The sequence below is a fragment of the Sphingomonas sp. 8AM genome, assembly GCF_902506455.1.
Taxonomy (GTDB): Bacteria; Pseudomonadota; Alphaproteobacteria; order Sphingomonadales; family Sphingomonadaceae; genus Sphingomonas.
Genome location: NZ_LR733844.1, coordinates 179,118 through 290,789 on the forward strand (window position 1 = coordinate 179,118; position 111,672 = coordinate 290,789).

110 protein-coding genes, 1 tRNA gene and 3 pseudogenes (1 of these 114 cut by a window edge) are annotated in these 111,672 nt (G+C 67.8%); 58 read left to right on the forward strand and 56 right to left on the reverse strand.

Annotated elements, in window-relative coordinates; genetic code table 11:
* Positions 1-62: 62 nt before the first annotated feature.
* From BACI71_RS00935 to coxB, 8 genes are all read right to left on the reverse strand, one after another.
* Positions 63-974 (reverse strand): cytochrome c oxidase subunit 3, encoded by a 912-nt coding sequence (locus tag BACI71_RS00935; protein WP_159753806.1) that lies wholly within the window; start codon positions 972-974, stop codon positions 63-65.
* Between the two features lie 35 nt (positions 975-1,009).
* Entirely contained in the window at positions 1,010-1,558 is a 549-nt protein-coding gene (locus BACI71_RS00940) for a cytochrome c oxidase assembly protein (protein ID WP_268894051.1), read from the reverse strand.
* Positions 1,555-1,692, reverse strand: a complete 138-nt coding sequence (locus tag BACI71_RS00945; protein WP_184036396.1) for a hypothetical protein — start codon at positions 1,690-1,692, stop codon at positions 1,555-1,557. Before BACI71_RS00945 ends, BACI71_RS00940 begins: the two co-directional genes overlap by 4 nt.
* The gene (locus tag BACI71_RS00950) at positions 1,689-2,588 is read right to left on the reverse strand and encodes a heme o synthase (protein WP_159753809.1); all 900 of its coding nucleotides are present in this window, start codon (positions 2,586-2,588) and stop codon (positions 1,689-1,691) included. Before BACI71_RS00950 ends, BACI71_RS00945 begins: the two co-directional genes overlap by 4 nt.
* Positions 2,589-2,601: 13 nt before the next feature.
* The gene (locus BACI71_RS00955) at positions 2,602-3,576 is read right to left on the reverse strand and encodes an alpha/beta fold hydrolase (protein ID WP_159753812.1); all 975 of its coding nucleotides are present in this window, start codon (positions 3,574-3,576) and stop codon (positions 2,602-2,604) included.
* Positions 3,573-4,319, reverse strand: a complete 747-nt coding sequence (locus BACI71_RS00960; protein WP_159753815.1) for a GNAT family N-acetyltransferase — start codon at positions 4,317-4,319, stop codon at positions 3,573-3,575. Before BACI71_RS00960 ends, BACI71_RS00955 begins: the two co-directional genes overlap by 4 nt.
* A gap of 70 nt (positions 4,320-4,389) precedes the next feature.
* Entirely contained in the window at positions 4,390-6,057 is a 1,668-nt protein-coding gene (ctaD, locus tag BACI71_RS00965; protein WP_159753818.1) for a cytochrome c oxidase subunit I, read from the reverse strand.
* A 4-nt stretch (positions 6,058-6,061) separates the two neighbouring features.
* A complete protein-coding gene (gene coxB / locus BACI71_RS00970; protein ID WP_159753821.1) occupies positions 6,062-7,267 on the reverse strand; it encodes a cytochrome c oxidase subunit II in 1,206 nt (401 codons plus the stop codon).
* A 188-nt stretch (positions 7,268-7,455) separates the two neighbouring features.
* On the opposite strand from coxB, the gene pyrE reads away from it, so the two are divergent.
* From pyrE to BACI71_RS01010, 8 genes are all read left to right on the forward strand, one after another.
* A complete protein-coding gene (pyrE, locus tag BACI71_RS00975; RefSeq protein ID WP_159753824.1) occupies positions 7,456-8,040 on the forward strand; it encodes an orotate phosphoribosyltransferase in 585 nt (194 codons plus the stop codon).
* A 2-nt stretch (positions 8,041-8,042) separates the two neighbouring features.
* Positions 8,043-8,771 (forward strand): pyridoxine 5'-phosphate synthase, encoded by a 729-nt coding sequence (locus BACI71_RS00980; RefSeq protein ID WP_159753827.1) that lies wholly within the window; start codon positions 8,043-8,045, stop codon positions 8,769-8,771.
* A 10-nt stretch (positions 8,772-8,781) separates the two neighbouring features.
* On the forward strand, positions 8,782-9,201 hold the full coding sequence (gene acpS, locus BACI71_RS00985) for a holo-ACP synthase (protein WP_159753831.1): 420 nt from the start codon (positions 8,782-8,784) through the stop codon (positions 9,199-9,201).
* Positions 9,185-10,153, forward strand: a complete 969-nt coding sequence (gene lepB / locus BACI71_RS00990) for a signal peptidase I (protein ID WP_201297267.1) — start codon at positions 9,185-9,187, stop codon at positions 10,151-10,153. Before acpS ends, lepB begins: the two co-directional genes overlap by 17 nt.
* Positions 10,150-11,244, forward strand: coding sequence for an AI-2E family transporter (locus BACI71_RS00995; RefSeq protein ID WP_159753838.1), 1,095 nt, complete (start codon positions 10,150-10,152; stop codon positions 11,242-11,244). Before lepB ends, BACI71_RS00995 begins: the two co-directional genes overlap by 4 nt.
* A 117-nt stretch (positions 11,245-11,361) precedes the next feature.
* Complete coding sequence (locus tag BACI71_RS01000; protein WP_159753841.1) at positions 11,362-12,282, forward strand: hypothetical protein; 921 nt, start codon at positions 11,362-11,364, stop codon at positions 12,280-12,282.
* Positions 12,264-12,785, forward strand: coding sequence for a DUF2141 domain-containing protein (locus tag BACI71_RS01005; RefSeq protein ID WP_159753844.1), 522 nt, complete (start codon positions 12,264-12,266; stop codon positions 12,783-12,785). Before BACI71_RS01000 ends, BACI71_RS01005 begins: the two co-directional genes overlap by 19 nt.
* Positions 12,786-12,800: 15 nt before the next feature.
* Positions 12,801-13,985, forward strand: coding sequence for a glycosyltransferase (locus tag BACI71_RS01010; RefSeq protein WP_159753847.1), 1,185 nt, complete (start codon positions 12,801-12,803; stop codon positions 13,983-13,985).
* Here BACI71_RS01010 and BACI71_RS01015 read toward each other — a convergent pair.
* The 7 genes from BACI71_RS01015 to BACI71_RS01045 form a co-directional block, all read right to left on the reverse strand.
* Positions 13,940-14,686 (reverse strand): polysaccharide deacetylase family protein, encoded by a 747-nt coding sequence (locus BACI71_RS01015; protein WP_159753850.1) that lies wholly within the window; start codon positions 14,684-14,686, stop codon positions 13,940-13,942. The genes BACI71_RS01010 and BACI71_RS01015 overlap by 46 nt on opposite strands.
* A 38-nt stretch (positions 14,687-14,724) precedes the next feature.
* Positions 14,725-15,072 (reverse strand): MerR family transcriptional regulator, encoded by a 348-nt coding sequence (locus tag BACI71_RS01020; protein WP_159753853.1) that lies wholly within the window; start codon positions 15,070-15,072, stop codon positions 14,725-14,727.
* A 5-nt stretch (positions 15,073-15,077) separates the two neighbouring features.
* The gene (locus BACI71_RS01025; protein WP_159753856.1) at positions 15,078-15,374 is read right to left on the reverse strand and encodes an integration host factor subunit alpha; all 297 of its coding nucleotides are present in this window, start codon (positions 15,372-15,374) and stop codon (positions 15,078-15,080) included.
* 91 nt (positions 15,375-15,465) lie between these two features.
* On the reverse strand, positions 15,466-16,446 hold the full coding sequence (locus BACI71_RS01030) for a beta-ketoacyl-ACP synthase III (protein ID WP_159753859.1): 981 nt from the start codon (positions 16,444-16,446) through the stop codon (positions 15,466-15,468).
* Complete coding sequence (plsX, locus tag BACI71_RS01035; RefSeq protein WP_159760714.1) at positions 16,443-17,477, reverse strand: phosphate acyltransferase PlsX; 1,035 nt, start codon at positions 17,475-17,477, stop codon at positions 16,443-16,445. The genes BACI71_RS01030 and plsX overlap by 4 nt, the downstream gene beginning before the upstream one ends.
* A gap of 43 nt (positions 17,478-17,520) precedes the next feature.
* A complete protein-coding gene (gene rpmF, locus BACI71_RS01040; protein ID WP_028967316.1) occupies positions 17,521-17,700 on the reverse strand; it encodes a 50S ribosomal protein L32 in 180 nt (59 codons plus the stop codon).
* Positions 17,701-17,912: 212 nt separating this feature from the next.
* Positions 17,913-18,572 carry an MBL fold metallo-hydrolase gene (locus tag BACI71_RS01045; RefSeq protein ID WP_159753862.1) on the reverse strand — a complete coding sequence of 220 codons (660 nt, stop codon included), beginning with the start codon at positions 18,570-18,572 and terminating at the stop codon, positions 17,913-17,915.
* A 112-nt stretch (positions 18,573-18,684) separates the two neighbouring features.
* Between BACI71_RS01045 and pabB the strand changes: the two genes are divergently transcribed.
* From pabB to msrA, 4 genes are all read left to right on the forward strand, one after another.
* Positions 18,685-20,430 carry an aminodeoxychorismate synthase component I gene (gene pabB, locus BACI71_RS01050; protein ID WP_443018491.1) on the forward strand — a complete coding sequence of 582 codons (1,746 nt, stop codon included), beginning with the start codon at positions 18,685-18,687 and terminating at the stop codon, positions 20,428-20,430.
* 48 nt (positions 20,431-20,478) lie between these two features.
* A complete protein-coding gene (locus tag BACI71_RS01055) occupies positions 20,479-21,678 on the forward strand; it encodes a pyridoxal phosphate-dependent aminotransferase (protein ID WP_159753868.1) in 1,200 nt (399 codons plus the stop codon).
* 202 nt (positions 21,679-21,880) lie between these two features.
* Positions 21,881-22,021, forward strand: a complete 141-nt coding sequence (locus BACI71_RS01060) for a hypothetical protein (RefSeq protein WP_159753871.1) — start codon at positions 21,881-21,883, stop codon at positions 22,019-22,021.
* 52 nt (positions 22,022-22,073) lie between these two features.
* On the forward strand, positions 22,074-22,727 hold the full coding sequence (gene msrA / locus BACI71_RS01065; protein ID WP_159753874.1) for a peptide-methionine (S)-S-oxide reductase MsrA: 654 nt from the start codon (positions 22,074-22,076) through the stop codon (positions 22,725-22,727).
* 34 nt (positions 22,728-22,761) lie between these two features.
* On the opposite strand, the gene BACI71_RS01070 is transcribed toward msrA, so the two are convergent.
* From BACI71_RS01070 to BACI71_RS01105, 8 genes are all read right to left on the reverse strand, one after another.
* Positions 22,762-23,016, reverse strand: a complete 255-nt coding sequence (locus BACI71_RS01070) for a hypothetical protein (protein ID WP_236552755.1) — start codon at positions 23,014-23,016, stop codon at positions 22,762-22,764.
* A gap of 141 nt (positions 23,017-23,157) precedes the next feature.
* A complete protein-coding gene (locus tag BACI71_RS01075) occupies positions 23,158-23,337 on the reverse strand; it encodes a Trm112 family protein (protein WP_159753880.1) in 180 nt (59 codons plus the stop codon).
* Positions 23,334-23,957: an LON peptidase substrate-binding domain-containing protein gene (locus BACI71_RS01080; protein WP_159753883.1), complete on the reverse strand. Its 624-nt coding sequence runs from the start codon at positions 23,955-23,957 to the stop codon at positions 23,334-23,336. Before BACI71_RS01080 ends, BACI71_RS01075 begins: the two co-directional genes overlap by 4 nt.
* Positions 23,954-24,850, reverse strand: a complete 897-nt coding sequence (locus BACI71_RS01085; protein ID WP_159753886.1) for a tetratricopeptide repeat protein — start codon at positions 24,848-24,850, stop codon at positions 23,954-23,956. Before BACI71_RS01085 ends, BACI71_RS01080 begins: the two co-directional genes overlap by 4 nt.
* A gap of 105 nt (positions 24,851-24,955) precedes the next feature.
* Positions 24,956-25,825, reverse strand: coding sequence for a TorF family putative porin (locus tag BACI71_RS01090; RefSeq protein ID WP_159753889.1), 870 nt, complete (start codon positions 25,823-25,825; stop codon positions 24,956-24,958).
* 160 nt (positions 25,826-25,985) lie between these two features.
* The gene (locus BACI71_RS01095; protein WP_236553045.1) at positions 25,986-27,491 is read right to left on the reverse strand and encodes a SulP family inorganic anion transporter; all 1,506 of its coding nucleotides are present in this window, start codon (positions 27,489-27,491) and stop codon (positions 25,986-25,988) included.
* Between the two features lie 185 nt (positions 27,492-27,676).
* Positions 27,677-28,999, reverse strand: coding sequence for an ATP-binding protein (locus tag BACI71_RS01100; protein WP_159753895.1), 1,323 nt, complete (start codon positions 28,997-28,999; stop codon positions 27,677-27,679).
* A gap of 4 nt (positions 29,000-29,003) precedes the next feature.
* Positions 29,004-29,714 (reverse strand): response regulator transcription factor, encoded by a 711-nt coding sequence (locus BACI71_RS01105; RefSeq protein WP_028967327.1) that lies wholly within the window; start codon positions 29,712-29,714, stop codon positions 29,004-29,006.
* Between the two features lie 157 nt (positions 29,715-29,871).
* On the opposite strand from BACI71_RS01105, the gene BACI71_RS01110 reads away from it, so the two are divergent.
* From BACI71_RS01110 to BACI71_RS01120, 3 genes are all read left to right on the forward strand, one after another.
* Positions 29,872-29,946 (forward strand) — tRNA-Gly (locus BACI71_RS01110).
* Between the two features lie 111 nt (positions 29,947-30,057).
* Positions 30,058-30,762, forward strand: coding sequence for an HPP family protein (locus BACI71_RS01115; protein WP_159753898.1), 705 nt, complete (start codon positions 30,058-30,060; stop codon positions 30,760-30,762).
* On the forward strand, positions 30,759-31,553 hold the full coding sequence (locus tag BACI71_RS01120; RefSeq protein WP_159753901.1) for a DUF72 domain-containing protein: 795 nt from the start codon (positions 30,759-30,761) through the stop codon (positions 31,551-31,553). The genes BACI71_RS01115 and BACI71_RS01120 overlap by 4 nt, the downstream gene beginning before the upstream one ends.
* A gap of 105 nt (positions 31,554-31,658) precedes the next feature.
* Here the strand turns inward: BACI71_RS01120 and BACI71_RS01125 are convergent, their stop codons facing one another.
* The gene (locus BACI71_RS01125; RefSeq protein ID WP_159753904.1) at positions 31,659-32,030 is read right to left on the reverse strand and encodes a hypothetical protein; all 372 of its coding nucleotides are present in this window, start codon (positions 32,028-32,030) and stop codon (positions 31,659-31,661) included.
* A gap of 100 nt (positions 32,031-32,130) precedes the next feature.
* Between BACI71_RS01125 and BACI71_RS01130 the strand changes: the two genes are divergently transcribed.
* Together BACI71_RS01130 and BACI71_RS01135 are read left to right on the forward strand one after the other, a co-directional pair.
* Positions 32,131-32,553, forward strand: a complete 423-nt coding sequence (locus BACI71_RS01130; RefSeq protein WP_201297268.1) for a putative quinol monooxygenase — start codon at positions 32,131-32,133, stop codon at positions 32,551-32,553.
* A 98-nt stretch (positions 32,554-32,651) separates the two neighbouring features.
* Positions 32,652-33,437 carry a class I SAM-dependent methyltransferase gene (locus BACI71_RS01135; RefSeq protein ID WP_159753907.1) on the forward strand — a complete coding sequence of 262 codons (786 nt, stop codon included), beginning with the start codon at positions 32,652-32,654 and terminating at the stop codon, positions 33,435-33,437.
* Positions 33,438-33,524: 87 nt separating this feature from the next.
* Here the strand turns inward: BACI71_RS01135 and ribH are convergent, their stop codons facing one another.
* The 4 genes and pseudogenes from ribH to BACI71_RS01155 form a co-directional block, all read right to left on the reverse strand.
* On the reverse strand, positions 33,525-33,944 hold the full coding sequence (gene ribH, locus BACI71_RS01140; protein ID WP_159753910.1) for a 6,7-dimethyl-8-ribityllumazine synthase: 420 nt from the start codon (positions 33,942-33,944) through the stop codon (positions 33,525-33,527).
* Complete coding sequence (gene ribB, locus BACI71_RS01145; RefSeq protein WP_159753913.1) at positions 33,944-35,077, reverse strand: 3,4-dihydroxy-2-butanone-4-phosphate synthase; 1,134 nt, start codon at positions 35,075-35,077, stop codon at positions 33,944-33,946. The genes ribH and ribB overlap by 1 nt, the downstream gene beginning before the upstream one ends.
* Positions 35,067-35,672, reverse strand: a complete 606-nt coding sequence (locus tag BACI71_RS01150; protein ID WP_159753916.1) for a riboflavin synthase — start codon at positions 35,670-35,672, stop codon at positions 35,067-35,069. Before BACI71_RS01150 ends, ribB begins: the two co-directional genes overlap by 11 nt.
* Before the next feature lie 12 nt (positions 35,673-35,684).
* Positions 35,685-35,924, reverse strand: a pseudogene (locus BACI71_RS01155) (dihydrofolate reductase family protein); the annotation flags it as partial.
* Positions 35,925-36,030: 106 nt separating this feature from the next.
* Here BACI71_RS01155 and BACI71_RS01160 point away from each other — a divergent pair.
* Positions 36,031-37,320, forward strand: a complete 1,290-nt coding sequence (locus tag BACI71_RS01160) for an adenylosuccinate synthase (protein WP_159753919.1) — start codon at positions 36,031-36,033, stop codon at positions 37,318-37,320.
* Between the two features lie 205 nt (positions 37,321-37,525).
* Here the strand turns inward: BACI71_RS01160 and BACI71_RS01165 are convergent, their stop codons facing one another.
* The 4 genes from BACI71_RS01165 to BACI71_RS01180 all read right to left on the reverse strand — a co-directional run bounded on the left by BACI71_RS01165 (position 37,526) and on the right by BACI71_RS01180 (position 42,917).
* Positions 37,526-37,981, reverse strand: a complete 456-nt coding sequence (locus tag BACI71_RS01165) for a hypothetical protein (RefSeq protein WP_159753922.1) — start codon at positions 37,979-37,981, stop codon at positions 37,526-37,528.
* 76 nt (positions 37,982-38,057) lie between these two features.
* Positions 38,058-39,134, reverse strand: a complete 1,077-nt coding sequence (gene aroC, locus BACI71_RS01170) for a chorismate synthase (protein ID WP_159753925.1) — start codon at positions 39,132-39,134, stop codon at positions 38,058-38,060.
* Between the two features lie 140 nt (positions 39,135-39,274).
* The gene (locus BACI71_RS01175; RefSeq protein ID WP_159753928.1) at positions 39,275-40,852 is read right to left on the reverse strand and encodes a cisplatin damage response ATP-dependent DNA ligase; all 1,578 of its coding nucleotides are present in this window, start codon (positions 40,850-40,852) and stop codon (positions 39,275-39,277) included.
* A 1-nt stretch (position 40,853) separates the two neighbouring features.
* A complete protein-coding gene (locus tag BACI71_RS01180; RefSeq protein ID WP_159753931.1) occupies positions 40,854-42,917 on the reverse strand; it encodes an AsmA family protein in 2,064 nt (687 codons plus the stop codon).
* Positions 42,918-43,097: 180 nt separating this feature from the next.
* Here BACI71_RS01180 and rpmI point away from each other — a divergent pair, with 180 nt between their 5' ends.
* The 7 genes from rpmI to BACI71_RS01215 all read left to right on the forward strand — a co-directional run bounded on the left by rpmI (position 43,098) and on the right by BACI71_RS01215 (position 51,627).
* Positions 43,098-43,301, forward strand: coding sequence for a 50S ribosomal protein L35 (gene rpmI / locus BACI71_RS01185; RefSeq protein ID WP_028967242.1), 204 nt, complete (start codon positions 43,098-43,100; stop codon positions 43,299-43,301).
* 17 nt (positions 43,302-43,318) lie between these two features.
* The gene (rplT, locus tag BACI71_RS01190) at positions 43,319-43,684 is read left to right on the forward strand and encodes a 50S ribosomal protein L20 (RefSeq protein ID WP_159753934.1); all 366 of its coding nucleotides are present in this window, start codon (positions 43,319-43,321) and stop codon (positions 43,682-43,684) included.
* Between the two features lie 304 nt (positions 43,685-43,988).
* On the forward strand, positions 43,989-45,146 hold the full coding sequence (pheS, locus tag BACI71_RS01195; protein ID WP_159753937.1) for a phenylalanine--tRNA ligase subunit alpha: 1,158 nt from the start codon (positions 43,989-43,991) through the stop codon (positions 45,144-45,146).
* Positions 45,147-45,201: 55 nt separating this feature from the next.
* Positions 45,202-47,580 carry a phenylalanine--tRNA ligase subunit beta gene (pheT, locus tag BACI71_RS01200; RefSeq protein WP_159753940.1) on the forward strand — a complete coding sequence of 793 codons (2,379 nt, stop codon included), beginning with the start codon at positions 45,202-45,204 and terminating at the stop codon, positions 47,578-47,580.
* Positions 47,573-48,451 carry an aldose 1-epimerase family protein gene (locus BACI71_RS01205; protein ID WP_159753962.1) on the forward strand — a complete coding sequence of 293 codons (879 nt, stop codon included), beginning with the start codon at positions 47,573-47,575 and terminating at the stop codon, positions 48,449-48,451. Before pheT ends, BACI71_RS01205 begins: the two co-directional genes overlap by 8 nt.
* A 154-nt stretch (positions 48,452-48,605) precedes the next feature.
* Entirely contained in the window at positions 48,606-49,400 is a 795-nt protein-coding gene (locus BACI71_RS01210) for a ThuA domain-containing protein (protein WP_236552756.1), read from the forward strand.
* Positions 49,401-49,509: 109 nt separating this feature from the next.
* Positions 49,510-51,627: a RelA/SpoT family protein gene (locus BACI71_RS01215; protein ID WP_159753965.1), complete on the forward strand. Its 2,118-nt coding sequence runs from the start codon at positions 49,510-49,512 to the stop codon at positions 51,625-51,627.
* Positions 51,628-51,701: 74 nt separating this feature from the next.
* Here the strand turns inward: BACI71_RS01215 and BACI71_RS01220 are convergent, their stop codons facing one another.
* Positions 51,702-52,055, reverse strand: a complete 354-nt coding sequence (locus tag BACI71_RS01220; protein ID WP_236552757.1) for a hypothetical protein — start codon at positions 52,053-52,055, stop codon at positions 51,702-51,704.
* Between the two features lie 83 nt (positions 52,056-52,138).
* Complete coding sequence (locus BACI71_RS01225) at positions 52,139-53,959, reverse strand: methyl-accepting chemotaxis protein (protein WP_159753968.1); 1,821 nt, start codon at positions 53,957-53,959, stop codon at positions 52,139-52,141.
* A gap of 157 nt (positions 53,960-54,116) precedes the next feature.
* On the opposite strand from BACI71_RS01225, the gene BACI71_RS01230 reads away from it, so the two are divergent.
* Together BACI71_RS01230 and BACI71_RS01235 are read left to right on the forward strand one after the other, a co-directional pair.
* Positions 54,117-55,106, forward strand: a complete 990-nt coding sequence (locus tag BACI71_RS01230; RefSeq protein ID WP_159753971.1) for a M48 family metalloprotease — start codon at positions 54,117-54,119, stop codon at positions 55,104-55,106.
* Between the two features lie 22 nt (positions 55,107-55,128).
* Entirely contained in the window at positions 55,129-56,151 is a 1,023-nt protein-coding gene (locus tag BACI71_RS01235; protein WP_159753974.1) for a glycosyltransferase family 2 protein, read from the forward strand.
* A 282-nt stretch (positions 56,152-56,433) separates the two neighbouring features.
* Here BACI71_RS01235 and BACI71_RS01240 read toward each other — a convergent pair whose 3' ends face one another.
* Positions 56,434-57,717, reverse strand: coding sequence for an aspartate kinase (locus BACI71_RS01240; protein ID WP_159753977.1), 1,284 nt, complete (start codon positions 57,715-57,717; stop codon positions 56,434-56,436).
* Between the two features lie 52 nt (positions 57,718-57,769).
* On the opposite strand from BACI71_RS01240, the gene ubiG reads away from it, so the two are divergent.
* Positions 57,770-58,534: a bifunctional 2-polyprenyl-6-hydroxyphenol methylase/3-demethylubiquinol 3-O-methyltransferase UbiG gene (ubiG, locus tag BACI71_RS01245; RefSeq protein ID WP_159753980.1), complete on the forward strand. Its 765-nt coding sequence runs from the start codon at positions 57,770-57,772 to the stop codon at positions 58,532-58,534.
* A gap of 36 nt (positions 58,535-58,570) precedes the next feature.
* On the opposite strand, the gene BACI71_RS01250 is transcribed toward ubiG, so the two are convergent.
* Entirely contained in the window at positions 58,571-58,801 is a 231-nt protein-coding gene (locus BACI71_RS01250; RefSeq protein WP_159753983.1) for a hypothetical protein, read from the reverse strand.
* A 116-nt stretch (positions 58,802-58,917) separates the two neighbouring features.
* Here BACI71_RS01250 and BACI71_RS01255 point away from each other — a divergent pair, with 116 nt between their 5' ends.
* Positions 58,918-60,735 carry an ABCB family ABC transporter ATP-binding protein/permease gene (locus BACI71_RS01255; RefSeq protein WP_159753986.1) on the forward strand — a complete coding sequence of 606 codons (1,818 nt, stop codon included), beginning with the start codon at positions 58,918-58,920 and terminating at the stop codon, positions 60,733-60,735.
* Positions 60,736-60,924: 189 nt separating this feature from the next.
* Here BACI71_RS01255 and BACI71_RS01260 read toward each other — a convergent pair whose 3' ends face one another.
* Complete coding sequence (locus tag BACI71_RS01260; RefSeq protein WP_159760722.1) at positions 60,925-62,085, reverse strand: phospholipase D-like domain-containing protein; 1,161 nt, start codon at positions 62,083-62,085, stop codon at positions 60,925-60,927.
* Between the two features lie 117 nt (positions 62,086-62,202).
* Here BACI71_RS01260 and rpoZ point away from each other — a divergent pair, with 117 nt between their 5' ends.
* Positions 62,203-62,547 (forward strand): DNA-directed RNA polymerase subunit omega, encoded by a 345-nt coding sequence (gene rpoZ / locus BACI71_RS01265; RefSeq protein WP_022687961.1) that lies wholly within the window; start codon positions 62,203-62,205, stop codon positions 62,545-62,547.
* A gap of 284 nt (positions 62,548-62,831) precedes the next feature.
* Here rpoZ and BACI71_RS01270 read toward each other — a convergent pair whose 3' ends face one another.
* Positions 62,832-64,040: an LL-diaminopimelate aminotransferase gene (locus BACI71_RS01270; protein WP_159753991.1), complete on the reverse strand. Its 1,209-nt coding sequence runs from the start codon at positions 64,038-64,040 to the stop codon at positions 62,832-62,834.
* Between the two features lie 207 nt (positions 64,041-64,247).
* Between BACI71_RS01270 and BACI71_RS01275 the strand changes: the two genes are divergently transcribed.
* From BACI71_RS01275 to BACI71_RS01295, 5 genes are all read left to right on the forward strand, one after another.
* On the forward strand, positions 64,248-65,870 hold the full coding sequence (locus BACI71_RS01275; protein ID WP_159760724.1) for a PHA/PHB synthase family protein: 1,623 nt from the start codon (positions 64,248-64,250) through the stop codon (positions 65,868-65,870).
* Between the two features lie 84 nt (positions 65,871-65,954).
* Positions 65,955-66,743, forward strand: coding sequence for a phasin family protein (locus BACI71_RS01280; RefSeq protein ID WP_159753994.1), 789 nt, complete (start codon positions 65,955-65,957; stop codon positions 66,741-66,743).
* Positions 66,744-66,851: 108 nt separating this feature from the next.
* Positions 66,852-67,205 (forward strand): ATP-dependent Clp protease adapter ClpS, encoded by a 354-nt coding sequence (clpS, locus tag BACI71_RS01285; RefSeq protein WP_376699699.1) that lies wholly within the window; start codon positions 66,852-66,854, stop codon positions 67,203-67,205.
* Between the two features lie 273 nt (positions 67,206-67,478).
* A complete protein-coding gene (locus BACI71_RS01290; RefSeq protein WP_159753997.1) occupies positions 67,479-68,366 on the forward strand; it encodes a dienelactone hydrolase family protein in 888 nt (295 codons plus the stop codon).
* On the forward strand, positions 68,363-68,977 hold the full coding sequence (locus tag BACI71_RS01295) for a glutathione S-transferase family protein (RefSeq protein WP_159754000.1): 615 nt from the start codon (positions 68,363-68,365) through the stop codon (positions 68,975-68,977). The genes BACI71_RS01290 and BACI71_RS01295 overlap by 4 nt, the downstream gene beginning before the upstream one ends.
* Before the next feature lie 158 nt (positions 68,978-69,135).
* Here BACI71_RS01295 and BACI71_RS01300 read toward each other — a convergent pair whose 3' ends face one another.
* Positions 69,136-69,453 (reverse strand): hypothetical protein, encoded by a 318-nt coding sequence (locus BACI71_RS01300; protein ID WP_159754003.1) that lies wholly within the window; start codon positions 69,451-69,453, stop codon positions 69,136-69,138.
* Positions 69,454-69,582: 129 nt separating this feature from the next.
* Positions 69,583-70,023, reverse strand: a complete 441-nt coding sequence (locus BACI71_RS01305; RefSeq protein WP_159754006.1) for a MarR family winged helix-turn-helix transcriptional regulator — start codon at positions 70,021-70,023, stop codon at positions 69,583-69,585.
* A gap of 109 nt (positions 70,024-70,132) precedes the next feature.
* On the opposite strand from BACI71_RS01305, the gene BACI71_RS01310 reads away from it, so the two are divergent.
* Both BACI71_RS01310 and gloA read left to right on the forward strand, forming a co-directional pair.
* Complete coding sequence (locus BACI71_RS01310) at positions 70,133-70,558, forward strand: organic hydroperoxide resistance protein (RefSeq protein WP_159754009.1); 426 nt, start codon at positions 70,133-70,135, stop codon at positions 70,556-70,558.
* Positions 70,559-70,571: 13 nt separating this feature from the next.
* On the forward strand, positions 70,572-71,090 hold the full coding sequence (gloA, locus tag BACI71_RS01315; RefSeq protein ID WP_159754012.1) for a lactoylglutathione lyase: 519 nt from the start codon (positions 70,572-70,574) through the stop codon (positions 71,088-71,090).
* Positions 71,091-71,167: 77 nt separating this feature from the next.
* On the opposite strand, the pseudogene BACI71_RS01320 reads toward gloA, so the two are convergent.
* Positions 71,168-71,636: pseudogene (locus tag BACI71_RS01320) on the reverse strand (TonB-dependent receptor); the annotation flags it as partial.
* Positions 71,637-71,858: 222 nt separating this feature from the next.
* Between BACI71_RS01320 and BACI71_RS01325 the strand changes: the two are divergent.
* The gene (locus BACI71_RS01325; RefSeq protein WP_236552758.1) at positions 71,859-72,401 is read left to right on the forward strand and encodes a gluconokinase; all 543 of its coding nucleotides are present in this window, start codon (positions 71,859-71,861) and stop codon (positions 72,399-72,401) included.
* A 79-nt stretch (positions 72,402-72,480) separates the two neighbouring features.
* On the opposite strand, the gene BACI71_RS01330 is transcribed toward BACI71_RS01325, so the two are convergent.
* Positions 72,481-73,158 (reverse strand): FadR/GntR family transcriptional regulator, encoded by a 678-nt coding sequence (locus tag BACI71_RS01330; protein ID WP_159754015.1) that lies wholly within the window; start codon positions 73,156-73,158, stop codon positions 72,481-72,483.
* Positions 73,159-73,365: 207 nt separating this feature from the next.
* On the opposite strand from BACI71_RS01330, the gene BACI71_RS01335 reads away from it, so the two are divergent.
* Positions 73,366-73,620: a helix-turn-helix domain-containing protein gene (locus tag BACI71_RS01335; RefSeq protein WP_159754018.1), complete on the forward strand. Its 255-nt coding sequence runs from the start codon at positions 73,366-73,368 to the stop codon at positions 73,618-73,620.
* Positions 73,621-73,978: 358 nt separating this feature from the next.
* Positions 73,979-76,996 carry a glycosyl hydrolase family 28-related protein gene (locus BACI71_RS01340; protein ID WP_159754021.1) on the forward strand — a complete coding sequence of 1,006 codons (3,018 nt, stop codon included), beginning with the start codon at positions 73,979-73,981 and terminating at the stop codon, positions 76,994-76,996.
* Positions 76,997-77,036: 40 nt separating this feature from the next.
* Here the strand turns inward: BACI71_RS01340 and BACI71_RS01345 are convergent, their stop codons facing one another.
* Positions 77,037-77,666: a phosphatase PAP2 family protein gene (locus BACI71_RS01345; protein ID WP_159754024.1), complete on the reverse strand. Its 630-nt coding sequence runs from the start codon at positions 77,664-77,666 to the stop codon at positions 77,037-77,039.
* 56 nt (positions 77,667-77,722) lie between these two features.
* Positions 77,723-78,487, reverse strand: a complete 765-nt coding sequence (locus BACI71_RS01350) for a hypothetical protein (RefSeq protein WP_159754027.1) — start codon at positions 78,485-78,487, stop codon at positions 77,723-77,725.
* Between the two features lie 47 nt (positions 78,488-78,534).
* Here BACI71_RS01350 and trmB point away from each other — a divergent pair, with 47 nt between their 5' ends.
* The 3 genes from trmB to BACI71_RS01365 all read left to right on the forward strand — a co-directional run bounded on the left by trmB (position 78,535) and on the right by BACI71_RS01365 (position 80,226).
* Positions 78,535-79,215, forward strand: coding sequence for a tRNA (guanosine(46)-N7)-methyltransferase TrmB (gene trmB, locus BACI71_RS01355; protein ID WP_159754030.1), 681 nt, complete (start codon positions 78,535-78,537; stop codon positions 79,213-79,215).
* A 90-nt stretch (positions 79,216-79,305) separates the two neighbouring features.
* Entirely contained in the window at positions 79,306-79,887 is a 582-nt protein-coding gene (locus BACI71_RS17780; protein ID WP_236552759.1) for a PEPxxWA-CTERM sorting domain-containing protein, read from the forward strand.
* A gap of 132 nt (positions 79,888-80,019) precedes the next feature.
* Positions 80,020-80,226 (forward strand): hypothetical protein, encoded by a 207-nt coding sequence (locus BACI71_RS01365; RefSeq protein ID WP_159754033.1) that lies wholly within the window; start codon positions 80,020-80,022, stop codon positions 80,224-80,226.
* A 20-nt stretch (positions 80,227-80,246) separates the two neighbouring features.
* Here BACI71_RS01365 and BACI71_RS01370 read toward each other — a convergent pair whose 3' ends face one another.
* The 3 genes from BACI71_RS01370 to BACI71_RS01380 are packed head-to-tail and all read right to left on the reverse strand — an operon-like array spanning position 80,247 to position 83,432.
* Complete coding sequence (locus BACI71_RS01370) at positions 80,247-80,708, reverse strand: DUF3429 domain-containing protein (protein WP_159754036.1); 462 nt, start codon at positions 80,706-80,708, stop codon at positions 80,247-80,249.
* A gap of 3 nt (positions 80,709-80,711) precedes the next feature.
* Positions 80,712-81,335: a YbhB/YbcL family Raf kinase inhibitor-like protein gene (locus BACI71_RS01375; RefSeq protein ID WP_159754039.1), complete on the reverse strand. Its 624-nt coding sequence runs from the start codon at positions 81,333-81,335 to the stop codon at positions 80,712-80,714.
* 12 nt (positions 81,336-81,347) lie between these two features.
* A complete protein-coding gene (locus tag BACI71_RS01380) occupies positions 81,348-83,432 on the reverse strand; it encodes a catalase (RefSeq protein ID WP_159754042.1) in 2,085 nt (694 codons plus the stop codon).
* Positions 83,433-83,626: 194 nt separating this feature from the next.
* On the opposite strand from BACI71_RS01380, the gene BACI71_RS01385 reads away from it, so the two are divergent.
* Entirely contained in the window at positions 83,627-84,910 is a 1,284-nt protein-coding gene (locus BACI71_RS01385; protein WP_159754045.1) for a methyl-accepting chemotaxis protein, read from the forward strand.
* Between the two features lie 3 nt (positions 84,911-84,913).
* Here the strand turns inward: BACI71_RS01385 and BACI71_RS01390 are convergent, their stop codons facing one another.
* Positions 84,914-87,022, reverse strand: a complete 2,109-nt coding sequence (locus BACI71_RS01390; protein ID WP_328803972.1) for an ATP-binding protein — start codon at positions 87,020-87,022, stop codon at positions 84,914-84,916.
* Between the two features lie 251 nt (positions 87,023-87,273).
* Here BACI71_RS01390 and BACI71_RS01395 point away from each other — a divergent pair, with 251 nt between their 5' ends.
* Positions 87,274-88,659, forward strand: coding sequence for a DEAD/DEAH box helicase (locus BACI71_RS01395; protein WP_159754053.1), 1,386 nt, complete (start codon positions 87,274-87,276; stop codon positions 88,657-88,659).
* 114 nt (positions 88,660-88,773) lie between these two features.
* On the opposite strand, the gene BACI71_RS01400 is transcribed toward BACI71_RS01395, so the two are convergent.
* From BACI71_RS01400 to BACI71_RS01410, 3 genes are all read right to left on the reverse strand, one after another.
* Positions 88,774-89,676, reverse strand: a complete 903-nt coding sequence (locus BACI71_RS01400) for a dioxygenase family protein (protein WP_159754056.1) — start codon at positions 89,674-89,676, stop codon at positions 88,774-88,776.
* Positions 89,677-89,783: 107 nt separating this feature from the next.
* A complete protein-coding gene (locus BACI71_RS01405; RefSeq protein WP_159754059.1) occupies positions 89,784-91,106 on the reverse strand; it encodes an ATP-binding protein in 1,323 nt (440 codons plus the stop codon).
* Positions 91,090-91,860: a response regulator gene (locus BACI71_RS01410; protein ID WP_236552760.1), complete on the reverse strand. Its 771-nt coding sequence runs from the start codon at positions 91,858-91,860 to the stop codon at positions 91,090-91,092. Before BACI71_RS01410 ends, BACI71_RS01405 begins: the two co-directional genes overlap by 17 nt.
* A gap of 79 nt (positions 91,861-91,939) precedes the next feature.
* Here BACI71_RS01410 and BACI71_RS01415 point away from each other — a divergent pair, with 79 nt between their 5' ends.
* The 7 genes from BACI71_RS01415 to cobA all read left to right on the forward strand — a co-directional run bounded on the left by BACI71_RS01415 (position 91,940) and on the right by cobA (position 101,549).
* A complete protein-coding gene (locus tag BACI71_RS01415; protein WP_159754062.1) occupies positions 91,940-92,521 on the forward strand; it encodes an ANTAR domain-containing response regulator in 582 nt (193 codons plus the stop codon).
* The gene (locus BACI71_RS01420) at positions 92,518-93,729 is read left to right on the forward strand and encodes an ABC transporter substrate-binding protein (RefSeq protein ID WP_159754065.1); all 1,212 of its coding nucleotides are present in this window, start codon (positions 92,518-92,520) and stop codon (positions 93,727-93,729) included. Before BACI71_RS01415 ends, BACI71_RS01420 begins: the two co-directional genes overlap by 4 nt.
* A 241-nt stretch (positions 93,730-93,970) precedes the next feature.
* The gene (locus tag BACI71_RS01425) at positions 93,971-95,221 is read left to right on the forward strand and encodes a nitrate/nitrite transporter (RefSeq protein ID WP_159754068.1); all 1,251 of its coding nucleotides are present in this window, start codon (positions 93,971-93,973) and stop codon (positions 95,219-95,221) included.
* A gap of 27 nt (positions 95,222-95,248) precedes the next feature.
* Positions 95,249-97,729 (forward strand): nitrite reductase large subunit NirB, encoded by a 2,481-nt coding sequence (nirB, locus tag BACI71_RS01430; protein ID WP_159754071.1) that lies wholly within the window; start codon positions 95,249-95,251, stop codon positions 97,727-97,729.
* Positions 97,726-98,064 carry a nitrite reductase small subunit NirD gene (gene nirD, locus BACI71_RS01435; RefSeq protein WP_159754074.1) on the forward strand — a complete coding sequence of 113 codons (339 nt, stop codon included), beginning with the start codon at positions 97,726-97,728 and terminating at the stop codon, positions 98,062-98,064. The genes nirB and nirD overlap by 4 nt, the downstream gene beginning before the upstream one ends.
* A gap of 133 nt (positions 98,065-98,197) precedes the next feature.
* Positions 98,198-100,780, forward strand: a complete 2,583-nt coding sequence (locus tag BACI71_RS01440) for a nitrate reductase (RefSeq protein ID WP_159754077.1) — start codon at positions 98,198-98,200, stop codon at positions 100,778-100,780.
* Entirely contained in the window at positions 100,770-101,549 is a 780-nt protein-coding gene (cobA, locus tag BACI71_RS01445) for a uroporphyrinogen-III C-methyltransferase (RefSeq protein ID WP_159754080.1), read from the forward strand. Before BACI71_RS01440 ends, cobA begins: the two co-directional genes overlap by 11 nt.
* Before the next feature lie 142 nt (positions 101,550-101,691).
* Here cobA and BACI71_RS01450 read toward each other — a convergent pair whose 3' ends face one another.
* On the reverse strand, positions 101,692-104,490 hold the full coding sequence (locus tag BACI71_RS01450) for a TonB-dependent receptor (protein ID WP_159754083.1): 2,799 nt from the start codon (positions 104,488-104,490) through the stop codon (positions 101,692-101,694).
* Positions 104,491-104,662: 172 nt separating this feature from the next.
* Between BACI71_RS01450 and BACI71_RS01455 the strand changes: the two genes are divergently transcribed.
* Together BACI71_RS01455 and BACI71_RS01460 are read left to right on the forward strand one after the other, a co-directional pair.
* Positions 104,663-106,219 (forward strand): tryptophan halogenase family protein, encoded by a 1,557-nt coding sequence (locus BACI71_RS01455; protein WP_159754086.1) that lies wholly within the window; start codon positions 104,663-104,665, stop codon positions 106,217-106,219.
* The gene (locus BACI71_RS01460; RefSeq protein ID WP_159754089.1) at positions 106,216-106,923 is read left to right on the forward strand and encodes a SapC family protein; all 708 of its coding nucleotides are present in this window, start codon (positions 106,216-106,218) and stop codon (positions 106,921-106,923) included. The genes BACI71_RS01455 and BACI71_RS01460 overlap by 4 nt, the downstream gene beginning before the upstream one ends.
* A 17-nt stretch (positions 106,924-106,940) precedes the next feature.
* On the opposite strand, the gene BACI71_RS01465 is transcribed toward BACI71_RS01460, so the two are convergent.
* Positions 106,941-107,456: an isochorismatase family protein gene (locus BACI71_RS01465; protein ID WP_159754092.1), complete on the reverse strand. Its 516-nt coding sequence runs from the start codon at positions 107,454-107,456 to the stop codon at positions 106,941-106,943.
* 85 nt (positions 107,457-107,541) lie between these two features.
* On the opposite strand from BACI71_RS01465, the gene BACI71_RS01470 reads away from it, so the two are divergent.
* The gene (locus BACI71_RS01470; RefSeq protein WP_159754095.1) at positions 107,542-108,528 is read left to right on the forward strand and encodes a GlxA family transcriptional regulator; all 987 of its coding nucleotides are present in this window, start codon (positions 107,542-107,544) and stop codon (positions 108,526-108,528) included.
* Here the strand turns inward: BACI71_RS01470 and BACI71_RS18105 are convergent.
* Positions 108,497-108,805, reverse strand: coding sequence for a YgaP family membrane protein (locus tag BACI71_RS18105; protein ID WP_328803973.1), 309 nt, complete (start codon positions 108,803-108,805; stop codon positions 108,497-108,499). The two genes, BACI71_RS01470 and BACI71_RS18105, sit on opposite strands and share 32 nt — an antisense overlap.
* Before the next feature lie 55 nt (positions 108,806-108,860).
* Positions 108,861-109,070, reverse strand: a pseudogene (locus tag BACI71_RS18110) (hypothetical protein); the annotation flags it as partial.
* Here BACI71_RS18110 and BACI71_RS17785 point away from each other — a divergent pair.
* Positions 109,027-109,224, forward strand: coding sequence for a hypothetical protein (locus tag BACI71_RS17785; protein ID WP_236552761.1), 198 nt, complete (start codon positions 109,027-109,029; stop codon positions 109,222-109,224). The pseudogene BACI71_RS18110 and the gene BACI71_RS17785 sit on opposite strands and share 44 nt — an antisense overlap.
* A 77-nt stretch (positions 109,225-109,301) precedes the next feature.
* Here BACI71_RS17785 and BACI71_RS01485 read toward each other — a convergent pair whose 3' ends face one another.
* The gene (locus BACI71_RS01485; protein ID WP_159754098.1) at positions 109,302-110,216 is read right to left on the reverse strand and encodes a LysR family transcriptional regulator; all 915 of its coding nucleotides are present in this window, start codon (positions 110,214-110,216) and stop codon (positions 109,302-109,304) included.
* Between the two features lie 99 nt (positions 110,217-110,315).
* On the opposite strand from BACI71_RS01485, the gene BACI71_RS01490 reads away from it, so the two are divergent.
* Positions 110,316-111,314, forward strand: a complete 999-nt coding sequence (locus tag BACI71_RS01490; RefSeq protein ID WP_159760732.1) for an aldo/keto reductase — start codon at positions 110,316-110,318, stop codon at positions 111,312-111,314.
* Positions 111,315-111,482: 168 nt separating this feature from the next.
* On the forward strand, positions 111,483-111,672 hold the 5' portion of the coding sequence (locus BACI71_RS01495) for an alpha-N-arabinofuranosidase (RefSeq protein ID WP_159754101.1). It continues 1,418 nt past the right edge of the window; the window shows 190 of its 1,608 coding nt (coding positions 1-190); its start codon is at positions 111,483-111,485; the stop codon falls past the right edge of the window.

Here is a 111,672-nt window from a genome sequence, read left to right on the forward strand (position 1 = left end):
CCCCTTGATGCCACAGTCGATCGGCCGGGGCGGCGCCCCGACCGTCGACCGATCGGCGTCGCTCATCCGCCGTGGACCGGTGCGCCCCAGCCGCCCCATACGTAGACGGTGACGAACAGGAACAGCCACACCACGTCGACGAAATGCCAGTACCACGCCGCCGCCTCGAAACCGAAATGCTGCTTCGGGGTGAAGTCGCCCTTATAGGCGCGGATCAGGCAGACGATCAGGAAGATCGTCCCGATGATGACGTGGAAGCCGTGGAAGCCGGTCGCCATGAAGAACGCCGCACCATAGTTGATCCCCTTGAACGGGAACGGCGCGTGCATGTACTCATAGGCCTGGATGCTGCTGAACAGCAGGCCCAGCACGACGGTGATCCACAGCCCCTTGAGCACACCGTCACGGTCGCCGACGCCCAGCGCGCCCCAGAAGCCGCGCTTCTCGCCGCCACGCTGGTTGTGGATCAGCGCATGGTGCGCCCACGTTACCGTGGTGCCCGAGCAGAGCAGGATCAGCGTGTTGAGCAGCGGCAGTTCGAAGGCGTTGATGACCTCCAGCCCCTTGGGCGGCCATTGCGCGGCGATCGCCGCGGCGCCTTCGGCGGCGCGCTCGACCTGCCCGTCGACGACCTGCATCGCGGTCGGGAACAGGGAGAAGTCGAAGAACGCCCAGAACCAGCCGACGAAGAACATCACCTCGGAGGCGATGAACAGGATCATCCCGTAGCGGAAATGGAGCTGCACCACCGGCGTGTGATCGCCGGCATGCGCCTCACGGATCACCTGATGCCACCACCCGTACATGCAGAACAGCACCGAGGCGAAGCCGATCAGGAACACCCAACCACCGCCAGTGCCCTGATGCATGTACATGATGCCGCCGGCAGCCATAATGAGCGCGGCGAACGCGCTGAGCAACGGCCAGGGGCTGGGGGGCAGAATGTGATATTCGTGGTTCTTGGCACCCGCCATGCGCGGCTCTCCCCAATTCGCTTATTGCGGTGGTCTTAGCTGTTCGTTTTGGCGGAATCCACCGGGTAAAAAGTGTAGCTGAGCGTGATCGTCTGCACGTCGCGCGTATCCGGATCGCTCAGGATCTTGGGGTCGACGTAGAAGATCACCGGCATCCGTTGCGTCTCGCCCGGCTTCAGCGTCTGCTGCGTGAAGCAGAAGCACTGGATCTTGGTGAAATATTTCCCGGCAATCGCGGGGGTGACGTTGTAGGTGGCGGTGCCCGTCATCGCCTGCGCGCCACGGTTGGTGGCGGTGAAGAACGCCATATCCCGCGCGCCGATTTCGACCGTTTCCTGCTCCTGCTCGGGGACGAAGCGCCACGGCAGTTTCGGACTGGTGTTGGCGTCGAACGCGATCTCGATCTGCCGGTGGACGCCGCCCGGCGCCGCGATGCCGCGCCCGGTGGTGCCGTTCAGCCCCGTCGCCTGACAGAACATGCGGTAAAGCGGCACGCTGGCGAAGGCGAGCCCGGTCATGAAGCAGATGAATGCTACGGCAAGCAGCGCAGTGCGCAGCGTCCGCGGGCGTGCCGGCGCGCTCAATGCGCCATGCCCTGCTTGATGCGCGCGATGGTGATGAAGAACACCAGCACCACGAACGCACCGAGCAGCAGCGCGACGACGATCGCGCGCGCCTTCTGCCGACGGCGGATCAGATTTTGTTCGTCTTCGGTCATGCCACCCACCGGTCGACGACCAGCGCGCCGAACATCACGAAAAGATACAGGATCGAGTAAGCGAACAGGCGCTTCTCGTAAAACATCGGCGTCGCGGCCCGCTTCGCGCCGGCGGCGACCAGCGCCGCGAGCACCGCGAACGCCGCGGTCATCGCCACCGCCACCACGCCATAGACGCTGCCGGTCAGGCCCAGCGGCCACGGCGCGATCGCCACCGCCGCCATCGGAATCGTGTACAGCCCGATCTGCCGCCGCGTCGCCGCCTCGCCCGCCACGACGGGGAGCATCGGCACGCCGGCATTGGCGTAATCGGTCTTCACGAAGAGCGCGAGCGCCCAGAAATGCGGCGGCGTCCACAGGAAGACGAGCGCGAACAGCAGGAACGGCAGCAGCGCGATCTGCCCGGTCGCCGCCGCCCAGCCGATCAGCGGCGGGAACGCACCCGCCGCGCCGCCGATCACGATGTTCTGCGGGGTGCGACGCTTCAGCCACACGGTATAGATCAGGACGTAGAACAGGATCGACACGGTCAGGATCGCTGCGGCGGCGAGATTGACCGCCAGCCCCATCAGGATCACCGAAAACGCGCCGAGCCCGACGCCGAAATGCAACGCCGACTGCCGTTCCATGCGCCCGGCCGGCAACGGACGCTGCGCCGTGCGCTTCATCACCGCATCCAGATCGGCCTCATACCATTGATTCAGCGCCCCCGCCGCGCCCGCACCGAGCGCGATGCACAGGATCGCGGTGAAGCCGAGCACCGGATCGATCCCGACCGGCGCGGCCAGCATCCCGCACAGCCCGGTGAACACGACCAGCGTCATGACGCGCGGTTTCGTCAGCGCGAGGAAGTCGCGCCAGTCGGCGGGGGGCAGGAGCGGCGTGGCAGGGGTCATGGATGCGGCGACCCTACAAGCGGAGCGGCGGCCGCGCCAGCCAGTCGAGCAGCAAGCGATTGATTTCGGCGGGCCGCTCCTCCTGCGTCCAATGTCCGCACCCGTCGAGCATATGACCCTCGACCAGCGGGACATGCGGGCGCATCACAGTCAGCGGATCGCTGTACGCACCGAACCCGAACGCGGCCGGGTCGCGGGTCCCGGCGATGAACAGCGCCGGCTGCCCGATTCGCTGGCCCTGCCACGCCTGCGCCCAGGCGTAATCGCGCTCATGGTTGCGGTAGCGGTTGAGCGGTCCGCGAAAGCCGCTGCGCTCGAGCTCCGCGACCATGTGATCGAGATCGCCGTCGGTCAGCCACGCGGGGAAGGGATCGGGATCGACCAGCCCGTCGAGCAGCGTCGCACCTGCCGGCTTCTCCGGCCAGCTGCCCGGCGGCGCGTCGCCGCTGATGGCGTAATAGAGGCGCCGCAGATAGCCGCGCACGTCGCGCTCCGCTTCCTCCTCGGCCGGGCCTGGTGCACGAAACCATTCCTGATAGAAGAAACGGCCGCGGTCGGTGAAAGCGCGACGAAAGATGTCGCCGAGCGGTCGCGTGGGCACGCCGGTGAACGGCACCGACAACCCCGCGACGGCCGCCACGCGCGCCGGGTGCGTCAGCGCGCTGTACCAGACGATCGGCGCTCCCCAGTCATGACCGACCAGAATGACGGGCGCATCGGGCTGCAGCGCGTCCGCGACGCCGATCACGTCCGCCACCATCGCCGCCATGTCATAGAACTCGATCGCGTCCGGCCGATCCGATCCGCCATAGCCACGCACGTCGAGTGCGGCCGCGGTATAGCCCGCCGCGACGAGCGGCGCGAACTGATGCCGCCAACTGTACCAGCCCTCGGGATAACCGTGGATCATCAAGACCAGCGGCCCGGCCCCCTCGACCATGACCCGTAACCGCGCCGTGCCGGTGTCGATCAGCCGCGGCTCGATCATATTGGGTTCCTGCGATAATGATAGCCGTAGGCGTCGATGACGAAGCCCGCCCGGTCGTACAGCGCGCGAGCGGCGGCGTTCGTTTCCTCGATCTGGAGCGCGACATGCTCCGCTCCCGCGTCGACCGCCCACTCGACCAGTGCCGCCACGATCGCGCGCGCGTGGCCCTGCCGCCGCGCCGCGCGATCGGTGCCGATCGCCTCGATCACCGCGATGCTGTCGTGGAGCGCGGCGTAGCCGATTGCGACATCACCGCGCCGGGCGTAGCAGGCAGGAGCAGCGAGTCGCGCAGCGACCTGCCAGGGGTCCTCGACGGTCGGCGCGAGCCGACGCCGTGTCACCAGCCAGCGCGCGTCGGGCGTGTCGCGGAGCGTGGTTTCCATGCGATCGGGACGCGGTGCCTTGGAAGGCGGACCGACAGATGCGACGGGACAGACCAAGGTCCGGGTCACTCCCTCCGGTGCCGAGAAGCCAGCGGCGTCGAGCAGGTCGCCGGCAGATCCCGTCAGCTCCGTAATCCGGAGAATCATGGCCTGCTCCGCCGACGCGAACGCGTCACCGAGCGCGCGCAGCGTCGCGGCATCGAGGATCGCATCTGGCCGAACCGCGCTTGCGGAATTGCTGCGGCGGCTACCGCCACCTGACAGGCTCACCGCCCAGTCACCAACCTGCGCCCGTCGCGCGGGCGGATAGGCGGCGATGCAGGCACGCTCGATGCGCCAGACGAGCGGATCGCGGATCATCGCGTTTCCCTCAAACGGCAGCGGCGGGGAAGCATTCGCCGCCCCGCCGCCGGTTGCCCGCTCACGATCGTCAGTCGATCTTGGGCAGCGTCTCGAACTGGTGGAACGGCGGCGGGCTGGACAGCGTCCATTCCAGCGTCGTCGCGCCCTCACCCCAGGGATTGTCCGGCGCCTTCTTGCCCGCAATCAGCGACCAGATCAGGTTGACGAAGAAGATCGCCATCCCCGCCGCCATGATCATGTAGCCGATCGTCGCGACGTTGTTCCAGTGCGCAAAGCCGTCCGGATAATCCGGGTAGCGGCGCGGCATGCCCTGCAGCCCGAGGAAGTGCATCGGGAAGAACAGCAGGTTCACGCCGACGAAGAACACCCAGAAGTGCAGCTGGCCGAGCAGCTCCGAATACATCCGCCCGGACATCTTCGGGAACCAGTAATAGAAGCCGGCGAACAGCGAGAACACCGCGCCCAGGCTGAGCACATAGTGGAAGTGCGCAACGACGTAATAGGTGTCCTGCATATAGTCGTCGACGCCGCCGTTGGCGAGCACCACACCGGTCACGCCACCGACCGTGAACATGAAGATGAAGCCGATCGCCCAGACCATCGGGGTCGGGAAGCGCAGGCTGCCGCCCCACATCGTCGCGATCCACGAGAAGATCTTGATGCCGGTCGGCACCGCGATCACCATCGTCGCGGCGGTGAAGTACATCTTCACGTTCACGCTCATGCCGGTCGTGAACATGTGGTGCGCCCAGACGACGAACCCGACCACGCCGATCGCGACCATGGCATAGGCCATGCCCAGATAGCCGAACACCGGCTTGCGGCTGAACGTCGCGACGATGTGGCTGATGATGCCGAAGCCCGGCAGGATCATGATGTACACTTCGGGGTGGCCGAAGAACCAGAACAGATGCTGGTAAAGCACCGGGTCGCCACCGCCGGCGGGATCGTAGAAGGTGGTGCCGAAATTACGATCGGTCAGCAGCATCGTGATCGCCGCCGCGAGCACCGGCAACGCGAGCAGCAGCAGGAAGGCGGTGACCAGCACCGACCACGCGAACAGCGGCATCTTGTGCAACGTCATGCCCGGCGCGCGCATGTTGAAGATCGTGGTGATGAAGTTGATTGCGCCCAGGATCGAGCTGGCGCCCGCAAGATGGAGCGACAGGATCGCCATATCGACCGACGGCCCCGGCTCGCCATAGGTGGAGAGCGGCGCATAGACGGTCCAGCCGGTGCCGGCGCCGCCGAAGAAGGGCGAGGCGAGCAGCAGCAGGAAGGCGGGGACCAGCAGCCAGAAGCTGATGTTGTTCATCCGCGGGAACGCCATGTCGGGCGCGCCGATCATCAGCGGCACGAACCAGTTGCCGAACCCGCCGACCATCGCCGGCATCACCATGAAGAACACCATGATGAGCCCGTGCGCGGTGACGAGCACGTTCCACAGGTGCAGCGCCTGGTCGAACGACTGCTCCTGGCCGCCATGCAGCATCGACGCCCAGTGCGGCAGATACTGGATGCCGGGATGCATCAGCTCGGCACGCATCAGCCCCGAGATCGCACCACCGATGATCCCCGCGACGATCGCGAAGATCAGGTAGAGCGTCCCGATGTCCTTGTGATTGGTGGACATGAACCAGCGCGCGAAGAACGCCGGCTTGTGATCGGCGTGCGCGTCGTGATGATGTTCGTCGTGCGCGACGAACGCAGACGGATGGAGCGCGGTGTCGGTCATGATCTTAGCGTCCGGCTTCGCCGACGCCGCCCGGATTGCCGGTGGCGCCTTGCGGGGAAGTGGGGGGAGTGTCGGTCCCGTTCTCGGTCGGCCCGGTCATCGCGTTGGCGATCGCCGCCTCGTCCGCCGCGGCGGCGGAATTGTCGGCGCCCGGCTGCGGGATCACCGCGTTTGACGCCTTGCCCGGGGCGGGCATCGTGCCGCCCTTGGCACGCACCCACGCCGCGAACTGCGCCGGGGTGACCGCCTCGACCGCGATCGGCATGAACGCGTGGCGCGCACCGCACAATTCGCTGCACTGGCCGAAATAGAGGCCCGGCTTGTCGATCGTGAAGCTGGTCTCGTTCAGCCGGCCCGGGATCGCATCGAGCTTGATCCAGAACGCCGGCACCGCCCAGCTGTGGATGACGTCATTGGCGGTGGTGATCAGGCGGATCGGCACGCCGACCGGCAGTACGACGCGATTGTCGGCAGCCAGCAGGCGCGGGCCGTCGGCGTCGGTGCGTGCGCGCTCGCCGGGGGCGACCTGATTGGCTTCCTTCAGCATGTTGGCGGTGATCTCGATCCCGCCGTGATCCGGATATTGATAGCTCCAGAACCACTGGTTGCCGATCGCCTTCAGCGTCACCGCACCGGCCGGCGCGGGCTTGAACTGCGCCTGCAGCAGCCCGATCGACGGCACCGCGATCGCGACGAGGATCAGCACCGGGATCAGCGTCCACGCGACCTCGATCGCGGTGTTGTGGCTGGTCCGCGACGGCGTCGGATTGGCGCTGGCGCGGAACTTCACGACCACGACCACCAGCAGCACCAGCACCAGGATCGAGATGATCGTGATCAGCGGGAAGAGGATGCGATCGTGAAACCAGTGCGCGCGCAGGCCATTCTTGGTGACTTGCGGCTGGATGTGAATCACGCCGTCGAGCGGCTGCCCGACGCCGGGCGCGGAGGTGGTGGCGTTGAAGGCCGGCGCGCCGTCCATCGCCAGCGCGGGCGATTGCGGCGCAGCGTCGGCCTTCTGCACCGAACCGCCTGCCTGACCCTGATTCGAGTCGGCGGGGCGCAGCCCGGTCGGCGCGGCGGTGGCCGCAGTGGCGGGCGACGTCGCGGCCGGAGCCGGCGCCTGTGCGCCTGCGCTACCCGCGCCTGTCAGGGCGGTCAGCGCGAAGCCCGCTGCCAGTACCCAACCCTTGATCCCGGTTCTCAGCATCTCTTTATCGTCACCCCTGTGGTGGTGCGCATTTGCGTACCGGGCGTATCGAAGCGCCCCTCCTGCACCTGCCTATAGCACGGCATCCCCTCGCCTCAAGGGGGCGTGCGTCCGCGCTTTTCTCCACCAAGGCGCGTTGCGCGCGCGCGGCGGCGCTTCTATGGCGCGCGCAGGAGACACAGCACACGATGACCGACGACGACGTGCTCGCCGAATTCCGCGCTGCCGATGCGCTGCTGGAAGGGCATTTCATCCTTTCCTCGGGGTTGCGCAGCCCGCGCTACCTCCAGTGCGCCCGCGTGCTGATGAACCCGCGCCGCGCCGCGCGGCTCGCGGAGGCACTGGCGACGCGGATTCCCGCCGAACTGCGCGCGAAGATCAGCGCGGTGGTCGCCCCGGCGATGGGCGGGGTGATCGCCGGCCAGGAGATGGCGCGCGCGCTCGACGTTGACGCAATGTTCGTCGAGCGCCCGACCGGCACCTTCGAGCTGCGCCGCGGCTTCCGGCTGGAGCCCGGGCAGGAGGTGCTGATGATGGAAGACGTCGTCACCACCGGCCTGTCGAGCCGCGAGGCGATCAAGGCGATCGAGGCCGCCGGCGGCCGCGTGATCGCGGGCGCGGCGCTGGTCGACCGCTCGAACGGCACGGCAGATATCGGCGTGCCGTTCTTCCCGCTGATCCGGCTGGAGGTGCCGACCTACCAGCCCGACGACCTCCCCTCTGAACTCGAAGCGATCCCCGCGATCAAACCGGGCAGCCGGGCGGCGGCGTGACGATGGGCGGTTCCCTTCGCCTCGGGGTCAATATCGACCATGTCGCGACGGTACGAAATGCGCGCGGCGGCGGGTTGCCCGATCCAGTGCGCGCCGCGCTGCTCGCCGCGCAGGCCGGGGCCGACGGGATCACCGCGCATCTGCGCGAGGATCGCCGTCACATCACCGACGCAGACATCGCGCGGCTCTCCGCCGAATTGTCGATCCCGCTCAACCTTGAGATGGCGGCGACCGACGAGATGCTCGCGATCGCGCTGCGCCACCGTCCGCACGCCGCCTGTATCGTCCCCGAAAAGCGCGAGGAACGCACCACCGAGGGCGGGATCGACGCTGCCGGGCAGCACGACCGGCTCGCACCGATGGTCCGCGCGCTCGGTGCGGCAAACATCCGCGTCTCGCTGTTCATCGAGCCCGATCCGCGCCAGATCGCGGCGGCGGTTGCGCTCGGCGCGCCGGTCGTCGAACTGCACACCGGCAGCTATGCCGAGCTTGACGGGGAGGCGCGCACCGCCGAGCTGCGCCGGCTCGCCGATGCCGCGGCGCTGGCGGCGAAGAACGGGATCGAGGTCCACGCCGGGCATGGGCTGACCTTCGACAACGTCACGCCTGTCGCCGCGATTCCGCAGGTTCGTGAGCTCAACATCGGCCATTTTCTGATCGGCGAGGCGATCTTTACCGGGCTGGAAGACAGCGTCCGGCGGATGAAGGCGTTGATGGAAGCGGCCCGATGAGGATGACCACGTGATCATCGGGCTCGGCTCCGACCTGTGCAATATCGAGCGGATCGCGCATTCGCTCGAGCGCTTCGGCGGACGGTTCGAGGCGCGCGTCTTCACCGATGTCGAGCGCGCCAGGGCCGATCGCCGCCCGTTCACCAAGGCCGGGACGCTCGCCAAGCGCTTCGCCGCCAAGGAGGCCTTCTCCAAGGCGGTCGGCACCGGGTTCAAGGCCGGGGTGTTCATGAAGGACATCGGCGTCGTCAACGCCCCCTCCGGGGCACCGACGCTGGCGCTGACCGGCGGCGCGAAGGCGCGGCTCGATGCGATGATCCCCGCCGGGCACGAAGCGCGCATCCACCTGACATTGACCGACGACCATCCCTGGGCGCAGGCATTCGTCATCATCGAGGCCATTGCCGACCGACATGCAGGAGCCGAGTGACCGCGTGGCAGAGGATATCGCATTGACCGGCGACCACACGCCCCCGCCTGCCACGGCCGCGACACCCGCGCCGCGCACCGGCTTCGACTGGTGGGGCGAAATCAAGGGGCTGTTCTGGCTGCTGCTGGCGGTACTCGGCTTCCACAGCTTCATCGCCAAGCCGTTCTACATCCCGAGCGAGTCGATGCTGCCCGGCCTGCTGGTCGGCGATCGGCTGGTGGTCTCCAAATTCGCCTATGGTTGGTCGTTCGTCTCGCCGACGATCCCCGATCCGGTCGCGATCTTCCGCGGCACGTTGCTCCACCAGCCGGTCGATAGCTGGTCGGTGCAAGTGCCGTTCATCCACGGGCGTATATGGGGCAGCCTGCCCGAGCGCGGCGATGTGGTCATCGTCACTCCGCCGGGCCAGTCGAGCGACTATATCAAACGCGTCATCGGCCTGCCCGGCGAGACGCTCGCGGTGCGCGGCGGAGTCGTTATCGTCAACGGCAAGCCGGTGACGCGCGGTCCGCTCCATTACCGCGACCTGCCCGTCGACGCGAACGCGACCTGCGACCCCGCGCAATATCCCGGCGCGCGGCAGGAGCGCGCTGACGGCACTGCGATCTGCCACCTGCCGATCGTCACCGAGACGCTGCCTAACGGACGCCGCTACGATACGGTCGATCTGGAACCCGACAGCGTCGGCGACAATTATGGCCCGGTGACGATCCCGGCCAACCACGTCTTCCTGATGGGCGACAATCGCGACCGCTCCGCCGACAGCCGCTTCGCGCTGGGCGGGTTCGAGCGCGGGCTGGGCGGCCCGGTTCCCTATGAGAATATCGGCGGGCGCGCCGAATTCATCACCTTCTCAGTCGACGGCAGCGCCGGCTGGAACCCGTTGACGTGGCCGCGCGCGCTGCGTGGCGGACGCGCGGGCACCTCGCTCCACCCGACGCGCGTCCCATGAGCGACGTGCCCGAGGTGCGGATCGACGCCGGTGGCGAGCGGGTCCGCGTCCGCGCCGGTGCAAGCCCCACCGAAGTGCGCGACGAATCGACGCGTCACGAAATCCGCCGTGCCGCGGTGTGGCTGGGCATGGCCAGCGCGATCGCACTGGTCGTATTGCTGATCCAGCCGTTGCTCATCATCTTCGCGGCGCTGGTCTTCGCCGCGCTGCTCGATGGCGGGGTGCGGCTGCTCGGGCGTGTGCTGCCGATCGGGCGCAGCTGGCGGCTGCTGATCGTCTGCCTGCTGACGATCGCCTTCCTGCTCGGGACCTTCTATCTCGCCGGGGTCCAGATCACCGCACAAGCGCAACAGCTCCGCTCGACCGTTGAGGTGCAGGTGCTGCGCGTCAGCGGCTGGCTGAGCGCGCAGGGGCTGATGCCGGGCGCGAGCGACCTCAGCGGCGTCGCCAAGCAGGCGATGTCGTCGCTGGGGCGCGTCACCAGCTGGCTCGGCACCGCCGCCGGAGCACTGACCAGCGGCTTCATGATCGTCGTGCTCGGGCTGTTCATCGCGATCGATCCGCACGGCTATGAGCGCGGGCTGCAATGGATGGTGCCCGAGCGCAATCGCGTCGAGTTCGCCGTGACGCTCAAGCGGATGGCGCAGACGCTGCGCCGGCTGCTCGCCGGGCGCCTGCTCGGCATGGCGCTGGAGGGCGTGCTGACGGCGATCGCCTTGTGGATCGCCGGGGTGCCGATGGCGATGATCCTCGGCATCCTGACTGGTCTGCTGGCTTTCATCCCCAATATCGGCGCGTTCATTTCCGGTGCGCTGATGGTGGCGGTCGGCTTCTCGGCGGGCGTGCACATCGGCGTGCTGGCGATCGTCGTCTATGTCGTGGTGCAGACCTTCGACGGCTATGTCGTAATCCCCATGGTCGCCAAGCGCACGGTCGATCTGCCGCCGGCGTTAACGCTCGGCGCGCAGATCCTGGCCAGTGCGCTATTCGGAATCATGGGCCTGGCACTCGCCGACCCGATGACGGCGATCCTGAAGACCGCGATGGAGCGCCGGTCCGAGAACGTCGAGGACAGTCAGCCGCGCGACTGACCGCGGTGGCACGGCTGGCGCACCCCGCCCGACGCTGCTAAAGCCCGCGTCCCGTGTACGAACGGGCGCAGGAAGAACCGATTGCGCGTCGACGAGCCAGCACCAACTCCCTCGACCATGCCCGCTGCCGACGTCGCACCGTTGGTTGCGCTCAAGCCGGTCCAGACGCTGCGGCGGCGCTGGCCGGTGCTGCTGGCGACGGTGTTGAGCGTCGCGATGCTGGTTGGTGTCGGCTACGAGTTGTTCGACGACGGGTTGGCCGGCATCCGCCGCGCGACTCCGGCCTCCTGGGGCTTTTACCTGTTCTTCCTCGCCTCCTATTTCACGCTGCCGGTGTGCGACTTCCTCATCTTCCGCCGTCTGTGGAACGTGCCAGCCGCCGCCTTTACGGCGCTCAATCGCAAGCGAATCGCGAACGATATCCTGATCGGCTACTCGGGCGACGCCTATTTCTACGCCTGGGCGCGCGCACGGCTGGACATGGTCACCGCGCCGTTCGGCGCGGTGAAGGACGTAACGATCGTCTCGGGTATAACCGGGAACGTCACCGCATTGTTGCTCGGCGCGGTCGCGCTGCCGCTCGGCTATCAGTTGATCGGTCCCGAGATCGTGGAGGCGATGATCTGGTCGCTGGTGTTCGCCACCGCGCTGTCGCTGGCGCTGATCCTTTTCTCCAGGCGCGTCTTCTCGTTGCCGCGGCGCGACCTGTGGTTCATCTTCTGGATCGACCTGCTGCGGATCGGCGGCACCTGCGTCACGATCGCGCTGGCCTGGGCCTGGGCGATCCCCAGCGTCTCGGTGGGCATGTGGCTGTTCCTGGTCGCGGGGCGGCAATTGGTCTCGCGTTTGCCGTTCCTGCCTAACAAAGACCTGCTTTTCGCCAACTTCGCGATACTGGTGATCGGGCATGACCGGTCGTTGTCGGATCTGATGGCGTTCACCGCAGCGTCAACCATCGTGATACATGGGCTGCTGCTGCTGCTGTCCGGTGCGGTATATGTGACGGAAAGGATGCGCGTATGGCGCGAGGAACGCTGACGATCGCCGGGGCCGGGCTGCTGGCACTCGCCCCCCCCGCCGGGGCGCAGGTGCTGGGCAGCGATGCCGCGGCCTGCACCGGCACCGCGCAGGGCCCGGCGATCCTCGCGACGGTGACCGGACTCAAGGACCGTACCGGCACGCTGAAGCTGGAGCTGTATCCCCCGAACGAGAAAGACTTTCTGGCCGGTGACGACGATCTGGCACGGCAGGGCAAGTTCTTCCGCCGCGTGACGATTGCGCCGCCGGCGTCCGGCGACGCTGCGATCTGCATCCGCGTGCCGCATCCGGGCCGCTACGCCTTGTTCCTGGGGCACGACCGCGACGGCAAGCGCAAGTTCAACTTCTGGAGCGACGGCGCGGGCTTCCCCAGCAACCACAAGATCGGACGCGCGCGCCCCAAGCTGGTCGACGCGCTGATCGACGCCGGTCCCGGCATCACCCGCACCACGATCCGCGCACAATATCTGCGCGGGCTGGGCGGCTTCGGTTTCATGCGCTGATTGGGGGACCGGACCATGCGGATCGTCGACGTCAACGAATTCTACTCGCCGACCGGCGGCGGGGTACGCTCGTATCTCGACCGCAAGATGGCACTGATGTCCGAACTGGGGCACCAGCAGATCGTGATCGCTCCCGGGCGCGAGGACCTCGTCGAGGAGCGTCCGGGCGGCGCGCGCATCCATTACGTCAAGTCGCCGGGCATTCCGTTCGACTCGAACTACGGGCTGTTCTGGGACGCGGCGCCGGTCCATGCGCTGCTTGACCATTACCACCCCGACGTGGTCGAGAATTGTGCGCCGTGGCGCTCGGCGGCGATCGTTGCCGAGTGGCAGGGCGACGCGCTGCGATCGTGGTTCATGCACAACGACAATCTCGAAACCTATCCCAAGCGCTGGTTTGCGCGAGTCGCCTCGGAAGCGACGATCGAGCGCGCGTTCGGCTGGTACGATCGCTACATGAACCGCTGGCTGGACCGGTTCGACACCGTCGTCACCAATGGTCCGGTGCTGACCGAGCGGCTGCGCGCCCGCGGCATCCGCGTCGACGCGACCATGACGCTGGGGATCGAGCGCGAGCATTTCTCACCCGCATTGCGCAGCCCGACGCTTCGCGCCGCGATGCTCGAACAATGTGGACTTCCCGAGGATGCGCTCCTGTTGATCGGGGTCGGGCGGCACCATCCCGAGAAGCGCTGGCCGATGGTGATCGATGCCGTGCGCCGCGCGGGGGCGAAGCGGCCGGTCGGGCTTGTGCTGCTCGGGCTGGGGCCGGACACGCGAACGCTGGAGCGGCACATCGCCGAAAGCCCGCATGTGCGGATGTTTCAGCCGATTTATCACCGCGGGCAGCTCGCCTCGATCATGGCCAGCGCCGACGCGCTCGTCCATGGCTGTGATACCGAGACGTTCGGGCTGGTCGCCTCGGAGGCGCTTGCCTCGGGGCTGCCGCTGATCGTCCCCGACCGTGGCGGCGCGGCGGCGGTGCCTAAGCCCGAATATGGCGAATGGTTCCGCAGCGGCGATGCCTATGACTGCGCGCGGGCGATCGTCGCACTGGCGTCGCGCGACAAGCAATTGCTGCACCGTGCGGCCGCGATCGCCGCGCCGAAGGTGTGGAGCGACCGCGAACATGCGCAGGCGCTGATCGCGCATTATCAGACGCTGATCGAGGCCGGCACTTCGGTCAGCAGATCGGCGTAGGCCGCCGGGCGGCGCCCGCCGCGCGAGAACGCCCGAAAGGTGCGGTCGATGCTGCGGAGCAGCGCCGGGCGCGTCACGTCGCCGGGATGCACCGCGACCCGGACCGTCGGCAGCGGCTGGAGCGCATGACGCAGCACCGACGCCGCCGCCAGCGAACTAAGTGCCCGCGTGTCGCTGCGACTCGCCCAGGTGATGACGGGCCCGCGCGCCACCACGGCACCACCCGGTGCCCACACCCGCGCGTGATCCTCGGCGAGCGCGAAGCCGGCGTCGGCAAGCGCGGCGCGGGCATCGTCCGAATAGAGCCAGGCCGGGGCGATGAACCCCGCCGCCGGCCGGCCGGTCGCGTCTTCCAGCAGCGTCTTGCCGCGCCGCATTCGCGTCAGCGCCTCGGCGTGATCGAGGCCTAGGAATTCGCCCTCGCCCGCGGTCATTCGCTTCGCCTTGATCGCCGCCACACCGCTATGCGCGGCATCGTCGCGGTGGAACCAGCCATGGACGAACATCTCGACGCCGGTATCGGCCCAGCGCCGCAAGCGGGCGGAAAAGGCAGGCGTCCACGGCGCGCTGCCCCAATGATCGGGGACGACCAGCATCGCCAGTCGCTCGCCCACATGGGGCGCCAGCCGGTCGAGCAATTGATCGACCTCGCGCTCGAACCGCGGCGAGACATCGTGGATGGAGGCGAGCAGACGCTTCATGCCCGGCACATGCGCACCCGGCCGCGCCGGCGCAAGCCTCAGTCGTCGGTGATCGCACGGGCGAGCAGGTCGCGGATCGCAACCAGCGTCGGCGTGGCGGCAGCGGATACCGGCGCGGGTGCCGGAGCCGGAACGGCGGGATCGCGGGCGAGCAATTGCTGCACGCCCTTGATTGTATAGCCCTCGCGGTTGAGCAATTGGTCGATCCGCTCGACCAGCGCCACATCTTCCGGCCGGTAGTAACGGCGATTACCCGCGCGCGTCACCGGCCGGAGTTGCGGAAAGCGACTTTCCCAATACCGCAGGATATGCGGCGCGAGGCCGGTCGCCTGGGCGACCTCGCCGATGGTGCGAAACGCGGCGGCGGATTTGGCGTCCGACGCCAATGCGCTCAGCCCCCGACGATGCGGTCACGCATCATCTGGCTCGCCCGGAAGGTCAGCACCCGCCGCGGCGCGATCGGAACCTCGACGCCCGTCTTGGGATTGCGGCCGATCCGCTCGCCCTTGTCGCGCAGCACGAACGTGCCGAAGCCCGAGATCTTGACGTTCTCACCCTTCGACAGCGCACCGCACATATTGTCGAGGATCTGCTCGACCAGCCGCGATGAATCGGCGCGGGACAGGCCCACCTGCTTATGAAGCGACTCCGCCAGATCGGCGCGCGTCAACGTACCTGCTTCAGTCATCGACTTCCCTCTACCCCCCGGAAAGGTTCAACAATTCGCCTCACGCTTATAACGCCTTGCGCAAATTGTCGATGCAGCCGCCCGTCGCGGCCTACATGCGGATGACCGCAGCTCCCCAGGTGAATCCGCCGCCCATCGCCTCGAGCACGACGAGGTGCCCCGGCTTGATCCGGCCGTCGCGCACCGCCTGATCCAGTGCCAGCGGAACCGACGCCGCAGAGGTGTTGGCATGCTGGTCGACGGTGACGATAACCTTTTCAGACGGCAGGGAAAGTTTGCGCGCGGTGGCGTCGAGAATGCGGGCGTTGGCCTGGTGCGGAACCACCCAGTCGACGGCGTCAGAGGGCAGTCCGGCGGCCTGCAACGCCTCCTCCATTACCGCGGCCAGGTTGACGACGGCATGGCGAAACACCTCCCGTCCCTTCATCCGCAGCTTGCCGACGGTCCCGGTGGTGGACGGTCCACCATCGACATAAAGCAACCCATTATGGCGACCATCGGCATGGAGCCGCGTCGCCAGCACGCCACGCGCGCCGGCGTCGGTGACATCTTCAATGGATTCGCGCGCTTCCAGAACGATCGCCCCCGCACCGTCGCCGAACAGGACGCAGGTGGTGCGATCCTCCCAGTCGAGGATGCGGCTGAACGTCTCGGCACCGATCACCAGCGCACGGCGGTGCGCGCCGGCGCGGATCATGCTGTCGGCAACCTGCACCGCATAGAGGAAGCCCGAGCAGACCGCCGCGACGTCGAAGGCGACGCAATCGCCAATCTCCAGCATCGCCTGCACCTTGGTGGCGGTGGCCGGGAAAGTGTTGTCGGGAGTGGCCGTCGCCAGCACGATCAGGTCGATGTCGCCCGCGATCAATCCGGCAGCGGCAATCGCCGCGATGGCCGCGTCGCGCGCGAGCGTCGCGGTCGTCTCGTCATCATCCGCGATATGGCGGAAGCGGATGCCGGTGCGCTCGACGATCCATTCGTCCGACGTATCGACGCGCTCGGCCAGCTCGGCATTCGAGACGCGACGCCGGGGCAGCGCCGCGCCGGTCCCCGTCAGCACTGCACGAATCATGCAGCCGCCTTCGCTTCGAAATGGCGCAGATCCTCGACGATCCGGCGCGTCAGGTCGGCGCGCACCATCTTGGCGGCGTTGCCGATCGCCGTCGCCACGCCGCGCTCGTTCGCGCTGCCATGGCTTTTGACCACCAGCCCGTTGAGCCCGAGGAAGACGGCACCGTTGTGATTGTTGGGATCGAGGTGATCGCGCAGCAGCTCGGTGGCGGGGCGCGAGATCAGGAAGCCGACCTTCGAGCGCACCGAGCTGCGGAACGCGCGCTTGAGCAAATCGGCGACGAAGCGCGCGGTGCCTTCGGCGGTCTTGAGTGCGATATTGCCCGAGAAACCGTCGCAGACGATCACGTCATGCTCGCCGCGCGACAGCCGGTCGCCCTCGACGAAGCCGGCAAATTTCATCGGCAAATGCGGGGCGGCGCGCAGCATTTGTGCGGCGTCGCGAATCTCGCCGGTGCCCTTCTGATCCTCGCTGCCGATGTTGAGCAGCGCGACGCGCGGCGCCTCCAGTTCCAGCGTGGTGCGCGCATAGGCCGCGCCCATCACCGCAAACTGCACGAGGTTGCGCGCATCGCACTCGGTATTCGCGCCGAGATCGAGCATCACGCAATCATTGTCGCCGAGCGTCGGCAGCAACGCGGCGAGCGCCGGACGGTCGATGCCGCGCATCGTCCGCAGCGACAGCTTCGCCATCGCCATCAGCGCACCGGTATTGCCGGCGGATACCGCCGCAGCGGCGCGCCCCTGCTTCACGCAGTCGATCGCGACGCCCATCGAGGTCGTCTTCGCCCGCCGGATCGCCTGGCTCGGCTTCTCGTCGCCCGCGATCACATCGGGGGCGTGGACGATTTCGGAATGCTGCGCGAGATTCGGATGCTGCGACAGCCCGTCGCGAATCGCCGCCTCGTCGCCGACCAACAAATAGTTGACGTCGTCGTAGCGGCGGCACGCGCGCGCCACCCCGGCCAGCATCACCGCCAGCCCCTCATCACCGCCCATCGCATCGACGGCGATCCGGGACCTGTCGGCTATCACTGGACATCGCTCCCGAAGCTGTGCCTGCACCCGGTCAGGCTCAGGCGTCGACCGCGATGACCTCGCGACCGTTGTAGTGACCGCACGCGGTGCACAGATTGTGCGGACGCTTCAGCTCGCCGCAGTTCGGGCATTCCTGGAACGCCTCTACCGACAGAGCGTCGTGCGCGCGGCGCATGCCACGGCGTGAGGGAGAAGTCTTTCGCTTGGGGACGGCCATCGCGGCACCTTGATTTGTCTAGTAGTTCATATGAGCGACGAGCCGGTGCACGGTGCCGCGCGGACGATGCAAGCACCGGCCGCGGCAGACAGCCGAGCATCGGCTCGCATCGCGAAGCCCCGCGCCTATAGCGAATTCCCCGGCGGTTGCAAGTAAAGCCCGTCACATGACCTCCACCCTGCCAACGCTTTGAGCGGGCAGACGTGTCCGTCTCAGGCGGAAAGCGCGCGGTCGCTGACGAACATGTTGTGCGCTCGCTCGTGCGCGAAGGTGCTCGGCTTGCCGTGGCCGGGGATGAACGCCGTCTCGTCGCCGAGCGGCCACAGCTTCGTCACGATCGATTCGATCAGCTGCTTGTGATTGCCCTGCGGCAGATCGGTGCGCCCCACTGAGCCCTGGAACAGCACGTCGCCGACCTGCGCGAATCGCGACGGGGCGTGATGGAAGATCACATGACCGGCGGTGTGGCCAGGTGTGTGATAGACGTCGAGCGTCAGGTCGCCGATCGTCACCGTATCGCCGTCCGCCAGCCAGCGGTCGGGCTCGAACACCACACCGCGAATCCCCCAGTTGCGCCCGTCCTCGTCGAGCCGCGCCAGCCAGAAGCGGTCGTCCTCGTGCGGGCCCTCGATCGGAACCGCCAGTTGCTCGGCAAGCGGCTTGGCCTCACCCGCATGGTCGATATGACCGTGGGTCAGCAGGATCTTCTCGACCGTCACGCCGGCCTGCTCGACCGCGGCGAGGATGCGCGGCAGGTCACCACCCGGATCGACCACGGCCGCCTTCATCGTCGCGGTGCACCAGATCAGCGTACAATTCTGTTCGATCGCGGTGACGGGAATGATCGCGGCGCGCAGCGGGGTGTCGGTCATCGGGGAACTCCTGCCGGGATGCGGGATCACCGGTGGCGCGGACTTAACTTCGACCTTGGTCGGACGCAACGCGACTTGCAGGTGTGAGGACGCACGGGCATCAATGGTCCCGATGCGCCTCGCCGCCCCTTTCGTGCTGCTCCACGACGCCCGTTCCGGGCTGGACCGAGCGAGACTGTATCGTGCGCCGAACCGCGTCCTTGCGGCGCACAGCGCAGCGGAAGTGCATGAAGTGCTCGCGGCGGTCCGGGCGTGGAGTGGCGCCGCGGCCGGCTTCCTTTCCTACGGGGCAGGCGCGGCATTCGAACCTGCCGCCGGTGGCGAGCCCGCCGCCGCGACTCCGCTGGCATGGTTCGGGCTGTTCGACGGGCACGAGGAGATCGAGGATGTGGCCGCGCTGCTCCCCGATCCGGCCGGCGCCTGGACGGACGCGGCGGAGCCGGAGCCGTCGCGCGCCGACTATCGCGCGATGTTCGAGGCGGCCCAGGCGCTGATCCGCGCCGGCGACCTGTACCAACTGAACCTCACCTTCCGTGCGCGCGTCCCGTTCATCGGTGATCCGCTCGCGCTCTATGCCGGGCTCCGCCGCGCGTCGGCCGCCGGCTGGAGCGCGCTGGTCGCGACCGGCACGCAGACGATCCTGTCGCTCTCCCCCGAACTGTTCTTCAGCCGCGACGGCGACGCGCTCGTCAGCCGGCCGATGAAGGGGACCGCGCGCCGCCACGCCGATCCGGCCATCGACCTTGCGGTGGCGCGGGCGCTCGCCTCCGATGCGAAGCAGCGCGCCGAGAATCTCATGATCGTCGACCTGATGCGCAACGATCTGTCGCGAGTCGCAGTCGCGGGGAGCGTCGCGGTGCCCGAGCTGTTCGCGGTCGAACGTTATCCGACCGTCCATCAGCTCGTCTCGAAGGTCACTGCCACACTTGCGCCGGAACGCGACGCCGTCGACGTGCTATCCGCGCTGTTTCCGTGCGGCTCGATCACCGGCGCGCCGAAGGTCCGCGCCATGCAGGCGATCGCCGCGGTCGAGCGCGGCAGCGCGCGCGGCGCCTACACCGGGGCGATCGGCCGGATCGACGCGGACGGGAGCGCCGCGTTCAACGTCGCGATCCGCACGCTGACGGTCGACGAGGGCGCGGATCATGCCGTGGTCGGGATCGGCGGCGGAATCGTCGCCGACTCGCGTATCGAGGACGAATGGGACGAGGCGATGGCCAAGGCCGCGTTCCTCACGGGTGCGCGGCGCCGCGTCGACCTGCTGGAGACGATGGCGTTCGACCCCGATGAGGGATTGCTGCGGATCGAGCGGCATCTGGAACGCCTGCGCGCCAGCGCGACCGCGCTCGGGTTCACCTTCGACCGCCATGGCGCGCGCAACGAATTGCAGGCCGCGACCTTCCGGTTGATCGCGGCGGCGCGCGTGCGACTGATGGTGTCACAGGGCGGCGCGATCGCCATTGAGGTCGCGGCGGCACCGCCGCCGCCCGACCGGCCGTTGCGCGTCGCGCTCGCGCCGTTGCCGGTTAGCGAGCGCGACTGGCGGCTCCGCCACAAGACCAGCGACCGCCGCTTCTACGACGCGGCCCGCATGGCGAGCGGGGCGGACGAGGTGCTGTTCTACACCCCCGACGGCCGGCTGACCGAGGGCAGCTTCACCAATCTGTTCGTGCCGCGCGACGGGGCTCTGGTCACGCCGCGCAGCGGTCCGTTGCTGCCGGGCGTGTTGCGGGGCGAGCTGCTCGAAACCGGTGCGGCGGTCGAGGACGATCTGACCGCAGCGGACCTGACCGGCGGACTGTTCGTCGGGAATGCGTTGCGCGGACTAATGCGGGCGACGCTGTCGGTTGCACAATGAGGCCGACCGTCGCATAGGCGCAGCGCTTCCTAGTCAAAGGCGCCCATCATGCAGACCTCCGCCGCGCTCGACCGCATCAATCCCTCCCCGACGCTGGCGATCACCAGCCGCGTGCTGGAGCTGAAGCGGGCCGGCGTCGACGTGATCGGCCTGGGCGCGGGTGAGCCCGATTTCGATACGCCCGATTTCGTCAAAGAGGCCGCGATCGCGGCGATCCGCGTCGGCAAGACCAAATATACCAACGTCGACGGCACCACGGAGCTGAAGGAGGCGATCGTCGCCAAGTTCAAGCGCGACAATCGCCTCGATTACACCCCGGCGCAGATCAGCGTGAACGTCGGCGGCAAGCACACCCTCTTCAACGCTTTGGTCGCGACGCTCGACGCCGGCGACGAGGTCATCGTCCCCGCGCCTTATTGGGTCAGCTACCCCGACGTCGTGCAGTTCGCGGGCGCGACGCCGGTGATCGTCGCGGCGGGCGCGGACGTCGGCTACAAGCTGACCCCGGCGATGCTCGAGGCGGCGATCACGCCGAAGACCAAGTGGCTGATCCTGAACTCGCCTTCCAACCCGACCGGCGCGGCCTATACTGTCGACGAGCTGAAGGCGCTGGGCGCGGTGCTGGAGCGGCATCCACACGTCTGGATCTTCGCCGACGATATGTACGAGCATATCGTCTATGACGATTTCCGCTTCGCGACGATCGCCGAGGTCTGCCCGTCGCTCTACGAGCGGACGCTGACCGTCAACGGCTGCTCGAAGGCCTATGCGATGACCGGCTGGCGGATCGGTTTCGCGGCCGGCGCGACGTGGCTCATCAAGGCGATGGCCAAGCTCCAGTCGCAATCGACCAGCAACCCGTGCTCGATCGCGCAGGCCGCCGCGACAGCAGCGCTGACCGGCGACCAGTCGTTCCTCAAGGAGCGCGCGCAGGCGTTTCAGGTCCGCCGCGATCTTGTCGTCGACATGCTCAACGCCGCCGAGGGCATCACCTGCCCGAAGCCCGAGGGCGCCTTCTACGTCTATCCGGGCGTGGCGGGCGTGATTGGCAAGTCGACCCCCGCCGGCAAGCGGATCGAGACCGACAGCGACTTCGTCGGCTATCTGCTCGACGATGCGAAGGTCGCGGCGGTGCAGGGGGTTGCGTTCGGGGTCTCGCCGGCGATGCGGATCAGCTACGCCACCTCGGAGGCGCTGCTCACCGAGGCGTGCCAGCGCATCCAGGCGGCGTGTGCCGCGCTGAAATAAGCGCGCTTTTCCGAAACGATCGCTTTCGCACTCTGCGATGGAGGGGCAGCGTCGCTGTCCCTATATCGACGTCAGATGAATGGATGGCCAAGCCGCCGTTCAGGCGTCGGGGCTGATGTTGCGGTGGTCGTCACCCGCTCCCACGACGTGACGACGATCGAGCGACATGCCGCGCACGCGGCCAAGGAAAAGAGAGCAACTGATGATCCGCTTCATCACGTCCAGCTTCGCATGGCAGTTCGCGGGTGGTTTCCTGATCGGTGCCGCCGGGATGCTGGCGATGCACGCCACCCAACCCGAGATGCCTGGTAACGCTTACGCGGCCACCCACGCCACGCGCTGATCCATCCGGGGTTGCTCTGGCGTAGCGACCCTCGCGAACCCATATCAGGCGTATGACGCGCTTTCTCACCTTCGCTGCGGCACTGCCGCTCCTGCTCGCCGGCTGCGGCACCGCCGAGGCTGAACGCGCCGTCCCGATCCCCGCCGCGGCGCATGACGTGCCCGCGAGCGGCGGCCTGCAGACCGCCGTGTTGGCGGGCGGCTGCTTCTGGGGCATGGAGGCGGTGTTTCAGCAAGTTAAGGGCGTCCGCGACGTGGTGGCGGGCTATGCCGGCGGCACGCCGCAGACCGCCAATTACGAGGCAGTCAGCAGCGAGACGACCCGCCATGCCGAGGCGATCCGCATCACCTACGACCCGCGCGTCGTCAGCTATGCGACGTTGCTGCGCGTCTATTTCTCGATCGCGCATGATCCGACGCAGTTGAACCGGCAGGGCCCAGACAGCGGCACCAGCTATCGCTCGGCGATCTTTCCACAGACGCCGGAACAGCGCGCCGTCGCCGCCGCCTATATCGCGCAGTTGGGACAGGCGCACGCCTTCACGCAGCCGATCGTGACGCGGCTGGAGCCGGGGCGCTTTTATCTGGCCGAAACCTACCATCAGGACTTCTTCCGCCGGAACCCGGCGCACCCCTATATCGTCCGCTGGGACAAGCCGAAGGTCGCGGGCTTCCGCGCCGCTTTCCCGCAACTGGCAGCTCGCTAGGTTCTCCGCTCGGCTCCGGTCGCTCGCGCGCAGGTCATATCCGGCCGACCTCCGGAACGTCCGCGATCAAACGCCGTAGCTCAGGGTCGCGGGCTTCGAAAATCACAAGCAAGCCAAGGGTCCGAAGTGCCGGTACGGCCTCGACGATCGCTGAGCTCAGGGTTTCCCGATCATCCGGCGGCGTCGCGGGGTCAGTCCAGCGAATGGCGTTCCGGAGAAAAGCCGCCACCGTACCCTTGCGCAACGTCAATCCGTCCACCTCGATGCGATCCAGGTGATCGGGCAGCACGTCCTCCGGCCGACTTGCAGTTCGGTTCGACATCGATCCATATCCCGTCTCGGAGGAGAATAGGACGCACTGGTCACCGATCAAACTTTCCTCTGACCCGCTTTGACGTCGCGGTCGCTTCAGCCTCGAACCAGCGACCCGTCAGAGACGTGAGGGCAGCCGCCGCGCTACCTCGACCAGCAACACCGGCACCCCGTCGCGCACCGGATAGGCGACGCCCGCCACCTCCGACACCAGCTCGTGCCGCTCGGCATCATAGCGCAGCGGCGTCCGCGTCGCCGGGCATACCAGCCGCTCGAGCAACCACGGATCGATCGTCATTGCAGCGTCACCCGGTCCTCGCCATCGTGGCGGCCGAAGAATTGCATCAACTGCACCAGCATCTCGGCGCGCGTCGCCAGATCGGGCGCCTCCAGCAGCGCCTGCTTCGCCGCGACGTCGAACGGCGCGATCTGCGCCACACCGTTGACGAGGCTGACGTCGTCGAGCCGTCCAACCGACTTCCAGTCGACGCTGTAACCATGCGCCTCCGCGAACCGCCGCGCTTCCATCTCCAGCGAGGCGCGCGCACCCAGCGACAGCGTCTCGTCCTCGGTCACCGGCAACAGCTCGGCCTCGACCTGCCGGAACGGCGTCGTCACCACCAGCTCGCGCCGCACGCGGAACAGCGACAGCCCTTGCAGAATCAGATTGTAGCGCCCGTCGTCGAGCGCCTCGACCTCGGCGATCCGCCCGACGCAGCCGATGTCGAATAGATCGGGCGCGTCGGGGTCCTCGCTGTCGGGACGCGGCTGGATCATCGCGATCCGCCGGTCGCGCGCCATCGCGTCCGATACCATCGCGCGATAGCGTGGCTCGAAGATGTGCAGCGGCAGGTGCAACTGCGGGAACAGCAGCGCCCCCGGCAGCGGAAAGATCGAGAGCCGCGTCGTGTCGGTCATCCGAACAGGATCGCCGACAGCTTGCGCCGCTGCGCCGATACCCACGGATCTTCGAGCCCGACGACCTCGAACAGCTTGAGCAATTGCTGGCGCGCCGCATCGTCATTCCAGGCGCGGTCGGCCGCGACGATCGACAGGAAGCCGCTCGCCGCGGCCTCGCGATCGCCCGCGGCCATCCGCGCATTGGCGAGATCGAAGCGCGCCTGAAGGTCGTCGGGATTCGCTGCCACGGCCGCCTCCAGCGGGGCGAGATCGTCGACCGCCGGCGCCGATCTGGCGAGCGCCAGCGCCGCCGCCGCGCGCTGCACGTCCGGCAGCTTCGCAACATCCTCGGGCAACGCCGCGATCGCCGCCTCCGCTTCCTCGACCTGCCCGGCCGCGACCAGCGCGCGAATGCGCCCCGACAGCACCGCATGATGCTCGGGCGCCATCTCGGTCAATTGATCGAAGATCGACAGCGCGCGCTCGGCATCGCCCTCGGCCAGCACCTGCTCGCCCATCGCGATCAGCGGCTCCAGCTCGGCGTCCTGCGACTGCGCCTCGCCGCTGATCGGCAACTGGCGCAGCAACTGGTCGAGCATCGCCTTGAGCTGGGATTCGGTGCGCGCGCTGGTCAGGTCGGCGACCAGCTGCCCCTGGAACATCGCATAGACGGTCGGGATCGAGCGGATCTGGAACTGCGCCGCGATAAACTGGTCCTTGTCGGTATCGACCTTGGCCAGCACCACGCCCTTGTCGGCATATTCCGCCGCGACCTTCTCCAGTACCGGCGTCAGCGCCTTGCACGGTCCGCACCATTCCGCCCAGAAATCGACGATCACGAGCTGCGTCATCGACGGGTCGACGACGTCGGCGCGGAACCGCTGGACGGCTTCCTTCTCTGCGGGGGACATGCCTAACGTGGCCAAGGGGGCACTCCTGAAATTGCTTGCCCCCTTATGTGGGATGGCGGCGGGGGATACAAACCCCCCGCCTCACCCGCTTTGGTCAGGCAGCCGTCAGAAAGCGGCGGTCAGCGCAAAGACCACCTTGGCGCCCGCGATCGAGCCGACGCCGTCCTGCCCGCGGCTGAAGCTCGGCTGGAGATAGGCCGCCTTACGGTCGGTGATGTTGGTGTCGACGTACGCTACGCCGACGGTCAACGGCGTGCTCGGGATCGTATAGTCGACCCCCAGCAGCCAGTCGGCATAATTGCCGGTCGGCGCAACGCTGGTCGCGAACGGCCCGAGGCCCTTGTTGCCGCTCGATGCGCCGATATGCGCCTTGGCGGTCAGTCCGGTGCCCGGGATGCCCGCGGCGGCATCGCCCCAGACGTAGAGATTGTCGCCCTTCGCGCCCGGATTGCTGTAGCCGACGCCGTTCTGATAATCGACGTTGGCCGCGACGTTACCGTTCGCCGACCACGCACCAAGCGCTTCCTGCTTGGGCGCGTAGGCGACACCCGCGGTCAGGCTGACCGGCCCCGCGGTGCCCGAGAGCTTGGCGTACGGCTCGATGAAGTCGGTGTTATCGAAGCCGCCCGGATACATGTACCAGGTCGCGCCGATGTCGAGCGTGCCACCGTTGCCGATCGGGGTCTTGAACCCGGCGATCAGGTCCAGCTCCATGTTTGCGCCGCCGAACGTGCCCCAGCCGGCGAGGTTCGACCCCCAGGTACCGATATAGACGCCGCTTTCATGCGCAATCGTGAAGCCGCCCTGCACGGCAAGGTTCTCGTCGGACTGCGACACGCCGCGGAAGCGATAGTCGCTGACCAGACCGACCGAACCGGAGACGGTGACCGCCTTGGGCGGCGCCTCTTCCTGCGCGGCGGCGGGAACGGCGGCCAGCGCCAGCATGGCGGTGGGAATAAGGAATGCGTACTTCATGGAACCTCCTGATGGTAGAGGCTCCTCCTGCTTGCGATCCGCTTCGCTCTCCCCCGCTACGCAGAGCGGGAGGGCGACCGCTGGTCCACACTATAAAGGTATTTGCACCGCATTGCAGCAATGTGTCTGATTGGTTTCAAAACATTGCGGGTACGCAACCTCAGTGCTGATCCTCGTTCAGTGTGGCGATCCGGCCACGCGCGCCAGTGACCTGCACGGACTGGCCGGAGGCGCGACGACGCTGGAACCAGTCGCGCAGCATCTCCGCCGTGGTATGATCGACGGCACTGAGCCGGGTGGCGTCGATCCGCACCGGGGTGCCGGCCGGGACCCGGTCGAGCGTTTCGGAGAGCCTGGGCAGCGTCACGAAGGTCGCGGTGCCATCCAGCGTGATCGCATGGGTATCGGCCTCCTGCCCCTCGTAGACGCGCAGCCGCAGCCGGTGGAGGTTGGGGATCAGCTCCAGCATCGTCAGCCCGATCCCGACCAGCACGCCGGTCAGCAGGTCGGTCGACACCACCGTGACGAGCGTCGCGGCCCAGATCAGCACGGGCAACGCACCATAGTCGCGGAACAGGTGCGTGGCATGCTTGACGCTGACCAGCCGGAAGCCGGTGACGACAAGGATCGCGCCCAGCGCCGCCATCGGGATCAGCTTCAGCACGAACGGCAGCGCCGCGACGAACGCGAGGATCCACACGCCGTGCAACATCGCCGACAGTCGCGTCGCCGCGCCCGCCTGCACATTGGCCGAGCTGCGGACGATCACCCCGGTCATCGGCAGCGCGCCCGCGAAACCGCACAGCAGATTGCCGACGCCCTGCGCACGCAGCTCCTTGTTGTAATCGGTGCGCACGCCATCGTGCATCTTGTCGACCGCCGCCGCCGACAGCAACGTCTCGGCCGAAGCGATGAACGCGATCGCCACCGCGGCGGCAATCACGGCGGGATCGAGCAACCGGGCGAAGCCTTCACCGTTCGGCGGGGCTATTGCTGCGACGATCGAATCGGGCACCTGCACCCGCGCGACCTCCAGCCCGAACAGCAGCGAGACGATCGTCCCGACCAGCACGCCGACCAGCGCCCCCGGCAACAGCCGCAGCGCCGCCGGGCGAAACTTCTCCCAGCCGATCATCGCCGCGATCGTCACCACGCCGACCGCGAACGCGAACTCGGTGGCTTGCAGGTTGGAGGGCGACAGACCGAACAGCCGACCCGGCATCGCGGCAAGGTTCTGGAGCCCGCTCGGCAGCGGGCGATGGTCGAACAGGACGTGGAACTGCCCGACGACGATCAGCACGCCGATTCCCGCCAGCATGCCGTGCACCACCGCGGGCGAGATCGCCTTGAACCAGCCGCCCAGCCGGAACACCCCCGCCACGACCTGCACCGCACCGGCAACCACGAGGATCGGCCCGAGCGCTGCCAGCCCCTGATCGCGCACCAGCTCGTAGACGATCACCGCCAGCCCGGCGGCCGGGCCGCTGACCTGCAACGGCGAACCCGCGATCGCGCCGACGACGATCCCGCCGATGATCCCGGTGATGAGCCCCTTTTCGGCAGGCGCGCCCGAGGCGATCGCGATCCCCATGCACAAGGGCATCGCGACGAGGAAGACGACGATCGACGCGGTCAGGTCGCGCCCGAGCAACGGGATCGACGGCATCGAGATGCCGGGGCGGGTCACCGCCGCACCCGCCGGTGGAACCGTGCTGGCCATTATGCGTCGAGCCATGACGATCGCGCCGCGATCACCCGGGTGCGTTCGCCTGCGATCGCCACGTCGTCTCTCCTGATGGTAACCGATCAGGGCTTACGGGCGCCGCCTTGCTGCCGTGCGGCGCGTGCGTGTCATTTCGTTTCCTGCGGCGGCAGCGCGATCTCCGCGCACAGCCCGCCGCCGTCACGGTTCGCGAGCGTCAATCGCCCGCCCTCATCCGCCACCGCGAGCTGGACGATCGGCAGCCCGAGCCCAAACCCGACCGTATCGCGGGACCGCGCAGGATCGAGCCGCACGAACGGCTCCAGCACATGCTCCAACTCATCGTCGGGGATTCCCGGACCGTCATCTTCGATGCGAATCACGGCACCGGGGCGGTCGGTGATGAGCCTGATCGTGACCGTGTCGCCATAGTGCAGCGCATTTTCGACCAGATTGACCAACGCACGCTTGAATCCGACGCGCCGCAGCCGCCATTCGAAATGGTCCGGCCCCACGTAAGTGGCGACCCGCCCGCGATCCTCGGCATCGTCGGCCAGCGTCGCGCACAGCACCGCCAGATCGACGACGCTGGTCGGCTCCGGGTCCGCCGACCCGCCGAGGAACGCGAGCAGTGAGGTGATCATCGCCTCCATCTCACTGACATCGCGGACGATTGCGTCGCGCGTCTCGATGTCCGGCAGCGCTTCGGTGCGCAGATGCAGCCGCGCCAGCGGGGTGCGCAGATCATGCCCGACCGCCGCCAGCGCCTGCGTCCGTCCCGCGATCAACGCCTGGATCCGGTCCTGCATCCGGTTGAACGCGGTGATGACCCGCCGCACCTCGCCCGGCCCATCCTCCTGAACATGCTCGACAATTCCATGTCCGACGCGATCCGCCGCCGTCGCCAGCCGCCGCAGCGGCAACAACACGCGCCGCAGCAGAAGCGCGCCCAGCAGCATCAACGCGATCGCCGGCACCATCGCCAGCGCGATTCGCTCGAACGACAGGTTGAGGTTGGCGATCGGCTGGCGCGTGCGGAAAAACAGCCAGCTTCCGTCATCGAGCCGCAACCCGCCGGTCACCACCGAGCGCCGCCCCGGCGACTGCAATCGCAGCCACAGGTCGGTCGCCGCCAGCGACGGTTCCCATTCGAGCACCTGCCGATGCATCTCGTCGAGCGCCGGTGCGATTGCCGGAATTGCGGGCAGTGTCGCGCTCCATTGCAGCGCATAGCGATCTGTGGTCAGTTCCGCCGCCATCGACGGCCGCTCGACCTGCGGGCGCTCGGCGATCAGCCGGCGACTGATGACCAGATGTTCGGCAAGCCGGTTCGCCTCGTCGTCGCGCACCGCGAACCCGCTCGCGCGCTCGTACAGCAAGGTGCTGGCGCCAAACTCGATCACCAGCGTCAAGAGCAGGATGCCCAGCACCTGCCCCAGCAGGCCGACTGCCGGGCGGCGCAGGAAGGTCATGCGTTCAGCTGCGCTCGACCGGCGCGTTGAGCATATAGCCGACCCCGCGCACCGTCACGATCGGCGCCGGCGCACCCGCGCTGCCCAACTTGCGACGCAGCCGGCTGACCAGCACGTCGATCGAGCGATCCGAACTGTCGCCCAGCCGCGTACGGCTCAGCTCGATCAGCCGCTCGCGCGCGATCACGCGCTGAGCATGATCCGCCAGCACCACCAGCAGATCGAATTCCGCGCCGGTCAGGTCGACGATCGCCCCGCTTGGCGAGGCGAGTTCGCGACGCGGCAGGTTCACTGTCCAGCCGTCGAAGGTCAGCATCCCCTGATCGCCCGCGCCCGCGCGCCGGTCGAGCGCCGGCCGCCGCAACACCGCGCGTACCCGCGCCACCAGCTCGCGCGTCCCGAACGGCTTGGCGATATAATCGTCCGCACCCAGCTCCAGCCCGACCACGCGGTCGGTCTCGCTGGCGCGCGCCGACATGAAGATGATCGGCACGTCGCTCTTTTGCCGCAGCGAGCGGCACAGATCGATCCCGCTCGTTCCCGGTAGCATGATGTCGAGCAGCACGAGGTCGACCGGACCCGAATCGAGCGCCAGCCACATCTCCGGCGCCGCGGAGGCAGGACGGACGGCGAAACCATTCTCCTGAAGCGCGCGCGCGGTGAGCATTCGGAGCGACGGATCGTCCTCGACAAGCAGGATCGTAGGGGCGGTCATGCCCGCAGGACGTAGGGGCCGGACCGGACCCGGTCAATTCGGCGCAGGAAAAACGCAATGGTTCGTCAAAAAAGCTGTTGCGGGGTACCGACACCGCTGCTAGTGGCGCCACCTCACCCGACGGAAGCAGCCAAATGCTTCCGATCACGGCGCCAGAGCGGGCGTAGCTCAGGGGTAGAGCACAACCTTGCCAAGGTTGGGGTCGAGGGTTCGAATCCCTTCGCCCGCTCCAGTTTCTCCGCAGACAAACGCGCTTTCCCTTCGGGGACCTTTGACACTTCTGTGCGCGCACCATTCCTCATTGACGGTGACGACGCGGCGGCGCTGCGCTACGGGCGCGCGCATGACGCCGTTCTTCTCGCTGCTGCTCGCCGGTGCGCATTGGCCGGCCCGGTTGCTCGCCTGCCTCGGTGCGGCGCTGTGCCTTGCGCTGACGTTCCTCGTCTGCGCGCGGCTGCCGCTGAGCCAGGCCGATCTGCCGATCATCGTCGCGCCGCTCGGCGCCTCGGCGGTGCTGGTGTTCGCGGTGCCGGCCAGTCCGCTCGCGCAGCCGTGGTCGGTGATCGGCGGCAACGTCATCTCGGCGTTGGTCGGGGTGGCCGCCTATCACCTGATCCCGCAGACCGCGTTGGCGGCGGGCGTCGCGGTCGGCGGCGCGATCCTTGCGATGTCGCTGCTGCGTTGTCTCCACCCGCCCGGCGGCGCGGCGGCGCTGACCGCGGTGATCGGCAGCCCCGGCATCCATGCCGCGGGCTGGACCTTCGCGTTCGCGCCAGTCGGGATCAACTCGGTCGCGCTGGTCGCGCTGGGCATCCTCTATCATCGCATGACCCGCCACAGCTATCCGCACCGCGCCGCCGCACCGGTCGCGGCGCCCGCGCCGGGGCTGCACGCCGCCGATATCGACGCGGCGCTCGCCGACCTGCACGAGACGTTCGACATCGCCCCCGAGGATCTCGACGCACTGCTGACCCGCGCCGAGGCGCATGCCGCCGCGCGCCGCGCCGGCTCGACAAAAACGCGGCAACCCGGCACGCCGGTGCGATGACGGCTTCTTCGATTCGTGTGGGCATCGGCGGCTGGACCTACGAGCCGTGGCGCGGGACCTTCTATCCCGAGAAATGGCCGCAGAAGCGCGAGCTGGAATATGCCAGCCGTCACGTTACCGCGATCGAGGTCAACGGCACCTTCTATTCGTCGTTCAAGCCCGCGACCTTCGCCGTCTGGCGCGACACCGCGCCGGAAGGGTTCGTCTTCGCGCTCAAGGCGTCGCGCTATTGCGTGACGCGCAAGGTGCTGGCCGAGGCGGGCGAGTCGATCGCGCGCTTCGTCGGACAGGGGATCGTCGAGCTGGGTGACATGCTCGGCCCGATCCTGTGGCAATTGCCCGCAACGCGGAAGTTCGATGCCGATGACATCGCCGCCTTCCTCAAGTTGCTGCCCGCCAGCGAGGCCGGCGTACCGCTGCGCCATGCGATCCAGGTGCGGCACGACAGCTTTGCGACGCCCGAGTTCGTCGCCTTGTGCCGCGCCGCCGGCGTCGCGATCGTCCACGGCGATTCGGCCGATTACCCGGCGCTGGCGGATGTGTCCGGCGACTTCGTCTATGCGCGGCTCGAGGATGCGCGCGAGGAGGAGCCGACCGGCTATGCCCCCGCGGCGCTCGATCGTTGGCGCGACGTCGCGCGGGACTGGGCGGCGGGCGGGAGCCCCGACGGCCTGCCCTATGTTGCCGACCCTGCGCCGGTGCGCCCGCGCGACACGTTCATCTTCATGATAAATGGTGCGAAAGTGCGTGCGCCGCAGGCCGCAATGGCGCTGATCGAACGGCTCGACTGACCCTGCGAATGTTGCGAATGTTGAGACGCTGGCGGCTTTTCTCAACATTGGTGCAGGAGCGATCATGCGCCTGCCATGCCGCGCGTTGGCGCGTGTAGGACAGCGTCAATTCGCGCCGTCGAGCGCCGCCACGATCGCGGCGATCGCCGGGTCGGTATAGGTCGCGACCGGATCGTCGGAGCCATCGGCGCGCGCGTGATAGGCCCCGGCGTCGAACGCCTCATGGACCTGCTGGAACAGCGCGGGCCAGCGATGCGCGACACCGTCCAGCCACAGGCCCTGCAGCAACGCCCATAGATCGCCTGCGATGCTGTCGCACACCGCATAGGACAGCTCGCCATGATGATAGGCGCGCGCCAGCCGCGCCGCGAACCGGTCGAGGAAGGCAGCGATGTCCTCGCCCTCTCCCACCGCACCGTCCCGGAAAAGCCGCTCCGCCGCGGCCAGCGCGGTCGTGGCCGACGACGCTTCATTCATTGGCGCGTCCTCGTGACAGGCTGCCACCGAAGCGGGGCAGACGCGTCAGGTGGATGGTTCTAGGCTGTTTGCGGCGGCGATGCGACCGCAGGAGGGCGAGATGAGAGACATGATCCGCAAGGCAGGCGGCGCGGTGCTGGCGCTGGCCAGCGCCGGGACGGCACAGGCTGCGCCGGGCAATCCCGGCATGATGGTGCGGATTGCCGAGGTGTCGGTCGATCCGGCGCAGCTCGACGCCTACAAGACGATCCTGGCTACCGAGCAGGAAGCGTCGGTTCGCACGGAGCCGGGCGTGCTGATGCTCCATTCCGTCCAGATCGCGGACGATCCGACGCAGATCAGACTGCTCGAGGTCTACGCCAGCCACGCCGCCTATGAAGCGCACATCCGCGCGCCGCATTTCCTGACCTACAAGACCGCGACCGCGAAGATGGTGCGCGCGCTACGGCTGGTCGACACGCACCCGATCCTGCTGTGCGCCAAGTCGCAGGGGAAGGCCGGCGGCCCGGTGACATGTATGTGAGGACGCCCATGTCACCATTGTCGGTCGGCGCAGGACTGCCGCCGCGCCCGTGAATGTTCTAGAGCCTCACCCATCGTCATGCCACGTCCCGAGCAACGATGACCGACAACGAGGCGCACTATCTGCGCGAGGTCCAGTACCGCTTCCCCGACCGGCTGGAGGCGCGCGCGGTCCTTCATCGCCGGTACGGTCGCGACGACTGGTTCGCGTGGCTGGCCGAGGAGATCGCGTTCACGCCGGGCAGCGTCGTGGCCGATGTCGGATGCGGTGCTGGCGCATTGTGGCGATCGGCACCCCGCACGGTGCCCGATGATCTGGTATTGCGGCTCATCGACACCTCGCCCGGGATGGTGACGGCGGCGGAAGCGGCGGCGCGCGCCGCCGCCGGGCGCTGGCGCGACGTCGAAGCCGTCGTGGGCGATGCAGTCGCATTGCCGCTCGCCAACGGCGGGGTCGATACGGCGCTGGCGATCCACATGCTCTACCATCTTGCCGACCCCGCCGCGGGACTGGCCGAGCTGGCGCGCGTCACGCGGCCAGGCGGAACGGTGGCCGTCGTGCTCAACCGGTCCGGGACGATGGCGGAACTGAGCGGGCTCGTGGAGCGGGCACTCGGCCGCCCGTCGGCCCGTCCGGCTCCCTTGTCGTCCGAGGACGGAATGGCGCTGATGCAGGAACAGTTCGGCGAGGTTGAGGTGCGTCGCTACGACGACACCTTGCGCGTGACCGACCCGGTCGATCTGCTGGGCTATCTCACCAGCCTGCCCGAAGCGGAGACGCCCGGCGCGGTTGCGAGACTGGCAGCGGCGGTCGATGCGGCATTCGGGACCACCGACGCCTTCATCATTACCAAGACGTCCGACCTGTTGCTCGCACGTCGCTGAGCATTTCGTCCTGCCGCCTCTCCGGGGCCCGCTTCAGCCGTGTCGAGGCGAAGCGGGATCCCGGGGCGCGCCCGGGATGACGGAGGCTCAGCCCAGCCGCTCTTTCAGGTCGAGCATCGCCAGCGCCGCCTTTGCCGCCGCGCCGCCCTTGTCGAGTTGTGCGGGATCGGCGCGGACGATCGCCTGCGCCTCGTTCTCGGTGGTCAGGATGCCATTGCCGATCGGCACGCCGTCCATGGTCAGCGCCATGATCCCGCGCGCGCTTTCGTTGGCGACGATCTCGAAATGATAGGTTTCGCCGCGGATCACGACGCCGAGCGCGACGAACGCGTCGTAGCGCCCGCTCTCCGCTGCCAGCGCGATCGCGCCGGGGACTTCGAGCGCGCCGGGCACCGTCAGCACCTCGGCGCGATGTCCGGCGGCCTCGACCGCCGCCGTGGCGCCAGCGACCAGCATGTCGTTGAGATGATTGTAGAAGCGCGCTTCGACGATGAGGACGTTAACCATCAATCAACCTTCCGTTCGCCGACGATCGACAGCCCGTAGCCGTCGAGCCCGACCAATGTGTGATGGGTGTTGGTGAGCAGCACCATGTCGTGCACGCCCAGTTCCGCGAGGATCATCGCGCCGACGCCATAGTCGCGCAATTCCTCCATATCGACCGACGCCTGCTCGCCTGCCTTCAGCCGCACCGCCGTGGTGAAGGAATCGGCGCGCTGGCGGTTGATGACGACGATCACGCCCGCGCCTTCCGCGGCGATCAGCTCCATCGAGCGCGAGAGCATCCGGCTGCGCTCGCCCTCCTCGCCGAAGAGGTCGGCGAAGGGCGACAGCGCGTGCATCCGCACCAGCGTCGGGCGCGACGGATCGACGCGGCCCTTGACCAGCGCGACCTGCTCGGTGCCGGTCGCCTTGTTGCGATAGGCACGGACGGTCCAGTCGCCGCCCCAGCGGCTGGTGAACGGCGCCTCGCTGACCAGCTCGACCAGATGATCGTGGCGGCGGCGATAGGCGATGAGGTCGCGGATCGTGCCGATCTTGAGATTGTGGAGCTGCGCGAACGAGACGAGATCGTCGAGGCGCGCCATCGTGCCGTCCTCGTTCATGATCTCGCAGATCACGCCCGAGGGATTGAGCCCGGCAAGCCGCGAGACGTCGACCGCCGCCTCGGTATGGCCGGCGCGCACCAGCACGCCGCCGTCGCGCGCGACCAGCGGGAAGACGTGACCCGGCGTGACGATGTCGGTGCGGTCCTTGGTCGAATCGATCGCCACCGCAATCGTGCACGCGCGGTCGGCGGCGGAGATCCCGGTCGTCACGCCCTCGCGCGCCTCGATCGAGACGGTGAAGGCGGTTTCGTGGCGGGTGCCGTTGTTGCGGCTCATCAGGTCCAGCCCGAGTTCCTCGACGCGGGACTTGGTCATCGCCAGGCAGATCAGCCCGCGGCCGTGGCGGGCCATGAAGTTGATCTTCTCGGGCGTCGCCATCTGCGCGGGGATGACGAGATCGCCCTCGTTCTCGCGATCCTCGTCGTCGACCAGGATGAACATCCTGCCGTTGCGCGCCTCGTCGATGATCTCCTCGGGCGTCGACAGATAGCCGTGGCGCAGACGCGCGAGTTCGGCGGACTTAGCGGCCACGATAATGCTCCATGCGTTGCAGATAGCGGGCGAGGACGTCGATCTCGACGTTGACGGCGTGCCCGGCCTTCAGCGCGCCCAGCGTCGTGACCGCCTGCGTGTGCGGGATCAGGTTGACGGTGAACAGCGTGTCGTTCGCGGCATCCTCCACCGCGTTGACGGTCAGCGACACGCCGTCGATCGTCACCGACCCCTTGGGGGCGAGGAACGGCGCCAGCTCGGGCGTGATCCGGAACGCGATCCGGCGCGAGTCGCCGTCGGCGGTGACATCGGTGACCTCGGCAACGCCGTCGATATGGCCGGTAACGATATGCCCGCCGAGTTCGTCGCCCAGCTTCATCGCGCGTTCGAGGTTGAGCGGGCGCCCCTCGGTCCACTGGCCCTGCGCCGTGCGGCTCCGCGTCTCGTTGGAGACATCGACCGCGAACCAGCCGGGCGCCTTGTCGACCACCGTCAGGCAGATACCCGAACAGGAAATCGACGCGCCTAGGTCGATCGTCGCCACGTCATAGCCGGTGGCGATCACGACGCGCGTGTCGCCGCGCTGCTCGATCTGGCGGATGGTGCCGATGTCGGTGACGATGCCGGTGAACATAAGTTTGGCCTTTCAGGCGCGCTCGTAGACTTCGAGCCGGTCGCTGCCAAGCTGGCGCTGTTCGGCGAGGGTCCAGCGGCCGTGTGCGTCGGCGAGGTCGCCAAGCCCGATATCGGCGAGCGTGCGGCCGCCGCCGATCAGGATCGGCGCGCGATAGAGGAGCAGACGATCGACGAGCTTCGCCCGGAGAAAGGCGGCGGCGGTCTGCGCGCCGCCCTCGACGAAGAGGTGGTCGGCGGGGAGGGTGGCGATCCGCCTGCCGCTGCGAACCCGCGCCCCCGACATTCCTGAACCGCCCGCGTGCCGAGTCCTGTCGAAGGGCGCGCGGGTTCGCAGCGGCAGGCGGGGAATCGCATCCATGGCAAATGTGGCAGTCATCGGCGCGCAATGGGGCGACGAGGGCAAGGGCAAGATCGTCGACTGGCTGGCGGAGCGCGCCGACATGGTCGTCCGCTTCCAGGGCGGGCACAATGCCGGGCACACGCTCGTCGTCGGGGAAAACGTCTACAAGCTCTCGCTGCTGCCGTCGGGGATCGTGCGCGGGACGCCGTCGGTGATCGGAAATGGCGTGGTGCTCGATCCGTGGGCGCTGAAGGCGGAGATCGAGCGGCTGGGCGCGCAGGGCGTCACCGCCACGCCGGAAACGCTGCGTATCGCCGACAATTGCGCGCTGATCCTGCCGTTCCACCGCGATCTCGACGGACTGCGCGAGGATGCGAGCGGCGCGGGCAAGATCGGCACCACGCGGCGCGGGATCGGCCCGGCTTATGAGGACAAGGTCGGCCGGCGCGCGATCCGCGTCTGCGATCTGGCGCATCTCGACGATCTCGGCCCGCAGCTCGACCGGCTGACCGCGCATCACGACGCGCTGCGCGCCGGGTTCGGCGAGCCGCCGATCGACCGCGAGGCGCTGGTCGCCGAGCTGCGCGACATCGCCGCGTTCGTGCTCCAGTTCGCACGCCCGGTGTGGCGCGATCTCAACATCGCCAAGGAGGCGGGCAAGCGCATCCTGTTCGAGGGCGCGCAGGGCGTGCTGCTCGACATCGACCACGGCACCTATCCGTTTGTCACCTCGTCGAACACCATCGCCGGCAGCGCCGCGGGCGGGTCGGGTCTCGGGCCGGCGGCGGTCGGCTTCGTGCTGGGGATCGCCAAGGCCTACACCACGCGCGTCGGATCGGGGCCTTTCCCGACCGAGCTGGAAGATGCGACCGGCGAGCGGCTGGGGACGCGCGGGCATGAGTTCGGCACCGTCACCGGGCGCAAGCGCCGTTGCGGCTGGTTCGATGCGGTGCTGGTCCGGCAATCGGCGGCGGTCGGCGGGATCACCGGGATCGCGCTGACCAAGATCGACGTGCTCGACGGGTTCGAGGAAGTGAAGATCTGCACCGGCTATCGCCTGCGCGGGCAAGTGATCGATTATTATCCCGCCCATGCCGCCGATCAGGCGCTGGTCGAGCCGGTCTATGAGACGATGCCGGGCTGGCAGGAGTCGACCGCCGGCGCGCGGAGCTGGGCCGATCTGCCGGCACAGGCGATCAAGTACATCCGCCGCGTCGAGGAACTGATCCGCTGCCCGGTGGCGCTGGTGTCGACCAGCCCGGAGCGGGCGGACACGATCCTCGTCCGCGATCCGTTCGCGGATTGAGAAACGACGAATGGCGACGGGGGTGTCCCCGTCGCCGTTCGAGCTGCACATAGGAAGCGTCATTGCGAGCGAAGCGAAGCAATCCAGGGCGTCCTGATCCAACCCTGGATTGCTTCGCTTCGCTCGCAATGACGGACCTGGCCGGCGTCACCGCCCGCCACACGCCGCATCGTCCCGGGTCAAGCCCGGGACGACGAAGCGCAGCTTAGTTGCGCGGCCCCGGCTGGGTCGCGGTGCCGGCTGCACCACCCTGCGGCAGCTGATCCGGCGGCGTGTTGGTCGCCTCGGTCGGCTGGCCCTGCTGCGGCTGGCCCATCGTGGTACGCGAGTTGGTCACCGCGTCCGGGCCGGTCGTCGTCGTGCTGTGGTTGCGGGCGCGGCGTGACGAGCGCGTGGTCGTCGTGCTGCGATCGGTGGACGTGCTCGGCGTGGTGGTCTGCGGCGCGGTGGTCATCGGGTCCATCGTGGAGCCGCCCATCGTCGAGCCGCCCATCGTACCGCCGGGCTGACCCGGCGTGCCGCCGATCGTACCGCCGGGCTGCATCGTGCCACCCATTGATCCGCCGGTCTGGCCCATCGTGCCCCCGGCGCCGGTCGTCTGCGCCATCGCAGCGGCGGGGAGCAACAGGGCAGCGGCGGTCATCGCGATATAAGTACGCATCGAACCTCTCCTTATGTGGAATGGCTCGTCAACGATGCGCGAACGTCGAACGTTCCTGACAATCGGCGCGGATCGCCTAACTCATGCCACATTGGGCGCGGTGCAGCAACGCCTGATCGGCGAGCACCAGCGCGACCATCGCCTCCACCACCGGCACGCCGCGGATGCCGACGCACGGGTCGTGGCGGCCCCTGGTCATCACCTCGGTCGCGGTGCCGTCGCGGGCGATGCTCGGGACGGGCGTCAGGATCGAGCTGGTCGGCTTGAACGCGACGCGGACACGCACGGGCTGCCCGGTCGCGATCCCGCCCGCAATCCCGCCGGCGTGGTTGGCGAGGAAGTCGGGCGTGCCGTCCGCGCCGGGGCGCATCGGATCGGCATTCTGCTCACCCGACAACGCGGCGGCTGCGAAGCCGTCGCCGATCTCGACGCCCTTGACCGCGTTGATCGACATGCACGCGGCGGCGAGTTCGCTGTCGAGCTTGGCATAGAGCGGCGCACCCCAGCCGGCCGGGACGCCGGTCGCCTCGCACGCGATCACCGCGCCCAGCGACGAACCGGCCTTGCGCGCGGCGTCCATCTTCGTCTCCCAGCGCGCGGCAGCACCGGCATCGGGGCAGAAGAACGGGTTGGCATCGATCTGCGCATCGTCAAACGCGGCATAGTCGATCGCGTCACCACCGATCGCCTCCACCCAGGCGCGCACGCGGACCTGCGGCACCACCGCGCGCGCCACTGCGCCGGCCGCAACCCGCGCCGCGGTCTCGCGCGCCGAGGAGCGGCCGCCGCCGCGATAGTCGCGGAAGCCGTATTTGGCGTCATAGGCATAATCGGCGTGTCCGGGGCGATACGCCTGCGCGATCGCCGAATAGTCCTTCGAGCGCTGGTCGACATTCTCGATCATCAGGCTGATCGGCGTGCCGGTGGTGCGCCCCTCGAACACGCCGGAGAGGATGCGGACCTGATCGGGCTCCTGACGCTGCGTCGTAAAGCGCGACTGGCCGGGGCGACGGCGGTCGAGCCACGGCTGGATGTCGGCCTCGGTCAGCGCGATTCCCGGCGGACACCCGTCGACCACCGCGCCGAGCGCCGGGCCGTGGCTCTCGCCCCAGGTGGTGAAACGGAAGACGCGGCCGAAGGTGTTGAAGCTCATGGTGGTGCGCTTTGCCAGAAGCGCGGGGTGGGGGACAGAGGGTGCAGGTTGCCACTGCCGTCATTGCGGGCGCAGCGAAGCAATCCAGTGTTCCGCGCGCTGCCCTGGATTGCTTCGCTGCGCTCGCAATGACGATGGAGTCAGGTCACCAGCTTCTTCAGCCCCGCCAGCGTATCCGCCTCCGCTGCCGGCTTGTCGGTCCTGATCCGCGCAATCCGCGGAAAGCGCATCGCCAGCCCCGATTTGTGCCGCTTCGATTCGTGGATCGAATCGAACGCGATCTCCAGCACCAATGTCTTCTCGACCTCCCGCACCGGTCCAAACCGGTTAAGCGTATGCTGGCGCACGAACCGGTCGAGCTGCGCGATCTCCTGGTCGGTGATCCCCTGATACGCCTTGCCGACCGGCAGCAGCTCGCCGTCCTCGGTCCAGCAGCCGAAGGTATAATCGCTGTACCAGCTCGAGCGCCGCCCGTTGCCGCGCTGCGCGTACATCATCACGCAATCGGCGGTCAGCGGATCGCGCTTCCATTTGTACCACAGACCGGCGCGCCGCCCCGCGACATAGGGCGAATCACGGCGCTTGAGCATCATGCCCTCGATCGCCGCGTCGCGCGCGCCAACCCGGATCGCCTCCAGCGCGGTGAAATCCTCCGCCTCGATCACCCGGCTGAGATCGAAGCGCTCCGGATCGAGCCGCGCCGCGAACGCCTCCAGCCGCCCGCGCCGCTCGGTCCATGGCAGCGCGCGCAGATCCTCGGTGCCGTCGAACAGGATATCGTAGAGCCGCACGAACGCCGGCGCTTCGGCAAGCATCTTCGCCGACACGACCTTGCGCCCGAGCCGTTGTTGCAATGCATTGAAGCTGCCCGCCTCGCCGCCCTGAAAGTCGCCCCGTACCATCAGCTCGCCGTCAACGACGCCATGCGTCGCGAACGCGGCGGCGACATCGGGGAAGGCGCGCGTCACATCGTCGCCGGTGCGGCTGTAGAGCCGCGTCTCGCCCGCAACATGGACGAGCTGGACGCGGATGCCGTCCCATTTCCACTCCGCGGCATAATCGGCGAGGTCGACGCGCAGGTCGTCGAGCGGATGCGCGAGCATGAACGGGCGAAACACCGGCACGTCGGCGGCAGTGGGCTGCGCGCCGGTGCCCTCCGCCCAGGCGAACAGCGTCGGGTAGGGCGGCTCGAGCCCGTGCCACACCTCCTCGACCGCCTCGACATCGAGCCCGAACGCATCCGCCAGCGCCTGTTTGGCGAGCCGCGACGACACACCGACGCGTAAGCCACCGGTTGCCATCTTGAGCAGCGCGAACCGCTCCTCGGCGTCCGACTGGTCGAGCATCGCGGCCAGCGCGGCCGGTGCATCCGAGCGCGACAGATGCGCGAGCCGGTCGACGACGTTCGCAACCGTCAACGGCGCGACGGTTTCGGGCGGATGATCGGGCTCCGGCCACAGCAGCGCCACCGTCTCGGCAGTATCGCCGACATAGTCGCGGCTCATCCGGAACAGCACCGGATCGACCCGCGACTCGACGAGCGCGCGGATCACCGCCGGCTTGACCCCGGGCAGGTCCAGCTCGTCGGTCAGCGCCGCCATCGCCCAGCCGCGATCCGGGTCGGGCGTGTCGCGCAGGTAATCGCCGATCAGCTTCAGCTTGGCGTTGCGCGACCGCGTGTAGATCAGCGCGTCGAGCAGGGCGGCGAAGGCGCGCACCTCAGAAGATGCCCAGGAATTTCTTGCGCTTGGTTCCCTCGACCTTGCCGGCGCCGACATCCTTGCGCGGCTTGCCGTCCTTGTCGCGCTGCGCTGCGGCGGGCCTGGCGGCGAGCACCGGTCCGCATTGCGCCGCCTTGGCGTCACCCGGATCGACGAACGCCAGCAGCGCGGCGACCGGCGTCGCGACGATCGCCAGCCCCAGCCCCGCCCCGGCGCGCGCCACCAGCTGCGGCGAGATCACGTTGAGCGACGGCGTCGCGAAATAGCCGCTGACCCCGACCGGCGACTGGCCCGAGAACAGGCTGAACTTCTTGGCATCAGCGCGGAAGGCGAGGTCGAGCGCCTCGCTCCGGAAGCTGAAGCCGCCGTTGCCGAGGATGACGTTCTTCTTCGTGTCGATCAGGATCGGGTCGGTCGCCGCGACGCCGTTGCGGACGGTGAAGGCGACCAGCCCGCAGTTGATCTGCACCGGCTCCTTCAACTCCTGCTCGAACATCTTCTGGATGAACACGCCCAGGTCGATCTCGGCGAGCTGGACGTTGCGTGTCCACAGGCTGCCGTTCGGGATGACGAAGGCGATCCGCCCATTGGCGGTAGAGAGCGAATCATGGATCGTATCCCCGCGCCCCTTCAACTGGATGCGCCCGCGGATCGTGCCGCTGGTCCCCGATTCGGCGACGCCATAGCCCGCGAGCAACCGCCCGAGCGGGGTGGGGGCGAGCCGCACGTCGTAACTCACCGCACTCGGTCGCTGGCGCGTATCGAAGACGGTGTCGGTGGCGAGGTTGCCGCGAGCCATCGACATCGTGAGCGGCGACAGTGCCAGCCGCCCGCGTTCGAGATCGAGCACCATGTCGATGTTCTCGATCGGCAGCCGTTTCGACCGGACGCGGTCGATATGCCATTTCAGATCGGCGTCGAAGCGCTGCATCGTCGCGATCGGCAGCGCGGCCTCGGGCAGGACGCGCGCGGGCGCCGCACCGGTCGCGGCGGCGGCGGCGATCGCGCCCTTGGTCGCGACGATATCGGGATTGTAGCCGATGAACGGCGCGGCATCGACGATGTCGAGCTGGCGCGTGGTCAGTTCCGAATCGAGGTGGAGCCGCGCGCGATTGGCGATCGTCAGCCGCCCGCGGACATCGCTGTCGCCGAACGTCCCGCGCAGATGCGTGAAGCGATATTCCGGCCCACTCTGCACCAGTTGCGCGCGCAGGCGATAGGTGCGCGTGTTCGGGATCGCGACGCCGATGATGTCGAGCAAAGTCGCGAGATTGCGTCCGCGCGCCTGCACCGCCAGCGGCACGTTCTCGAACGCCGCGATGCTCGGCAAGGTGCCCGCGACGTCGAGCGTGTTGCCCGCCGCACGTGCGCGCATCACCAGCTCGTTCTTGCCGCGCGCCACGGTGGCGTCGGGCGACAGCAGCCGCGCGACGACGGTGAAGGGCGTGCCCCGCAACCGCCCACCGCCGTCCAGCCCGACCGCCTCGCCGATCCGCGCATCCGTCGAGCGGATCGTGTCGAGCTTGACGTCGGTGAGCAATTGCAGCCGCGGATCGAGATAGCGGACCTGTGTGCCGGTGACGGTCGCACGGTCGATGCGCGGCAGGTCGAGCGGCTTGCCACCCTTCTTCTCGCTGAACGTCCAGCTATTGTGGTCGTGCGCCTTCGTCCATTCGAGGTCGACCGCGCCGTTGGTCAGGTCGAGCCAGTAGAGCCGCCGTTTGCCGAACAGCAGCGACAGCGGCGCGATGCGCGTATCGATCCGGTCGGCGGTGAACAGATACGGCCGCGCCGCCCACGCCGGATTGGCGATCGCGAGCTTCTCGGCATAGAATTTGATCGCGAGCGGCGCGAAATAGAGCTGGAAGTCGCCGCCCACCGTGACCGGGCGGTTGGTCAGCCCGCCGACAACGCGCTCGAACGTTCCTTTCAGGAACCGGCCCTTGGTGACGAACAGCACCAGCCAGATCGCGGCGAGGATCGCGACCAGCACCATCGCGACGTTGCGCGCAATGCGCCGCCAGCGCGGTTTCGTCTGCGGCGCGGGTGCGGTCGTTGCCATCGCGGTACAATCGCGAAATCGCCGCGCGGGTTCCCTGCGCCCGCTCCCCCTCGGCGGTTGCTTTCCGGGCGATGTCTCGCTATGCGGCCCGCTTCCCGAGCGATCGGCGGATACGGACGGCCCGGCCAACGAGGGCTGCCGCGGCCGTCTCAGTCGAGTCGCGCAGCAGAAAGGACGAAAATGCCCAAGCTCAAGACCAAGAGTGGCGTGAAAAAGCGCTTCAAGCTGACGGCCACCGGCCTTCTCAAGCACGGCGTCGCTGGCAAGCGCCACCGCCTGATGAGCCACAACGCCAAGTACATTCGCCAGAATCGCCGCACCAAGGTGCTGTCGAAGGCCGACACCGCCGCGGTGAAGGCCTGGGCGCCCTACGGTCTCAGCTGAGCGAGAAGGAATAGAATATGGCACGCGTCAAGCGGGGCGTAACCACTCGCGCCAAGCACAAGAACATCCTGGAACAGGCCAAGGGCTATCGCGGTCGTCGCAAGAACACGATCCGCGTCGCCCGTCAGGCGGTCGAAAAGGCCGGCCAGTACGCCTATCGCGACCGCAAGGTTAAGAAGCGCACGTTCCGTGGCCTGTGGATCCAGCGCATCAACGCCGGCGTCCGCGCCGAGGGTCTGACCTATTCGCAGTTCATGCACGGCCTGAAGCTGGCGGGCGTCGAACTCGACCGGAAGGTCCTGGCCGACATCGCGATGCACGAGGGTGAGGCATTCGCTGCCATCATCGCGCAGGCGAAGGCGGCGCTCCCGCAGGCCGCCTGAGGCGATCTGACGCGAGAACGAGATGCGGGGCGTCGGTGGCAACACCGGCGCCCTTTTTAGGTTTTGGGGGTTTGCGTTGGTGTGGGTCGACAATGCTCTCTTCGATCGCCACGATCCTTCAGAGGAACATACCCCTCCTTTCGTCGCCCCGGACTTGATCCGGGGCCCCGCTTCTCGCCGACGGAAGTGAAAAGCGGGATCCCGGATCAAGTCCGGGATGACGGTACGGATGAGGGGCGATCGGCTCTGGGGCTGGACTTGGCGCCAAGCATCGGCTTGGACGGCACGCATGACGGATAACACGATGACCGACACCGACGACCTCAAGACCCATCTGCTCGTCGCGATCGAAGCCTCCGCCTCGCTCGACGCGCTTGACGCAGTGCGGGTCGATGCCCTGGGCAAGCAGGGGCGCGTCACGCAGCTTCTGAAGACGATGGGCGCGCTCTCCCCCGAGGAGCGTCAGGCGCGCGGCCCCGCGATCCACGGGCTGCGCGAGGCGGTGACCAACGCGATCGCGGCACGCAAGGCGCATCTGGAGCAGGTCGCGCTCGACGCGCAGCTCGCCAGCGAGGCGCTCGACATGACGCTGCCCGCCGACGCGCCGCTCGCCGGCACGGTGCATCCGGTCAGTCAGGTCATGGACGAACTCGCCGAAATCTTCGCCGATCTCGGCTTCGCGGTGGCGAGCGGGCCGGAGATGGAGACCGACTGGCACAATTTCGGCGCGCTCAACATTCCCGAGACGCATCCGGCGCGCGCGATGCACGATACCTTCTACCTCGAGCAGCCAGCGAGAGCGGACCGCGACGGGCAAAGCCCGTCGTCGGACGGCGGGCTTCGCCTGCCGCCGGCCGATGCGCAGCATGATCGCGAAACCCCGCGCGTCCTGCGCACCCACACCTCGCCGGTGCAGATCCGCACGATGCTGGCCAACAAGCCGCCGATCCGCATCATCGCGCCGGGGCGCACCTATCGCTCCGACAGTGACGCGACCCACACGCCGATGTTCCATCAGGTCGAGGGGCTGGTGATCGACAAGGGGATCACGCTCGGCCACCTCAAATGGACGCTCGAGACGTTCCTGAAGGCGTTCTTCGAGCGCGACGACATCGTGCTGCGGCTGCGCCCGAGCTACTTCCCGTTCACCGAGCCGTCGGCGGAGGTCGACGTCGGCTATTCGATCGTCAAGGGCAAGCGCGTGATCGGCGGCTCGGAAGGCTGGATGGAAGTGCTGGGCAGCGGGATGGTCCATCCGAAGGTGATCGCGGCGTGCGGGCTCGATCCCGAGGAATGGCAGGGCTTTGCGTTCGGCTGCGGGATCGACCGGCTGGCGATGCTGAAATACGGCATGGACGATCTGCGCCCGTTCTTCGACGGCGATATCCGCTGGCTGAAACATTACGGGTTCAGCGCGCTGGACGTGCCGACCTTGTCGGGCGGCGTCGGCACGCCGGCCTGATCGCCTCAGCAAAGATACTTAGGCTCCTGCCTGCGCAGGAGCGACGGGAACGAAAATGAAATTCACCCTCTCCTGGCTCAAGGACCATCTCGAAACGAGCGCGTCGCTCGACGAGATCCTCGTCGCGCTCACCAACATCGGGCTGGAGGTGGAGGGCGTCACCGACCCCGCCGCCAAACTGAACGGCTTCACCGTCGCGCGCGTGCTCAGCGCCGAGCGCCATCCGCAGGCCGACAAATTGCAGGTACTGTCGGTCGATGCGGGTGATGGCCCGTTACAGGTGGTGTGCGGCGCGCCGAACGCGCGCGCCGGGCTGGTCGGCGTGTTCGGCAAGCCGGGCGCGGCGGTGCCGGCGAACGGCATGGTGCTCAAGGTCGCCGCGATCCGCGGCGTCGAGTCGAACGGCATGATGTGCTCGACCCGCGAACTGGAGCTGGGCGAGGATCATGACGGGATCATCGAACTGCCCGACGATGCCCCGGTCGGCACGTCCTTCGCCGATTACGCCGGGCTCGGCGATCCGGTGATCGAGGTGTCGGTGACGCCCAACAAGCAGGATTGCATGGGCGTCCACGGCATCGCGCGCGATCTGGCGGCGGCGGGGCTCGGTACGCTGGTTCCGCCGACCGTGCCCGACGTCGCGGGCGAGGGTGCAGGCCCCGACGTGCGGATCGAGGATGCGGCAGGCTGCCCGGCGTTCTTCGCGCAGGAAGTGCGCGGGCTGACCAACGGCGCGTCGCCCGAATGGATGGCGAAGCGGCTGCGCGCGATCGGGCAGAAGCCGATCTCGGCGCTGGTCGACATCACCAATTACCTGACGGTCGATCTCGGTCGCCCGCTGCACGTCTATGACAAGGCGAAGCTGTCGGGCGGGCTGGTCGCGCGTCAGGCGCGCGACGGCGAGACGGTCGAGGCGCTCAACGGCAAGACCTATACGCTGTCGGCTGGCATGACGGTGATCGCCGACGATGTCGCGGTGCACGACATCGGCGGGATCATGGGCGGCGCGCATTCGGGCGTGTCGGAGGCGACCACCGACGTCGTGATTGAATGCGCGTACTTCACCCCCGAAGCGATCGCGCGCACCGGGCAGAAGCTGGCGCTGACCAGCGACGCGCGCCAGCGCTTCGAGCGCGGCGTCGACCCGGCGTTCCTCGACGACGGGCTCGCGATCGCGACCTTCCTCGTGCTCGAATATTGCGGCGGCACCGCCAGCGGCGTGACCCGCGCGGGCGAGCCGCCGCTCGGCACGCGCAGCTACGCCTATGACCCCGCGCGCGCCGAGACGCTCGGCGGGCTCGCGGTCGCGCCCGAGCGGCAGCGTGCGATCCTCGAATCGCTCGGCTTCACCGTCGACGATGCATGGAACGTCACCCCGCCGACATGGCGACGCGACGTGGATGGCACCGCCGATCTGGTCGAGGAAGTGATCCGTATCGAGGGGATCGACAAGGTCGCGCCGGTGCCGCTGCCGCGCATCGCGGGCGTCGCGCGCCCGACCGCGACCCCCGAACAGCGCATCGAACGCCGCACCCGCCGCGCCGCTGCCGCGCGCGGGCTGGACGAGGCGGTGACGTGGAGCTTCCTCAGCGAGAAACAGGTCGCGCCGTTCGGCGACGCGGCGTGGCGACTGGCGAACCCGATCAGCGAGGAGCTGAAGGTGATGCGCCCGTCGCTGCTCCCGGGCCTGCTCGCCGCTGCCGAGCGCAACCTGCGGCAGGGCGTCGAGACCGTGCGCCTGTTCGAGATCGGGCGGCGCTATCTTGCCGAGGGCGAGCGCGCGACGGTCGGCGTGGTGCTGGCGGGCGACCGCCGCGCGCGCGGCTGGCGCGAGGGCAAGGCGGCCGGGTTCGACGCCTATGACGCCAAGGCCGAGGCGCTGGCGCTGCTGGCGGCGGCGGGTGCGCCGGTCGACAATCTGCAGGTGATGGGCGAGGCGGGCGCGGCCTTCCACCCCGGCCGCTCGGGTACGCTGCGGCTTGGGCCGAAGACGGTGCTGGCGGCGTTCGGCGCAGTGCATCCGGCGGTGATGAAGGCGTTCGATCTGTCGGGTCAGGTGGCGGCGGTCGAGCTGTACCTCGACGCGATCCCGGCGAAGCGCGGCGCCAAAGAAGGGAATGGGGGCTTCATGCGCCCGGCCTATGCGCCGCCCGCGCTCCAGCCCGTGCGTCGCGACTTCGCGTTCCTCGTCCCCGCCGATGTCTCGGCCGAGGCGCTGGTGCGCGCGGTGAAGGGCGCGGACAAGGCAGTGATCACCCGCGCGCGCGTCTTCGACGTGTTCACCGGTGCGGGCGTAGCCGAGGGGCACGAGTCGGTGGCGGTCGAGGTGGTGCTGCAACCCGCCGAGAAGAGCTTCACCGACGCCGATCTGAAGGCGATCGCCGACAAGGTGTTGGCCGCCGCCGCCAAGCAGGGAGCGCAATTACGTGGCTGACGACTGGATCCGCATCTCCAACGGCACGCTGACCGCCGCGATCAACCCGCTCGGCGCGGAGCTGTCGTCGCTGACCGACGCCGACGGGCGCGAACTGATGACCGACGCCGACCCGCGCTTCTGGACCGGGCGCGCGCCGCTGCTGTTCCCGGTGGTCGGGATGACCGCCAGCGGCGCGATCAAGGTCGACGGCGTGTCCTATCCGATCGCCAAGCACGGCTTCGCGCGGCGCAGCACCTTCTCGGTGATCGAGACGAGCGCGACGCGCGCGGTGTTCGCGCTGACCGACGATCAGGCGACCCGCGCGTCCTATCCGTTCGCGTTCCGGCTGGAGGTGGCGTTCGAGCTGCGCGACGCGACGCTTGGCATCGAGGTAACCGTCGTGAACCCGGCGGATGCGCCACTGCCCGCCAGCTTCGGCTTCCACCCCGCCTTCGCCTGGCCGCTGCCTTATGGGCAGGACCGTGCCGCGCATCGGATCGCGTTCGAGAAGGACGAGCCGGGCGCGCTGAAGGTGATTGCCGCCGATGGCACGATCGCCGCGGCCGAGCGCGTTTCGCCGCTCGACGGTCCCGTGCTGCACCTCGCCGACGATCTGTTCACCGATGACGCATTGGTGTGGGACCCGGTCGCCTCGCAGGCGGTTATTTACGGCGTCGAAGGCGCACCGCAGCTCCATATCGCGTTCCCCGATACGCCGAAGCTGGGGATCTGGACCAAGCCCGGCGCGGCCTATGTCTGCGTCGAGCCGTGGCACGGCATCGCCGACCCCGAGGGCTTCGACGGCGAATATCGCGACAAGCCCGGCGTGTTCGAGGTGCCGCCGCATGGCGAGCAGCGGATCACGATGAGCGTCACGCTATTGAATTAACACGTCTTCGTTGACCCGGGCCGCGCTTCTCCCGTCCCGGCCGAGGAGAACGGGTCCCGGATCAAGCCCGGCGTGAAGAGGATACATTACCCCCGACCAAAGTCCGCTTCACCTCCGCCCGGCCACCGGCTAGGCTGCGGGAAGGAGACGGATAATGCTCAAATCTTTGATGATGATCGCGATGCTGGCGGCGGCGCAGGCGCCCGACAATCCGCATCTGCCCGCACCGGTCGTCGACACCGTCGCACCCACGCTGCCCGCCGGGCTGAAGGGCGCGGTGCTGATCGTCTCCAAGACCAACGGCTGGCGGCATTTCGAGCATATCCCGCATTCCAACGAAGTGCTGGGCGATATCGCGAAGCAGCTTGGCCGAAAGAGCTTCGCGACCGAGAATGCCGCGGTGTTCAACGACCGCGATCTCAGCCACTTCGCGGTCGTCGTGCTCAACAGCGCGAGCGGCAATTTCATGAGCCCCGACCAGCTCGCGGCGTTCGAGCGCTTCGTGGCGCGCGGCGGCGGGGTCGTCGCGCTCCACGCCGCGGGCGACGACAGCCACAAGGAGCCGTGGTATGACAGCACGATCATGGGCACGACCTTCATCGGCCACCCTAATGGCGACGATCATATCCAGACCGCGCAGGTGATCGTCGACAAGCCGCAGCATCCGGTGATGGCGGGCGTCGCGCGGACCTTCCCGCTGTCCGACGAATGGTATTCCTTCTCGAACGACCCCGCGACGCGCGGCATGACCGTGCTCGCGCGCGTCGACGAGCGCAGCTACCGCGTCGGCGGCAAGCTGGCGATGGGCGCGAAGCATCCGGTGGCGTGGGTCAACCCGCGTGCCAAGGGGCGCGTCTTCTATTCGGCGCTGGGGCACGAGCCGGCGGCCTATGACGATGCCAATGTGCGCCGGATGCTGACCAACGCGGTCCGCTGGGCGGCGCGCTGACCCGCGACGGGCGAAAAAGCGATGCCGAAACGCCACGCCGCCCGGTGCGGCGGCTTTTTTCTGCACGGGAATGTTGCAATGCGGCCATACCCGGCCCCATCCTCATCCCGTGTTGAGACAATATGAACTGATCGACCGGGTCCTCGATTACGACCCCGACGCCAACGAGGCGATGCTCAACCGCGCCTACGTCTTCTCGGTCAACGCGCACGGGACGCAGAAGCGCGCCAATGGCGACCCCTATTTCAGCCACCCGATCGAGGTGGCGGGCATCCTGACCGAGCTGCATCTCGACGACGAGACGATCGCGACCGCGATCCTGCACGACACGGTCGAGGATACCGTCGCCACGTCCGAGGAGATCGAGCGGATCTTCGGTGCGAACATCGCGCGGCTCGTCGACGGCGTGACCAAGCTGAGCAAGATCGAGGCGCAGACCGAGAACGAGCGCGCCGCCGAGAACCTCCGCAAGTTCCTGATGGCGATGTCGGGCGACATCCGCGTGCTGCTGGTGAAGCTGGCCGACCGGCTCCACAACATGCGCACGCTGCACTTCATCCCCAAGCCGGAAAAGCGCCGCCGCATCGCCAAGGAGACGATGGACATCTACGCCCCGCTCGCCGAGCGGATCGGCATGTACGAGTTCATGAAGGAGATGCAGACGCTCGCCTTCGCGCAGCTCGAGCCGGAGGCGTATGAATCGATCACCAAGCGGCTCGAGCAGCTCAAGGAAGGATCCGGCGGCGACCGGATCGCCAAGATCGGTTCGGGGCTCAAGCTGCTGATCGGTCGCGGCGGCGTCGACGCGGAGGTCTCCGGGCGGGAGAAGCACCCGTTTTCCATCTGGCGCAAGATGCAGGAGCGCCACATCAGCTTCGAGCAGCTGTCGGATATCATGGCGTTCCGCGCGATCGTGCCAACGATCGAGGATTGCTACCGCGCGCTCGGCCTGATCCACCGCCGCTGGCCGGCGGTGCCGGGGCGGTTCAAGGATTATATCTCGACGCCGAAGCGCAACGGCTATCGCTCGCTCCACACCAGCGTGATCCATGCCGAAAATCGCCGCATCGAGATCCAGATCCGCACCCCCGACATGCATGCCGAGGCCGAGTTCGGGCTGGCGGCGCATTGGGCGTACAAGCAATCGGTTGGCGCGCATCCGGTCCGCCCCGAGTCGCAGCAGGACTGGATCGCCGATCTCGTCGAAATCCTCGATACCGCCGAGACGCCCGAGGAGCTGCTCGAACACACCCGCATCGCGATGTACCAGGATCGCATCTTCGCCTTCACGCCAAAGGGCGAGTTGATCCAGTTGCCGAAGGGCGCGACGCCGATCGACTTCGCCTATGCGGTGCATACCGACCTCGGGGATCAGGCGGTCGGTGCGAAGGTCAACGGCCGTGTCGTCCCGCTGTCGACGGTGCTGGAGAATGGCGATCAGGTGCAGGTGCTGCGATCGAAGGCGCAGGTGCCGCAACCGGCGTGGCTGAAGGTCGCGATCACCGCCAAGGCGCTCGCCGCGATCCGCCGCCACCTGCGCAACGAGGAGCGCGAGCAGACGAACGCCTTGGGGCGCAAGCTGTATGACGACATCGTTCAGCGGCTGCCGACGACGCTTGCCGACCATGCGATCGATGAAGCGCTGAAGCGGCTGAAGCTGGCCGACGAAGCCGCCTTGATGCAGGCGATCGCGCGGCGCACGCTGACCGACGGGCAGGTGATGGAAGCGCTGATGCCCGGATCGGCGGGCGCCGACGTCGCCAATGCGCCCCCGCAGTCGAGCGCGATCTCGATCGAGGGGCTCGCGCCCGGCGTTGCCTATGAGCTCGCCGATTGCTGCCATCCGGTGCCGGGCGACCGCATCGTCGGGCTGCGGCGTCCCGATGCGTCGATCGAGGTTCATGCGATCGACTGCCGCGTGCTCGCCGATCTGGCGGAACGCAGCGAGGACGAAACCGACTGGATCGACGTGCAATGGGGCCATGCCACCGAGGGCGCGACCGCGCGCATCTCGGTCGAGGTGCGCAACCAGCCCGGCGCGCTCGGGATGCTCGCGACGATCATCGGCCAGCACAAGGCGAACATCATCAACCTGCGGCTCGACAATCGCGATACGCAATTCCACACCAACGTCATCGACGTCGAGGTGCATGACGCGCACCAGCTGATGCGGCTGCTCTCTGCGCTGCGTGCCGCCGATGCGGTCAATGCGGCAGAGCGGGTGTGATTCGCCGGGCGTCGCTCCGGACGTGATCTCGGATCAGGTCGCGGGATGGCGCGGGTGGACCGGTGACGATCGCCCTACAGCACCGCGGGCGCGCTGCTGACGATCCCGCATCCCGCCGCCGCCTTGGTGACTTCGAGCGGCACCTTCGGGTCCCTTACCTGCCCGGCGACCCGGATGAAGTCGCCGACCGTCAGCCGACCCGGCGTCGTATCGCCCTCGCGGGTTGCCCGCGCTGCGCGCCCGAGCTGCTGCAGCTGGCCGATCGACAGATTCTTCTCCAGCCGGTCGCCGACGCACTGCGACTGATCCGGCGCGAAGCCATAACCTTCCAGCGACGAGGCGATCCTTGCGGACGGATTGACGCACCCCGCCAGCACCACCGTCATCAAGGCCAAACCGGCACCGGCTGCCTGTCGCGTCCTGCCCATCATCCATCTCCCGTTGCTACCCGATTGAACAAGCCGCAACGAGAATGTGTCCTGATCCACAGCAATAATGCAGGTAAACTGGATCAGAACGCGCTCCAGTCCTCCTCGACGGCTTTCAGAGCGACATTGCCGCGCAGCGTGGGCGCGGCGTGGCGCACCGCGCGGCGTACTGGCGCAGCCGCGGGGGCGGGAGCCGTGTCGGGCAGCGCCCCGACGCGGAAGCGATTGACCTGCCCTTCCAGCGTCACCGTCTCGGTCGTGAGCAGGCGGCATGCCGCGGTCACTTCCTCGACCATCGCTGCATTGGCCTGCGTCGCGCTGTCCATCTCGCCGATCGCGACGTTGACCTGGCCGATGCTCGCAGCCTGCGAAGCAGCGCTGTCGGCGATTTTCGTCACGAAGCTGGCGATTTCGTCGATGCCGCTGGTGATCGCGCGCAGCGAGGCGTCCGTTTCCTGCGCCAGTTCGACCCCATTGCGCACGCGCTGCACCGTGCTGCTGATCCGCGCATCGATGTCGCGCGCCGCATCGGCGGAGCGTTCCGCCAGCGCACGCACCTCGCTCGCCACGACCGCGAAGCCCTTGCCCGCGTCGCCGGCCCGCGCCGCCTCGACCCCGGCGTTGAGCGCCAGCAGATTGGTCTGGAACGACAGCCCGTCGATCAGCGCGATGATCTCGGCAATCTCGTTCGACGAGCGTTCGATATCGCTGATCGCGCTCATTGTGCGGCGCACGATCTCCTCGCTGTGGCGAACGTCGGCGGTGGCGCGATCGACGACGCCGATCGCGGTTTTCGCCTGATCCGCGGTGGCGCGGACCGATGCGGCGATCTCGGTGACAGCGGCGGCGCTTTCGGCAAGGCTGGAGGCCTGCTGTTCGGCGCGCTGCGCCAGATCGTCGGTGGCGGCGTGCATCTCGGCGGTGCTCCTCGCGATACCCCCGGCGCTACCCCGCACCGTTCCCAGGGCCGCGGCCAGCCGCGCGACAGCGGTGTTGAAGTCGCGCTCCAGTGCTGCATAGGATGGCGGGAAGCCGTGCAACGTCACGCACAGATCGGCTTCGGCGAGCCGCGCCAGTGCGCTGCCGACGTCGGTCATCACCTGCTGCTGTTCGGCGTCGGCCTGTGCCTTGGCGGCGGCGGCATCGCGGAAGACGAGCACCGCGCGCGACATGCTGCCCAGTTCGTCGGCACGCGCCGTGTCGGGGACCTCCAGCCGGTGATCGCCCTTGGCGAGCGTGTCCATGACCCCGGTCAGCCGCACGACCGGCCGCGCCAGCGCACGAGCGAGCATCAGCGATACCAGCACCGCGAGACCGACCATCGCAAACCCGCCTAGGATCAGCGCGATCTTGCCGGCCAGCAGCGCGTTGGTCCGCGCCACGCCGGCGGCGGTGCCGCGTTCGAGCTCCTCGTCGCGCAGGGCGCGCAGCGGTGCGAGCACCGGCACCAGCGTTACGGTCTTGCTCACCGCGCGCAGCCGCTCCTGCGCCGCCATCCGGTCAGTGCGGGCCAGCGCGATCATCGGATCGGCAACTTCCCGGCGCCACTCGGCGGCGCGGGTCAGCGATTCATCGACCTTTGCGCGCTGCTCGGGCAGGTCGGCGAACAGGGTGTGCAGCAAGTCCGTCGCGTCGGTGACCTGCGCCTGCCCCTCGCGATACTGCTTCAGATAGCCTTCGTCGCCGGTGACGAGGAAGCCGCGCATCTGGCTGTTCTGGCGCAGCATGCCAATTTCGATCTGCAGTGATTGCGCCAGCACCTCCTGGCCGCGCGCGCTGACGCTGGTGGTCGCCTCGATCCGCGACAGAAGCACCCACAGCACGGTCATCATGACCAGCACCGCGAGGATCACCGCGCAGAACGCGGCCGCGATCTTTTTGCCGATCGGCAAGCTGTTGAACATCGATGCTAACCCCGAATCGCCTTCGCAACGTCCATGGCGGGTCGAAATCAAAATCTCGTTAATAAGCGGGTTAGCATATCGGTACACCGTCCGGCCCGTCGAAGGTGGAAACCGGGCGCCCGTTGCCGCATTCTGGACGCTCTGGAGGAAGGTTTTCATGCTACGATCCATGCTGCTCGCCGCGGCGCTCACGACCACCGCGACGCCGGTCGCGGCACAGGCGATCTCCGCAAATGACAAGGCGCTGGGCGCGCGCGCTAACCCGGAATTGCTGACGCAGTTCGGCGGCAAATACACGGGCCCGCAGGCCGCCTATGTCGAACGCGTGGGCAAGAGGGTGGCTGTGCAGTCGGGGCTGTCGAATGCGCAAGGTGATTTCACCGTCGCGCTGCTCGACTCGCCGGTCGAGAACGCCTTCGCGATCCCGGGCGGCTACATCTACGTCACCCGACAGCTGCTGGCGCTGATGAACAGCGAGGCGGAGCTGGCATCGGTGATGGGGCATGAGGTCGGCCATGTCGCCGCGCGCCATTCGGCGTCGCGGAATCAACGCGCGACGATCGGCGGCGTGCTGGCCGCGGTGGTTGGCGCCGCAGCGGGCAACAGCGCCGCGGGGCAGTTGGTCGGGACGGCGGCGCGTAGCGGCGCGCAGCTCTACGTGCTGAAATACGGTCGCGATCAGGAATATGCCGCCGACGGGCTGGGCGTGAAATACATTACTGCCGCCGGCTATGATCCCTATGCTGCTGCCGACATGCTCGCGCAGCTCGACGCGCAGAGCCAGTTGCAGGCCGAGGCGGGTGGCCGCAACGGTCAGCAGGCGCCGGGCTGGGCCTCGACCCACCCCAACAGCGCCGATCGCGTGCGCCGTGCCGCCGCGCTCGCCAAGGCGACCGGTCGCCCATTGACCGAGCCGCCGCAGGAGGTGACCTTCCTCCGCCAGCTCGACGGACTGGCCTATGACGAGAAAGGGTCGGGCAAGCGCATCCGCATTGTCACCGTCAAGCGCGGCGATACGATCGATTCGCTCGCGCGGAGAATGGCTTATGACACGCTGCAACGCGACCGGTTCATGACGCTCAATGCGATCGAAGATGACGCACAATTGACGCCGGGGCGTTTGGTAAAGATCGTGACGCGCGGATAAGCTTCGGTTAGACGCGGGCATCATGCATCGTCCCGCACTATCGGTCGTCGTCCCGTGCTACAACGAAGAGGCAACGCTGCCGCTGCTCCATGCGCGGGTGTCGGCAGCGGCGCGCGCGGCGGTCGGTGACGATCACGAAATCGTGCTGATCAACGACGGGTCACGCGACAACAGCTGGGCGGCGATGCAGCGCCTGGCCGCCGAGGACTCGCGCGTCGTGGCGATCAACCTGTCGCGCAACCACGGGCATCAACTCGCGCTGACCGCCGGGCTGGATATGTGCGCGGGCGAGCAGATCCTGATCATCGACGCCGATCTTCAGGACCCGCCCGAGCTGCTGTCCGACATGCGGCTGATGATGGCGCGCGAGCAGGCCGATGTCGTCTATGCGGTGCGCCGCAAGCGCGAGGGCGAGACGCTGTTCAAGAAAGCGACCGCCGCCGCTTTCTATCGCGTGCTCGACCGCGTCACCGATACGGCGATCCCGCTCGATACCGGCGATTTCCGGCTGATGACGCGCCGCGCGCTCGACGCGTTCCTCGCGCTGCCGGAACAGGCGCGCTTCATCCGCGGGATGGTCGCGTGGGTCGGTTTCCGGCAGGTACCGTTCCCCTATGACCGCGCCGAGCGCCACGCCGGCGAAACCAACTATCCGCTTGGCAAGATGGTGCGGCTCGCGCTGGATGCGGTGACCGGCTTTTCGACCGCGCCGCTGCGCTGGGCAAGCCATTTGTCGGTCGTGCTGGCGGCGTGTTCGATGCTGCTGCTGGTCTATATCGGCTGGGGCTATTTCGTCGGCGATCATGTGCAGGGCTGGACCTCGACGATGCTCGTCGTGGTGGTGCTGTCGTCGATCCAGATGTTCGTGCTGGGGATGATCGGCGAATATCTCGGCCGGCTGTACATCGAGGCGAAGCGCCGCCCGCTGTACCTGATCGCCGATGTCGCCGGGACCGCACACGGTCGCGCAACGCTTGGTTTCCAGGCGGAGCGCACGCGCATCCCCGACACGCAGGTCGCAGGCGAGGTCGTCACGCAGGATTGAGGGAGCAGGGGCGGCATCGTCACGCACCCCGTCCTACCCGCGAACGCGGGAATCCAGACGCGCGGGTCGTCGTTTGAGCCGCAATGTCAGAGGTTCTGGATCCCCGCCTCCGCGAGTAGGACGAAGGAGTTGTTCGAGTAGAGTGCTCAATGCACTCTCGTCATCCCGGACTTGATCCGGGATCCCGCTTTTCGCTGATGCGGCGAACAGAAAGCGGGGCCCCGGATCAAGTCCGGGGCGACGAAAGGTATGCGCAGCCTCTTCAACCAGCTGCCACCAACCTCACGCGGCTTCGTCGGCGTCCAGCCCGTACGCCGTGTGCAGCACACGTACAGCAAGCTCGGTCTCATCCTCGTGGATCAGCACCGAAACCTTGATCTCGCTGGTCGAAATCGCCTGGATATTGATCCCGCGCGCGCCCAGCGTCGTGAACATCGAGCTCGCGACGCCGGCATGGCTGCGCATACCGACCCCGACGACGCTGATCTTCGCCACGCGGATGTCGTGGATCAGCTCGCCGAAACCGATCGTCTCGCGCGCCTGGTTGAGCGCCTCGATCGACCGCGGCAGATCGGCGGCAGGGACGGTGAAGGTCACGTCGGTCGCGCTGCTGCTCGCCCCGGTCGTGGAGGGGCTGCGATGCGCGATATTCTGGATAATCATGTCGACGTTGATGTTCGCCGCCGCCAGCGGCTCGAAGATGCTCGCGACCGAGCCGGGCTTGTCGGGCACGCTGGTCAGCGTGATCTTCGCCTCGTTCTTGTCGTGCGCGATGCCGGTGATGAGCTGGCGTTCCACGTCGTCGATCTCCTCTTCGCCCACGATCATCGTACCGGGCAATGTGTCCGCCATCGGAGCGTCCTCGCCGGTAAACGACGACAGCACCTGAACACGGACTTTTTCCTTCATCGCCAGCCCCACCGAGCGGGTCTGGAGCACCTTGGCGCCGACGCTGGCGAGTTCCAGCATCTCTTCATACGTCACCTTGGCGAGCTTGCGTGCGCGCGGCACGATCCGCGGGTCGGTGGTATAGACGCCGTCGACATCGGTGTAGATGTCGCAGCGATCGGCCTTCATCGCCGCCGCCACAGCCACCGCCGAGGTGTCCGAGCCGCCGCGGCCCAGCGTGGTAATCCGCCCTTCGGCCGAGACGCCCTGAAAGCCGGGGATCACCGCAACCTCGCCCGCCGACAGGCTGGCGTCGAGCGCAGCTGTGTCGATGGTCCCGATCCGCGCCTTGGCGAAGGCGTCGTCGGTGTTGATCGGCAATTGCCATCCCAGCCACGAACGCGCCGGCACCCCGATCGCCTGTAACGCGATCGCGAGCAAGCCGCTGGTGATCTGCTCCCCCGCCGCCACGACGACGTCATATTCGCGCGGATCGTACAGTGGTGAGGCTTCGCGGCAAAAGCCGACCAGCCGGTCGGTCTCGCCCGCCATCGCCGAGACGACCACCGCGACCTGATTGCCGGCAGCCGCCTCGCGTTTCACCCGCGCGGCGACCGAGCGAATCCGCTCGATCCCCGCCATCGAGGTGCCGCCGAATTTCATGACGATGCGCGCCAATGCCGTATCCAAACGCCTTGGGATGAGAGGGGCGTCCTGATAGGTAGCGTGCATGACCGACGCAAGCGTATCAACCGTAACCATCCCCGCCGCCCCGCACGCCTCGGTAGTGGGGCGCGAGGCGGCGCATTTCGGCAAGCTGGCCGCGGAATGGTGGGATCCGAAGGGTTCCTCGGCGATGCTCCACCGGCTCAATCCGGTGCGGCTGCGCTACATTCGCGCCGCTGTCGACCGGCACTGGGACCTCGACGATCGCACCTTCGCGCCGCTGGCGGGCAAGCTCGCGCTCGACATGGGCTGCGGCGCGGGGCTGCTTGCCGAGCCGCTGGCGCGGATGGGCGGCACGGTGACTGCGGTCGACGCGGCGGCGGAGAGCATCGCGGTCGCGCGCGTCCATGCCGAGGGACGCGGGCTGACGATCGACTATCGCGCCGGCGGTGTCGAGGCGGTGGCGGGCGAGACGTTCGACCTCGCCTGCTCGCTGGAGGTCGTCGAGCATGTCGCCGACGCGCAGGCGTTCGTGGCCGCGCTGGCGGCAGCGGTCACGCCCGGCGGACTACTGGTGATGAGCACGCCCAACCGCACCTGGTGGTCGCGTATCGCACTCGTCGAGGGGGCGGAGCGGCTCGGCCAGATCCCGCGCGGGACGCACGACTGGGACAAGTTCCTGACGCCCGACGAACTGACAGCGATGATCTCGGATGCGGGGTTCGAGGTGATCGACGTCACCGGCCTGTCGGTCGGGGCGACCGGCTTCACCCTCGGCGGCTCGACTGCGCTCGATTACTTCGTAACGGCAGTGCGGGCTCGGCCCTGACCATCATTCCCCCCTTCGCGGGAATGACGCAAGCCTTTACCCCGTCGCCTTCTCCGAACCCCGTTCGACCATCTGCACGCCATTGCGCTGGCACGCGGCGCTGACGACCGGGTAATCGAGGTCGTTGTTGCGGGCGAGCGCGTCGGGCATCGCCGCCTGACATTGCTGGACCGTCGCATAATGCGCCGGCTCGACGCGAGCAGTGGCGCAGGTCGCGGCGGCGTCGCCGCACCCCATGATCGACATGACGAAGAACGCAGCTTCCATCTCGTCTTCCCTTCGCGGATAAAACGAGTACGCGCCCGGCGTGTTCCGATCCTTGCCTGCGTCCCGCCACGGGACGGTTGACGCGCGGCCAGCCACGCACGACATCCCCGTCACCCATGCCACCCGACAGATCGACCTCCTCCGCCGTCGAGCGCCCGCTGCTGCCGACACTCCGCCGCTTCCTGCCCGACCTTTGGCCCGCCGACGCGCCGGGGATGAAGCTGCGCGTGGTCGCCGCGATGGTGCTGGTCGTGCTGTCGAAGCTCGTGCAGGTTTATGGCGCGCCATTTGCGTTGCAGGGCGCTGTCGACGGCATGGCGGTACCGACCACGCCGCTGTCGCTGATCGTGCTGCTGGTGGTCGGCTATGCCGCGGCACGCTTCGGCACGACGCTGTTCGACAATCTGCGCAATACGGTGTTCGAGCGCGTCGGGCAGGAGGCGACCCGCCGGCTGGCCGCGCGCGTCTTCCGCCACCTCCACCAGCTCTCGCTGCGCTTCCACCTCGAACGCCGCACCGGCGCGGTCACCAAGGTGGTCGAGCGCGGCACCAAGAGCATCGACACGATGCTCTATTTCCTGCTGTTCAACATCGCGCCGACCGTGCTCGAGCTGACGCTGGTGCTCGGTATCTTCTGGGTGAAGTTCGGCTGGCAGCTGGTCGCGGGCACGGTCGCGATGGTCGCGCTGTACATCTGGTTCACGCGGCTCGTCACCGACTGGCGCTCGGCGCTGCGCGAGCGGATGAACGACCTCGATACCGGCGCGGTCGCGCATGCGGTCGACTCGCTGCTCAACTTCGAAACCGTCAAATATTTCGGTGCCGAGGAGCGTGAGGCGCAGCGTTACGACCGTGCGATGCGTGCCTATGCCGATGCGGCGGTGGTCAGCGAGAACAGCCTCGCGTGGCTCAACATCGGGCAGGCCGCCATCACCAACGCGATGCTGGGCGGCGGGATGGCGTGGATCGCGTACGGCTGGAGCCAGGGGCGCTTCACTGCGGGCGAGGTGGTGCTGGTCTCGACGTTGCTCTCGCAACTGTTCCGCCCGCTCGACCTGCTCGGAATGGTCTATCGCACGATCCGGCAGGGCGCGATCGACATGGGCGCGATGTTCGACCTGATCGACACGCCGTCCGAGGTGGTCGACGCGCCCGGCGCGCCGGCCTTGCTGGTGTCGCGCGGCGCGGTGCGGTTCGAGAATGTCATGTTCGGCTATGACGCCGGAATGCCGATCCTGAAGGGCATCGACCTCGACGTCCCCGCCGGCACTACCTGCGCGGTGGTCGGGCCATCCGGCGCGGGCAAGTCGACGCTCGCGCGGCTGATGTACCGTTTCTACGACGTCAGCAGCGGCCGGATCACGATCGACGGGCAGGATATCGCCAGCGTCGCGCAGCCAAGCTTGCGCGCCGCGATCGGGATCGTCCCGCAGGACACGGTGCTGTTCAACGACACGATCGGCTACAACATCGCCTATGGCCGCGCCGACGCCGACCAGGCCGCGATCGAACAGGCGGCGCGCGGCGCGGCGATCGCCGGCTTCATCGAGCGCCAGCCCGATGGCTATGCCACGCGCGTCGGCGAACGCGGACTCAAGCTGTCCGGCGGCGAGAAGCAGCGCGTCGCGATCGCGCGCACGTTGCTCAAGGACCCGCCGATCCTGATCCTCGACGAGGCGACCAGCGCGCTCGACAGCCGCACCGAGGCCGAGATCATGGAAACGCTGGAGGCGATCGAGCGCGGCCGCACCACGATCGTGATCGCGCACCGGCTGTCGACGATCGTCAACGCCGACCAGATCGTCGTGCTGGAGGCGGGGCAGGTCGTCGAGCGCGGGTCGCACGCCGCGTTGCTGGCGCAGGACGGGCTCTACGCGGAAATGTGGGCGCGACAGGCGCAGGAGCAGGAAGAAGAAGCGCTGACGGTGGAGTGATCCCCGCCACTCGTCGCTCCGGACTTGATCCGGGGCCTCGCTTCTCTTTCTTCTGGCGTGGACGAAAAGCGGGATCCCGGAGCCAGTCCGGGATAACGAGAGAAGTCGTCATTGCGAGCGAAGCGAAGCAATCCAGGGCGTCCTGATCCGGCTCTGGACTGCTTCGCTCCGCTCGCAGTGACGCAGGCCCTATTCGTCGATCCCGAAGTTCAGCCCGCGCGAGATCGCCGGGTCGGCGACCGCCGTCAGCAGATAGGCGACGAACTGCTTGCCCCGCTGCCACCAGCCGGTCGCCTCGCGATAGCCATCAGCCGTCACTTCCGTCGATTGCGCGATCTCGCCATCGACATAGCCGCGCACATGCTCCGCGAACGCCGCATCCTCGATCCGCAGCATCAGCTCCAGATTGATGAACAGGCTGCGCATGTCGAAATTGGCGCTGCCGATCCACGTCGCGTCGTCGACCACGTACAGCTTGGTATGCAGCTTGGTGGCGGCATATTCCCAGATCCGCACGCCCTTGCGCAGCAGCCCGGCATAGGTGAACCGCGACGCGGCGATCGTGACATTGTTGTCGGAGCGCGATGCGGTGACGACGCGCACCGTCGCGGCGCGCTTCCCCGCGCGGTCGAGCCGCCGCAGTACCGTCGGGCTCGGGGTGAAATAGCCCGCGATGATGTCGATCCGCTGCGCGTGGCGCATGTCGGCGCGGATCGCGCGCGCCCATGGCGACAGGTGACGCGTCGGCCCGCCGATCAGCCAGCGCAGCTGCCCCTCGCGCTCGCTCCACTGCGCCAGCGCCTTGTTGAGTCGCCGCACCTTCCCGCCGCCGTGGATGCCCTCCTCCAGCGCGTCGAAATAGCCCGCCATCCGCGCCGCCGCCGGCCCCTCCACCAGCAGCCCGAGGTCGCGCCACGCCTGCTCCTTGGGCGTGCCGAAATAATCGTCCTCGATGTTGAATCCGCCGATGATGATCTTCGCGGCATCCTCCGCGTCGGCGAGCGCCAGCTTCTGGTGGTTACGCAGCAGATAGCGCCGCCCGACGCGCGGCGAGAAGCGGCACACCGACACGCCCGCGTCGCGCAGCGGATCGAAGAAGTCGTCGCCCTCGCTACCGAAGCCGTCGATGATCAGCTTGACCGACACCCCGCGCTCCGCGGCCGCGGTCAGCGCGGCGTTGACGCGGCGCCCGGTCGTGTCGTCGGCATAGATGTAATAAAGGATGCGCAGCGTGCGTTTCGCGCCATCGATCAGCGCCAGCAAGGCATCGAGTCGCCGCGGACCGGTGTCGAGCAACGTCAGACGGTTGCCGTCGACGGTGAACACGGGTTGCGGGGCGGCGTCCTCCATGCCGCGGCAGATGGCGACTGCGCCGCCGACGGGCAAGCGCAGCCTTTCCTTGACGGATGGCCCCCGGCCGCGTACCTGCTCCAGCTTCCCTGAGTTTACCGTTTAGAGGATACGCGGATGGCGCGCGTCACTGTCGAGGATTGCGTCGACAAGATCCCGAACCGTTTCGATCTGGTCCTGCTCGCCGCCCAGCGTGCGCGGCAGGTGTCGGGCGGTGCTGAACTGACGATCGATCGCGATCGCGACAAGAACCCGGTGGTCGCGCTGCGCGAGATCGCCGAGGAGACGGTCCGTCCGAAGGACCTGCACGAATCGGTCGTGCAGAGCCTGCAGCGCGTGCAGATCGATGACGAGGAAGAGGCCGATGCGATCGGCAGCCTGGCCGCTTCTGCGGAGGCGCTGCGTCTCACCGCGGTCGCCCCGCCGCGCAACCAGAATCTCGGCGCCGATTACGACGGCTGATCCGTCGGTTCGGTGCGGATGAAAAAGGCCGGTCGCTCGATGGAGCGACCGGCCTTTTTCGTGTCCGGGCGTCGGCCGTCATTGCGAGCGTAGCGAAGCAATCCAAGGCGTTTTGGTCCGACACTGGATTGCTTTGCTACGCTCGCAATGACGGACACTCCGGTTCCCCGTCATCCCGGGCTCGACCCGGGATCCCGCTTTTCACCATCGTCGAGCAGATGAAGCGGGGCCCGGGAGCAGGTCCGGGGCGACAGCGAGAGGTGTGACCCCCTCGCAAATTCAACTCACCCCGCGACCTTGCCCGGTGTGTTGACGCCCATGCGCTGCAGATAGCGCTTCACGTTGCGCGCCGCCTGCCGCAGCCGCTGCTCGTTCTCGACCATCGCGATCCGCACGAAGCCTTCGCCATTCTCGCCATAGCCGACCCCCGGCGCGACCGCGACCTTGGCGTGCGTCAGCAACTGCTTCGAAAACTCCAGCGATCCCAGATGCTTCAACGCCGGCGGCAGCGGTGCCCAGGCGAACATGCTCGCGGGTGGGGCCGGGATGTCCCACCCGGCGCGCCCGAAGCTCTCGACCAGCACGTCGCGACGCTTGTGATAGAGCTGGCGGTTCTTCTCGACGATGTCCTGCGGCCCGTTCAGCGCGGCGCACGCCGCCGCCTGCACCGGCGTGAACGCGCCATAATCGAGATACGACTTCACGCGCGTCATCGCCGCGATCAGCTTCTTGTTGCCGACCGCGAAGCCGATCCGCCAGCCCGCCATCGAATAGGTCTTCGACAGGCTGGTGAACTCGATCGCGACATCCTTGGCACCCGGCACCTGCAGGATCGAGACGGTCGGCTTGCCGTCGAAATACAGCTCCGAATACGCAAGGTCGGACAGGATCCACACTTCATTCTCGCGCGCCCATGCCACCAGGCGCTCGTAGAAGGCGAGGTCGACCGTCTCGGCGGTAGGATTCGACGGGTAATTGACGACCAGCACGCTCGGGCGCGGGATCGTGAACTCCATCGCGCGTTGCAGGCTCTCGAAATAATGTTCGTCGGGCGTCGTCGGCACCGCGCGGATCGTCGCGCCGGCGATGATGAAGCCGAAGGTGTGAATCGGGTAGCTCGGGTTGGGCGCGAGCACGACGTCGCCGGGCGCGGTGATCGCGGTGGCGAGGCTCGCCAGCCCCTCCTTCGACCCCATCGTCACCACGACCTCGGTCTCGGGATCGATGTCGACCCCGAAGCGGCGCCCGTAATAATTGGCCTGTGCCCGCCGCAGCCCGGGAATGCCGCGCGACTGAGAATAGCCATGCGCCGACGGCTTCTGCGCGACCTCGATCAGCTTGGCGATCACATGGTCGGGCGGCGGCAGATCGGGGTTGCCCATGCCGAGATCGATGATGTCCTCGCCACCCGCACGTGCCTGTGCCCGCATCGCATTGACCTCGGCGATGACATAGGGCGGCAGGCGCTTCATGCGGTAGAATTCGTCGGACACGGGGCTGATACTCCTTTGCGGCCCCGGCTATACAGCCATTCGCGCGCGCCGGGCACCCCGGGCAACAAAAAGCCGTGGACCTGACTTCGCGCTGCAACGTCGTTACGTTACGGCAGCCATGAGAGAGGATCCCGCGTGACCGAGTCCGCCGCCCCGCCGAAGACCGCGCTGCCCGATCTCGCCGATCTTCAGCATTGGACATGGCTGATGGGCCGCGCGCAGCAATTGATGCTGGAGGCCGGCGTTCCGCTCGCGCCGCCGGAGAACCTCGCCGAGCAGACGCGCGATTTCTGGAGCGATTACCTCGCGCTGTGGCAGCGCTTCACCACGCCCGCCGCGGTGGAAGCGGAGCGCCCTAAGGAGAAGGACCGGCGCTTCGCCAGCCCGGCGTGGCGCAGCAACCCGGCGTTCGACTGGATGCGGCAAAGCTATGCACTGATCGCCGACCATATGCTGCGCAGCGTCGATGCGCTGGAGGGTGTCGACGAGCGGACGCGCGCACAGCTCAAATTCGCCACGTCCGGCTTCGTCGATGCGATGAGCCCGTCGAACTTCGCGGTCACCAATCCCGAGGTAATCGAAAAGACGATCGAGACGCGCGGGCAGAATCTGCTCACCGGGCTCACCAACATGCTCTCCGACATCGGGCGCGGCCAGTTGACGCATACCGACGGCACCGCGTTCGAGGTCGGGCGCAATCTCGCCGCGACGCCGGGCAAGGTGGTCAAGCGCACCGCGCTTTACGAATTGATCCAGTACACGCCGACCACCGACACGGTGCTGGCGACGCCGCTGCTGATCTTCCCGCCATGGATCAACCGCTTCTACATCCTCGACCTGACGCCGGAGAAGAGCTTCATCCGCTGGGCGGTGGCGCAGGGGATCACCGTGTTCATGGTGTCGTGGAAGTCGGCGGACGCGTCGATGGCCGAGGTGATGTGGGACGATTATGTCGCCGCGCAGCTCGAGGCGATCGACACCGTGCGCGACCTGCTCGACGTGCCCGCGGTGCACGCGGTTGGTTATTGCGTCGCGGGCACGACGCTCGCCGCGACGCTGGCGTGGCTCGCCGCCAGGGAACAGGCCGACAAGGTGGCGAGCGCGACCTTCCTGACCGCACAGGTCGATTTCACCCGTGCCGGCGAGCTGCTTCATTTCGTCGACGACGCGCAGCTCAAGATGATCGCGACGCTCAGCCCGCAGGGGTTCCTCGACGGCCGCTATCTCGCAACGACCTTCAACCTGTTGCGCGGGCGCGACCTGATCTGGAATTACGTCACCAACAACTATCTGCTCGGCAAGGATTATGTGCCGTTCGACCTGCTTCACTGGAACGGCGACGTCACCAATCTGCCCGCCAAATGGCACCTCGCCTATCTCACCGATCTGTACCGCGACAATCTGCTGGTGCGGCCCGGCGCGATGACGATCGGCGGTGTGCCGATCGACCTGCGCACGGTTGCGACGCCGGCCTATGTGCAGGCGGGCCGTGAAGATCATATCGCACCCGCCGAAAGCGTGTGGAAGCTGACCCAGCATCTGCGCGGCCCGCTGCGCTTCGTGCTGGCCGGGTCGGGGCATATCGCCGGGGTGGTGAACCCGCCGGATGCTGGCAAATATCAGCATTGGATCAACGACCAGCCCGCCGACACGCTCGACGCCTTCGTTGCAGGCGCGCGCGAGGTGAAGGGCAGCTGGTGGAACGACTGGGCAGAGTGGCTTCGCGCGCACGCGCCCGCGACCGTCACGGCGGACGGCGCGCGCGTGCCGGGGGCAGGGGCGCTGCCCGCGATCGAGGATGCGCCGGGCAGTTACGTCAGGGTACGGTGACCCGTCTGTTGCGCCGCACAAGACGCTTGAAAACAGGCGGCCGAATCGTTATTGTGCGGTGCAGCAAATTACGGAGCGGGCACGATGGTGGACCAGACCGGCAAGGTTGAGGGCAGGAAGACGGTCGCACCGTCGAAAGGTCGTGTGCGTGCCGTCGGCAAGCCTGCGCTACCGCCGCTTCCCGCCGAGCCGGACGTCCCTGCGGTACTCGCCAATCCGACGCTCACCGATGCGCCGGCGCCCGTGGTGATCGCCGCCGCGGAGCCGGTCGCGGCTGGCGCAGAAAACGCAACCGCGACGGCGCCCGCGCCCGCGCCCGTGATCGACGAACCCATCATCCAACCCCAACCGGCTGCCGCGGCAGCGCCATTGGAAACGAAGGACACGAACATGACCGACACCGTCACGACGTTCGCCGACAAGGCGCAGGATCAGGCCAAGGCCTTCGCCGACAAGGCGCAGGAGCAGGGCCGTGCGGCGTTCAACAACGCCGGTGAGCAGGCCCGCGTCGCACTCGACAAGAGCCGCAAGGTTGCCGAGGATCTGGCCGAATTCGGCAAGGGCAATGTCGAGGCGCTGGTCGAATCGAGCCGCATCGCCGCGCAGGCGTTCGAGGCGATCGGGCAGGACGCCGCCACTTTCGCGCGCGCCCGCTACGACAGCACCGCGCAGCTGATCCAGACGCTGGCGTCGGTGAAGTCGCCGACCGAGGCGCTGCAGCTCCACGCCGAATACGTTCGTGCCTCGTTCGACGCGCTGGTCAAGGAAGCATCGCGCTCGACCGAAGCGACGCTGAAGCTGGCCGGCGATGTCGCCAAGCCGCTGCAGAACCGCGTCGCGGTCGCCGCCGACAAGTTCCGCACCGCCGCCTGATTTCAGACGCGGTACCGACAAGAGGGCGGTTGCAGCGATGCGGCCGCCTTTTTTGCGCGTTTGCGCTCTTGCCTGCGCGCACCCGCGTGCCATATTCGCGCAGTGTCCATGCAGCAGCAGATTGTCCCGATGGCCGCGGGCCAGAGCGACGATGCCGACGGTGACGGCACCGGGATCGGCATCGCCACGCGTACCCGCGCCCGCACCAAGAAACCGACGCCCTACCGCGTCCTTATGCTCAACGACGATTACACGCCGATGGAATTCGTCGTTCTGTGCCTCCAACGCTTCTTCCGGATGAACATGGAAGAGGCGACCCGCGTCATGCTCCACGTCCACCAGAAGGGCGTCGGGGTGTGCGGCGTGTTCAGCTACGAGGTGGCCGAGACCAAGGTCAGCCAGGTCATGGATTTCGCGCGCCAGAACCAGCACCCGCTGCAATGCACGCTCGAGAAGGCGTGATCGCGCCGCGCCGGACTTTCGGATAAGGCAGTCCGTCAACCTCAATCACTGTCGCCCCTGCGCAGGCAGGGGCCCATGTCTGTGGCGGGTGCCGGAACGCCTGACACATAGACCGCGCCCACTACGGGCCACCATCATCAAGACGCCGGCAGCCATAGGCCCCTGCCTCCGCAGGGGCGACAGCGGTAAACCAAACCCCACGCCACCTTCCGCCCCCCATCGCTTCCCGCTACCCTCCCGCGCTAACCATACCGAATCGTGAGAGGAACCGTCATGGACCCCAGCCTGCGCGACCGGGCGATCGGCCTGTACGACGCCTTCACCCACGAGCATCGCGACCGCCGGACCCTGCTGCGCCAGATGACCGCGCTCGTCGGCTCTGTCGCCGCCGCCGAGGCGCTGATCGGCGGGATCGCCGCCTCGCCTGCCGCCGCCGCGCTGACCGCCCCAACCGACGCACGGCTCGTCACCCGCAAGGGCAGCTATGCGATCGGCGGCGGCGCGCAGATGACCGGCTATTTCGCCGCGCCGCGCAATCCGGGCCGTGCGATCGGCGCGGTGATGGTGATCCACGAGAATCGCGGCCTGCAACCACATATCGAGGATGTCGCGCGCCGGGTCGCGCTCGCCGGCTTCTTCGCGGTCGCCCCCGACTTCCTCTCCGCACAGGGCGGCACCCCCGCCGACGAGAATCTCGCCCGCGATATGATCGGCAAGGCCGACATGGACGCGGTGCTCGCCGCCGCGGTGGCGACAGTCGGCCGTCTCGGAAAGCTGTCGCACGGCACCGGCAAGGTCGGCACGGTCGGCTTCTGCTGGGGCGGCGCGCTGGTCGACCGTGTCGCGCTCGCCGCCGGGCCGGGGCTCGCCGCCGCGGTCAGCTATTACGGCCCGGCTCCCGATCCCGCCGAGGCACCGAAGCTCACCGTCCCGCTGATGCTCCACTATGCCGGCAAGGACGCCCGCGTCGCGCAGACGGGCGTGCCGTGGGTCGCCGCGCTGAAGGCCGCGGGCAAGCCGGTCGAGGCGTTCGACTATCCCGGCGTCGACCACGCCTTCAACAACGACACCTCCGCCGAGCGCTACGACAAGGCCGCCGCCGATCTCGCCTGGGGGCGAACGATCGATTTCTTCCTCCGCCATCTGGATGCGCGCGCATGACGCTGACTTTCTACACCAACCCGATGTCGCGCGGCCGGATCGCGCGCTGGATGCTCGAGGAGATCGGCGAGCCGTATGACACGATCCTCGTCGACTGGACGCAGAAGCCGGCGGCGCTGCTCGACGCCAACCCGCTCGGCAAGGTGCCGACGATCGTCCATGATGGCGCGGTGGTCAGCGAGGCGGCGGCGATCTGCGCCTATCTCGCCGAGGCGTTCCCCGCCGCCGGACTGGCGCCACGCGCTGAGGAGCGCGCGCCCTATCTGCGCTGGATGTTCTTCACCGCCGGCCCGCTCGAGGCGGCGATGGTCGACAAGGTGCTGGGGGTCGAGGTGCCGGAGGGCAAGCGCGGGCTGGTCGGTTACGCCAATTTCGCGCAGGCGGTCGACACGCTCGAATATGCGGTGTCGTCGCACAGCTATATCACCGGCGACCGCTTCACCGCCGCCGACGTCTATGTCGGCAGCGCGGTCGGCTGGTTCACGCAATTCGGGCTGCTGGAAAAGCGCGAGACGTTCATGCGCTATCTCGACCGGCTCCAGCAACGCCCGGCGTATCAGCGCGCCGTCGCGATCGACGACGCGCTGATCGCGGAGGCCGCTCAGCGGTAGTGGCGGTCGATTCCACGACCGTCACGAGCGTTCCGCTTCGAACACCCATCCTTCGTCGCCCCGGACTCGATCCGGGGCCCCGCTTCTTCTTGGTGCCCGCGGCAAGAAGCGGGTTCCCGGATCAGGTCCGACCGGCAATCAGTGGCCGTCAATTGGCCTTAGCGGCGGCCGTGCTTGTCCCAGCGGACGCGCGCGCTCAGCGCGTCGAAGCGGCGGTTGAGGTCCTGACGCTCCCGGTCCGAAAGGCCGCCGCTGCGGCGATAGCGCGTCTCGAGCTGGACGAGCTGGCGCGAGTCGCGGCGTAGCCGGGTCGCTTCGCGGCGATCGAGCTTGCCGCTGCGGATGCCCTGATCGATCCGCTGGTCGAGCCGCTCCTGTCGGGCGTTGATCGACTGCCACGGCGCGGCGCTGGCCGCGACCGGAACGGTGACGCCGGCGAGGCCGATCCCGGCGATCAGCAGGTGAAAACGGTTCATTGTGACGCTCCTTTGCACTGGCACCGCATCAGCGGCGGTACGGGAACGAAGATAGGCAGCGTCTGTCGCAGCCCCGTCCCGACAACCCGGCAAAAGTGTGTCACTTTGTCGCGATCGCGACGGGTTCGTTCAGCTTTGGGGCTCACCCGCCAGCGCGGCGCGCAACGCGGCGACCTGCCGGTTCAGGCTCGCCAGTTGCTCCAGCGACATGCCGCTGCGCGCGACCAGTTCTTCGGCGAGGCACCCACAGCGCTGGCGCAGTTCGCGTCCGCTTTCGGTCAGCAACACACGCACCTGTCGCTCGTCGTCCGGGTTGCGCTGCCGCGCGACGTGCCCGGCCACCTCCAGCCGTTTGACCAACGGCGTCACCGTGCTCGATTCGAGCGCCAGTCGTTCGGCGATCGCACCGATCGTGCGCGCGTCCTGCTCCCACAATGCGTGGAGCACGAGATATTGCGGGTAAGTGATCCCGATCGCGTCCAGCAGCGGCTTGTACGCACGCCCGACAGCCATGCTTGCGGAGTAGAGCGAGAAGCATAGCTGTTCGTCGAGCGGGCGGGCATCAGCCATCGCAGGAGCTTAGCAGCCTTTTCCTTATCGCGATAATCTTTTCGCTGGACTCTGCGGGTATGCTCTTTTACATACCGCGATACCGATTATCGAGATAAGGAACCTGCTCATGTCCGTCGATGTCAAATACGCCACCACTGCCTCTGCCACCGGTGGCCGCGACGGCCGCGCACGCAGCGAAGACGGCCGCTTTGAGGTCGCGCTGTCGACGCCGAAGGAACTGGGCGGCGCGGGCGGCGAGGGGAGCAACCCCGAGCAATTGTTCGCCGCCGGCTATTCGGCCTGCTTCCTCGGCGCGCTGAAGGTCGCCGGGCAACAGCTCAAGGTGAAGGTGCCCGCCGAGACCAAGGTCACCGCAACCGTCGGGATCGGTCCGCGTTCGGCTGGCGGGTTCGGCATCACCGCCGACCTCGTCGTCGACCTGCCCGGCGTGGAGGGGGATCAGGCGCAGCAGCTGGTCGACACCGCGCACCAGATCTGTCCCTATTCCAACGCCACCCGCGGCAATGTCGATGTCGGCCTGACGCTCGCCTGATCCGGAGAACACCATGCCCCGCACGCCCGGCACCGAAGGGTTCGCGCTCAACCAGACGATGCTCCGCATCCGCGATCCCCAGCCATCGCTGGCCTTCTACCGTGACGTGCTGGGCATGACCCTGCTCCAGCAGCTCGACTTCGCCGACATGCGCTTCTCGCTCTATTTCCTCGCCTATCTCGGCGAGGGCGAGACGGTGCCCGACGATCCGGCCGAACGCGCGCGCTTCATCTTCGCGCGCGAAACGACGCTGGAGCTGACCCACAATTGGGGCACCGAAAGCGATCCGGCGTTCACCGGCTATCACAGCGGCAACGACGATCCGCGCGGCTTCGGCCATATCGGCATTTCGGTGCCCGACGTCGCGGCGGCCTGCGCGCGGTTCGAGGAACAGGGCGTCCCGTTCAAAAAGCGCCCGCAGGACGGCACGATGAAGGACATCGCCTTCATCACCGACCCCGACGGCTACTGGATCGAAATCCTGTCGCCGGCGGGGATGACCGGCTTTCTCGACACGTCGTCCCGGACCTGATCCGGGAACGCGCTTCTTCGTCAAAGCACGACATCGTCACCCGAGTCCGTCATTGCGAGCTTGCGCGAGACGCCCGATCAGAACCGCCCGCGCACACCCACGCGGAAGAACCGGCCCAGCGTGTCGTACAGCGCCGGATTGACGTCCAGCCCGGTATTGGTCTGCGGCGACGGCTCGGGGACAGCTCGCCTCGATGTCGAACCCGCGCGTCTTGATCGAGGCGAGGTTGAACGCCTGCACGTTGACGAAATTGGGCCCTGCGGTGTTCTGCAGGTTGAACGCGCTGCAGGTGTCGGCATTGCCCTCGCAGCACAGGTTGACGATCTGCTGCGCCGACAGCGAGGACACGACGTCGTCGATCTTGATGTCGTAATAATCGAACGACAGGCTCAGCCCCGGCAGCCACGACGGCTGCGCCAGCACCGCGCCCAGTTCGGTGCTGCGCGCGATTTAGGGGCGCAGCGCGGTGTTGACGATCGTGTTCTGGATATTCAGCACCTGCGTGTTGTTGAACGGATCGGTGACGTTCGGGACGGCGATACTGGTAACGTTCCCTAACCTGCCCGGCGTCATACGTCCCTTGACCATGTTTCATCCACAATCAGCTGTGCGCATCGTCGCCGCGGGCGCCATATCGTGACGTGGATCTACAAGTGTCGGACAGAGCGGGCACCTACGACCAAAGTCGCGCGGCGCGCCGACAAAGGTCGTAATGGCCAGATGCAGGCCTTGCGGTCGATAGCGGGGATGGTGCGACGGGGAGGGACGATGGTGGAGCAGGCAGGCGAGACGACAGGCGCGCCGCTGGCAGTGGTGGTGATGGGCGTCAGCGGGACCGGCAAGTCGACGCTGGGCGCTTTGCTCGCAGGCCATTGGCAGGCGCCGTTCCTCGAAGGCGATACGTACCATTCGGCAGCGAATGTCGCCAAGATGGAAGCCGGTGCGCCGCTGACCGACGCGGATCGCTGGCCGTGGCTCGACCGGCTCGGCGCGGCGCTGGGTGACGCGGCGCGCGCAGACGGCGTGGCGGTGGCGGCCTGTTCCGCGCTACGCCACGCGTACCGCGCGCGGCTGGAAGCCGCGGCGGGGATGCCGTTGCACTTCGCCTTCCTCGACACGGCGCGCGGCGAGATCGCGCGCCGTATGGGCGCGCGCACCGGCCACTACATGCCGCCCAGCCTGCTCGACAGCCAGCTCGCAACGCTCGAACCCCCCACCCCCGATGAGCGCGCGCTCCGCCTCGACGCCGGTTGCGCGCCGGAGGCGCTGTGCCGCAAGGTACGGGCGTGGGTTGAGACAGGGAAGGCGTAACCGCAGCCGTCGTCCGGGGCTCGACCCGGGACCGCGCTTCTTCGATCTTCCAGCCGCTGTGAGTCACCCCCGGATGACGTCACGGCATCAACCGCTTTCGCCCCTGCGACAGATGCCAGCGCATTGCCAGCGCCGCGCCATCGGCGTCGCGGACGCGGATCGCGTCGACGATCGCGTCATGCTCCTCCATCATCGCGCCGATCACCTGCGGCGCGCGCGAGCGTGAGATGTCGACCCCGGCGCGCAGGATGTGCATCACGCTGTCGCGCAAATGGTCGAACACCGGCGCGAACGCGGCGTTGCCGGTCGCGGCCACGATCGCGAGGTGCAGCGCCCAATCCTCGTCATGCGCCGGCGCGTTCGAGAACAACGCCGCGCGCAACGCCTCCAGCGCCGCCTCGATCGCGTCGAGCTGCGCCTGCGATCGCCGCAACGCCGCCAGCCGCGCCGCCTCCGCTTCCAGCACGAAGCGCACCTCATAGGTGCCGAGCGTCGCCGCCAGCGCGTCGAGCGGCATGTGCGTTCCCAGCCGCTCGGATGGTCGCCGCTTGACGTAACTGCCCGCGCCGCGCCGCGCCTCGGTGATCCCGTCGGAGGCGAGCCGCGCCAGCGCCTCGCGGACGATTGTGCGCGACATGCCGAACATCGCGGCGAGCTGCGCCTCGGAGGGAAGGCGCTCGCCGGTCGTCAGCCCCTCGTCGTTGATGATCCGCACGATCGCGGCATAGGCGCGGTCGGCCAGTCGTCCCTCGCTCACCGGCGCTCCCCTCCCGTGCCACGTCGCCGCGAACGTAGCGCGCGCTGCCGACGCTGGCGAGAGCGACGCCGCCTGTCGGACAACTTTGCGGTGTTGCTTATCGCATGTTGCTTGAAAAGCGCTACCATTTAGGCGCATAAGCGCGAAAGCTGTCCAACCGAATCCGCTTGAAAGCGTGACGGTGCGGCGGCGGTACGGGAGGAAGGAATGGAAGTCATCGCTCAGGAGCTGCCGCCGCCGGTCAACGGCGCGATGCTGGCGCAACTGACCCCGACGCAGCTCAAGGTGATGCGCGGCGTCCATTCGGGGATGCTCAACAAACAGATCGCCTATGACCTTGGCATCGCCGAGGCGACGGTAAAGGCGCATATGACCGCGCTGATGCGCAAGCTGAACGTCCGCAACCGCACGCAGGTCGCGATCGCGGCGCAGGCGCTGACCGGCGACACAAGCTACGCCTGACGGCGAGCGACGTTAAGTCGATCCGTCATTGCGAGCGTAGCGAAGCAATCCAGGGCGTCCTGGTCCGGCACTGGATTGCTTCGCTACGCTCGCAATAACGGATGAACGGTTTTAACCGGCGCCATCCCGCTACAAGCAAGACCGCTGCGAAACTCACCCCTCATGCCGGACTTGTTCCGGCACCCGCCGTTCCGCGAACGCATAAGCCGTTCGTGTCGTGGAGCCGGGGGCTCCGGATCAGGTCCGGGGCGACGTTCAAAATCAACGGCTTTGCGTCCCCCGCCTACGACCATCGTCGCGCATGAAGCATCCCGCTGGTAACGCTAGCAAAAGCGTGAAAACAGACGGGAGATGGGCGATGCGGGCAGGATGGCGGATCGGGGCGGCACTGGCAGCGGTGCTCGCTACCCCGGCACTGGCCGCGACGGGGATCAAGCCCGCCACGTCGGTCTACCAGACCATGCCCGACGATCCGCGCGCGATCGTCCTCAAGGCGGTCGGAGACGGCCGCGCCGACGATAGCGTCGCGCTGCAACAGGCGATCGACGCCGCGGCGGCGGGAGGCAACGGCGGCGTGGTGTTCGTCCCATCGGGCACCTACCGGATCACGCGCACGATCTTCGTCCGCTCGGCGGTTCGGCTGTTCGGTATCGGCAAGACACGACCGCAGATATTGCTCGGCGACAACACCGCCGGCTTCGGCAGCGGCGTCGCGGCGATGGTCGCCTTCACCGGCGAGGATCAATATCGCGTCGGCAAGGCGCCGGTCCCGCCGCGCACCAGCGTGCCGTTCGACCCCGCGATCTTCGACGCCACCTCCAGCACCTTCTATTCCGCCTTGTCGAACATCGACTTCCGGATCGGTGCCGGCAATGCCGGCGCGGTCGCGGTGCGCTTCCGCGTCGCGCAGCACGGCTATCTGCGCCATGTCGACTTCCACATCGGCTCGGGGCTGGCCGGCGTCTATCAGGCCGGTAACGAGTTCGAGGATCTGCGCTTCTACGGTGGCCGCTACGGCATCATGTCCGAGAAAACCTCGCCCGCATGGCAGTTCACGCTCATCGACAGCGAGTTCGCCGGGCAGCGCGACGCCGCGATCCGCGAGCATGAGGTCGACCTGACGCTCGTCAACGTCGCGATCCGCGATACGCCCGTCGGGATCGAGATCGACCGCGGCTATTCGGATTCGCTGTGGGGCAAGCAGGTCCGCTTCGAGAAGGTGTCGCAAGCCGCCGTCGTCATTTCGGAGGAGAACAGCGTCTTCACGCAGATCGGCTTCGACGATGCGGTGGCGATCGACACGCCGACCTTCGCGCGCTTCCGCGACTCAGGGAAAACCATCGCAGGGAAGGGCGCGCGGTACCGCGTCGCCGACTTTTCGCACGGGCTGAAGCTGGCCGGGCCCGGCACGATCGGCGAAACCGCTACCGACGTGACGATGACCGCGCTGGCGCGCCTGCCGAAGCGCCCCGCCAACGCGATCCGCGCGCTCCCGCCGGTCCGCGAATGGGCGAACGCGCACGATCTCGGCGTCAAGGGCGACGACGCCACCGACGACACCGCCGCCCTGCAGCGCGCGATCGACACCCACCGCGTCGTCTACCTGCCGATTGGCCGCTACCGCGTCACCGATACGATCAAGCTGCGCCCCGACAGCGTCCTGATTGCGCTCCATCCCAGCCTGACGCACGTCTATCTGCCCGACGAAACGCCGGCCTTCACCGGCGTCGGCGGCGCGAAGGCGCTGATCGAGAGCGCCAAGGGCGGCAACGCGATCGTCCACGGCCTCGGCCTATGGACCGGCGCGATCAACCGCCGCGCCACCGCCTTGCTGTGGAAGGCCGGCGCCGCGTCCGAGGTCAATGACGTCAAGATCCAGGGCGGCGGCGGCACCGTGCTGACCAAGGGCAGCCCGATCAACCAGAACGACCCGCGCGCGCGCCCCGACGGTCAGTATCCGAGCATCATGGTCACCGACGGCGGCGGCGGGACCTTCTCGGCGATCTGGTCACCCAACACGCTCGCGTCGTCGGGTTTTCACGTTTCCGACACCAGCACGCCCGGACACGTCTATCAGCTCTCGGCAGAGCATCATTGTCGCGCCGAGATCGTTTTGGACGGGGTTAAAAACTGGGAGTTTCTGGCACCGCAGACCGAACAGGAGATCCGCGATGGCGTCAACGCGGTCTCGACCGAGTTCCACAATTCCAGCGACATCCTGTTCGCCAATTACCACGGCTATCGCGTGACCCGGACGATCAAGCCGATGGATGCGGCGGTCAAGCTGTTCAATTCAGGTGGCATTCGCTTCCGCAACGTCCATGTGAACGCCGAAAGCGGCTTCGCGAGCTGTGACGCCAAGGGCTGCGGCACCTATCTGCGCGCCAGCAAATTTCCCTTTGAAAACAGCATCAAGGACATGACCCGCCGTCAGGAGGTCCGCGAACGCGAGTTCGCCAGCCTCGACATCCCGCCCGCACCCGCCACCGCAACTGTTGACCCAGCAATTCCAGTCACTTCCGGGGTGACCAAGCTCGCGGACGGCTTCTATTCAATCTCCGGCGGTGCGGTGGACGCCAAGGGCAAGCTGTATTTCGTCGACCGCTTCTTCCAGCGGATTCATGGCTTTACACCGATAGAGGGGCTGACGACCGTCTCCGACGCCCCGCTCGATCCGGTCAACCTCGCGGTTGACCGCTCGGGTCGGCTGCTGGTGCAATCCTCCGCCGGCCGCGACGGCAGCGTCTACAGCCTCGACCCTGCCAAGCCCGACGACATTCGCGCGATCGAGCCAACGGCGGCTCGCGGCGTCGGAAAAGCGACGAAGCTCCTGCCGGTAAACGTCTGGGCAAATGGCGAGTTCGCGGACCGGATCGATCCGGCGACCTATGACTATCCGCCGATCTCGTCTTTCTTTGCCACCGCCCTGGGTGCGGCCAAGCCGCAGGAATATCGCTCGCCCGACGGGTCGCTGGCGCTGCCGGCGTTCCGCGTCTGGAACCAGGGACCGGACGATCATCGCGGCTGGCGCTGGTCGGACACGCTTGATTCCTATAGCCTTGTCGGCGCGGCGCCGGGAAGTCGCGTGACGCTGACCAACGCCTCCGAGAACCTCACCTACAGCGGGCTGGTCGGTGCGAGCGGGCAGGTAACCGATCTCAGGGTCGTCGCTCCACGCGGCGGCGAGAGCGTCGCGCGCGATGAGGCCGGCAATCTGTATGTCGCGAACGGACAAGTGTTCGTCTACGCCCCGGACGGCTCGCTGACCCGCCGCATCGACGTGCCCGAGCGCCCGTTACAACTGCTGCTCGGCGGCGCCGACCGACGGACGCTCTACATCCTCGCGCATCACGCGCTTTACGCGATAGGCCTATGAAATCCCGTCGTCCCGGCCGGACGCCGGGACGACGACCCGCTCAGCTCGGGTGCGCTTCGACCTCGTCCTCCGCCTTCACTTCACGGCGCGTCTCGGCAAAGCGCTCGCCCGCGTCGATCGCCCAGCCGGCGACGCGCTCCGCCAGCCAGCCGATCACCGCCCCCGCCACCACGTCGCTGCCATAATGCGCACCGCGTGCGACTTGCGCCACACCTGCGGTGCCAGCTGCGAGCTTCGCGACCGCGCCGATCGCGGGCACTTCGTGCGCGACCGACTGCGCCACCGCCACGGCGCCGGCGGTGTGCCCGGAGGGGAAAGCATTGAAATTGGTGTCGTCGGTGCCATGACCCTTGCGCGGCACTGCATCGGTACCCGGAACGTTGGGCCGCGCACGATCAACTCCGGCCTTCAGCACCGTCTTCAGCCCCGTGGCAAGCAGGTGGCTCGCCACCATCCGCGCACCGCTACGCGCCAGCGCCGGGCGGCGCAGCACCGCACCGATCGCCAGCGTGCCGAGTCCGAGCGCGAGCAACGGCGGCTCGTCCGTCGCCTTGGCGATCGGCGTCAGTGCGCGCATCGCCCCGGCCGCCGCCAGCGCGCGCAGCGGCGCGGTGGCGTCATGCTCGCGTTCGGCGGCGGCGCGCAGCATCTTTTTCTTCTTCTTGCCCATGTCCGCTCCGCTTGAATGTCCGCCTGCCAACGAGCCGCGCGCGCTTTCGGTCCCGCTCAGGACGCCGCGGTATAGGCGACGAACGGCTCGGCGAGCAGCATTCGCCCGTCGCGCCATACCTGCACCCCGCCGCCGCCCTTCGCAGGATCGACCGAGGCGAGCACGCGATAGACATAGCCGCCGTTCGCGAACTGATAGATGCGCCGCCAGCCGCGCTCCTCGACCAACCGCCCGCCCGTGATCGTCAGCGAGGCGCGCGTATCCCGTCCACCCCAGGGCTGCTCGATCGCGGGCAGATCGGTGTCGTAATTGTAGCTGCGATAGACGAAGCCGTCGCGCTCGCTGCGCGTCAGCTGGATCGAGCGCTTCGCGGTCACCCCCAGCACACGCGTCTGTGGCGCGAAGCGGCAAGATGTGGTGTCGCGTCCAGAAGTAACTGAGGTCACGGTCGGCGTCGTCGCACCGGGCTCGACCATGCCCGGATTGAGCGCATGGATATTGCCGACCTCGCGCCCCGCGGCATTGGTCAGCGGATAATAGATCTGCCCCATTCCCGGATCGCCTGCGCCGACCCGCACCTGCACCTGATGGCGCACGAGACCCGGCTTCGACAGGCTGGTCAGCGCCGCGCCGCGCTGCGTATCGGGGGCGGACAGGATCAGCAAGCGGTCGCGATCGGTCGAGTCGCAGACGAACACCGCCGGAGACCAGCCGCTGTCGCTGTTCAGCATCGAGATCGACCCCTGATTGGACAGTTGCGACCACGCCGGTACCGCCGCCGCCACGGCGACCAGCGCCACTCCGCTCCACCACGCACGCATCGCTTCCTCCGTTCCGTTTCGCGCGTCCGTGCGGTAGGCGCGCCTGCATGAACGATCCCACAACGATCCGCCGCCTGTATGGCCGGCGTCAGGGCCATACATTGCGCGCCGGGCAGGCGGCACTGGTCGAGGAACTGCTGCCACGCATCGCGGTCCCCGCCGACGGGCCGCTCGACGCCGTGCGGCTGTTTGGCAACGACCGCCCGTTGCAGGTCGAGATCGGCTTCGGCGCGGGCGAGCATCTCGCCGGGCAGGCGGCGGCCGCTCCCGGCACCGGCTTTCTCGGCTGCGAGCCCTTTCTCAATGGCGTGGTCGGCGCGCTGGCGCATGTTCGCGACGGGGCACTCGACAACGTCCGCATCCACATGGGCGACGCGCTGGAGGTGATCGAACGACTGCCCGACGAGTCGCTCGAACGCGTTTACCTGCTGCACCCGGACCCATGGCCAAAGGCGCGCCATGCCAAGCGACGGATGATGAACCACGGCCCGCTCGACCTGATCGCCGCCAAGCTGAAGCCGGGTGCGGAGTTCCGACTCGGGACCGACGATCCCACCTATTGCCGCTGGTCGATGATGGTGATGAACCAGCGGCGCGATTTCATTTGGCAGGCGCACACCGCGCGCGACTTCCTGAAACGTCCCGCCGACTGGCCCGAAACCCGCTACGAGCGCAAGGCGCGTCGGCAGGGCCATGAGGTCTGGTATTTCAGGTACATCCGCATATGATCCTCCCCGCGGATCGTTAACGTAGCGTTAACTGTTTGCTGCAAGACGCCTTTAAGGGGTCGGCGGCTGCCGGCCGAACAGGGGAGTGACATGAAGAAGCACCTTTTGGCTGGTCTGGCGCTTATAGGCGCCGTCTGTTCCGCTCCCGCCTCCGCCACGGTGGCGCTGGGCGATCTCGTGACCTGCGGCACGGTCAATCTCGAATGTTCCAACGGCGACGCGATCGTCAACGGTAACGTCGAATTCGGAATTGGAAACGACGACTTCGGCACGCTGTTTCTTGCCGACTTCTCTGCGGGGTTGCTGACCGTCAGCTTCGCCGACAATCCAAACGTGGGGGGCGGGATCGAGCTTCCAGAGCCGTTCGCATTGATCTTCACCAACGAGACCAATCCTTTCACCTTCGCGGTGCTGGGTGACGTCTTTGGCGTGAAGGGGCTGGACGCCAGCAGCCTCAGCCTCGACGGTGGTTTTCTGACGATCAATCTGTCGAACACCACATTCAATCCCGGCAGCTCGTTGCAGGTAAAGTTCGACGGCACCGTCACGCCGCCGCCGACCGGCGCGGTGCCCGAGCCGGCGACCTGGGCGATGATGATCCTCGGCTTCGCGCTGGTAGGCTTCGCACTGCGTCGCCGCCCCTCGGCGACGATGCAGCCGCGGCTCGCCTGATAATTGCAAGGCGGTACCGGCTGTTGCCAGCCGCTACCGCCTTGTCGATCCCTGTCCGGCATCTGTCCTGTTTGTAACGGGACAACCCGCGGGGCGTGCCTATCTTCCTTCTCTCTACCAAGGAGAGAAGAGATGCGTTCCGTTCTTATCGTCGCGATCGCCGCTACGGTTCTCGCGGCTTCGCCCGCATCGGCCAAGGGGTGTCTGCGCGGCGCCGCCGCCGGCGGTCTCGCGGGGCATATGGTCGGCAAGGGACATGGCGTCATGGGGGCCGCGGCCGGCTGTGCGGTGGCCCACCATCATTATGCGAAGAAGGCTGCCGCCGCGCGCAAGCATTGACGCGCGGCTGCGGGCGGGGCTCAGCTCCGCCCGCTTAGCAGCGCGAGCAGCAAGGTCAGCGCGCCGAGTCCACCCGACAGCGTCAATCGTAACTGCCGCCACGCCGGCACGCTCCGTAAAAGCGGCCCGATTTCGCGATCCCCGAGCGGGCTGGAGAGCAACGCGAGTGCCAGCATCATCAACCCGGCCGCTGGGGGCGTCGCGCCACCGATGACGAGCAGCAACGCCGCCCAGCCGACGAGACTTGGCGCGACCGCCAGCAGATACGGCCACCAGCGTCCGTCGCTGCGCAGCAAGGCCTGCATCCACCACAATCCGCCCAGAAATGACAGGATCAGTGCGGCGTAACCGCCGCCGACGATCGCCGCCGCCCCACGTGTTTCCGGCTCGATCAGCGCCAGCATGACGCAGGCGATCTGCGGCAACAGCCCCGCTGCACCGAGCGCAACCGGCGGCGTGCGGACCTGCGGCGGCGACGTCATCGCTCAGGCGACCTCTGGTGACGCCGTGACGGGGCCCACTGATGCTTCCTCGCCGCGCGAATAGGTGCCGACGAGCATTCCCGCGGCGATGACATGCCCGCGGATCGCCTCCAGCAGTTCGGTTCGCCCGGGATTGATGTCGAGCTCCGCGGCGCTGTCGAGCGCGAAGAGCTGGAAGACGTAATCATGGCTGCCGTGCCCGGTCGGGGGATCGGGCGGCAGCCAGCCCTCCTGACTGTAGCTGTTGCGCCCGACATCCGACCCGTCGTCCGCACCACGCCCGTCCGGCGCGACCGCGCCTTCCGGAAGTGATCCGTCCTCGGGCGGCAGGTTCCACATCACCGCATGAACCAGCGGGTTGGGGGCAGGGGCGTCGGGGTCCTCGACCAGCAACGCCAGCGCCGCGGTGCCCGCCGGCACGCCGCGCCACGTCAGCGGCGGCGACACCCCCTCGCCATCGGCAGTGAAGCGCTCCGGCAGGCGCGCGCCATCGGCGAAGGCGAGGCTGGACAGTTCCAACCGGGCGTCACCGGTGACGATGCCGTCCTGCACGATCGCCAGCTTGGCATGCCCGGCGCGGACATTGTGCATCAGGCTGCCCAGCCAGTGCGGTACGTGTTCGAGCATCGCCCTTCTCCCTCAGGCCAGCGTGCGGACGTTGGGCTCGCGATCCCAATAACGCTGCTTGGCGGCATCGACGAACGCCTCCAGATCGGTCACCCCGGCATCGGGCTCGACCCCGGCCTTGTCGAGCAACGGCTTGGCCGCGTCGTTATGCCCGATCGCCTTAAGGTGCCCGAAGGCATCCATCACCCATTGCACCGCCGCGCCTTCCTTGACGAGCTTGGCGCACGCGGCTTCGGACAGGATCACCGCGCAGGCGTCGACCGTCACCGATGGCTGGCCGAACAATTGCGCATCGGCGGCGACGCTGGTGCCGTCGGACAGCGGCACCGCGCCGACCTTGGGCGCGATCGTCAGTGGGGTGCCACCCGCCGCCTTGACCGCGGCGACGGTCGACTCGAACTCCTCGCGATCGGTACCGTCGGCGAACAGGATGCCGACCGTGCGCCCTTCCAGCGTATGCTTCTCCATGGGCCCGCGCACGATGCGCAGCGCCGGCGACGGTTCCATGTCGAGCACCGGCGCGCTGGTCGGCGACGCCTCGGGCAGGTCGACCGCAAGGCCGTCGGCGACGCGCTGCGCCAGTTCCTCATCGACGTTGCGCAGATTGGCGAGCTGCGCGACGCGGATGTGCGGGATCGATACCTTGCTCAGCTCGAAGACGAAGGCCGAGGCGATATGCGCCTGTTCGGCCTTGTCCATCGAGCGCCAGAACAACCGCGCCTGCGAATAATGGTCGGCGAAACTTTCGGCGCGGATGCGCAGCTTTTGCCCGCTCTCCTCGGCGGGAAAGCTCTTGAAGCCGTTCGGGTCCTCGCGCGGCCCGCCGGGCTCACCGGCCAGATGCAGGCTGTTCGGCTCGTAATTCGCGCGGCCTTTGGGCACTTGCATCTGCATATGCCCGTCGCGCTGCATGTTCAGGAACGGGCAGCCCGCCGCATCGGCGCGGCCCTTCGCCTGGTTGATCGGCAACTGGTGCCAGTTGGTCGACCCCAGCCGCTTGATCTGCGTATCCTGATAGCTGAACAGCCGCCCCTGCAGCAGCGGATCGTTCGAATGGTCGATCCCCGGCACCATATGGCTGGGGCAAAAGGCGACCTGCTCGGTCTCGGCAAAGAAATTATCCGGATAGCGGTCGAGCACCATCTTGCCGACGATGCGCACCGGCAGCACCTCCTCGGGGATGATCTTGGTCGCGTCGAGCACGTCATAAGGCTGACTGTTCGCGAATTCCTCGTCGAACAATTGCACGCCCAGATCCCATTCGGGATAGTCGCCGCGGTTGATCCGCTCGAACAGGTCTCGGCGCTGGAAGTCGGGGTCGGCGCCCGCGATCTTGACCGTTTCGTCCCAGATCGTCGAGGCGAGCCCGGCGCGCGGCTTCCAGTGGAATTTGACGAAGGTGCTCTTCCCCTCGGCATTGACGAAGCGGAAGGTGTGGATGCCGAAGCCCTCCATCGTCGCGAAGCTGCGCGGCAACGTACGATCGGACATCGCCCACATGATCATATGGGTCGCCTCGGGCATCAGCGAGATGAAGTCCCAGAAGGTGTCGTGCGCGGTCGCCGCCTGCGGATAGCCGCGATCGGCCTCCATCTTGGCGGCGTGGATCAGGTCGGGGAACTTCATCGCGTCCTGGATGAAGAACACCGGGATGTTGTTGCCGACGAGGTCCCAATTGCCCTCGCGCGTGTAGAATTTCACCGCGAAGCCGCGCACGTCGCGCGGGGTGTCGACCGACCCGGCGCCACCCGCGACGGTCGAGAAGCGCGCGAACACTTCGGTGCGCTGCCCCTTCTTCTGGAACAGGTCGGCGCGGGTGATGTCGGCCAGCGAGTCGGTGCATTCGAAATAGCCGTGCGCGGCCGAACCACGCGCATGGACGATCCGCTCCGGGATGCGCTCATGGTCGAAGTGGTTCATCTTCTCGCGATAGACTTCGTCCTCCAGCAGCACCGGGCCGCGCGGCCCGACCTTCAGCTGGTTCTGGTTATCCGAAACAGGTGTCCCGTGATTGGTGGTCAGCACCGGGTGATCGGCGTCGGTCGTCTGATGCGTCTCACCGCCGTTGCCGGCCGGGCGGGTTTTGATGTCGGTCATGGACGATCCTCGTTCGTCCCGCGCGCAAGGGCGGCGGGCTTGTCATGGATCAAAGGAACGAGGGGCGTCGGGGTTCCTTCCCGCCACCGGTTTCACCAAACCGTCATCTGCGGGAAAGGCGGCGTTTACTATCGTCGGTTAAGCCTTCCGGTATGATGATGGCTCTCAGCATCCCGCCGATGGTATCGGTGTCCGTGGCTGGCCTTGATATGGTCGAGGCCCATTGGGCGACCGATACCAGCAAGCTGCCGCACGACGCCGCGCTGCTCGATGCGGTCGAGCTGTTACGCGCCGCGCCGCGGGTGCGATTGATCGCAATCGTCGATGCCGACGACCGGCCGTGTGGCGCGCTGCTGGAGCGTGACCTGCGTTCCTTGCTGTTCGGTCCATTCGGTCATGCGTTGCTCAGCAATCGTGGCTTGCCGATGCACGTCGATTCCCGGATGCGCGACTGCCCCGTGATCGAGATCGGCGCACCCGCGGTCGAGGCGTTGGCCGCATGGCGCGGAGCCGAGGCGGCCGAGGGCCTGATCCTGACCCGAGGGGGGCGCTTTGCCGGCACGGTCGATCAACCGAGCTTGTTGCGCATCGCCGCCGAACGCGCCGGGCGCATCCATCTCGCCGAGCAGCGACGTGCGTTTCGGATCGAGGATGCCGCGCAACGGTTCCGGGCCGAAAAACGCGACCTGGTGCGCGGGCTTGGGGAGGTGTCGCAGGCGGTCGACGCCGCATCGCGTCGCGTCGCGCAACGCGCGGTGGCGATCCGCACACGTACCGACGACGTGGCGAGCGCCGCGGCCGGCTCGATCGTCAACCTGCAACGGATCGCCGTCAGCGCCGAGATTTTCGCGGGTGCGCTCGACTCGGTCGAGCAGCGGATGCATGCCGCGAACATCGCCACTCAACGCGCGGTCACGCGCACCCGGGCAAGCGCAGAGCAGATCCGCGCGCTCGGCGAGGCGGCGGAGGCGATCGCCATGGTGAGTGCGCTGATCGATACCATTGCGCAGCAGACGAGAATGCTGGCGCTGAACGCCGCGATCGAATGCGCGCGCGCCGGCGACGCCGGGCTTGTCTTCACGGCGGTCGCCGGCGAGGTGAAGACGCTGGCTACCCAGACGCGTACAGCCGCGGCCGGGATTGCCGATCATGTCGCGCGGATCAGGATCGCGATCGGCGCGGTGTCCGATGATCACGAAGGCGTCGCCCGCGCGGTGGAAGCGATCGAGCAGCTGTCGGCCAGCGTGATGGCCGCGGTGCGCGAGCAGGGGATCGCCGGGCGCGCGATCGGCGAACATGTCGGCGAGGCCGGCGCCGCGACGCTGCGGATCGAGGCCGGGGTGGCGGACGTGCTGGGCAGCGCACGCGAGGCGGGCGAGGATGCACAGGTCATGCAGACGCTTCTCGAACGACTCGCCGCGATCGTTGGCTCGATGAAATGGGGTGTCAGCGCCTTCCTCACTGAACTGGAGGCATAGCGGTCAGCTTTCGGCGAGCAGCGCGCGCACCTTCGCTGCCAGCCCCTCCATCGTGAACGGCTTAGTGAGCAGCGCGACATGCGGGTCCAGCTGCCCGCTGCCGATCACCGCATTCTCGGCATAGCCGGTGATGAACAGCACGCGCAGCGTCGGAAACCGCGCCAGCGCGGCATCGGCGACCTGTCGCCCGTTCATCTGCCCGGGCAGCCCGACGTCGGTGACGAGCAGGTCGGGGCGAATCCCGCTGTCGAGCATCCGCAGCGCGCCCGCGCCGTCACCTGCCTCCAGCACGGTATAGCCGAGCCCGTCGAGCACCTCGATCACCAGCATCCGCACCGTCGGTTCGTCGTCGACGACCAGCACCGTCGGCATGCCCTCGACCTGCTGGGCCTTATCGAGCGGCAATGTCGCCTCGCCTTCGTCGTCGACGCTGCCATGGTGGCGCGGCAGATAGATGCACACCGTCGTGCCGTCGCCCGGCTCGCTGTAGATCCGCACCTGCCCGCCCGATTGCCGGGCGAAGCCGTAGATCATCGACAACCCCAGCCCTGTGCCCTCGCCCATCGGCTTCGTGGTGTAGAACGGATCGAAGGCGCGGGCCTGCACTTCCGGGCTCATGCCGGTACCGGTGTCGCTGACGCACAGCGAGAGGTACTGGCCGGGCGGCAGGTCGCGCGGGCGCGCCGCGCGCTCGTCGAGCCATTTGTTCGCCGTTTCGATCGTCACACGGCCGCCATCGGGCATCGCGTCGCGCGCGTTGATGCACAGGTTGAGCAGCGCATTCTCGAGCTGGTTGGGATCGACCAGCGTGTTCCACAAGCCGCCGGCGCCCACCACCTCCAGCGTGATCGCGGGGCCGAGCGTGCGGTGGATCAGCTCCTGCATCCCCGCCACCAGCCGGTTGACGTCGGTCGGGCGCGGGTCGAGCGTCTGACGGCGCGAGAAGGCGAGCAGCCGGTGCGTGAGCGCCGCCGCACGTCGCGCCGCGCCCTGTGCGGCCGCGACATAGCGGTCCAGCTCGCCGATCCGCCCCTGCGCGACTCGGACCTGCATCATCTCCAGCGCGCCAGAAATGCCGGTCAGCAGATTGTTGAAGTCATGCGCCAGCCCGCCGGTCAGCTGCCCGACCGCCTCCATCTTGTGCGCCTGACGCAGCTGCGCCTCGGCCTCCATCAACGCGGCGGTGCGCGCCTCGACCTCCTGCTCCAATCGCTCATTAAGCGTCGCCAGCTCGTGCTCGGCGCGGCGCCGCTCGACCGCGTCGCGGGTGCGCTCCGCCACCTCACGCACCAGCGCTAGCTCCTCGGGCAGCCAGTCGCGCGGCTCGGCGTGATTGAGGTAGAGGAGGGCGACGAACCCGCCCTGTTCGGTGACCGGCAAGTTGATGAACGACATCGCCGCGAGGCCCCGCAACGCCTCGGCGGTATCGCGGGTGCGATCATCCTCGCGAACGTCGGAAATAGCGACGGTGACGCCGTTCTTCAGATCCTCGATATAGCTGCCGTAGTCGCGGAAGTGCAGCACCGTGGGCAGCGCGTCGATCCCCTCGGCGCAAAAGGCGCGCTCGGTGGTGATCGTCTCGGCAACCGGATCGACGGTGCCATAGCCGGCGCGGCTGACGTCGAGCGCGTTGCCCAGCACGCGCGCCGCCGCCAGCGCCAGATCACCCGCGTCGCCGGGGTCGCGCAGCCGGTCGCCCAGTTCGACGAGTGCCGACAGCCGCAGCTCGGCACGTTTGCGCGCGTCGATGTCGAAGCTGATCCCCGGAAGGTGCGTGACGCGCCCATCTGCATCGCGATCCACACGCCCCTGCGCCGCGACCCAGCGCCAGCGGCCACCAGGACCGGTAATGCGATATTCTTCCTCGAAGGAGACACCCTCGTCGATGCTGCGCGCAATCGCCGCCCGCACGCGCGGCAAATCCTGCGGCGCGATGCCGTGGAAGAATTCGGCGATCGGCGCGCCCGCGGCAGCCGTGTCCGGGGCCACGCCGTACAGGCGGGCGAAACCGGCGTCCGACGTGACGCGGTCGGCGAGAATGTCCCAGTCCCAGCGACCTAGTGGCGTTGAGTCGGGCGCATGACGCGGGCTGGTGGTCGGGAGTTCGGTCATGGCGGCGTTGCGAACGCGATACTTTCGCAACGGTTGCGCGCAACCCGTCAAAGGTCTCACCTTGACTTCTGTCAGCAGATTTGCCATCTGTCGCGGCATCGAGGCGTTGGCAGCGTGATCGGACCGTTTGGTCCCGGCTCCGCCTCGGTCGTTTTTCACGGGCTTCCCAAGTCACGCGGGGTGTCGATCTTCCCCGCCATTCGTGCGTCCAATCGACGTGCGGGTAGCGCCTGTATTAGGACTGTTATTCCATGTCTTTCGCTCATCTCGGCCTTGCCGAGCCGCTCGTCCGCGCGCTCGAAGCCAAGGGCTATACCGAACCCACTCCGATCCAGCGCGACTCGATCCCGCAGCTACTCGAAGGCCGCGACCTGCTCGGCATCGCACAGACCGGCACCGGCAAGACCGCCGCGTTCGTGCTGCCGTCGATCCAGCGGCTGACCGAGGGCAAGAAGGTGCTGCCGACGCACTGCCGGATGCTCGTCCTCGCCCCGACGCGCGAGCTGGCCAGCCAGATTGCCGATTCGGCACGCGCCTACGGCCAGTTCTCCAAGATGTCAGTCGCGACCGTGTTCGGTGGCACCAGCATCAACAAGAACCGCAACGACGTCGCGCGCGGTGTCGACATTCTCGTCGCGACGCCGGGCCGGCTGATCGATTGCGTCGAGCAGGGGTATATCAACCTGTCGATGATCGAGATCCTGGTGCTGGACGAGGCCGACCAGATGCTCGACCTCGGCTTCATCCATGCGCTCAAGAAGATCGTGCGGATGGTCCCGCGCAAGCGCCAGACGCTGTTCTTCTCGGCAACGATGCCGGTCGCGATCCGCGATCTGGCGTCGCAATTCCTCAACGATCCGGCGACCGTCTCGATCAAGCCGGCGGCGACCACCGCCGAGCGCGTTGACCAGTCGGTGATCTTCTGCAACCAGACCGAGAAGCAGGCGCTGCTGACGATCCTGTTGCGTGACATGCCGGTCGATCGTGCGCTGGTGTTCACCCGCACCAAGCATGGCGCCGACCGCGTCGTGAAACTGCTGGCCGGCAATGGCGTCGCTGCCAACGCGATTCACGGCAACAAGAGCCAGCCGCAGCGCGAGCGTGCGCTGGCGCTGTTCAAGTCGGGCGAAGTGCCGATCCTCGTCGCCACCGACATCGCCGCGCGCGGCATCGACGTCTCGGGCGTCAGCCACGTCTTCAACTTCGAGCTGCCGAACGTTGCCGAACAATATGTCCACCGCATCGGTCGTACCGCACGTGCCGGACGCAGCGGCGAGGCGATCGCCTTTTGCGCGGATGACGAGCGTCCGTACCTGAAGGACATCGAAAAGGTGACGCGGCAGAAGATCCCGGTCAGCGAACTGCCCGAGGACTTCCTCAAGCAGGCCGAGCAGTTGAAGGCGCAGCGCGTGAAGACGATCGGTGCCGATCCGGCGCCGCGCGAGGATCGTCCGCGGGGCCAGCGCGGGCCGGCACGTCCCAAGGCGAGCCATGCGCCGCGCGCGACGCCGGGGTCGGCGCAGGGCGGGCGCAATTACGCCAACGCCAGTGCCGGTGGCGGCGGCGCCCGTCGCGGTCGCGGCGGACGTGGTCGCGGGCGCGGCGGCAGCGGCAATGGCGCGTCGGCCGGGGCCTGACGTTCACCCATCGTAGACTTACATGCCTTCATCCCTGACTTGATCCGGGATGACGGTACTTGGGGGCTTGTCGCTACCGCGACGAGCCCCTGTTGAGTCCCGAGATAGATTGTCCTACCGCGCCACCCCGATGACCGCGGTGGCGGTGTAGCCGGTGGACGGATCACCGGTGAAGGTTGGCGTCATCTGCGCCAGCTGCGCGGTGCTGTTGTCGCCGAAGACATTGTCGCTCGACAGCGCCACGCGCGCGAAAGTGGTGCGGCTCGAGGGATAGGTGGTCGTGTCGGCGTAGACGGTACTGCACACACCGGCGGGTAGCGCGAACTGGCTGGTAAGGATGGCGTAGCGTCCACCCAGCGCGTTCGATAGCGTCGAGAACACCTCGAAATGCATGTGCGGCCAGCGGCCGTCGTAACAACCGGGGAAGATGGTGGTGAAGGTTGCCTGGCCGTTCGTGTCGGTGACCTGCACGCCGCGCAGATAGCTTTCGCCCGCGCCGCTGCCGTAGAGCGAATAGGTGCCGTTGCGATCGCAATGCCACAGATACACCGCATAGCCGGCAAGCGGCGCGCAGGTCGCGTTGACGTTGACGACGGTGATCGTGAACGTGACCGCCACGCCGATTGCGACCGTGGTGGTCGTCAGGAAGCTGGCGCGCATGTCGGAGCGGACGATTCCGGCGGTGGTCAGCACGTTGCTGGTCGACCCCGACGCGGTGTTGGTGCCGTCCGCGGGATACGGACCTCCTGTCTCCTGCGGATCGGCGATGCAGGTGGCGGTGGTGGCGGTGCTGGTCGGGCTCGGTGCCGGGGTGGCGGTGGCGGTGACGGTCGGCGTCGGCGTGGCGGTGGTCGTCGTATCCGCACTCTCGGCATCGCTGCCGCCGCAGCCCGCGAGGAAGGCGACCGTCCCCGCGCCTGCGCACCATTTGAGTGCTCGACGCCGTGCCATCAGCGTGTCGATGCGCTGCAGGTCGTCGGCGAGGCTGTGGGCGTGCGAAGAGTGATGATCGGTCATGATGAGGCAGCTCCGGCTGAACATTCGGAGGCAAGTGCCGATGTTCGTGCACGGCGGTGTGTCCGTCCGCTGAAACCTTGTTGCGCGCCGTTGCACCGCGGGCCGGGTCAGGTCGACAGCGGCAGCACCACGCGCGCCTGCGCTCCGGTTGCGCCATTGCCGAGCGTCACCGCACCGCCGTGCGCGGTGGCGATCGTGCGGACGATCGCGAGCCCGAGCCCGGTGCCCCCGGTCATGCGGTTGCGTGACGGATCGCCGCGCACGAATGGCTGGAAAAGCCGTTCGGCAATCGCCGGATCGACGCCGGGTCCGACGTCGTCGATCGTCACGGTCACGCGGCCGTCATCGACGATCCAGCCGACCGTTGCGCGCTCGCCGTAGCGCATCGCATTCTCGACCAGATTGGCGAAGAGTCGCCGCAGTGCACCGCTGTCGCCGCGCACGATCGCGCGCGGGCCACCGGTCGACTCGACCGCGGCGCCGATATCCTTGAGATCATGAACAAGGCTGTCGAGCAGGCTGGCGAGATCGAGACGGATCAGCGCGGTCGCGGCGGCGTCGTCGCGCGCGAACACCAGCGTCGCGCCGATCATCGCCCGCATCTCCTCGATATCGGCCGCCGCCTTGGCGCGCGCGGCGTCCGGCAGGCCCTCGACGCGAAAGGCGAGGCGGGCGAGCGGCGTGCCGAGATCGTGCGCGATCCCGGCAAGCATCGCGGTACGCGCCCCGGCATGGCTGGCGAGCCGCGCATGCATCGTCGACACCGCACGCGCGAGGTCGCGAATCTCCCGCGAGCCGCCGGGCAGATCGGGCAGCGGCGCACCGGTGCCGGCGCGGTCCGCCGCCGCGGCCAGCTGGCGCAACGGGCGGGTGAGCGCGCGCGCCAGCCACCAGCCGGGAATCGATAGCAGCAGGATCGCGGCGAGCAATGCCAAGAGGGTGCGGACGTGCCAGCGGGTCAGCCACGGCGGTTGCTGGCTCCTGACCATCCACCAGCCGCCACCCTGCCGCCAGGCAAAGGTCCAGTCGCCCGCGAACGCCTCGCCTTCGCTGCGGCCGGGCTGGGTGAAGGCGACGACGTCATTGCGCGGCACCGCCAGCGTCAGCGCGAGCCGCGCTGACGCTTCGACATTGGCGCGTTCCGCGCGGCGCGGCCGGGGCGAACGCGCGACGCGCTCGCGCTGCAATGGCGCGCGATGGGGACGGAGCCCGCCGGGCGGCGCCATCAGGCGATCGCCGCCGAACCAGGGTCGCGGCGGTTCACCCTTTAGCGCGCGCGCGATCCCGGTCAGACTACGCGGCGGCTCGAACGGCGGCGGGCCGGAAAAGGTGACGGCGAACGAGATGACGGCGGTGACCAGCACCGACACCACGACGAGCAGAAAGATCGGCCATGCCAGCGGCCGGCTGCGATCACCGCTGCGCGACATCGCCCGCGAACATATAGCCTTCGTTGCGCACGGTGCGGATTAGTTCGTCGCCACCACGCCCGTCGTTGCGCGCGAGCTTGCGGCGCAGCCGGCTGACCTGCACGTCGATCGCGCGGTCGAAATGCTCAGCGCTGGGCCCGCGGGCATGGTCGAGCAGGAAATCGCGCGTCAGCACCCGGCGCGGATGGTCGACGAAGGTCATCAGCAGCCGGAACTCGCCGTCGGACAGATTGATGACCACCTCTTCCGGATCGAGCAGCTGCCGTCCGATCGGATCGAGCCGCCAGCCGTTAAAATGCTGCCATGGACGCACGACCGCGGTCTGACGGACGCCGATGTCGGAGACGGTAGCGTTGGCGCGGCGCAGGACCGAGCGGATGCGCGCCAGCAACTCGCGCGGGTTGGCGGGCTTGGCGATATAATCGTCGGCCCCCATCTCGAGTCCGACGATTCGGTCGACCTCCTCGCCGATCACCGACATGATGATGACCGCGGGCGGCGCCGAACGGTCGAGCCCGCGCAGCAACGTAAGGCCATCCTCGCCCGGCATCATGACGTCGAGCACCAGCAGCGCATAATCGTTCGTCGCCATCGCACGGCGCATCGCCGCACCGTCCGGCGCGACATCGACGGTATAGCCGTGGCGGGTGAGAAAGTCGGCGGTCAGCTCGCGAATGTCGGGATCGTCGTCGACGATCAACAGTCGCGCGCTGCGGTCCATCACGTCACCGGCGTCGAAGCAGGATTGAAGCATGGCTCGCGCATCGCCCGTTGACGTATCGTGCGCGTTTCACGGTTGCAACAAAGCCGCCCGGCGCGATACCCCCCGCGTCGTGAGGATCGCGATCATCGATACCAGCACCACGCGCGCCGCGATCATCTCGGAAGGATTGCGCGACGCCGGGCTCGCCGATCTGGTGGTGATCGATCCCGCCGGGCCGCTGGTGGCGCAGGTCGAGGCGAGCGCGCCCGAGGTGGTGCTTATCAATCTCGAAAACCCCAGCCGCGATCTGCTCGAGGATTTCTTCGCGATGTCGCGCGCGCTGGCGCGGCCGATCGCGATGTTCGTCGACCAGTCCGACGCGCAGACGACGATGGCGGCGGTCGACGCGGGTGTCTCGGCTTACGTCGTCGACGGATTGGCGCGGCAGCGCATCAAGCCGGTGCTCGATCTGGCGATCCGCCGCTTCCAGGCCTTCTCGCGGTTGCAGACCGAACTGGCGGAGGCGAAATCAGCGCTGGCGGATCGCCAGACGATCGACCGCGCCAAGGCGATCCTGATGAAGCGCCGGGGGTTGGACGAACCCGCCGCCTATGCGTTGCTGCGCGGCCATGCGATGAAGTCGAACCGCCGGATCGCCGAGGTAGCGGAGGCGATCGTGACCAGCGAAGCGCTGATGGGAGACCTGCCATGAGCGCCGAGACCTTCCGCATCGGCTTCGTGCCACTGGTCGACGCCGCGCTGCCGATCCTCGCGCACGAACTGGGCTTCGCAGCGGCGGAGGGGGTGCGGATCGAGCTGGTGCGCGACGTGACCTGGGCGACGGTGCGCGACCGCTTGCTCTATGGCCACACCGATGCCGCGCATCTGGTCGCGCCGCTCGCGATCGCCACTGCATTGGGCCGCGACCGGCCGGCGGTGGCGCTGACCGTGCCGTTCGTGCTGGGGCTGAACGGCAATGCGATCACCTTCTCCACCGCTCTGGGGGAGGCGTGCGGGCTGGGCGAATCGCTCGGTGATCCGATCGCGCTGGGCGCGGCGTTGAAAGCGGTGGCGGCAGAGCGGCGCGCGGGCGGAAAGCCGCTACGCTTCGGGGTGGTGCATCGCTACTCCAGCCACAATTACATGCTGCGTTACTGGCTGGCCGGGGTCGGCATCCGCCCCGACGAGGATGTGACGATCACCGTCACCAGCCCGACCTTCGCCGCCGATGCATTGGCGGCGGGCGAGGTCGACGGCATCTGCGTCGGCGAGCCGTGGAATGCGATCGCGGTCGATCGCGGCGTCGGGCGGATCGCGCTGGCGACCGCGCAGATCTGGCGACGCGGGGTCGAAAAGGTGCTGGCGCTGCGTTCCGATACCGCCGCCGAACGGCCCGAGGCGCTCGCCGCGCTGCTGCGCGCGCTCCACGCCGCCGCCGAGCATTTCGTGCGCCCGGACACCGCGCAGGACAGCGCCGCATTGCTCGCGCGCCGCGAATATTGCGACGCGCCGCTCGAAGCGGTGTTGCGCGCGATCACCGACCGCATCCGCGTGACGCCGGGCAGTGCGCCGGTCGCCTATCCCGACTTCATGTTCCAGTATCGCGAGGCGGCCAACTTCCCGTGGCGCAGCCAGGCGGCGTGGCTCTACGCGCAGATGGTGCGCTGGGACGGGCTGCACTTCTCCGCGGCGGATGCCGCGACGGCGCAGTCGGTGTTCCGCCCCGATCTGTACCGCGCCGCACTGGCCGGTTCGGGCGCGCCGCTGCCCAACGCCAGTTCCAAGCTGGAAGGCGCGCTCGACGCCCCGATCGGCGCGGGGTCGACGCAGGGGCGGTTGCTGCTCGGACAAGACCGGTTCTTCGACGGCCGCGCCTTCGATCCCGACGATATCGCGGGGTATCTGGCGCAATGGCCGTGAACCAATGATGCTGCGTGTGCGAAGGGGACTTGCATCGCCGCCGCGAATCAGGCAGCTTCACGAACGTCGGGCAATGATGCCGGACACGAGATAGCAGCGACACGCCTCTCCAACGCCGGGGAGGTTCACGCTGGCGGAGCAGGGCGATAGCGCCCCGCATCCGTACCGAGGCAACGACGCCGCCAGGACGCACCCGCAAGGGTCGCCGTCCTGGCGGCTTTTTCTGTTTGGAGCACGGGCGATGGCGACGGCGTTCTGGGATCGCGGGCAAGACGGGGAGACGCAGGCGGCAGCGGGCGGCTTCTGGGCGAGCGGGCATAGCCCCACGCTGATCGCTGCCTTCCTGTATTTCGACCTCGCCTTCATGGTGTGGGTGCTGCTGGGCCCGCTCGCCCCTGACATCGCCAGGGCGCTGGGGCTGAGCCCGGCGCAAAAAGGGCTGATGGTCGCGGTGCCGACACTGGCGGGGGCGGGGCTGCGCGTCGTCAACGGTTTGCTGGTCGACCGGCTCGGGCCGAAGCGCTCGGGCGCGATCAGCCAGTTGATCGTGATCTTCGGGTTGCTCGCGGCGTGGATGCTCGGGGTGACCAGCTTCGCGGGAACGCTCGCGCTGGGCGTGATCCTCGGCTTTGCCGGCGCCAGCTTCGCGATCGCACTGCCGCTCGCCAGCCGCTGGTACCCGCCCGAGCATCAGGGCAAGGCAATGGGGCTGGCCGGCATGGGCAATTCGGGCACCGTACTCGCCGCGCTGTTCGCGCCCGCGCTGGCGGCGCTGTATGGCTGGAACGCGGTGCTGGGGCTCGCGTGCATCCCGCTGACGATCGTGTTCCTGATCTACATGGCGCTCGCCAAGGACGCGCTGGGCGCGCCCGCGCCGAAGCGGCTCGCCGAATATCTCGCGCCGCTGCGGCAGGCGGATGCGTGGTGGCTGATGGCGTTCTACGCGGTGACGTTCGGTGGGTTCGTCGGGCTGGCGGCCAGCCTGCCGATCTATTTCACCGACCGCTTCGCGCTCAGCACCGTTCACGCCGGCTATGCGACCGCCGCCTGCGTGTTCGCGGGATCGCTGGTGCGGCCGATGGGCGGCGCGCTGGCGGACAGGATCGGCGGGGTGCGCACGCTGAGCGTCGTGTTCCTGCTCGCCGCGCTGGCGCTGGTCGCGGTCAGCCTGTCGGTCAGCTTCGTCGCCGCGCTTGCGTGCTTCGTTGCCGCGATGCTGGCGCTCGGCGTCGGCAATGGCGCGGTGTTCCAGCTAGTCCCGCAGCGCTTCGCCGCCGAGATCGGCGTGATGACCGGGCTGGTCGGCATGGCCGGCGGGGTCGGCGGCTTCTACCTCGCCTCGTCGCTGGGCGTCGCCAGGCAATGGACCGGCAGCTTCGCGCCCGGCTTCCTGATCTTCGCCGCGCTCGCACTGGCTGCGCTCTGCGGCCTGACGATCGTCAAGCACGGCTGGCGCTCGCGCTGGGGCACCGCCGCCGGCGTGCGGATCTGATCCACCGGACTCGGACAGGACATCATCATGAAACACGAACCCATCCGCACCCCGCCGAGCGACAGCCGGCCGCACATGATCGTGATCGGCAACGGCATGGCCGGGTGCCGCGCGGTCGAGGAACTGCTCGCGCGCGATCCGACCCGCTACCGCGTGACGATCGTCGGTGCCGAGCAGCACGTGAACTACAACCGCATCATGCTGTCGCCGGTGCTGGCGGGCGAGAAAACCTTCGACGAGATCGTCATCAACGGCCACGATTGGTACGCCGACAACGGCATCACCTTGCTGAGCGGCGATCCGGTGATCGCGATCGACCGCGCCGCGCGCACCGTCACGACGCGCGGCGGGATCGTGATGCCCTATGACCGGCTGCTGATCGCGACCGGCTCCGATCCGTTCATCATCCCGGTGCCGGGCAAGGACCTGCCGGGCGTGATCGGCTTCCGCGACATGAACGATGTCGGCGCGATGTTGACCGCCGCCGAAAAGGGCGGGCGCGCGGTGGTGATCGGCGGCGGGTTGCTCGGGCTCGAAGCCGCGCACGGCCTGTCGCTGCGCGGCATGAACGTCACGGTGCTGCACCTGATGCCCACGCTGCTCGAACGGCAGCTCGACGAGGCGGCGGCGTGGTTACTGCGCACCGCGTTGGAGGCGCGCGGGCAGACGATCATGACCGGCGCGGACACCGCCGCGATCCTCGGCGACACGCATGTCACCGGCGTGCTGCTGAAGGACGGCACCGAACTGCCCGCTGATCTGGTGGTGATGGCGGTCGGCATCCGTCCGTCGGTGGCGCTGGCGCGGGGCGCCGGGCTCGACGTCGGGCGCGGGATCAGGGTGGACGACCATATGGTCACCTCCGATCCGAACGTGCTCGCGGTCGGCGAATGCGTCGAGCATGACGGACAGGTCTACGGCCTCGTCGCGCCGCTATGGGACATGTGCCGCGCGCTGGCGGACGGGCTGGTCGAGCAGCCCAGCGGCTATCGCCCCGCGCCGACCGCGACCAAGCTGAAGGTCGCCGGACTCGACGTCTTCTCGGCGGGCGATTTCTCGGGCGGCGACGGCGCGGAGGACATCGTGCTGCGCGACGCCAGCCGCGGCATCTACAAGCGCGTCGTGGTGCGCGGCGACCGGATCGTCGGCGCGGTGCTTTACGGCGATACCGCCGACGGCAATTGGTATTTCGACCTGCTCAAGAAGGGCGAGGATATCGCGTCCATCCGCGACGCGCTGATCTTCGGGCAAGCCTTCGCCTCGGGAGGGGGGCAGGCGGACCCTAAGGCGGCCGTTGCGGCGCTTTCCGACGAGGCGGAAATCTGCGGCTGCAACGGCGTGTCCAAGGGCAAGGTGCTGGCGTGCATCGACGGCGGCGCGCACAGCCTCGATGCGGTGCGCTCGGGGTGCAAGGCCTCGGCGAGTTGCGGGTCGTGCACCGGGATCGTCGAGAGCTTGCTCGCGCTGCGGCTCGGCGGCGAGGTCGAGGCCGGCCCGAAGACGATGTGCAAATGCACCACGTTCGGTCACGACGACGTGCGCCGCGAGATCGTCGCGCAGGGGATGCGCGCGATCCCCGAGGTGATGCAGAAGCTGCACTGGTCGACCCCGGACGGCTGTTCGTCGTGCCGCCCGGCGCTCAATTACTATCTGCTCTGCGCGCTGCCCGGCGACTATGTCGACGACCAGCAGAGCCGCTTCGTCAACGAGCGGATGCACGCCAACATCCAGAAGGACGGCACCTATTCGGTGGTGCCGCGCATGTGGGGCGGGCTGACCAGCCCCAAGGAACTGCGCGCGATCGCCGACGTGGTCGAGAAGTTCAACGCGCCGATGGTCAAGGTAACCGGCGGGCAGCGGCTCGATATCTTCGGGATCAAGAAGGAGGACCTGCCCGCCGTGTGGGCGGACCTCAACGCCGCCGGGATGGTCAGCGGCCATGCCTATGGCAAATCGCTGCGCACCGTGAAGACCTGCGTCGGCAGCGAATGGTGCCGGTTCGGCACGCAGGATTCGACCGGACTCGGCGTCAAGATCGAGCGCGCGACCTGGGGGTCGTGGATGCCACACAAGTTCAAGATCGCGGTCAGCGGCTGCCCACGCAATTGCGCCGAGGCGACGATCAAGGACTTCGGGATCGTCTGCGTCGACAGCGGCTACGAACTGCATGTCGGCGGCAATGGCGGGATCAAGGTCCGCGCCACCGACCTGTTGTGCAAGGTCGCGACCGAGGCGGAGGCGATCGAGATGTGCGCCGCCTTCATCCAGCTTTACCGCGAGGAGGCGCGCTATCTGGAGCGCACCGCGCCGTGGATCGAGCGCGTCGGGCTGGCCTACCTCCAGTCGCGGCTGCTGCCCGATGCGGAGGCGCGCGCAGGTTTGGCGGTGCGGTTCTTCCATTCGCAGCGCTTCTCGCAGGATGATCCGTGGGCGCAGCGCGTCGCGGGCGCCGAGCGCGAGCATCATGCGCCGATGGCGCGCTTCCAGCCGCAGGAGGAAATGGCATGATCGGCGAGTGGCTCGACATCGGCCGCGTGGACGAAATCCCGCTGCGCGGCAGCCGTACGGTGCAGGTCGCGGGCGGCGACGATATCGCGGTGTTCCGCACCGGCGAGAACCAGGTCTTCGCGCTGCTCGATCGCTGCCCGCACAAGCACGGGCGGCTGTCGCAGGGAATCGTGCATGGCGGCGCGGTGGCGTGTCCGCTGCACAATTGGCGGATCTCGCTCTCGACCGGGGAGGCGCTGGGCGAGGATCGCGGCTGTACCCCGGTGGTGCCGGTGAAGGTGACCGCGGGCCGCGTGCTGATCTGCCGCGCGAGCACGCTGAAGGCGGCGGCGTGATGCTCCCCTCCCTGCAAGGGAGGGGCCGGGGGCGGGTGGCCGTTTGCGATACGGCGCCCCCGACCCTCGGATACCTCCGGATCACGAGCACGCGACCCTCCCCCAGCCCCCTCCCTGAGAGGGAGGGGGAGCAGTGATCCGCACCACCTGCGCCTATTGCGGCGTCGGCTGCGGCATCCTCGCCACCCCGACCGGCGAGCGCAGCGTCCGCATTCAGGGCGACCCCGATCACCCCGCCAACCACGGCCGGCTCTGCTCCAAGGGCACGCATCTCGGCGAGACGGTCGGGCTGGATGGGCGCCTGCTCCACCCGATGATCGGCCAGCGCCGCGCGACATGGGACAAGGCGCTCGACCTCGTCGCAAAGCGCTTCCGCGACACGATCGCACAGCACGGCCCCGACAGCGTCGCCTTCTACGTCTCCGGCCAATTGCTCACCGAGGACTATTACGTCGCAAACAAGCTGATGAAGGGCTTCATCGGCAGCGCGAACATCGACACCAATTCGCGGCTGTGCATGTCGAGCGCGGTGGCCGGGCACATGCGCGCGTTCGGCGAGGACGTGGTGCCCGCCAGCTATGACGATATCGACGCCGCCGATTTGATCGTGCTGGTCGGGTCGAACACCGCCTGGTGCCACCCGATCGTCTACCAACGGATCCGTGCGCGCTGTGCGGCGGGTGCGACGATGGTGGTGATCGACCCGCGCCGCACCGAAACCGCCGAAGAAGCCGACCTGCATCTCGCGATCCGGCCCGGCAGCGACGTGGCGCTGATGAACGGCGCGCTGGCATGGTGTCGCGACTCCGGGGCCGTCGACGAACGTTACCTCGCCGATCACGTCGCGGTGCCGGACGATTTCTGGGCGGCGCTGGGCGAGGGGCATGACCTGTGGTCGGTGGCGCGCACCTGCGACGTGCCGGCGGGCGAGCTGCGGCGCTTCTACGAGTTGCTGGCCGCGACGCCGCGCACCGTGACCCTGTTCAGCCAAGGCGTGAACCAGTCGCTGGCCGGCACCGATCAGGTGAACGCGATCCTCAACCTCCACCTCGCCACCGGGCGGATCGGCAAGCCCGGCGCCGCGCCGTTCTCGATCACCGGTCAGCCCAACGCGATGGGCGGACGCGAGGTCGGCGGGCTGGCGACGACGCTGGCGGCGCATCGCGATTTCGCGCCCGAAAACCGGGAGGTGGTGCAGCGCTTCTGGGCGTCGCCGACGATCGCGCGCAAGCCGGGGCTGAAGGCCGTCGACCTGTTCCGCGCGATCGGCGAGGGGCGGATCAAGGCGCTGTGGGTCATGGCGACCAATCCGGCGGTGTCGATGCCCGATGCCGGGCGCGTGCGCGAGGCGCTGGCCGCGTGCCGGTTCGTGGTGGTCTCGGACGTGATGGCGGACACCGATACGGGTGCGTTCGCGCATGTCCGCCTGCCCGCCGCAGCGTGGGGCGAGAAGGACGGCACCGTCACCAATTCGGAGCGGATGGTCAGCCGCCAGCGCGCGCTGTTCTCACTGCCGGGCGAGGTGCAGCCAGACTGGTGGATCGTTTCTCAGGTCGGGCGCCGGATGGGATGGAAGTCGGCCTTCGCGTACGACCGCCCGGCCGACATCTGGCGCGAGCATGTGCGGCTGTCGCGTTACGAGAACGACGGCGCGCGCGTGTTGACGCTGCCCGCCAGCGGCGGCGGCAATGCCGGCTACGACGATCTCGCACCGTTCCGCTGGGGCGGGACGCCGTTCGCCGACGGGCGCTTTTCGACTCCTGACGGACGCGCACGGCTGGTGCCGGTGGTGCAGAAGCCGCTCGCCGCGCCGCTGCCGAAATGGCCGCTGACGCTCAACACCGGGCGCTATCGCGACCATTGGCATACGATGACGCGCACCGGGCTCGCGCCGCGGCTGGCGCGGCATCGGGCCGAGCCGCTGGTCGAGGTCCACCCCGACGATGCCGCGCGCTACGGCATCGCCGATGGCGCGCTGGCGCGGGTCGCGACCCCGCAGGGTGAAAGCCTTTACCGCGCCAGCATCGTCACGACGCAGCGCGCGGGCGAGCTGTTCGTACCGATCCACTGGACCGATCGCACGTCGATCGGTGGCCGTACCGGACTGCTCCCGCGCCCGCTCGCCGACCCGCATTCGGGGCAGCCGGGGTTCAAGGCGACCCCGGCCCGCATCGCGCCGGTGGCAACGCGCTGGCGCGGCTTCGCCCTGTTCGCGGGCGAGCCGGCGCGGCGGCCCGACGTCTTGTGGGCGACACGCGTCGCGGTGCCGGCGGGCACGATGTGGGAACTGGCCGATGATCGCGCGCCGGACGGGCTCGACGCGCTGCTCCCCGCGGGCGAGCGCGTCGATGCGATCGATCCGGCACGCGGCACGCGGCGCGTCGCGGTACTGGCAGACGGTCGGCTCGTCGCGGCATTGTTCCTGACGGAAAACGGCGAATTGCCCGCGCGCAACTGGCTGATCGAGCAATTGTCCGTGCCACTCGCCGCACCGACCGTGCTTGCGGGACGCGCGCCCGGCGCCGTAGTCGAACGCGGCGCGATCGTCTGCGCCTGCCTAGACCTCGGAATGCGCACGATCGTCGCCGCAATTCGCGAACAAGGCCTGACCGATGTCGCCGCGGTCGGTGTCGCGATCGGCGCCGGCACCAATTGCGGCTCGTGCCGCCCCGCGCTCGCGCGGCTGATCGCCGAGGAGAAGACCGATGCCGCATGACGACTTTCCCCCCGCCAGCGTGTGGCTGGTCGGCGCTGGTCCCGGTGACCCCGAACTGCTGACGCGCAAGGCGGCGCGGCTGATCGCGACGGCGGACGTGATCTACTACGACGCGTTGGTCGGGCCGGCGGTCCTCGAACTCGCGGCAGCGGGTGCAGAGTGCATCAGCGTCGGCAAGCGCTCGGGTCGCCACTCCAAGGATCAGGCGTCGATCGACGCGCTGATCGTTGCGGCGGCACTGGCCGGACAGCGCGTGGTGCGGTTGAAGGGCGGCGATCCGGCGATCTTCGGGCGCACCGCCGAGGAGGTCGCCGCGTGCCGCGCGGCGGGTGTGGCCGTGCGGATCTGCCCGGGGATCACCGCGGCGAGCGCGGCGGTCGCGGCGGCGGGCACCGCGCTGACCTTGCGCGGCCAAGCGCGACGACTGACCTTTGTCACCGCGCATGCGCGCGCCGGTGAACCGCTCGATCTCGACTGGGCAGGGCTCGCAACGGAGGGTGCGACGCTGGCGGTCTATATGGGGCGGGCCGCCGCGGCGACGGTGGCGCAGCAACTGGTCGCGGCAGGGCGCAGCGCGGACACACCGGTGACGGTGGTGGTCAATGCCTCGCTGCCTGGCGAGCGGATCATCCGCGGCCGATTGTCGTCGCTCGCGTTCCTGGTCGAGACGATCGGCGAGCGCGACCCGACGATGTTGCTGGTCGGCGAGGCGGTGCGGGCACCGGCGGGCGGGGCGACGCATCGCGCGGTTGCGGCGGTGCAGGCGTGAACGGGATGTGGCGCGCGCTGGCGACGCCGGCCTGTGGCTGGCCGCGCTTTCTGGCCTATGCGGCGCTGTGCTGCGCCGTGTGCCTCCCGGGCATGTACATGCTGTAGGGACGGGCGGCGGTACGACCGCCGCCCGCGCGGGATCAGAACGAGAAGCGGACGCCCGCGTCGTAGCGGGGACCGAAGTTCTGGTATTGCAGCAGCTGGTTGTCGAAGCGCCCGGTCTGGAAATACTTGGCGTTGAACAAATTGGTGCCTTCCACGAACACCTGCACCGCCGGCGTTACGTTGACCGCGACGCTGCCGTCGAACTGGCCGTAATCGCGCACGAAGATCGGCTCGTTGCCCGAACCGCCCGCCAGCTGGCGCAGGAAGCGCTCGCGGCGATTGTAGGCGAGGCGCGCCGAGATGCCGTACTTCTCGTAGAACACAGTGCCGTTTTGCGAATTGCCGATCCCCTCGGCCGCGAACGACTGACCGGTCTGGTTGACGTCGAAATCGCGGTTTGTGCTGACGAAGGTCGCATTGGCCTGCACGCCGAAGCCGCTCAGCACGCCCGGCAACCAGTCGAACGTATGGACCAGGTTCAGCTCGAGACCCTTGATCTCCAGCGATTGCGCATTGCGCGGACGCCGCACGCTGAATTCGCCGAAGAACTGACCGCCGACCTGCGTGATGAGACCGCCGGCCGGCAGCGTCACACCCTGCGCATTGCCTGCATTACGGATCGGCAGGAGCTCGGTCGCGAAGCTCTGGACGATGAAGTCGTCGATCTTCTTGTAGAAGACCGCCGCCGACAGCGTCGTCGTTCGGGTTGGATACCATTCGACCGACAGATCGGCGTTGTTGGCGCGATACGGCTTCAACTCGGTATTGCCGCCGCTGGCGCTCAGCGTCGCCGGTCGCAGCGTATCGGTGTTGAAGGTCGGCGCCAGATCGCCGATCGCCGGGCGCGTCAGCGTCTTGTACGCCGCGACGCGCACCTGCAGCTTCGGTGTCAGGTTCAGCCGCACGTTCGCATTCGGCAGGAAGTTGCTGTACGAAGACTGGCGCGACACCGCCAGACCGGACGTGCTGTCGAACACTCCGACATAGATCGTCGGATCGGTCGGCGGATTGCCGCCGGTCGGCGTCAGGTCGACCAGCTGCCGCTGCTGCCCGAACGAGCTGAGCTCGGTATATTCGTAGCGCGCACCGACGTTGACGAACAACGGCATGCTGCCGATGTTCGATTCGAAATCGGCGTCGGCATAGCTGGCATAGACCGTCTCCTTGACCCGCGCCGAGGGCTGCGGGGTCGCCGCATAGCCATTGGCCCGCGCATAACGTGCCGCGGTCGTGCCCGGCGCGAGTTTCTGGGCGGTATCGAGCGCCGAGGTGGCGGCCGCGCTGGTCAGGAAGTTCAGATAGGCGCGCGGATCGAAGGTCAGGAAGGTGAGCGGCACCGACCCACTCTTCGCACCGAGCGAGTTCATCGTGAACGACGACAGCAACGACGGATCGGCGAGCGTCGGATAACCGCAATAGATGCAGCCGACGTCGTCCGCCGACGTGACCGGCACGTTGTTCTTGTCACGCGTGGTGCGCGCCAGGCCGAAGCGGAACGCCTTGAGGACGCCGTCGACTGGCTTGAACTCGTTGTTCCAGCGGTATTCCGTCACCTTCTCGGTGATGTCGTTGCCGTTAACGCCGGCGATGTGGGTGCGGCCCAGTGCAGGGTTGGTCAGCACGCCCGCGCCGTAGCCCGACGTCGAGCCGATTCCGCCGTCCTCCGCCTGCTGGAAGCTGTAAGTCGACGGGGTGCCGATCACCGCGAAATAGGACTTGCCGCCGCCGGCGTTCTTCGCGCGGGACCAGCTGGCGTCGAGCGTCATCTTGAACTGGTCGCTCGGCTTCCATTCGACATTGCCGCCGGCTTCCCACGTCGTCGTCTCGCGGACCGCGCCGGACGAGATGAAGTCGGCGTTGCCGTTGGTGGTCAGCGAAGTGATCGTGCGGTTGGAGTCGATCGCTGCGGCGGTATAGCTCGACGGCTCGAACCAGCTGCCCAGCGCGCGCGTCGTCGAGTCGCTCTTGAACTTGTTGTACAGGCCATCGACCGTGAAGGTCAGCGTGTCGCTGGCCTCATATTGCGCGACCAGCGTCGCCCCCAGACGGGTGCGGACGTCGCGCGCATTGCCGACGTCCTGGTTGCGCGGTGCGTAGACGTTGGTGAATAGCGGGGCGTTGGTCGGTCCGACCGTCGTGTTCGGCAGGTAGCCGCCGTTGCTGACCGAGTCGACCGACGCGATACGCTTCTGATACGAGATCGAGCCGAGCAGACCCAGCCGGCCATCGGCGAACGTGTCGCTCAACAGGCCGAACAGCTGCGGGGTCAGTTTCTCGCTGTTCTTTTCGTACAGCGCCTTGGCGGTGAAAATGCCCTTGAAGCCCTTCAGGTCGAGCGGGCGTGGCGTCTGGATATTGATCGTCGCGCCGATCCCGCCGCTCTGCAGCGGCGCCTGCGCGCTCTTGTAGACCTGTGCGCCGCTGATGAGCTCGGCGGGAATAAGATCAAAGGAGAAGGAGCGGTTGAAATTGTCGGAGGCGAAGCTGCGGCCGTTGAACAGCACGGTATTGAACTGCGGTCCCAGACCGCGAACCGTGACCGACTGACCTTCGCCGTTGCTGCGATCGATCGCGACACCCGGAATGCGCTGTAGCGATTCGGCGACGTTGGCGTCGGGAAACTTGCCGAGGTCTTCGGAAGAGATCGCATCGAGGATGCCCGATGAGTCGCGCTTCTGCGCGGCAGATGAGGCGATGCTGGCGCGGATGCCGGTGACCACGATGTCGTCGGCGGCGGGATCGTTCGACGCCGCGATACCGGTGCCTTGCGGTGGCACGCTTTCCTGCGCCAGCGCCGGCGTAGAGACGATCAGCGCGCCGATAGCGCAACTCATACCTGCCGTGGTATGCCACAAAGCGCGGGCACGGTGCCGAGATGTCATCTTAATCCTCCCATATCGCCCCGCCTTGACTCTGCGGGTTCATCCCGAACACTAGTAATATAATCATACGCTTGCAATATGGATAACAAACGATTGCGGCTGTTGGGCGGCGAGGGAGAGGACGATGGGTAACGCTAACCGCAGCAACACTCCGGTGCAGCGGGTCGTGGTTGTCGGTGGGGGATCGGCGGGCTGGATTGCCGCCTGTCGTCTCGCCGCAGCGGTGCGCCGCAGCGGTAGCGACGTAACAGTGACGCTCGTGGAATCGGACAAGGTGCCTACCGTCGGCGTGGGCGAGGGCACATGGCCGACGATGCGGAACACGCTCGCGAAGATCGGGCTTTCCGAAACCGAGTTCGTGCGCGGGTGTGATGCCGCTTTCAAACAGGGTGCGCGCTTCGTCGGCTGGGCGGACGGTAGTCGGAAAGACGCTTATTATCACCCGCTCAACCCGCCGGCGGGTGCGACGGAAGTCGATCTCGCACCTCATTGGCAGCGGCGGCCGGGCGGGACGGATTTCGCGGAGTGGGTCGATTACCAAGCGACGCTGTGCGACGCCGGGCTGGCGCCCAAGGCGATCACCATGCCCGAATATGCGGGCCAGGCGAATTACGCCTATCATCTCGACGCGGGTAAGTTCGCGACGTTGTTGCACCGCCACGCCACCACGAACCTGGGCGTGACGCATGTCATCGGTGACATCACGCGCGCCGAAATGGCCGACAACGGCGACATCGCTTCGTTGGTGCTCGAGGATGGGCGGTCGATCCCGGGTGATCTGTTCGTCGATTGCTCGGGCTTTGCCGCTCTGCTGATCGGCGGCGTCTATGACGTGCCGTTCCGCTCGTGCCGCGACGTGATGTTCGCCGACCGCGCGGTCGCGATGCAGGTGCCATATGATGATCCCGACGACCCGGTGACGTGTCACACCGTCGCGACCGCGCAGACCGCCGGCTGGATCTGGGACATCGGGCTATGGACGCGGCGCGGGATCGGCCATGTCTACAGCAGCGCGCATCAGAGCGACGACGCGGCAGAGGCGACGTTGCGCCGCTATATCGGGCCGGCGGCGGAGCAATTGTCGGCGCGGGTTCTGCGAATCGACGCCGGACATCGCGCGCGCTTCTGGCAGAACAATTGCGTCGCTGTCGGCCTGTCGGCGGGGTTCGTCGAACCCTTGGAGGCGTCGGCGCTGATGCTGATCGAGGCGTCGATGGACGCGATCGCTGACCGCCTGCCGCGTACGCGCGGCGCGATCGAGACCGCCGCGCGCCAGTTCAATGCGGCCTTTTCGCATCACTGGGCGCGCATTATCGAGTTCCTGAAGCTGCATTATGCGATCACGCGGCGCACCGACAGCGACTTCTGGCGCGACCATGCCGATCCGGCGACGTGGTCCGACGGCCTGGCCGAGCGGCTGGCGCTGTGGCGCGACCACCCGCCCGCACCAAACGACTTCGACCATGCGCGAGAGGTGTTCGGCTGGCCCAGCTACCAATATGTGCTGCACGGCATGAACTATCCGACCCGTTATCCGCGACCCGATGCAACTCCCGACGCCGCGCTCGCGCAGCGCTGGCTTGCCCGTAACGAACGGGTCCGCGCCGACGCGCTGCAACGGCTGCCGAAGCATCGCGATCTGCTGCGCGCGGTGCGCGAGCATGGAATGCAGGCGATATGACCCGACTGCGCGCGCTTGATCCGGCCCGCCACGGCGCGCTGCGTCTCGACCGTGCCCGTGGCGCAGCGGAACGGCGGCTGGTGCCGGTCGGACGCAGCGAGATCGCGCTGCTGGCGGCGGATATGCCGCTGCTGCTCGCCAAGGACGGGCAGACCGGACGGTTTGAGATCGTTGCGCTGACCGGACTGGTCGAGTCCGCCAATCTCTTCGTCTCGCCATCGGGATATCATGCCACCAGCCAGCCACGCGCGGCGGGGCTGACCGCGCTGCGGCTCGATGCGGCGGGAGCGGACGGTGTGGCGGTCGACGAAGCGGATGAGTCGGTGGGCGATACGGGCGAGCCACTGTTCGATGCGGGCCGCGCCGACCATTGGCGTCGCGCGCTGGAAGCAGCGCTGGCGGACGTCACTGCGGGACGGGCGTTGGCGCACAGTTATGCGTCGCGCACGCTGCTGCGCCCGATATCGGTGACGCTGACGATGGGCGACGGGCAGGAGCAGGTGCTCGACGGGCTGTACGGGGTCGCGGAGACGGAGCTGGCAGCGCTGGCCGACGACGCGGTGATCGCGATGCACCGCGCCGACGAACTCGCTCCGGCAGCGGTCTTGACCGCGTCGCTGGCGCAGATGGAGCGGTTGCGCCAGCTCCACAATGCGCGCTTTCCCCGGCAGGTCGCGGCGATCCGACTGGCGATCGCCAACTGATCCGCAGCATTGGAACGTCAGCGATCGTCCGCTCGCCAGATGTCGGCGGCCTCCCGTAGCCTGACCTTCGACGCGAGCGCCCGGAGTGCGATGTTGTGGACGAGTTCGGTAGGCGCCGTGCACAGATCGCTCGCGACCTGCACGCCCACGGCATCGGCCGCCCTCGACAGCGCGGTAAAGACGACACAATTCTGCGTCATCATACCCGCGATCAGTAACGTGCGCGTGCCGGCGAGATGGGACGAAAGGTCCGTTTCCTGAAACGCGTCGGGGAAGCGCTTGGTGACGACCGGCGCTCCGGCTGCCGCGTCGAGGATCGCCGTGCGGATCGCGACGCCAGCGCTATCGGAACGGAACGGGCCAGTCGGAGCGGTCGAAAGGTGCCGGACGAGCACCACGCGGTCACCCGCTGCACGCGTCGCGCCGATCGCCGCGACGATGCGTGCCTCGGTTTCCACAGCCTGCCACAGCGGCAGCGCACCCCCCGCGAAATAGTCGTTCTGGACGTCGATGACGATCAGGGTCCGGGTCATGCAAGCTCACTCCTGATGCTCCGGTATCAGCCTTGACGTACGTCGGTGAGTGGCCCGGCGGACGATCTTCGGGTAGATCGGGCCAATGCGCATCGCTGTGCTCGCGTATGACGGGGTCAGTCCGTTCATGCTTTCCACCCCGCTGGCGGTGTTTGGAGAGCCGTTCCTCGTGAGTGGGCACCGGGTTGATGTCTGCGCAGCCCGTCCCCGGTTTCGGGCGAGTGGCGGGCTGGTCATCGAAGCCTCCGGAATGCTCGATGCGGCGCCGGAATCTGACGTCGTGATCCTGCCGGGATGGCGCGATGCGGACGAGCCGGTGTCTCCCGAGCTCGTCGCCACGCTGCGCACCGCCGCGCGCCGCGGTGCGACCATTGTCGGCCTGTGTCTCGGGGCGTTTGGCCTGGCAGAGGCGGGCTTACTCGACGGGCGGCGCGCCACCACTCACTGGGCGCGCGCGGATGCCTTCGCGCGGCGCTATCCCGGCGTGACCGTTGATGCCGGAGCGCTATTCGTTGACGAGGGGCGGGTGCTGACCTCTGCCGGTATCGCCGCAGGGCTCGATTGCTGCCTGCACCTGCTCGGCCGGCTCTCCGGAGCGAAAGAGGCACATCGCGTGGCGCGGCATCTGGTCGTTGCGCCGCAACGCATGGGCAAACAACCGCAACTGCTCGCGAGACCGATGCCGGGGTCCTCCGCGGACCGGCGGGTGGCTGAAGTGCTGGAAGCCTTGCGCGGGGATCCGTGCTCCGCGCCGTCGCTGGACGCGCTGGCGGCCCGTGCCGGGCTGAGCCGCCGCAGCCTGACCCGCCACATCCGCGCGCGCACCGGCGGCAGCCTCGGCGACTGGCTGAAGCAGGTGCGGCTCGCGCGCGCGCAGGAGTTGATGGCGGCTGGCGCGGGAGGGCTTGACGATGTGGCACTCCAGTCTGGCTTCCCCGACGCTGCCGCCTTGCGTCGCGCGTTTCGGACAGACTTGGGGCTGACACCGACGCAGTGGCTGGCGCGGCAGCGGATACCCGAACCGGCGCGGTTGCGTAGCCTCACGCCGCGGGACGCTGGTTCCACGGCATGAAGCGCAGCAGGTTGGCCATGCCGCACCACCCTGTCACGCCAGCAAACATCAACCCGGCACCGATGAAGGCGGAGTATCCGAGGAAGCCGGGGGCGACAAAGCGACTGAGGAGTACGCCGGTCAATACCAGCGCCCTCGCGATGATCTGCACCTGCCGCATGATCTCCAGCGGCCTCGACCGATCGACGATGGTGGGATGCCCGGCCTGCCGCCAAGCATCGATGCCGCCTTTGAGAATGTGGACGGGCGCGCCACGCGCTGCCGCGCCGCGCCGCATTGGCGGTGGTGCGCATGCCGGACTTGCAATGAAAGATGACCGTGCGCCCGTCATGCGGCAGATCGGCAAACTGGTCGAGCGGCACGTTGACTGCGCCGGAGGTGCGCTCGCGCGCATGCTCGTCGGGACCGCGAACATCGATCAGGCGGGCACCGGCCTCGATCGCTGCGCGCGTGTCGGCGGGAGAAAGGGGCGCAACCGTCATTGCATCAATCCTTGCAGTGAAGTTGGCAGAGCGTGGCGGGGAGCGTTTCGACGCGGCCATCCGCAATGGCGCACCGAAGCGTCTGGCTCCCGCGGCAATGTGTAATGAGGCCGTCGTCGAGCCCTTCTTCGATGAGTGGACGAAAACGATCAGCTATTTTGTGGGCGATCACGCGACGAAGACGGCGGCAGTGATCGATCCGGTACTCGTGTGACCGGGGGCGATCGTCGCGTTCCGCCATGTCCTTCTCACGATGCTGATGCGCAACGCTCCGGCCTGAACCACGCCGGATTAATGCTCTCCTTCTCCAATGCCGCGATTGGCAGCCACGAAGAAGTCGATCGTCGCTCGCACCGCCGGGCGCACCTGCCGGCGGCTCGCGTGATAGATGAAGAAGCCGGGGAAGGGCGGGCAATGGTCGCGGAACAGCTCGACCAGCCGGCCCGCCGCCAGTTCGTCGGCCATTACGCTCTCGATGGCGAATCCGATGCCCGCGCCGTCGCACAAGGCGCGCCGCAACAATGCATCGTCGTTGACGATCAGGGTCTGCGGGAGCGCGTCGAGCACCAGATCGTCACCGTTTCGCGTCACCTCCCACCGATAGACGCCCCCGCTGAGCCGGCGGTGCAGGCAACGGTGACCGGCGAGATCCTCGAGCGTCCGCGGTTGCCCGTGCCGCGCAAGATACGCCGGCGACGCCACCGCTGCCATCCGCAGCGGACCGCCGATCCGCGTTGCGATCATGTCGGGCCGCAGGGTCTCGCCGAGGCGCACGCCCAGATCGTAACCCTCCGCGACCGTGTCGACGAACCGGTCGTCGATCACCAGATCGAGAGTGATCCCGGGATAGGTTTCGACAAACCTTGCAAGATGGGGCGCGAATAGCGCGTGCGCCGACAGCGGCGTCAGTGTGACGCGTACCGGTCCGGCCGGCGCGGCATCGCTGTCACAGGCATCGGCAACCGCAGCCTCGATCTCGCCGAGCGCGGGCGCGACGCGGCCGAGCAGCGCGCGCCCCGCGTCGGTCAACGCGAGGCTGCGGGTCGAGCGATTGAGCAACCGCAGCGCGAGCGTCGCCTCCAGCTCGGCAACGGCATGGCTCACGGCCGAGGGCGACATCCCCAGTGTTCGGGCCGCAGCGCGAAAGCCGCCGGCATGTGCGACGGCGGCGAAGATGCTGAGGCGGGCCAGTCGCTCACGGTCCATTGTCTCACCCGGTCGAACGGAGTGTCCGATCAAGGCCGTCTAGTCCGCACAATCTTGGCAGCCAATATGGCCGTCGTAATCGGCAGAGGAGCGATGACGATGCAGATGCGTAAATTGGGTCAGCTTGAGGTGTCGGCGATCGGCCTCGGTTGCATGGGCTTTACCGCCGCCTATGGCGGACAGGAGGCGGCGGCGTCGATCGCCACGCTGCATCATGCGGTCGAGCGAGGCATCACCTTCTTCGACACCGCCGAGGTTTATGGGCCGTACGAGAACGAGGAGATCGTCGGCCGCGGGTTGCGCGCGGTCCGCGACAAGGTGGTGATCGCGACCAAGTTCGGCTTCGACATCGCGCCCGAGGGGGCGGCCGGCTTCGAGCGGATGCGCGGTATGGACGGAACGCCGGACAATGCGCGTCGTGCGATCGAGGGGTCGTTACGTCGGCTCGGCACCGAGGTGATCGACCTGTTCTATCTGCATCGTCCCGACCCCGCGACGCCGATCGAGGACACGGTCAGCGCGATGGCCGAACTGGTACACGCAGGCAAGGCGCGGTTCCTTGGCCTGTCGGAGGTCACCGCCGACCAGCTCCGTCGTGCGCACGCGGTGCATCCGATCACCGCCTTGCAGAGCGAATATTCACTGTGGGAACGTTATGTCGAGGACGAGATGCTCGCGACCTGCCGCGAACTCGGCATCGCGCTGGTGCCGTACAGCCCGCTCGGCCGTGGGTTTCTGTCGGGAAAGATCCGCAGCAAGGCCGATCTCGCCGCCGCCGACTTCCGCAGCACGCTTCCGCGCTTCGAGGAGGCCAATCTCGACGCCAATCTGAAGCTGGTCGACCGGCTGCGCCAGCTTGCCGAGGAGAAGGGCGTGACGGCGGCCCAACTGGCGCTCGCCTGGGTGCTGGCGCAAGGCGACGACATCGTCCCCATCCCGGGGTCGCGCAAGATCGCCAATCTGGACGACAACATTGCTGCAGTCGCGATCACGCTGACCGGCGACGATCGCGCCCGCATCGCCGCGGCGATGTCCGGTGTGCAAGGCGCACGTTATGCTCCGCGCGAAATGTCGATGCTACCGAAGCGGTCGACGTGATTGACGTTCAGGATGTCCGCGGCGCAGCTCTGTAGCGGGCATCCAAGACCTCCTTCCCCGAGAACTGTCCGACGCCGCGTCTGCCGCGCAGCATGACGTTGTCATGTATCTGTTTTTATTCAACAAGGGCTTCAGTGCTGCAAACGGCAAGCGCGGGGAGAGGTTGGCATGAGAGCGCTTTTTGGCGGAGCGGCGATCGCCGCGATGACGGTCTGCACGGCGGCACTGGCGCAGCAAGCACCGGTAACGGTGACGGTCGCCGCGGACGGAACCGGTCCGCGGATCGATCGCAACATCTTCGGTCAGTTCGCCGAGAATCTTGGGACCGGTATTTACGGGGGGGTCTGGGTCGGTGAGG

What these genes read in the sequence shown, in the direction of transcription:
- BACI71_RS00935 (WP_159753806.1), bottom strand. Translation starts at nt 974, where the DNA reads ATGGCGGGTGCCAAGAACCACGAATATCACATTCTGCCCCCCAGCCCC.
- BACI71_RS00945 (WP_184036396.1), bottom strand. Translation starts at nt 1,692, where the DNA reads ATGACCGAAGACGAACAAAATCTGATCCGCCGTCGGCAGAAGGCGCGC.
- BACI71_RS00950 (WP_159753809.1), bottom strand. Translation starts at nt 2,588, where the DNA reads ATGACCCCTGCCACGCCGCTCCTGCCCCCCGCCGACTGGCGCGACTTC.
- BACI71_RS00955 (WP_159753812.1), bottom strand. Translation starts at nt 3,576, where the DNA reads ATGATCGAGCCGCGGCTGATCGACACCGGCACGGCGCGGTTACGGGTC.
- BACI71_RS00960 (WP_159753815.1), bottom strand. Translation starts at nt 4,319, where the DNA reads ATGATCCGCGATCCGCTCGTCTGGCGCATCGAGCGTGCCTGCATCGCC.
- ctaD (WP_159753818.1), bottom strand. Translation starts at nt 6,057, where the DNA reads ATGACCGACACCGCGCTCCATCCGTCTGCGTTCGTCGCGCACGACGAA.
- coxB (WP_159753821.1), bottom strand. Translation starts at nt 7,267, where the DNA reads ATGCTGAGAACCGGGATCAAGGGTTGGGTACTGGCAGCGGGCTTCGCG.
- pyrE (WP_159753824.1), top strand. Translation starts at nt 7,456, where the DNA reads ATGACCGACGACGACGTGCTCGCCGAATTCCGCGCTGCCGATGCGCTG.
- BACI71_RS00980 (WP_159753827.1), top strand. Translation starts at nt 8,043, where the DNA reads ATGGGCGGTTCCCTTCGCCTCGGGGTCAATATCGACCATGTCGCGACG.
- lepB (WP_201297267.1), top strand. Translation starts at nt 9,185, where the DNA reads ATGCAGGAGCCGAGTGACCGCGTGGCAGAGGATATCGCATTGACCGGC.
- BACI71_RS00995 (WP_159753838.1), top strand. Translation starts at nt 10,150, where the DNA reads ATGAGCGACGTGCCCGAGGTGCGGATCGACGCCGGTGGCGAGCGGGTC.
- BACI71_RS01000 (WP_159753841.1), top strand. Translation starts at nt 11,362, where the DNA reads ATGCCCGCTGCCGACGTCGCACCGTTGGTTGCGCTCAAGCCGGTCCAG.
- BACI71_RS01005 (WP_159753844.1), top strand. Translation starts at nt 12,264, where the DNA reads ATGGCGCGAGGAACGCTGACGATCGCCGGGGCCGGGCTGCTGGCACTC.
- BACI71_RS01010 (WP_159753847.1), top strand. Translation starts at nt 12,801, where the DNA reads ATGCGGATCGTCGACGTCAACGAATTCTACTCGCCGACCGGCGGCGGG.
- BACI71_RS01015 (WP_159753850.1), bottom strand. Translation starts at nt 14,686, where the DNA reads ATGAAGCGTCTGCTCGCCTCCATCCACGATGTCTCGCCGCGGTTCGAG.
- BACI71_RS01025 (WP_159753856.1), bottom strand. Translation starts at nt 15,374, where the DNA reads ATGACTGAAGCAGGTACGTTGACGCGCGCCGATCTGGCGGAGTCGCTT.
- BACI71_RS01030 (WP_159753859.1), bottom strand. Translation starts at nt 16,446, where the DNA reads ATGATTCGTGCAGTGCTGACGGGGACCGGCGCGGCGCTGCCCCGGCGT.
- rpmF (WP_028967316.1), bottom strand. Translation starts at nt 17,700, where the DNA reads ATGGCCGTCCCCAAGCGAAAGACTTCTCCCTCACGCCGTGGCATGCGC.
- BACI71_RS01045 (WP_159753862.1), bottom strand. Translation starts at nt 18,572, where the DNA reads ATGACCGACACCCCGCTGCGCGCCGCGATCATTCCCGTCACCGCGATC.
- pabB (WP_443018491.1), top strand. Translation starts at nt 18,685, where the DNA reads ATGCGCCTCGCCGCCCCTTTCGTGCTGCTCCACGACGCCCGTTCCGGG.
- BACI71_RS01055 (WP_159753868.1), top strand. Translation starts at nt 20,479, where the DNA reads ATGCAGACCTCCGCCGCGCTCGACCGCATCAATCCCTCCCCGACGCTG.
- BACI71_RS01060 (WP_159753871.1), top strand. Translation starts at nt 21,881, where the DNA reads ATGATCCGCTTCATCACGTCCAGCTTCGCATGGCAGTTCGCGGGTGGT.
- msrA (WP_159753874.1), top strand. Translation starts at nt 22,074, where the DNA reads ATGACGCGCTTTCTCACCTTCGCTGCGGCACTGCCGCTCCTGCTCGCC.
- BACI71_RS01075 (WP_159753880.1), bottom strand. Translation starts at nt 23,337, where the DNA reads ATGACGATCGATCCGTGGTTGCTCGAGCGGCTGGTATGCCCGGCGACG.
- BACI71_RS01080 (WP_159753883.1), bottom strand. Translation starts at nt 23,957, where the DNA reads ATGACCGACACGACGCGGCTCTCGATCTTTCCGCTGCCGGGGGCGCTG.
- BACI71_RS01085 (WP_159753886.1), bottom strand. Translation starts at nt 24,850, where the DNA reads ATGTCCCCCGCAGAGAAGGAAGCCGTCCAGCGGTTCCGCGCCGACGTC.
- BACI71_RS01090 (WP_159753889.1), bottom strand. Translation starts at nt 25,825, where the DNA reads ATGAAGTACGCATTCCTTATTCCCACCGCCATGCTGGCGCTGGCCGCC.
- BACI71_RS01095 (WP_236553045.1), bottom strand. Translation starts at nt 27,491, where the DNA reads ATGCCGTCGATCCCGTTGCTCGGGCGCGACCTGACCGCGTCGATCGTC.
- BACI71_RS01100 (WP_159753895.1), bottom strand. Translation starts at nt 28,999, where the DNA reads ATGACCTTCCTGCGCCGCCCGGCAGTCGGCCTGCTGGGGCAGGTGCTG.
- BACI71_RS01105 (WP_028967327.1), bottom strand. Translation starts at nt 29,714, where the DNA reads ATGACCGCCCCTACGATCCTGCTTGTCGAGGACGATCCGTCGCTCCGA.
- BACI71_RS01115 (WP_159753898.1), top strand. Translation starts at nt 30,058, where the DNA reads ATGACGCCGTTCTTCTCGCTGCTGCTCGCCGGTGCGCATTGGCCGGCC.
- BACI71_RS01120 (WP_159753901.1), top strand. Translation starts at nt 30,759, where the DNA reads ATGACGGCTTCTTCGATTCGTGTGGGCATCGGCGGCTGGACCTACGAG.
- BACI71_RS01125 (WP_159753904.1), bottom strand. Translation starts at nt 32,030, where the DNA reads ATGAATGAAGCGTCGTCGGCCACGACCGCGCTGGCCGCGGCGGAGCGG.
- BACI71_RS01130 (WP_201297268.1), top strand. Translation starts at nt 32,131, where the DNA reads ATGAGAGACATGATCCGCAAGGCAGGCGGCGCGGTGCTGGCGCTGGCC.
- BACI71_RS01135 (WP_159753907.1), top strand. Translation starts at nt 32,652, where the DNA reads ATGACCGACAACGAGGCGCACTATCTGCGCGAGGTCCAGTACCGCTTC.
- ribH (WP_159753910.1), bottom strand. Translation starts at nt 33,944, where the DNA reads ATGGTTAACGTCCTCATCGTCGAAGCGCGCTTCTACAATCATCTCAAC.
- BACI71_RS01150 (WP_159753916.1), bottom strand. Translation starts at nt 35,672, where the DNA reads ATGTTCACCGGCATCGTCACCGACATCGGCACCATCCGCCAGATCGAG.
- BACI71_RS01160 (WP_159753919.1), top strand. Translation starts at nt 36,031, where the DNA reads ATGGCAAATGTGGCAGTCATCGGCGCGCAATGGGGCGACGAGGGCAAG.
- BACI71_RS01165 (WP_159753922.1), bottom strand. Translation starts at nt 37,981, where the DNA reads ATGCGTACTTATATCGCGATGACCGCCGCTGCCCTGTTGCTCCCCGCC.
- aroC (WP_159753925.1), bottom strand. Translation starts at nt 39,134, where the DNA reads ATGAGCTTCAACACCTTCGGCCGCGTCTTCCGTTTCACCACCTGGGGC.
- BACI71_RS01180 (WP_159753931.1), bottom strand. Translation starts at nt 42,917, where the DNA reads ATGGCAACGACCGCACCCGCGCCGCAGACGAAACCGCGCTGGCGGCGC.
- rpmI (WP_028967242.1), top strand. Translation starts at nt 43,098, where the DNA reads ATGCCCAAGCTCAAGACCAAGAGTGGCGTGAAAAAGCGCTTCAAGCTG.
- rplT (WP_159753934.1), top strand. Translation starts at nt 43,319, where the DNA reads ATGGCACGCGTCAAGCGGGGCGTAACCACTCGCGCCAAGCACAAGAAC.
- pheS (WP_159753937.1), top strand. Translation starts at nt 43,989, where the DNA reads ATGACCGACACCGACGACCTCAAGACCCATCTGCTCGTCGCGATCGAA.
- pheT (WP_159753940.1), top strand. Translation starts at nt 45,202, where the DNA reads ATGAAATTCACCCTCTCCTGGCTCAAGGACCATCTCGAAACGAGCGCG.
- BACI71_RS01210 (WP_236552756.1), top strand. Translation starts at nt 48,606, where the DNA reads ATGCTCAAATCTTTGATGATGATCGCGATGCTGGCGGCGGCGCAGGCG.
- BACI71_RS01220 (WP_236552757.1), bottom strand. Translation starts at nt 52,055, where the DNA reads ATGGGCAGGACGCGACAGGCAGCCGGTGCCGGTTTGGCCTTGATGACG.
- BACI71_RS01225 (WP_159753968.1), bottom strand. Translation starts at nt 53,959, where the DNA reads ATGTTCAACAGCTTGCCGATCGGCAAAAAGATCGCGGCCGCGTTCTGC.
- BACI71_RS01230 (WP_159753971.1), top strand. Translation starts at nt 54,117, where the DNA reads ATGCTACGATCCATGCTGCTCGCCGCGGCGCTCACGACCACCGCGACG.
- BACI71_RS01235 (WP_159753974.1), top strand. Translation starts at nt 55,129, where the DNA reads ATGCATCGTCCCGCACTATCGGTCGTCGTCCCGTGCTACAACGAAGAG.
- ubiG (WP_159753980.1), top strand. Translation starts at nt 57,770, where the DNA reads ATGACCGACGCAAGCGTATCAACCGTAACCATCCCCGCCGCCCCGCAC.
- BACI71_RS01250 (WP_159753983.1), bottom strand. Translation starts at nt 58,801, where the DNA reads ATGGAAGCTGCGTTCTTCGTCATGTCGATCATGGGGTGCGGCGACGCC.
- BACI71_RS01255 (WP_159753986.1), top strand. Translation starts at nt 58,918, where the DNA reads ATGCCACCCGACAGATCGACCTCCTCCGCCGTCGAGCGCCCGCTGCTG.
- BACI71_RS01260 (WP_159760722.1), bottom strand. Translation starts at nt 62,085, where the DNA reads ATGGAGGACGCCGCCCCGCAACCCGTGTTCACCGTCGACGGCAACCGT.
- rpoZ (WP_022687961.1), top strand. Translation starts at nt 62,203, where the DNA reads ATGGCGCGCGTCACTGTCGAGGATTGCGTCGACAAGATCCCGAACCGT.
- BACI71_RS01275 (WP_159760724.1), top strand. Translation starts at nt 64,248, where the DNA reads ATGGGCCGCGCGCAGCAATTGATGCTGGAGGCCGGCGTTCCGCTCGCG.
- BACI71_RS01280 (WP_159753994.1), top strand. Translation starts at nt 65,955, where the DNA reads ATGGTGGACCAGACCGGCAAGGTTGAGGGCAGGAAGACGGTCGCACCG.
- clpS (WP_376699699.1), top strand. Translation starts at nt 66,852, where the DNA reads ATGCAGCAGCAGATTGTCCCGATGGCCGCGGGCCAGAGCGACGATGCC.
- BACI71_RS01290 (WP_159753997.1), top strand. Translation starts at nt 67,479, where the DNA reads ATGGACCCCAGCCTGCGCGACCGGGCGATCGGCCTGTACGACGCCTTC.
- BACI71_RS01295 (WP_159754000.1), top strand. Translation starts at nt 68,363, where the DNA reads ATGACGCTGACTTTCTACACCAACCCGATGTCGCGCGGCCGGATCGCG.
- BACI71_RS01300 (WP_159754003.1), bottom strand. Translation starts at nt 69,453, where the DNA reads ATGAACCGTTTTCACCTGCTGATCGCCGGGATCGGCCTCGCCGGCGTC.
- BACI71_RS01305 (WP_159754006.1), bottom strand. Translation starts at nt 70,023, where the DNA reads ATGGCTGATGCCCGCCCGCTCGACGAACAGCTATGCTTCTCGCTCTAC.
- BACI71_RS01310 (WP_159754009.1), top strand. Translation starts at nt 70,133, where the DNA reads ATGTCCGTCGATGTCAAATACGCCACCACTGCCTCTGCCACCGGTGGC.
- gloA (WP_159754012.1), top strand. Translation starts at nt 70,572, where the DNA reads ATGCCCCGCACGCCCGGCACCGAAGGGTTCGCGCTCAACCAGACGATG.
- BACI71_RS01325 (WP_236552758.1), top strand. Translation starts at nt 71,859, where the DNA reads ATGGTGGAGCAGGCAGGCGAGACGACAGGCGCGCCGCTGGCAGTGGTG.
- BACI71_RS01335 (WP_159754018.1), top strand. Translation starts at nt 73,366, where the DNA reads ATGGAAGTCATCGCTCAGGAGCTGCCGCCGCCGGTCAACGGCGCGATG.
- BACI71_RS01340 (WP_159754021.1), top strand. Translation starts at nt 73,979, where the DNA reads ATGCGGGCAGGATGGCGGATCGGGGCGGCACTGGCAGCGGTGCTCGCT.
- BACI71_RS01345 (WP_159754024.1), bottom strand. Translation starts at nt 77,666, where the DNA reads ATGGGCAAGAAGAAGAAAAAGATGCTGCGCGCCGCCGCCGAACGCGAG.
- BACI71_RS01350 (WP_159754027.1), bottom strand. Translation starts at nt 78,487, where the DNA reads ATGCGTGCGTGGTGGAGCGGAGTGGCGCTGGTCGCCGTGGCGGCGGCG.
- trmB (WP_159754030.1), top strand. Translation starts at nt 78,535, where the DNA reads ATGAACGATCCCACAACGATCCGCCGCCTGTATGGCCGGCGTCAGGGC.
- BACI71_RS17780 (WP_236552759.1), top strand. Translation starts at nt 79,306, where the DNA reads ATGAAGAAGCACCTTTTGGCTGGTCTGGCGCTTATAGGCGCCGTCTGT.
- BACI71_RS01365 (WP_159754033.1), top strand. Translation starts at nt 80,020, where the DNA reads ATGCGTTCCGTTCTTATCGTCGCGATCGCCGCTACGGTTCTCGCGGCT.
- BACI71_RS01370 (WP_159754036.1), bottom strand. Translation starts at nt 80,708, where the DNA reads ATGACGTCGCCGCCGCAGGTCCGCACGCCGCCGGTTGCGCTCGGTGCA.
- BACI71_RS01375 (WP_159754039.1), bottom strand. Translation starts at nt 81,335, where the DNA reads ATGCTCGAACACGTACCGCACTGGCTGGGCAGCCTGATGCACAATGTC.
- BACI71_RS01380 (WP_159754042.1), bottom strand. Translation starts at nt 83,432, where the DNA reads ATGACCGACATCAAAACCCGCCCGGCCGGCAACGGCGGTGAGACGCAT.
- BACI71_RS01390 (WP_328803972.1), bottom strand. Translation starts at nt 87,022, where the DNA reads ATGACCGAACTCCCGACCACCAGCCCGCGTCATGCGCCCGACTCAACG.
- BACI71_RS01395 (WP_159754053.1), top strand. Translation starts at nt 87,274, where the DNA reads ATGTCTTTCGCTCATCTCGGCCTTGCCGAGCCGCTCGTCCGCGCGCTC.
- BACI71_RS01400 (WP_159754056.1), bottom strand. Translation starts at nt 89,676, where the DNA reads ATGACCGATCATCACTCTTCGCACGCCCACAGCCTCGCCGACGACCTG.
- BACI71_RS01405 (WP_159754059.1), bottom strand. Translation starts at nt 91,106, where the DNA reads ATGTCGCGCAGCGGTGATCGCAGCCGGCCGCTGGCATGGCCGATCTTT.
- BACI71_RS01410 (WP_236552760.1), bottom strand. Translation starts at nt 91,860, where the DNA reads ATGCTTCAATCCTGCTTCGACGCCGGTGACGTGATGGACCGCAGCGCG.
- BACI71_RS01420 (WP_159754065.1), top strand. Translation starts at nt 92,518, where the DNA reads ATGAGCGCCGAGACCTTCCGCATCGGCTTCGTGCCACTGGTCGACGCC.
- BACI71_RS01425 (WP_159754068.1), top strand. Translation starts at nt 93,971, where the DNA reads ATGGCGACGGCGTTCTGGGATCGCGGGCAAGACGGGGAGACGCAGGCG.
- nirB (WP_159754071.1), top strand. Translation starts at nt 95,249, where the DNA reads ATGAAACACGAACCCATCCGCACCCCGCCGAGCGACAGCCGGCCGCAC.
- nirD (WP_159754074.1), top strand. Translation starts at nt 97,726, where the DNA reads ATGATCGGCGAGTGGCTCGACATCGGCCGCGTGGACGAAATCCCGCTG.
- cobA (WP_159754080.1), top strand. Translation starts at nt 100,770, where the DNA reads ATGCCGCATGACGACTTTCCCCCCGCCAGCGTGTGGCTGGTCGGCGCT.
- BACI71_RS01450 (WP_159754083.1), bottom strand. Translation starts at nt 104,490, where the DNA reads ATGAGTTGCGCTATCGGCGCGCTGATCGTCTCTACGCCGGCGCTGGCG.
- BACI71_RS01455 (WP_159754086.1), top strand. Translation starts at nt 104,663, where the DNA reads ATGGGTAACGCTAACCGCAGCAACACTCCGGTGCAGCGGGTCGTGGTT.
- BACI71_RS01460 (WP_159754089.1), top strand. Translation starts at nt 106,216, where the DNA reads ATGACCCGACTGCGCGCGCTTGATCCGGCCCGCCACGGCGCGCTGCGT.
- BACI71_RS01465 (WP_159754092.1), bottom strand. Translation starts at nt 107,456, where the DNA reads ATGACCCGGACCCTGATCGTCATCGACGTCCAGAACGACTATTTCGCG.
- BACI71_RS01470 (WP_159754095.1), top strand. Translation starts at nt 107,542, where the DNA reads ATGCGCATCGCTGTGCTCGCGTATGACGGGGTCAGTCCGTTCATGCTT.
- BACI71_RS18105 (WP_328803973.1), bottom strand. Translation starts at nt 108,805, where the DNA reads ATGCGGCGCGGCGCGGCAGCGCGTGGCGCGCCCGTCCACATTCTCAAA.
- BACI71_RS01485 (WP_159754098.1), bottom strand. Translation starts at nt 110,216, where the DNA reads ATGGACCGTGAGCGACTGGCCCGCCTCAGCATCTTCGCCGCCGTCGCA.
- BACI71_RS01490 (WP_159760732.1), top strand. Translation starts at nt 110,316, where the DNA reads ATGCAGATGCGTAAATTGGGTCAGCTTGAGGTGTCGGCGATCGGCCTC.